At 70.9% G+C, this 99,926-nt stretch carries 80 protein-coding genes, 2 tRNA genes and 1 pseudogene (1 of these 83 only partly in view); 41 read left to right on the top strand and 42 right to left on the bottom strand.

Translation table 11 applies throughout. The features are described from left to right. A pseudogene (locus ACZ6BB_RS08375) lies at positions 1–1,055 on the top strand (collagen-like protein); the annotation flags it as partial. A gap of 118 nt (positions 1,056–1,173) precedes the next feature. On the opposite strand, the gene ACZ6BB_RS08370 reads toward ACZ6BB_RS08375, so the two are convergent. The 3 genes from ACZ6BB_RS08370 to ACZ6BB_RS08360 are packed head-to-tail and all read right to left on the bottom strand — an operon-like array spanning position 1,174 to position 2,723. Beyond that, entirely contained in the window at positions 1,174–1,584 is a 411-nt protein-coding gene (locus ACZ6BB_RS08370) for an arsenate reductase ArsC (RefSeq protein WP_471614510.1), read from the bottom strand. A gap of 24 nt (positions 1,585–1,608) precedes the next feature. Next, entirely contained in the window at positions 1,609–2,349 is a 741-nt protein-coding gene (locus tag ACZ6BB_RS08365; protein WP_471614509.1) for an aquaporin, read from the bottom strand. Beyond that, the gene (locus ACZ6BB_RS08360; RefSeq protein WP_471614508.1) at positions 2,346–2,723 is read right to left on the bottom strand and encodes an ArsR/SmtB family transcription factor; all 378 of its coding nucleotides are present in this window, start codon (positions 2,721–2,723) and stop codon (positions 2,346–2,348) included. The genes ACZ6BB_RS08365 and ACZ6BB_RS08360 overlap by 4 nt, the downstream gene beginning before the upstream one ends. 103 nt (positions 2,724–2,826) lie before the next feature. Between ACZ6BB_RS08360 and arsM the strand changes: the two genes are divergently transcribed. Beyond that, on the top strand, positions 2,827–3,717 hold the full coding sequence (gene arsM / locus ACZ6BB_RS08355) for an arsenite methyltransferase (RefSeq protein WP_471614507.1): 891 nt from the start codon (positions 2,827–2,829) through the stop codon (positions 3,715–3,717). 115 nt (positions 3,718–3,832) lie between these two features. On the opposite strand, the gene ACZ6BB_RS08350 is transcribed toward arsM, so the two are convergent. The 11 genes from ACZ6BB_RS08350 to ACZ6BB_RS08300 form a co-directional block, all read right to left on the bottom strand. Further along, positions 3,833–5,785, bottom strand: coding sequence for a TIGR03960 family B12-binding radical SAM protein (locus ACZ6BB_RS08350; RefSeq protein ID WP_471614506.1), 1,953 nt, complete (start codon positions 5,783–5,785; stop codon positions 3,833–3,835). A gap of 189 nt (positions 5,786–5,974) precedes the next feature. Next, positions 5,975–7,504, bottom strand: a complete 1,530-nt coding sequence (locus ACZ6BB_RS08345; protein ID WP_471614505.1) for a CYTH and CHAD domain-containing protein — start codon at positions 7,502–7,504, stop codon at positions 5,975–5,977. Positions 7,505–7,594: 90 nt separating this feature from the next. Beyond that, entirely contained in the window at positions 7,595–8,791 is a 1,197-nt protein-coding gene (gene rodA, locus ACZ6BB_RS08340; RefSeq protein WP_471614504.1) for a rod shape-determining protein RodA, read from the bottom strand. Beyond that, positions 8,788–11,112: a penicillin-binding protein 2 gene (mrdA, locus tag ACZ6BB_RS08335; protein WP_471614503.1), complete on the bottom strand. Its 2,325-nt coding sequence runs from the start codon at positions 11,110–11,112 to the stop codon at positions 8,788–8,790. Before mrdA ends, rodA begins: the two co-directional genes overlap by 4 nt. A 120-nt stretch (positions 11,113–11,232) precedes the next feature. Then, complete coding sequence (gene mreD, locus ACZ6BB_RS08330) at positions 11,233–11,904, bottom strand: rod shape-determining protein MreD (protein ID WP_471614502.1); 672 nt, start codon at positions 11,902–11,904, stop codon at positions 11,233–11,235. A gap of 37 nt (positions 11,905–11,941) precedes the next feature. Next, entirely contained in the window at positions 11,942–12,886 is a 945-nt protein-coding gene (gene mreC / locus ACZ6BB_RS08325; RefSeq protein WP_471614501.1) for a rod shape-determining protein MreC, read from the bottom strand. Between the two features lie 174 nt (positions 12,887–13,060). Beyond that, positions 13,061–14,080 (bottom strand): rod shape-determining protein, encoded by a 1,020-nt coding sequence (locus tag ACZ6BB_RS08320; protein WP_004931372.1) that lies wholly within the window; start codon positions 14,078–14,080, stop codon positions 13,061–13,063. Positions 14,081–14,450: 370 nt separating this feature from the next. Further along, entirely contained in the window at positions 14,451–14,864 is a 414-nt protein-coding gene (gene ndk, locus ACZ6BB_RS08315) for a nucleoside-diphosphate kinase (protein WP_005479351.1), read from the bottom strand. 119 nt (positions 14,865–14,983) lie between these two features. Beyond that, complete coding sequence (locus ACZ6BB_RS08310) at positions 14,984–15,337, bottom strand: DUF4233 domain-containing protein (protein WP_471614500.1); 354 nt, start codon at positions 15,335–15,337, stop codon at positions 14,984–14,986. A gap of 10 nt (positions 15,338–15,347) precedes the next feature. After that, positions 15,348–16,838 (bottom strand): bifunctional tetrahydrofolate synthase/dihydrofolate synthase, encoded by a 1,491-nt coding sequence (gene folC / locus ACZ6BB_RS08305; RefSeq protein WP_471614726.1) that lies wholly within the window; start codon positions 16,836–16,838, stop codon positions 15,348–15,350. Between the two features lie 231 nt (positions 16,839–17,069). Further along, on the bottom strand, positions 17,070–19,700 hold the full coding sequence (locus ACZ6BB_RS08300; RefSeq protein ID WP_471614499.1) for a valine--tRNA ligase: 2,631 nt from the start codon (positions 19,698–19,700) through the stop codon (positions 17,070–17,072). Positions 19,701–19,837: 137 nt separating this feature from the next. Between ACZ6BB_RS08300 and ACZ6BB_RS08295 the strand changes: the two genes are divergently transcribed. Further along, on the top strand, positions 19,838–20,785 hold the full coding sequence (locus ACZ6BB_RS08295) for a hypothetical protein (protein WP_471614498.1): 948 nt from the start codon (positions 19,838–19,840) through the stop codon (positions 20,783–20,785). A 265-nt stretch (positions 20,786–21,050) separates the two neighbouring features. On the opposite strand, the gene clpX is transcribed toward ACZ6BB_RS08295, so the two are convergent. The 5 genes from clpX to ACZ6BB_RS08270 form a co-directional block, all read right to left on the bottom strand. Continuing rightward, positions 21,051–22,337: an ATP-dependent Clp protease ATP-binding subunit ClpX gene (clpX, locus tag ACZ6BB_RS08290; RefSeq protein WP_013003579.1), complete on the bottom strand. Its 1,287-nt coding sequence runs from the start codon at positions 22,335–22,337 to the stop codon at positions 21,051–21,053. A gap of 203 nt (positions 22,338–22,540) precedes the next feature. Next, the gene (locus tag ACZ6BB_RS08285; protein ID WP_471614497.1) at positions 22,541–23,221 is read right to left on the bottom strand and encodes an ATP-dependent Clp protease proteolytic subunit; all 681 of its coding nucleotides are present in this window, start codon (positions 23,219–23,221) and stop codon (positions 22,541–22,543) included. A gap of 79 nt (positions 23,222–23,300) precedes the next feature. Further along, positions 23,301–23,915 (bottom strand): ATP-dependent Clp protease proteolytic subunit, encoded by a 615-nt coding sequence (locus ACZ6BB_RS08280; protein WP_383896464.1) that lies wholly within the window; start codon positions 23,913–23,915, stop codon positions 23,301–23,303. A 292-nt stretch (positions 23,916–24,207) separates the two neighbouring features. After that, entirely contained in the window at positions 24,208–25,608 is a 1,401-nt protein-coding gene (gene tig, locus ACZ6BB_RS08275; RefSeq protein WP_471614496.1) for a trigger factor, read from the bottom strand. Positions 25,609–25,804: 196 nt separating this feature from the next. After that, a tRNA-Pro gene (locus ACZ6BB_RS08270) sits at positions 25,805–25,881 on the bottom strand. A 177-nt stretch (positions 25,882–26,058) separates the two neighbouring features. Between ACZ6BB_RS08270 and ACZ6BB_RS08265 the strand changes: the two genes are divergently transcribed. Beyond that, positions 26,059–26,132: transfer RNA gene (locus tag ACZ6BB_RS08265), tRNA-Gly, on the top strand. A 121-nt stretch (positions 26,133–26,253) separates the two neighbouring features. Here the strand turns inward: ACZ6BB_RS08265 and ACZ6BB_RS08260 are convergent. Beyond that, positions 26,254–26,448 (bottom strand): hypothetical protein, encoded by a 195-nt coding sequence (locus tag ACZ6BB_RS08260; RefSeq protein WP_033526477.1) that lies wholly within the window; start codon positions 26,446–26,448, stop codon positions 26,254–26,256. Positions 26,449–27,023: 575 nt separating this feature from the next. Here ACZ6BB_RS08260 and ACZ6BB_RS08255 point away from each other — a divergent pair. Then, positions 27,024–28,226, top strand: a complete 1,203-nt coding sequence (locus ACZ6BB_RS08255) for an acyltransferase family protein (protein WP_471614495.1) — start codon at positions 27,024–27,026, stop codon at positions 28,224–28,226. A 75-nt stretch (positions 28,227–28,301) separates the two neighbouring features. Here ACZ6BB_RS08255 and ACZ6BB_RS08250 read toward each other — a convergent pair whose 3' ends face one another. Continuing rightward, positions 28,302–28,787: an HD domain-containing protein gene (locus tag ACZ6BB_RS08250; protein WP_471614494.1), complete on the bottom strand. Its 486-nt coding sequence runs from the start codon at positions 28,785–28,787 to the stop codon at positions 28,302–28,304. A gap of 188 nt (positions 28,788–28,975) precedes the next feature. Continuing rightward, entirely contained in the window at positions 28,976–30,148 is a 1,173-nt protein-coding gene (locus ACZ6BB_RS08245) for a PP2C family protein-serine/threonine phosphatase (RefSeq protein ID WP_471614493.1), read from the bottom strand. Between the two features lie 225 nt (positions 30,149–30,373). Here ACZ6BB_RS08245 and ACZ6BB_RS08240 point away from each other — a divergent pair, with 225 nt between their 5' ends. Then, a complete protein-coding gene (locus tag ACZ6BB_RS08240; protein WP_471614492.1) occupies positions 30,374–31,618 on the top strand; it encodes a GNAT family N-acetyltransferase in 1,245 nt (414 codons plus the stop codon). Between the two features lie 58 nt (positions 31,619–31,676). On the opposite strand, the gene ACZ6BB_RS08235 is transcribed toward ACZ6BB_RS08240, so the two are convergent. Both ACZ6BB_RS08235 and ACZ6BB_RS08230 read right to left on the bottom strand, forming a co-directional pair. Further along, positions 31,677–32,501, bottom strand: a complete 825-nt coding sequence (locus ACZ6BB_RS08235) for an Fpg/Nei family DNA glycosylase (RefSeq protein WP_471614491.1) — start codon at positions 32,499–32,501, stop codon at positions 31,677–31,679. Positions 32,502–32,661: 160 nt separating this feature from the next. Continuing rightward, positions 32,662–33,147 (bottom strand): ribose-5-phosphate isomerase, encoded by a 486-nt coding sequence (locus tag ACZ6BB_RS08230; protein WP_471614490.1) that lies wholly within the window; start codon positions 33,145–33,147, stop codon positions 32,662–32,664. Positions 33,148–33,424: 277 nt separating this feature from the next. On the opposite strand from ACZ6BB_RS08230, the gene ACZ6BB_RS08225 reads away from it, so the two are divergent. Beyond that, positions 33,425–34,882 carry an amino acid permease gene (locus ACZ6BB_RS08225; RefSeq protein WP_471614489.1) on the top strand — a complete coding sequence of 486 codons (1,458 nt, stop codon included), beginning with the start codon at positions 33,425–33,427 and terminating at the stop codon, positions 34,880–34,882. 77 nt (positions 34,883–34,959) lie between these two features. On the opposite strand, the gene ACZ6BB_RS08220 is transcribed toward ACZ6BB_RS08225, so the two are convergent. Continuing rightward, complete coding sequence (locus tag ACZ6BB_RS08220; protein ID WP_471614488.1) at positions 34,960–36,963, bottom strand: serine/threonine-protein kinase; 2,004 nt, start codon at positions 36,961–36,963, stop codon at positions 34,960–34,962. A 250-nt stretch (positions 36,964–37,213) separates the two neighbouring features. Between ACZ6BB_RS08220 and ACZ6BB_RS08215 the strand changes: the two genes are divergently transcribed. After that, positions 37,214–37,996 (top strand): cell wall protein, encoded by a 783-nt coding sequence (locus ACZ6BB_RS08215; protein WP_471614487.1) that lies wholly within the window; start codon positions 37,214–37,216, stop codon positions 37,994–37,996. A gap of 193 nt (positions 37,997–38,189) precedes the next feature. On the opposite strand, the gene ACZ6BB_RS08210 is transcribed toward ACZ6BB_RS08215, so the two are convergent. After that, positions 38,190–38,771 (bottom strand): biotin transporter BioY, encoded by a 582-nt coding sequence (locus ACZ6BB_RS08210; protein ID WP_471614486.1) that lies wholly within the window; start codon positions 38,769–38,771, stop codon positions 38,190–38,192. Between the two features lie 461 nt (positions 38,772–39,232). Between ACZ6BB_RS08210 and ACZ6BB_RS08205 the strand changes: the two genes are divergently transcribed. The 8 genes from ACZ6BB_RS08205 to ACZ6BB_RS08170 all read left to right on the top strand — a co-directional run bounded on the left by ACZ6BB_RS08205 (position 39,233) and on the right by ACZ6BB_RS08170 (position 47,222). Further along, complete coding sequence (locus ACZ6BB_RS08205) at positions 39,233–40,492, top strand: ROK family protein (RefSeq protein ID WP_471614485.1); 1,260 nt, start codon at positions 39,233–39,235, stop codon at positions 40,490–40,492. A 357-nt stretch (positions 40,493–40,849) separates the two neighbouring features. Then, the gene (locus tag ACZ6BB_RS08200; RefSeq protein ID WP_471614484.1) at positions 40,850–41,914 is read left to right on the top strand and encodes an ABC transporter substrate-binding protein; all 1,065 of its coding nucleotides are present in this window, start codon (positions 40,850–40,852) and stop codon (positions 41,912–41,914) included. After that, entirely contained in the window at positions 41,911–42,861 is a 951-nt protein-coding gene (locus tag ACZ6BB_RS08195) for an ABC transporter permease (protein WP_471614483.1), read from the top strand. Before ACZ6BB_RS08200 ends, ACZ6BB_RS08195 begins: the two co-directional genes overlap by 4 nt. Next, positions 42,837–43,619 (top strand): ABC transporter ATP-binding protein, encoded by a 783-nt coding sequence (locus ACZ6BB_RS08190; RefSeq protein ID WP_471614482.1) that lies wholly within the window; start codon positions 42,837–42,839, stop codon positions 43,617–43,619. The genes ACZ6BB_RS08195 and ACZ6BB_RS08190 overlap by 25 nt, the downstream gene beginning before the upstream one ends. Before the next feature lie 17 nt (positions 43,620–43,636). Continuing rightward, complete coding sequence (locus ACZ6BB_RS08185; RefSeq protein WP_471614481.1) at positions 43,637–44,983, top strand: LLM class flavin-dependent oxidoreductase; 1,347 nt, start codon at positions 43,637–43,639, stop codon at positions 44,981–44,983. A 68-nt stretch (positions 44,984–45,051) separates the two neighbouring features. Continuing rightward, a complete protein-coding gene (locus tag ACZ6BB_RS08180) occupies positions 45,052–45,969 on the top strand; it encodes a TauD/TfdA dioxygenase family protein (RefSeq protein ID WP_471614480.1) in 918 nt (305 codons plus the stop codon). 156 nt (positions 45,970–46,125) lie between these two features. Further along, on the top strand, positions 46,126–46,773 hold the full coding sequence (locus tag ACZ6BB_RS08175; RefSeq protein ID WP_471614479.1) for a superoxide dismutase: 648 nt from the start codon (positions 46,126–46,128) through the stop codon (positions 46,771–46,773). A 230-nt stretch (positions 46,774–47,003) separates the two neighbouring features. Further along, the gene (locus ACZ6BB_RS08170; RefSeq protein WP_471614478.1) at positions 47,004–47,222 is read left to right on the top strand and encodes a hypothetical protein; all 219 of its coding nucleotides are present in this window, start codon (positions 47,004–47,006) and stop codon (positions 47,220–47,222) included. A gap of 12 nt (positions 47,223–47,234) precedes the next feature. Here the strand turns inward: ACZ6BB_RS08170 and ACZ6BB_RS08165 are convergent, their stop codons facing one another. Continuing rightward, positions 47,235–47,888, bottom strand: a complete 654-nt coding sequence (locus ACZ6BB_RS08165; RefSeq protein WP_471614477.1) for a mycothiol-dependent nitroreductase Rv2466c family protein — start codon at positions 47,886–47,888, stop codon at positions 47,235–47,237. Positions 47,889–48,049: 161 nt separating this feature from the next. On the opposite strand from ACZ6BB_RS08165, the gene pepN (ACZ6BB_RS08160) reads away from it, so the two are divergent. Both pepN (ACZ6BB_RS08160) and ACZ6BB_RS08155 read left to right on the top strand, forming a co-directional pair. Further along, a complete protein-coding gene (gene pepN / locus ACZ6BB_RS08160; protein WP_471614476.1) occupies positions 48,050–50,644 on the top strand; it encodes an aminopeptidase N in 2,595 nt (864 codons plus the stop codon). A 266-nt stretch (positions 50,645–50,910) separates the two neighbouring features. Further along, the gene (locus tag ACZ6BB_RS08155) at positions 50,911–51,981 is read left to right on the top strand and encodes a hypothetical protein (RefSeq protein WP_471614475.1); all 1,071 of its coding nucleotides are present in this window, start codon (positions 50,911–50,913) and stop codon (positions 51,979–51,981) included. Between the two features lie 115 nt (positions 51,982–52,096). Here the strand turns inward: ACZ6BB_RS08155 and ACZ6BB_RS08150 are convergent, their stop codons facing one another. The 3 genes from ACZ6BB_RS08150 to ACZ6BB_RS08140 form a co-directional block, all read right to left on the bottom strand. Further along, on the bottom strand, positions 52,097–53,257 hold the full coding sequence (locus ACZ6BB_RS08150) for a serine hydrolase domain-containing protein (RefSeq protein WP_471614474.1): 1,161 nt from the start codon (positions 53,255–53,257) through the stop codon (positions 52,097–52,099). A gap of 112 nt (positions 53,258–53,369) precedes the next feature. Next, entirely contained in the window at positions 53,370–55,142 is a 1,773-nt protein-coding gene (locus tag ACZ6BB_RS08145; protein WP_471614473.1) for a TIGR03767 family metallophosphoesterase, read from the bottom strand. Between the two features lie 233 nt (positions 55,143–55,375). Further along, positions 55,376–55,840 carry an NUDIX hydrolase gene (locus tag ACZ6BB_RS08140; RefSeq protein ID WP_471614472.1) on the bottom strand — a complete coding sequence of 155 codons (465 nt, stop codon included), beginning with the start codon at positions 55,838–55,840 and terminating at the stop codon, positions 55,376–55,378. 222 nt (positions 55,841–56,062) lie between these two features. On the opposite strand from ACZ6BB_RS08140, the gene ACZ6BB_RS08135 reads away from it, so the two are divergent. Beyond that, a complete protein-coding gene (locus ACZ6BB_RS08135) occupies positions 56,063–59,383 on the top strand; it encodes a S8 family serine peptidase (RefSeq protein WP_471614471.1) in 3,321 nt (1,106 codons plus the stop codon). Positions 59,384–59,454: 71 nt separating this feature from the next. On the opposite strand, the gene ACZ6BB_RS08130 is transcribed toward ACZ6BB_RS08135, so the two are convergent. Then, a complete protein-coding gene (locus ACZ6BB_RS08130; RefSeq protein ID WP_471614470.1) occupies positions 59,455–60,450 on the bottom strand; it encodes a hypothetical protein in 996 nt (331 codons plus the stop codon). Between the two features lies 1 nt (position 60,451). Beyond that, entirely contained in the window at positions 60,452–61,000 is a 549-nt protein-coding gene (locus ACZ6BB_RS08125; protein WP_471614469.1) for a sigma-70 family RNA polymerase sigma factor, read from the bottom strand. A 357-nt stretch (positions 61,001–61,357) separates the two neighbouring features. Here ACZ6BB_RS08125 and ACZ6BB_RS08120 point away from each other — a divergent pair, with 357 nt between their 5' ends. Together ACZ6BB_RS08120 and pepN (ACZ6BB_RS08115) are read left to right on the top strand one after the other, a co-directional pair. Beyond that, positions 61,358–62,374, top strand: coding sequence for an aspartate-semialdehyde dehydrogenase (locus tag ACZ6BB_RS08120; protein WP_471614468.1), 1,017 nt, complete (start codon positions 61,358–61,360; stop codon positions 62,372–62,374). 182 nt (positions 62,375–62,556) lie between these two features. Beyond that, the gene (pepN, locus tag ACZ6BB_RS08115) at positions 62,557–65,139 is read left to right on the top strand and encodes an aminopeptidase N (RefSeq protein WP_471614467.1); all 2,583 of its coding nucleotides are present in this window, start codon (positions 62,557–62,559) and stop codon (positions 65,137–65,139) included. Positions 65,140–65,202: 63 nt separating this feature from the next. Here pepN (ACZ6BB_RS08115) and ACZ6BB_RS08110 read toward each other — a convergent pair whose 3' ends face one another. Then, the gene (locus ACZ6BB_RS08110) at positions 65,203–66,177 is read right to left on the bottom strand and encodes an EamA family transporter (RefSeq protein ID WP_471614466.1); all 975 of its coding nucleotides are present in this window, start codon (positions 66,175–66,177) and stop codon (positions 65,203–65,205) included. 144 nt (positions 66,178–66,321) lie between these two features. On the opposite strand from ACZ6BB_RS08110, the gene ACZ6BB_RS08105 reads away from it, so the two are divergent. Continuing rightward, positions 66,322–66,840, top strand: a complete 519-nt coding sequence (locus ACZ6BB_RS08105; protein ID WP_471614465.1) for a MarR family winged helix-turn-helix transcriptional regulator — start codon at positions 66,322–66,324, stop codon at positions 66,838–66,840. Between the two features lie 121 nt (positions 66,841–66,961). On the opposite strand, the gene ACZ6BB_RS08100 is transcribed toward ACZ6BB_RS08105, so the two are convergent. The 3 genes from ACZ6BB_RS08100 to ACZ6BB_RS08090 all read right to left on the bottom strand — a co-directional run bounded on the left by ACZ6BB_RS08100 (position 66,962) and on the right by ACZ6BB_RS08090 (position 69,847). After that, positions 66,962–67,237 (bottom strand): hypothetical protein, encoded by a 276-nt coding sequence (locus ACZ6BB_RS08100; RefSeq protein WP_471614464.1) that lies wholly within the window; start codon positions 67,235–67,237, stop codon positions 66,962–66,964. A gap of 270 nt (positions 67,238–67,507) precedes the next feature. Then, positions 67,508–69,580 (bottom strand): 4-alpha-glucanotransferase, encoded by a 2,073-nt coding sequence (gene malQ / locus ACZ6BB_RS08095; protein ID WP_471614463.1) that lies wholly within the window; start codon positions 69,578–69,580, stop codon positions 67,508–67,510. Positions 69,581–69,610: 30 nt separating this feature from the next. Continuing rightward, a complete protein-coding gene (locus tag ACZ6BB_RS08090; protein ID WP_471614462.1) occupies positions 69,611–69,847 on the bottom strand; it encodes a hypothetical protein in 237 nt (78 codons plus the stop codon). A 324-nt stretch (positions 69,848–70,171) separates the two neighbouring features. Between ACZ6BB_RS08090 and ACZ6BB_RS08085 the strand changes: the two genes are divergently transcribed. From ACZ6BB_RS08085 to ACZ6BB_RS08075, 3 genes are read left to right on the top strand one after another with little or no spacing between them, the layout of a single operon-like run. After that, entirely contained in the window at positions 70,172–70,705 is a 534-nt protein-coding gene (locus tag ACZ6BB_RS08085) for a PadR family transcriptional regulator (protein ID WP_471614461.1), read from the top strand. Then, the gene (locus tag ACZ6BB_RS08080) at positions 70,702–71,427 is read left to right on the top strand and encodes an ABC transporter ATP-binding protein (protein ID WP_471614460.1); all 726 of its coding nucleotides are present in this window, start codon (positions 70,702–70,704) and stop codon (positions 71,425–71,427) included. Before ACZ6BB_RS08085 ends, ACZ6BB_RS08080 begins: the two co-directional genes overlap by 4 nt. Then, complete coding sequence (locus tag ACZ6BB_RS08075) at positions 71,424–72,782, top strand: ABC transporter permease (protein ID WP_471614459.1); 1,359 nt, start codon at positions 71,424–71,426, stop codon at positions 72,780–72,782. Before ACZ6BB_RS08080 ends, ACZ6BB_RS08075 begins: the two co-directional genes overlap by 4 nt. 64 nt (positions 72,783–72,846) lie before the next feature. On the opposite strand, the gene ACZ6BB_RS08070 is transcribed toward ACZ6BB_RS08075, so the two are convergent. Next, positions 72,847–73,950, bottom strand: coding sequence for a mechanosensitive ion channel family protein (locus tag ACZ6BB_RS08070; RefSeq protein WP_471614458.1), 1,104 nt, complete (start codon positions 73,948–73,950; stop codon positions 72,847–72,849). 316 nt (positions 73,951–74,266) lie between these two features. Between ACZ6BB_RS08070 and ACZ6BB_RS08065 the strand changes: the two genes are divergently transcribed. The 15 genes from ACZ6BB_RS08065 to ACZ6BB_RS07995 all read left to right on the top strand — a co-directional run bounded on the left by ACZ6BB_RS08065 (position 74,267) and on the right by ACZ6BB_RS07995 (position 94,649). Beyond that, the gene (locus tag ACZ6BB_RS08065) at positions 74,267–74,803 is read left to right on the top strand and encodes an HNH endonuclease (protein ID WP_013003534.1); all 537 of its coding nucleotides are present in this window, start codon (positions 74,267–74,269) and stop codon (positions 74,801–74,803) included. Positions 74,804–75,003: 200 nt separating this feature from the next. After that, a complete protein-coding gene (locus ACZ6BB_RS08060; RefSeq protein WP_471614457.1) occupies positions 75,004–75,840 on the top strand; it encodes a hypothetical protein in 837 nt (278 codons plus the stop codon). Positions 75,841–76,041: 201 nt separating this feature from the next. Beyond that, a complete protein-coding gene (locus tag ACZ6BB_RS08055) occupies positions 76,042–77,277 on the top strand; it encodes an ROK family transcriptional regulator (RefSeq protein WP_471614456.1) in 1,236 nt (411 codons plus the stop codon). Positions 77,278–77,433: 156 nt separating this feature from the next. Beyond that, on the top strand, positions 77,434–78,771 hold the full coding sequence (locus ACZ6BB_RS08050) for an ABC transporter substrate-binding protein (protein WP_471614455.1): 1,338 nt from the start codon (positions 77,434–77,436) through the stop codon (positions 78,769–78,771). A gap of 24 nt (positions 78,772–78,795) precedes the next feature. Continuing rightward, positions 78,796–79,770, top strand: a complete 975-nt coding sequence (locus tag ACZ6BB_RS08045; RefSeq protein ID WP_471614454.1) for a carbohydrate ABC transporter permease — start codon at positions 78,796–78,798, stop codon at positions 79,768–79,770. Then, the gene (locus ACZ6BB_RS08040) at positions 79,767–80,666 is read left to right on the top strand and encodes a carbohydrate ABC transporter permease (RefSeq protein WP_471614453.1); all 900 of its coding nucleotides are present in this window, start codon (positions 79,767–79,769) and stop codon (positions 80,664–80,666) included. The genes ACZ6BB_RS08045 and ACZ6BB_RS08040 overlap by 4 nt, the downstream gene beginning before the upstream one ends. Positions 80,667–80,673: 7 nt before the next feature. After that, positions 80,674–81,939: a 6-phospho-beta-glucosidase gene (locus ACZ6BB_RS08035; RefSeq protein ID WP_471614452.1), complete on the top strand. Its 1,266-nt coding sequence runs from the start codon at positions 80,674–80,676 to the stop codon at positions 81,937–81,939. A gap of 152 nt (positions 81,940–82,091) precedes the next feature. Continuing rightward, positions 82,092–83,048 (top strand): N-acetylglucosamine kinase, encoded by a 957-nt coding sequence (locus tag ACZ6BB_RS08030; RefSeq protein WP_471614451.1) that lies wholly within the window; start codon positions 82,092–82,094, stop codon positions 83,046–83,048. Positions 83,049–83,325: 277 nt separating this feature from the next. Continuing rightward, positions 83,326–84,798, top strand: a complete 1,473-nt coding sequence (locus ACZ6BB_RS08025; protein WP_471614450.1) for a hypothetical protein — start codon at positions 83,326–83,328, stop codon at positions 84,796–84,798. Positions 84,799–84,818: 20 nt separating this feature from the next. After that, positions 84,819–85,871, top strand: coding sequence for a glutamate ABC transporter substrate-binding protein (locus ACZ6BB_RS08020; protein WP_471614449.1), 1,053 nt, complete (start codon positions 84,819–84,821; stop codon positions 85,869–85,871). An 80-nt stretch (positions 85,872–85,951) separates the two neighbouring features. Then, on the top strand, positions 85,952–87,277 hold the full coding sequence (locus ACZ6BB_RS08015) for a hypothetical protein (protein ID WP_471614448.1): 1,326 nt from the start codon (positions 85,952–85,954) through the stop codon (positions 87,275–87,277). 158 nt (positions 87,278–87,435) lie between these two features. Then, the gene (locus ACZ6BB_RS08010; RefSeq protein WP_471614725.1) at positions 87,436–89,931 is read left to right on the top strand and encodes a serine/threonine-protein kinase; all 2,496 of its coding nucleotides are present in this window, start codon (positions 87,436–87,438) and stop codon (positions 89,929–89,931) included. Next, positions 89,932–91,251: a PP2C family serine/threonine-protein phosphatase gene (locus ACZ6BB_RS08005; RefSeq protein WP_471614447.1), complete on the top strand. Its 1,320-nt coding sequence runs from the start codon at positions 89,932–89,934 to the stop codon at positions 91,249–91,251. Between the two features lie 165 nt (positions 91,252–91,416). Then, complete coding sequence (locus tag ACZ6BB_RS08000; protein WP_471614446.1) at positions 91,417–92,763, top strand: vWA domain-containing protein; 1,347 nt, start codon at positions 91,417–91,419, stop codon at positions 92,761–92,763. Between the two features lie 134 nt (positions 92,764–92,897). Continuing rightward, on the top strand, positions 92,898–94,649 hold the full coding sequence (locus ACZ6BB_RS07995) for an FHA domain-containing protein (RefSeq protein ID WP_471614445.1): 1,752 nt from the start codon (positions 92,898–92,900) through the stop codon (positions 94,647–94,649). 92 nt (positions 94,650–94,741) lie between these two features. Here ACZ6BB_RS07995 and ACZ6BB_RS07990 read toward each other — a convergent pair whose 3' ends face one another. Further along, complete coding sequence (locus ACZ6BB_RS07990) at positions 94,742–95,725, bottom strand: methyltransferase domain-containing protein (RefSeq protein ID WP_471614444.1); 984 nt, start codon at positions 95,723–95,725, stop codon at positions 94,742–94,744. 132 nt (positions 95,726–95,857) lie between these two features. Between ACZ6BB_RS07990 and ACZ6BB_RS07985 the strand changes: the two genes are divergently transcribed. Then, positions 95,858–96,271, top strand: coding sequence for a globin (locus ACZ6BB_RS07985; protein WP_060907080.1), 414 nt, complete (start codon positions 95,858–95,860; stop codon positions 96,269–96,271). Positions 96,272–96,292: 21 nt separating this feature from the next. On the opposite strand, the gene ACZ6BB_RS07980 is transcribed toward ACZ6BB_RS07985, so the two are convergent. The 4 genes from ACZ6BB_RS07980 to ACZ6BB_RS07965 all read right to left on the bottom strand — a co-directional run. Next, entirely contained in the window at positions 96,293–96,988 is a 696-nt protein-coding gene (locus ACZ6BB_RS07980) for a DUF8010 domain-containing protein (RefSeq protein WP_471614443.1), read from the bottom strand. Further along, positions 96,985–97,395 carry an acyl-CoA thioesterase gene (locus ACZ6BB_RS07975; protein ID WP_471614442.1) on the bottom strand — a complete coding sequence of 137 codons (411 nt, stop codon included), beginning with the start codon at positions 97,393–97,395 and terminating at the stop codon, positions 96,985–96,987. The genes ACZ6BB_RS07980 and ACZ6BB_RS07975 overlap by 4 nt, the downstream gene beginning before the upstream one ends. Before the next feature lie 2 nt (positions 97,396–97,397). Then, entirely contained in the window at positions 97,398–99,062 is a 1,665-nt protein-coding gene (gene ettA / locus ACZ6BB_RS07970; protein ID WP_469078692.1) for an energy-dependent translational throttle protein EttA, read from the bottom strand. Positions 99,063–99,264: 202 nt separating this feature from the next. Continuing rightward, on the bottom strand, positions 99,265–99,926 hold the final stretch of the coding sequence (locus tag ACZ6BB_RS07965; RefSeq protein WP_471614441.1) for a Cys-Gln thioester bond-forming surface protein. It continues 772 nt past the right edge of the window; 662 of the gene's 1,434 nt are visible here — the last part of the coding sequence; the start codon falls outside the window, past its right edge — the gene reads right to left on this strand; it ends in the stop codon at positions 99,265–99,267.

The following is a 99,926-nucleotide window of genomic DNA, read 5'->3' as shown; positions in this document are numbered from 1 at the left end:
CCGGACCCACCGGACCGACGGGCGCAGACGGCATCGCCGGACCCACCGGACCGACGGGCGCAGACGGCATCGCCGGACCCACCGGACCGACGGGCGCAGACGGCATCGCCGGACCCACCGGACCGACGGGCGCAGACGGCATCGCCGGACCCACCGGACCCACCGGCCCCGCCGGGGCGGGAGCCACGGGAGCCACCGGAGCCACGGGCGCCACCGGGGCCACGGGCGCCACCGGAGCGACCGGTGCCACCGGGCCCGTCGGTACCTGCTCCGACATCGACGCGGTGCAGGACTCGAAGAATCTCGAGTTCCGGGTCGCACTGGCCAACGGGCGGGTCTTCGCCGGCATCCGCGACCTGACGGGCGCCGCCACCCACCCGTTCCTGTGGACCGACCTCAGCACCCACCCCAACTTCCCCTCGGGCGGCCGTGATTCACAGGGCCGCGAGGTCGGCTACGCCTGCGGCGTCTCCGTCAACACCCACGCCTACACCGGACGCGGGCAGAACGAGACGGGCAAGGACCACGGCCAGGGCACGAGCACGAGCACGGGGCATGGCCAGAGCACGGGCGAGAGCCACGACCAGGGTCAGGCCCAGAACACGGGTCAGTACCAGGGCACGGGCCAGGGCCAGAACACCGGTCAGTACCAGAACACCGGCCAGGGCCAGAACACCGGCCAGTACCAGAACACCGGTCAGAGCCACGCCGAGAACGCGAGTCAGGGCCACGCCCAGGGCACGGGCACGGAGTACACCCAGGGCACCGGTCAGGACACCGGCAGGGACGACTCCCAGGGCCGCGGCGGGGACAAGGGCCAGAGCAAGGGCGACCACGCGGGCGCCGACAAGGGCCTCGTCAAGTTCAACGTCGTCACCACCGTGGGCCAGATCTGGGAGACCACCTGCGTGCCGGTCGACACGACGCCGCACGCCACCCTGAACTGCGACGACGCCCAGGGCAACCCGCGCCCCTGGCTCAGGGTCGAACTCCAGCCCTCGGAGAGCATCATCAACGGCGGCTCCACCGTCACACCCCGCGTGACAGGCCGATAGGACACGAACAGGGGTGTCCGGAGATCGGCCGACCCGACCTCCGGACACCCCTTCCCCGCCGAATCCCTCGCTCGGATACGGCCACGGGCACGTGTTGACCTGCACGCCGCTCAGGCGGTCAGGCGGTCAGTTCGCCTACCAGGGCGCGGATGCGGTGCTCGATCTCGTCACGGATCGGGCGGACGGCATCGACTCCCCGACCGGCCGGATCGTCGAGTCGCCAGTCGAGGTATCGCTTCCCCGGGAAGACGGGGCACGCGTCTCCGCATCCCATCGTGATGACGACATCGGACGCCTGCACGGCTTCGACCGTCAGGACCTTCGGCGTCTCGGCCGAGAGGTCGATGCCGACTTCGTTCATCGCTTCCACGACTGCCGGATTGACCGCGTCGGCGGGGGCTGAACCGGCCGAGCGAACCTCCACCTTCTCCCCGGCCAGGTGAGCGAGGAAGGCGGCAGCCATCTGTGAGCGCCCGGCGTTGTGGACGCAGACGAACAGAACGGAGGGGCGCGCGGGGGAATTACTCATGATGGACGTTCCCAGGAAGAAGGGTCAGCGAGAAGAAGCAGCAAGTGCGGTGTCGCCGTGCGGTAGGACGACATCGGTTTCGGGAGGAGCGGCGGGCCCGAAGAGCAGCGCGACCAGGCCCAGGCCCGCAGCCGCGCCCACCAGTTGAGCAGCGATGAACGGCGCGACGGAGGTCGGGGCGATCCCGGCGAAGGTGTCGGTGAACGACCGGCCGAGGGTGACCGCGGGGTTCGCGAAGGAGGTGGAGGAGGTGAACCAGTAGGCGGCCCCGATGTAGGACGCCACGGCCACCGAAGCGAATCGCCCGTGCCCCGTCCGGTTCAGGCCGAAGATCAGCAGAACCAGCCCGGCGGTGGCGACGACTTCCCCCAGCCACAGATGTCCCGCGAAGCGTTCCTGGGTGGACCACTTCACCAGAGGCTCGGCGAACATGGCATCGGCCAGGACCGCACCGGCGACGGCTCCCGTGATCTGCGCCGGAACGTACGCGGCCACCTCCCGCAGCTTCAGCCCGGCCCCGCTCCTGCGGTCGGTGAACCAGACCGCGACCGTGACGGCGGGATTGAAGTGCGCGCCGGAGACGGGCCCGAGAAGGACGATCAGCACGGCCAGGCCGAAGACCGTGGAAGTCGAGTTGGCCAGCAGCTGGACCCCCACGTCACGGGAGAGTTCGCTCGCCTGGATCCCGGAGCCGACGACCACCGCCACCAGGCCGGCCGTCCCCACCGCTTCCGCGGCGACGCGACGGGCGAGGGGCGCGTTCACGCGGTGGCCTCCGCCGTCTGCGACAGGGCCAGGAACCCGGCCAAGCGGTCGAGGGCGGCCGGCAGGATCCAGTAGTAGACCCAGGTGCCCCGGCGCTCGCAGTCGATGAGCCCCGCCTGCCGGAGCAGCTTCAGATGGTGCGAGATCGTGGGCTGCGACAGGTCGAAAGCAGGTGTCAGCTCGCACACACAGACCTCGCCGCCCTCCCGCGAAGCGATCATCGACATCAGCCGCAGACGCACCGGGTCGCCCAGGGCTTTGAAGGTCTTCGCCAGGTCGGCCGCCTGCTCCTCACCCAGCGGCGCCGAGGCCAGCCCTTCGCAGCAAGCACCGTCGCCGTCCTGGCCGAGGATCTTCAGCTCTTGATTCGACATGCCTCTATGTTGACGTTTTTCGATCCAAGGCGCAAGGTTGAATCAACGAACGTCTATACAAGCCGTTCAGGGCACCGCCATGCCCAGGCATCAAGGAGCGAATATGTCCGAGCACGCCACCGATCTACGGGAAGCCGTCCGTCGGCGCTACGCGGCAGCGGCCGTGCAGGTCGCCACAGGCGACACCACCTGTTGTGGACCTCAGCCCATCGAGGTCGACGAGAACTTCGGCTCGACCCTGTACGCCGCCGACGAGCGCGAGACCCTGCCCGCCGAGGCCGTGGCCGCCTCCCTCGGCTGCGGCAACCCCACCGCCGTCGCCGAGCTGCGCGCGGGTGACCGCGTCCTCGATCTCGGCTCGGGCGGCGGCATCGACGTCCTGCTCTCGGCCCGCCGCGTGGGCCCCACCGGCAGGGCCTACGGCCTCGACATGACCGACGAGATGCTCGCCCTGGCCCTGGCCAACGCCGAGAAGGCCGGCGCGACGAACGTCGAGTTCCTGAAGGGCACCATCGAGGCGATCCCCCTGCCGGCGAGCACCGTCGATGTCGTGATCTCCAACTGCGTGATCAACCTGTCCACCGACAAGCCCGCCGTCTTCGCCGAGACCTTTCGCGTCCTCAGGCCCGGCGGCCGGATCGGTGTGTCCGATGTGGTCGCCGACGACTCCCTGACCCCGGCCCAACGAGGTGAGCGCGGTGACCACGTCGGGTGCATCGCGGGGGCCCTCTCCTTCGAGGAGTACCGCGCTGGTCTGGAAGCGGCCGGGTTCACGGACGTCGAGATCATCCCGACGCATGCCGTCGCCGACGGCATGCACTCGGCGATCGTCCGGGCGTCCAAGCCGACGAGCCCCGAGCCCGGCATCGGGGCGCCCCCGTCGGAGTCCTGCTGCGGAGTGAACGCCTGCTGCTCCGACGCCGAGACCTCGGCAGACCCCTCCGTCGGTGTCGGCGCGGCGAAGGCGGCATCCGGTTGCGGCTGCCAGAGCTGACCCGGACACGACCGAGCCCCCTCTTGTTCAAAGAGGGGGCTCAGAAGTTCACAGAGGCCGTACTCACGTAGGAGACGGGGACGAACCCGGCCTGCGCCGCAGCGCATCACTCACCTCAGTGGCTGTGTCCGCTGATCGCCGGGTCCTTCTTGACCGTCAGCGGCAGCAGCTTCTTGCCCGTCGGGCCGATCTGGATGGAGGTGTCCATCTGGGGGCAGACGCCGCAGTCGAAGCACGGGGTCCAGCGGCAGTCCTCGACCTCGGTCTCGTCGAGGGCGTCCTGCCAGTCCTCCCAGAGCCAGTCCTTGTCGAGACCGGAGTCCAGGTGGTCCCAGGGGAGGACCTCCTCGTAGGTGCGCTCGCGCGTGGTGTACCAGTGGACGTCGACACCGAAGGCCGGGAGGGTCTTCTCGGCGCAGGCCATCCAGCGGTCGTAGGAGAAGTGCTCGCGCCAGCCGTCGAAGCGGCCGCCGTCCTCGTAGGCCGCGCGGATGACGGCGCCGATACGACGGTCGCCGCGGGACAGCAGGCCCTCGACGATGCCCGGCTTGCCGTCGTGGTAGCGGAAGCCGATGGAGCGGCCGTACTTCTTGTCGCCGCGGATCTTGTCCCGGAGCTTCTCGAGGCGCGCGTCCGTCTCCTCGGCGGAGAGCTGCGGCGCCCACTGGAACGGTGTGTGCGGCTTGGGGACGAACCCGCCGATCGAGACCGTGCAGCGGATGTCGTTCGAGCCGGAGACCTCGCGGCCCTTCTGGATGACGCGGGTCGCCATGTCGGCGATCTGGAGGACGTCCTCGTCCGTCTCCGTCGGCAGGCCGCACATGAAGTACAGCTTCACCTGGCGCCAGCCGTTGCCGTACGCGGTGGAGACCGTCCGGATCAGGTCCTCCTCCGAGACCATCTTGTTGATGACCTTGCGCATGCGCTCCGAGCCGCCCTCGGGGGCGAAGGTGAGGCCGGAGCGACGGCCGTTGCGGGTCAGTTCGTTCGCCAGGTCCACGTTGAAGGCGTCCACGCGGGTCGAGGGGAGGGACAGGCCGATCTTGTCCTCCTCGTACCGGTCGGCGAGGCCCTTGGCGATGTCGCCGATCTCGCTGTGGTCGGCGGAGGAGAGGGAGAGCAGGCCGACCTCCTCGAAACCGGTCGCCTTGAGGCCCTTCTCGACCATCTCGCCGATGCCCGTGATGGAACGCTCGCGGACCGGGCGGGTGATCATGCCCGCCTGGCAGAAACGGCAGCCGCGCGTGCAGCCGCGGAAGATCTCCACCGACATGCGCTCGTGGACCGTCTCGGCGAGCGGTACCAGGGGCTGCTTGGGGTACGGCCACTCGTCCAGGTCCATGACGGTGTGCTTGGACACCCGCCACGGGACGCCGGACCTGTTCGGTACGACGCGGCCGATGCGGCCGTCGGGCAGGTACTCCACGTCGTAGAACGCCGGGATGTACACCGATCCCGTCTTCGCGAGACGGAAGAGGACCTCTTCGCGCCCGCCGGGCCGGCCCTCCGCCTTCCACGCGCGGATGATCTCGGTCATGTCGAGCACGGCCTGCTCGCCGTCGCCGATGATCGCCGCGTCGATGAAGTCGGCGATCGGCTCGGGATTGAAGGCCGCGTGTCCGCCGGCCAGGACGATCGGGTCGTCGACCGTGCGGTCCTTGGCCTCCAGGGGGATCCCGGCCAGGTCCAGCGCGGTCAGCATGTTCGTGTAGCCCAGCTCCGTGGAGAAGGACAGACCGAACACGTCGAAGGCCTTCACCGGCCGGTGGCTGTCGACGGTGAACTGCGGGACGCCGTGCTCCCGCATCAGCGCCTCCAGGTCCGGCCAGACGCTGTACGTGCGCTCGGCCAGCACGCCCTCGCGCTCGTTCAGGACCTCGTAGAGGATCATGACGCCCTGGTTGGGCAGACCGACCTCGTACGCGTCCGGGTACATGAGCGCCCAGCGGACGTCCGCGGACTCCCAGGGCTTGACGGTGGAGTTGAGCTCACCGCCCACGTACTGGATCGGCTTCTGCACATGCGGCAGCAGGGCCTCTAGCTGTGGGAAGACCGACTCGACAGACATCGCGGAGGTTACCTTCGTGAGCGGACGGGGGGTGACCATCTAGCGTAACGCCCCCGGAGACACCCCTCGCACGCCCAGTCGCCGGCAGCCCACCGCCCCCACCGCCGATCCGGCCCGTCGCCTGCCGTCAGCCGTCCGCCGTCAGCTGCCAGCTGCCAGCCGTGAACTCTCAGCCGCCAGCCCGGCCGCCTAGAAGGGCAGGCCGTCGCGGATCTTCGCCCAGGTCGACGGCAGCGCCCCCTCCGCCAGCTCCGCCCGCCGTTCCTCCCTGCCGTACAGCACCCCGTACGTGAACGCGCTCTCCCCCGGCGCCGCATGGGCCTGGTGGGCCAGCTCGCGCAGGGCCTCGCGGGCCATCACGCTGTCCTGGTGGTCGCCCAGGAGGCTCTGCAGGGACTTCATGTCCTTGACGAGCGCCTTGGCCGGCTTGCCCAGCAGCGGATGCGCCGCCTCGGCCGCGTACCGGGTGCGCTTGGTCTTCTTGCGGGCCTCGTGCATGGCGAGGTCACGGTCCGCTCCGGGCGGCTGCGCCAGGGCCTCCTCCACCAGCGCCGCCACCTTGCCGACGTCCTTCCGGAGCGCCTTGGTGATCACCTTCTCGGCATCGCCCTCGGCCGCCGCGAGCAGCGGCGGGTCCGCGAGCACGGCGTCGAGGGAGGCCAGCAGGGCCAGGTACCGCGGCCCGTCCAGCGCGTCGATCAGCCCGCGCCGGGGGCCCGTGTGGCCGTCCTTCTCCGACCAGGCGCGCAGCCGTGCGTGGACCGGACCGGTCACCAGGCTCTCGGGAAGGGCGTCCAGTGCCTCGGTGAGCCGTTCCGTCAGGACCTCCTGGTCACGGTCGACGCCCAGCTCCCCCGCCAGCCACTTCAGCTCCTCGCCGATCGGGTCCGTGACGGTCCGGTCGAGCACCTTCCCGAACGACTTGAAGGTGCTGCGCAGCCGGCGCGTGGCGACCCGCATGCTGTGGACGGAGTCGAAGACGTCCCGGCGGACGGCCGGATCGAGTTCGACGATCGCGTCGAGCTGGACGCGGATGTAGGCGAGGACATGATCACCGGGGGTGACGGGCTTGCCCGGAACCGTTGCCTCGGCCTTCTTCCGGCCCTTCTTCCTCTCCTTCTTGGAGGCCGTCTCCTGCAGCGCCCTGGCCAGTTTCGAGGGCGAGTCCGACGGCCGGACACCCGACTTGCGCAGCTTGTTGTCGACCTTGTCGAGGAAGGCCGGGTCACCGTCGTCGGCGAGTTCGATCTCGATCTCGGACCACTGGGCGGTCCGGCCGTCCTCGGTGAGCCGCTCGGCGATCACGGCGTCGACGCTGACCTCGGCGAGGAGGGTGCCGTCCGCGTCGAGGAGTTCGCTGACGTCGCGCGTGGAGAGGAGGCGGACCAGCGGGACCAGTTCGGCTTCCCGGACCCGGGAACGCACGAGTGCCGCGAGTTCGTCCGGCAGGGTGTCGGACAGCGGGGCCCGGATCTCGTCCCGTACCCCCGCGGCGACGGGGAGCTTCAGATGCCAGCCCGCGTCACTGCCGCCCGTGCGGCGCCGCAGGGTGACGGCGGCGGCGGCCAGGCGTTCGTCGGGAGTGTCGTAGTAGACGGCGTCCAGCTCCGCCACACCCTTGTCGACGACCCTCGCGACCCCGGCCACACCGGTGAGATCGGGCAGGCCGCTCTCGTCGGACTCGTACTTCCGCTCGATCTCACGCTTGGTGTCCGCCATGAAATGAATCTAGTCCTCCTTCGGGTAAAGGGGCAGACCACCGTGCTCCTGGAGGAGGACGGAAGCCTGCCCCGAGGACAGTGCGGAGCCCTAGGCGGACATCGGGCGCTCCACCCGGATGGACTGCAGCAGCCCCACCGCCACCCACACCGCGAACATCGACGATCCGCCGTACGACACGAAGGGCAGGGGCAGTCCCGCCACCGGCATGATGCCGAGGGTCATCCCGATGTTCTCGAAGGACTGGAAGGCGAACCAGGCGATGATGCCGCCGGCGACGATCGTGCCGTACAGCTCGGTCGTCTCACGGGCGATACGGCATGCCCGCCACAGGACGACACCGAGCAGCAGGATGATCAGTCCGGCGCCCACGAAGCCCAGCTCCTCCCCCGCCACCGTGAAGACGAAGTCGGTCTGCTGCTCGGGCACGAACTGTCCGGTGGTCTGCGAGCCCTTGAACAGCCCCGTGCCGAGCAGTCCGCCGGAGCCGATGGCGATGCGGGCCTGGTTGGTGTTGTAGCCGACGCCGGCCGGGTCGAGCTCGGGGTTGGCGAAGGCCGCGAAGCGGTTGATCTGGTACTCGTCGAGCACCCCGAGCTGCCAGACGGCGATGGCGCCCATCGCGCCCGTGCCGATGAGGCCGAGGACCCACCGGTTGGAGGAACCGGAGGTGAGCAGGACGCCCAGGACGATGACCACCATGACCATGACCGAGCCGAGGTCGGGCATCAGCAGGACGATCAGTATCGGTACGGCCGCGAGGCCGAGGGCCTGCACGACCGTGCGGTGGTCGGGATGGGGTTTGTCACCCGCGTCCACCCGGGCCGCCAGCAGCATCGCCATGCCCAGGATGATCGTGATCTTCACGAACTCGGAGGGCTGGAGCGAGAAGCCGCCGCCGATGACGATCCAGGCGTGGGCGCCGTTGATCGTCGCGCCCAGCGGGGTGAGCACCAGCAGGATCAGCAGGACCGAGATGCCGTACAGGATGGGTACGGCCGTGCGCAGGGTGCGGTGGCCGAGCCAGACCGTGCCGATCATCAGGGCGAAGCCGATGCCGGTGTTGAGCAGGTGCCGGAGGAGGAAGTAGTACGGATCGCCCTGGTTGAGTTCGGTGCGGTTGCGCGTCGCCGAGTAGACGAGGGCGGCACCGATCAGGGAGAGCGCGATGGCCGAGAACAGTATCGGCCAGTCGAGTCGGCGGGCGAGCGAGTCACGGGCGAACAGCCGGGTCCAGCCGGAGCGCTCGGGCCCGTACCCGGAGACGGAGAAGCTGTTGCCGGTCATACGGACGTCCTCCGCCCCGTGCCGCTCCCGCGGCGGTCTCTGCCGCTGCCTGTACGCCGTCGGCCGCGGCCCGTGCGTCGGCGTGCGGCGCGGTTGCCGCTGCCGCCGCGTGCACTGACCACCGCCGGGGGGCCGTCGAAGGACACCGGCCGGACGGCGGGTCCGGCGGCGACGGTCTGGGTGCCGTCCTCCGCGGCGTCCTTCTCCGTCTTCTTCGGCGGGTAGGTGCCCAGCTTCGGGCTGTCGATCGAACCGTCGGACTCGATCTTCGGCAGACCCTTCTGGGGGGTGGGCAGCAACGCGTTCTTCTTGTTGATCTCGCCGTCCTCGGAGACGCCGTACAGCGCGTTGTAGAGCTTGCGCACGGCGGGGGCCGAGGCACCGGAACCCGTACCACCCTGGGAGATCGTCATGACGATCGAGTAGTCCTTGGTGTACGTGGCGAACCAGGACGTCGTCTGCTTGCCGTAGACCTCGGCCGTACCGGTCTTGGCGTGCATGGGGATCTTGTCCTGCGGCCAGCCCTGGAAGCGCCAGGCGGCCGTACCGCGGGTCGCGACTCCTTCGAGGGCTTCGTCTATCTCGTCGTGCGTCTTCTTCGTCATCGGCAGTCGGCCGTGCGACTTGGGGGCGATCTCCCGCACGTTCTTGCCGTCGGCGCTGATGACGGCCTTGCCGACGGTGGGGTCGTAGAGGGTGCCGCCGTTGGAGATGGCCGCGTAGATGGTGGCCATCTGGATGGGGGTGACGAGGGTGTCGCCCTGGCCGATGGAGTAGTTGACGGAGTCACCGGCGCGCATGCGGTTGCCTTCCAGGCAGTTCTCGTACGCGATCTGCTCGGCGTACGTGCCGCCCTTCTTGCCGTACTTGCACCAGGCGCCCTTGTTGGCCTTCCAGTAGTCCAGCTTCCACTTGCGGTCCGGGATGCGGCCGGCGACCTCGTTGGGCAGGTCGATGCCGGTCTCCGCGCCGAGGCCGAACTGGTGGGCCGTCTTGTAGAACCAGTTGTTGGCGCCCTTCTTGGGCTTGATGCCTCCGTCGCGCTTCCACTCCTCGTGGGCGAGGCGGTAGAAGACGGTGTCGCAGGAGACCTCCAGGGCCTTGCCGAGGCTGATGCCGCCGTGGCTCTGGGACTCGAAGTTCTTGAAGACCTGGCCGCCGATCGAGTACGAACTGGAGCACTCGTAGGGGCCGTTGAAGGAGTAGCCGGCGTTCACCGCGGCGGCCGTCGGGACCACCTTGAAGATGGAGCCGGGGGCCGACTGGCCCTGGATCGCGCGGTTCAGCAGCGGGTAGTTGGACTTCTTGCCGGTGAGCCTGGCGTAGTCCTTGGCGGAGATGCCGCCGACCCAGGCGTTCGGGTCGTAGTCCGGGTTGGAGGCCATGGCGACGACGCGGCCGGTCTTGGCCTCCATCACGACGACGGCGCCGGAGTCGGCCTTGTAGTTCGTGCCCGTGTTGCGGTCGTTCTGCTTGCGGGCCTCCTTCATCGCCTCGTTGAGTTCGTACTCGGCGATGCGCTGCACGCGGGCGTCGACGCTGGTGACCAGGTTGGCGCCGGGCTGGGCGGGGTCGGCCTCGGCCTCACCGATGACGCGGCCGAGGTTGTCGACCTCGTAGCGGGTGACGCCGGCCTTGCCGCGCAGTTCCTTGTCGTACTGCCGCTCCAGGCCGGAGCGGCCGACCTGGTCGGAGCGCAGATACGGCGAGTCGGTGTCCTGGGCCTTGGTGATCTCCTCGTCGGTGACCGGCGAGAGGTAGCCGAGGACCTGCGAGGTCTTGGAGCCGCCGGGGCTGGCGTACCGGCGGACGGCCTGCGGTTCGGCGGTGATGCCGGGGAAGTCCTCGGAGCGCTCGCGGATCTGCAGGGCCTGCTTGGCGGTGGCCTCGTCGGTGATGGGGATCGGCTGGTAGGGCGAGCCGTTCCAGCAGGGCTGGGGCGTCTCGGAGTCGCAGAGGCGGACCTTGTCCATGACGTCCTGGGGCTTCATGTCCAGGACGCCGGCAAGCTTGGTGAGGACGGCCTTGCCGTCGTCGTCCATCTTCAGCAGGTCGGTGCGGGAGGCGGAGACGACCAGCCGGGTCTCGTTGTCCGCGATCGGCACTCCGCGGGCGTCCAGGATCGAGCCGCGCACGGCGGGCTGGACGACCTGCTGGACGTGGTTGCCGGAGGCCTCCTTGGCGTACGCGTCGCCCTCGCGGATCTGGAGGTACCAGAGGCGGCCGCCGAGGGTGCCGAGGAGGGAGAAGACGAGGATCTGGATGATGACGAGCCGGATCTGGACCCGTGGTGTCCGCCCGGTCTCCGGGATGTTGGTCACTGCCTGTCTCCCCCTCTCAGTACGTGTGCGGGTGGTGCTCGTGCGGGCCGTGCGCGGAGTGCTGGTACATGGGGTACACCGCCCGGCTGTGATCGGTTCCCGAATCCCCTAGCCGTGCCGTCACAGCCGCTTGACCCCCTTGATGCGCCCCGCCCTGGCCATCCGTGAGCGCGCGGCCTTGATGCGCAGTCCGCCGCGCTGGTTGCCGATGCGCAGTCCCGTGCCGGAGGAGAGCCAGCCGGAGGCGACGTCGGACGTCTTGGCGGTACCGCCGGTCTCCGCGAGCGGGTCGTTGTCGGCGCGACGGGCGAGCGACATGACGCCGGGGACGACGAAGGGCGCGAGCAGCAGATCGTAGAGCGCGGCGGTGAACAGCAGGCTGGGCAGGCCGACGTGGCGGGCCGCGTCGTCACCGACGAGGGCGCCGACACCGGCGTACAGCAGGGTCGCGCCGAGGGCGGCCACGACGACCACGGCCATGGGGCCGGTCGCCGACTTCAGCCGGCCCGTCTCCGGCTTCGCCAGGCCGGCGAGGTAGCCGATGACGCACAGGACGAGGGCGTACCGTCCGGCCGCGTGGTCGGCGGGTGGCGCGAGGTCGGAGAGCAGGCCGGCGCCGAAGCCGATGAGGGCGCCGCCGACATGGCCGTAGACCATGGCGAGGCCGAGCACGGTGAGGAGCACCAGGTCCGGTACGGCGCCCGGGAGATGGAGTCTGGCGAGGACGCTCACCTGGATCACCAGGGCGACGATCACCAGGGTGGTGGAGAGCAGCATCCGGTTGAAGCGCATCAGGGGGTCAGCTCCTACTGTCCTACGTCTACTGCTCTTACGGCTGTCCGTCGGCGCCTTCGGCGAGTTCGTCCGCGCCCGGGGTGACCGTCACCGTCACGGTCGGGGTGGGCGTGGCCTTCGGCCGGTTCGGCAGGACGGTGTCGCGCGGGTCCTTGCGGGGCGGCTGGACGACGACGCCGACGATGTCGAGCTGGGTGAAGGAGACGAACGGCTTGACGTAGATCGTGCGGGTGAGGTCGCCGCCGGAGGGGTCGACGCGGGAGACGAGACCGACCGGGACGCCGGGTACGAACGGCTTGTCGGCCTGGGAGCCGAAGGTGACGAGGCGGTCGCCCGCCTTCACCTTGGCCTTGCCGTTGAGGAGTTCGACGCGCAGCGGGCGGTCTCCCTGGCCGGAGGCGAAACCGAGTTCGTCCGTGGACTCCATACGGGTGCCGACGGTGAAGTCGGGGTCGTTGGCGAGGAGCACGGTCGCGGTGTTCGGTCCGACGGTGGTGACGCGGCCGACGAGCCCGTCGCCGTTGAGGACGGTCATGTCGCGGGTGACGCCGTCGTCGCGGCCGATGTCGATGGTGACGGTCCAGGAGAAGCCCTGGGCCGCTCCTATGGCGATGACCTCGGCGCCCTTGATGCCGTAGCGGCCGTTCGCGGCGGTCTTGAGGATCTTGTCGAGCTGCTCGCTCCGGCTGCGGTTGCGGTCGTCGCTGCCGAGGGACGCCTTCAGTTCGGCGTTCTCCTTCTCCAGCGCGGCGAGGCGGTCGTGGCGGGAGCCCGATGCACGGACAGCGCTTATGGCGTTGCCGATGGGGTCCACGGCGGTCGACACGCCGTCCTCGATCGGGCCGAAGACGGTGGCGGCTCCACGTCGGGCACCGTCGACCGGTGAGTCCTCCCCGCCGCGGATGTCGACCGTGATCAGCGCGAACGCGACGGCGATCAGCAGCACCAGGAGCAGCCGGCTCTCTCGTGTGTCCCTCACGTGCGGCGGCCGTGCCTTCCTCATAGGAATTCGACAGGAATGGGGGAATTCGGGTAGCCCCTGGGAATCCCGGGACGGGAACGACAGGGGCGCTTTGTGGGAGCTTATGCCTCGATATCAACGATCCGCCGCACGAGAAGAGAACGTCCCGTACGGCGGAATCGAAGTGTTACCTCATCTGCGGGGCTGGGCGTCGAGCACCTGCTGCAATGCCTCGAACTCCTCGACGCACTTGCCGGAGCCGAGCGCCACGCTGTCCAGCGGGTCCTCGGCGATGTGGATCGGCATTCCGGTCTCCCGGCGCAGCCGCTCGTCGAGACCGCGGAGCAGGGCGCCGCCGCCGGTCAGGACGATGCCACGGTCCATGATGTCGCCGGAGAGTTCCGGCGGGCACTTGTCGAGGGTCGTCTTGACGGCATCGACGATGGCGTTGACGGGTTCCTCGATCGCCTTCCGCACTTCCGCGGCGGAGATGACGACGGTCTTGGGCAGCCCGGACACCAGGTCCCGGCCGCGGATTTCGGTGTGTTCGTCAGCGTCGAGGTCGTACGCCGAACCGATCGTGATCTTGATCTGTTCGGCCGTCCGCTCACCGAGGAGGAGCGAGTACTCCTTCTTGATGTGCTGGATGATCGCGTTGTCCAACTCGTCGCCCGCGACGCGGATGGACTGGGCGGTGACGATGCCGCCGAGGGAGATGACCGCGACCTCCGTGGTGCCGCCGCCGATGTCCACCACCATGTTGCCCGTGGCCTCGTGGACCGGCAGGCCGGAGCCGATGGCCGCGGCCATGGGCTCCTCGATGATGTGCACCTGACGGGCGCCCGCCTGGGAGGACGCCTCGATCACGGCGCGGCGCTCGACACCGGTGATGCCGGACGGCACGCAGACGACGACTCGGGGACGGGCGAGATAGCGCCGCTTGTGGATCTTCAGGATGAAGTAGCGGAGCATCCGCTCGGTGATCTCGAAGTCGGCGATGACACCGTCCTTCAGCGGACGCACGGCAACGATGTTGCCCGGCGTCCGCCCGATCATCTTCTTGGCCTCCGCGCCGACCGCGAGAATTCCACCGGTGTTGGTGTTGATCGCGACGACGGACGGCTCGTTCAGTACGATCCCGCGACCCCTGACGTACACCAGCGTGTTGGCGGTCCCGAGGTCGACAGCCATGTCACGGCCGATGAACGACATTGAGTTCCCCATCAGGATTCGTGTGGCCTTCCCAAGTGGAGCGCTGACGGCTTTTGAGAGCTTTTCAGGCTTTTCGGGTCGGCGAAGTGGGTGCTGTGACGTGAAGGCTTACATCGTAGTCTCGCCCGCACGAACACTGCGCGAGGGTCTTCGCCATTGTGGGCATGCGATGCGCCCCCTCGCCTCTGGAGACGATCCATCGGGGGTGCGCGTTCCCCCGATCGCCGCGCATATGCCGTTGTACGGCCGGATTCTGCACGGGATGGCTGGTCAACCGGGGTAGGCCGGATGGGTGGTGGCCGAGTGTCACCAACAGGGTAAGGGCGGCGGGGACGGGACTGATCACCGGCCCCCGCCGTCGGGCATGTCGTTACGCGCGCCCGGGGAAGAAGATCTTCACCTCGCGTTCGGCGGACTCCTCGGAGTCCGACGCGTGGATCAGGTTCTCGCGCACGATCACGCCGTAGTCGCCACGGATGGAACCGGGCTGCGCGGCGATCGGGTCGGTCGGGCCGGCCAGCGCCCGCACCCCTTCGATGACACGCTCACCCTCGACGATCAGCGCGACGACCGGACCGGAGGCCATGAACGCGACGAGCGGCTCGTAGAACGGCTTGCCCTTGTGCTCACCGTAGTGCTGCTCCAGCGTGTCCTGGTCCAGGGTCCGCTGCTCCAGCGCGGTGATCTGCCAGCCGGCCTTCCGCTCGATACGGCTGATGATCTCGCCGGTCAGGCCACGCCGGACGGCGTCGGGCTTGAGCAGGACGAGGGTGCGCTGGCTCACGGTGGTGACTCCTTCAATTCACACGGGTGCGGAGCTCAGAGGCTACAGGGCGCGTCCGATCCGGTGTCACGCAGCGTCAGGAAGGCGGACCGCCCCCGCCCCCACCGCGCCCGCCCCGGCTAGGAGGCTCCGGCCTCGGTGGCCGCCTGGGCCGCGAACCGGGCCTTCGCCTCGTCGACCTTGCGTCCGTAGTGCACCGAGGCCCACCACAGCGCCGCGAAGACCGCGCCCAGGAAGAACATGGTCGGGACGACGAAACCGGAGAGGATCAGCGCGATCTGCAGGGCCCAGCCGAGCTGGACGCCGCCGGGCCGGGTGACGAGGCCGCACAGCAGCACGCACAGGAACATGGCGATGCCGCTGACCGTCCAGACCGTCGACATGGTCAGGTCCGGATCCTTCATCGCGACCAGACCCGCGAAGCCGATCACGAAGAACTCGCCGATCAGGGTCGAAGCACAGAGGGTACGCATGTCGTGGAACTCAGCCCTTCCCCAGCAGCAGCCGGGCCTCGCCGACGGTGATGACGGAACCGGTGACGAGGACGCCACCGCCCGTGAACTCGCCCTCCTCCTCGGCGAGCGTGATCGCCGCCTCCAGGGCGTCCGGCAGCCGCGGTTCGACCTGCACCCGCTCCTCCCCGAACACCTCGACCGCGATCGAGGCCAGCTCGTCGGCGTCCATCGCCCGGTGGCTGGAGTTCTGCGTGATCACCACCTCGGCGAAGATCGGCTCGAAGGCCTCCAGGAGACCCCGTACGTTCTTGTCGCCACTGGCGCCGACCACACCGATGAGCCGGCTGAAGTCGAACGCCTCTCCGACCGCCTCGGCCGTGGCCCGCGCGCCGGCCGGATTGTGGGCCGCGTCGAGCACGACGGTCGGGGACCGGCGCACGACTTCGAGACGCCCCGGCGAGGACACCGACGCGAACGCCTTGCGGACCGTTTCCAGGTCGAGCGGCTCCGGACGCTGCGAGCCGACGCCGAAGAACGCCTCGACCGCGGCGAGGGCCACGGCCGCGTTGTGCGCCTGGTACGGGCCGTGCAACGGAAGATAGACCTCCGGGTACTCGCCGCCGAGCCCGCGCAGGGTGAGCATCTGCCCGCCGACCGCCACCTGCCGCGCGACGACACCGAACTCCAGGCCCTCCCGGGCCACCGTCGCGTCGACCTCCACGGCCTTCTTCAGCATCACCTGCGCCGCGTCCACCGGCTGCTGCGCCAGGATCACGGTCGCGTCCTGCTTGACGATCCCGGCCTTCTCCACGGCGATCTCGGCGGGTGTCGTCCCCAGCCGGTCGGTGTGGTCGAGGTCGATGGGGGTGACCACGGCCACGTCCCCGTCGATGACGTTGGTGGCGTCCCAGGTACCGCCCATGCCGACCTCGACGACCGCCACGTCCACGGGCGCGTCCGCGAAGGCGGCGTACGCCATGCCGGTCAGCACCTCGAAGAAGGAGAGCCGGTACTCCTGCTGGGCGTCGACCATCTCGATGTACGGCTTGATGTCCTCGTACGTCTCGACGAACCGCTCGGCGGAGATCGGGGCCCCGTCCAGACTGATGCGCTCGGTGATCGACTGGACGTGCGGCGAGGTGTACCGGCCGGTGCGCAGCTCGAAGGCGCCGAGGAGGGCCTCGATCATACGGGCGGTGGAGGTCTTGCCGTTGGTGCCGGTGATGTGGATGGAGGGGTACGAGCGCTGGGGCTCGCCCAGGACGTCCATCAGGGCGGCGATCCGGGTGACCGAGGGCTCCAGCTTGGTCTCGCCCCAGCGGCCGGCCAGTTCCGTCTCGACCCCGCGCAGCGCCTTGTCGACGGCCGGGTCGGTGGGGCGGGCCGGTACGTCGGCCTGCGCCGCGCCACCCTGGGCACGCAGGGTACGACTGCCGGCCTCGATCACCGCGAGGTCCGGATCCCGGTCGGTCTCCGCGGCGATGATCTCCTCGAACGGGTCGATCGGCTCGGGCTGCATGTCACTGCGTTCGCTCACGGGGCCCAGTCTACGGACCGGGCGCCCCGGAGCTCGGGGGTACCCGCTGCGGGGCGACTCCGGGTGGTGTGTGGCCGGTCGCGCGATTCCCCGCGCCGCTCGAGGAACCGGCGGTTGCCGGGCCCCCACCCGACCGCGTCCGGGGGGCGCCCCCGCCCAGCAGAAGGCCCCGGCGCCATGGAAGCACCGGGGCCTTCGCGCACCTGCGGACGGCTACGCCTTCGGGAGGCGGTCCAGCTGGGCGGCGATACGGGCGATGTCCTCGTCCGCCTTCGCGAGGCGGCCTCGGATCTTGTCCACCACCTGATCGGGCGCCTTCGCGAGGAACGCCTCGTTGCCGAGCTTGGCCGCGGCCTGGGCCTTCTCCTTCTCGGCCGCCGCGAGGTCCTTCGCGAGGCGCTTGCGCTCGGCGGCGACGTCGATGACACCGGAGAGGTCGAGCGCGACCTCGGCGCCCGCCACCGGCAGGGTCGCGGTCGCCGAGAAGCCCTCGCCCTCGGGCTGAAGGCGCAGCAGCTGACGGATCGCGGCCTCGTGCGGCGCCAGGACCGTACCGTCGAGCGTGAGGCGGGCCGGGACGCGCTGGCCGGGCTGGAGGCCCTGGTCGGCGCGGAAGCGGCGGACCTCGGTGACGACCTGCTGGACCAGTTCGATCTCGCGCTCGGCGGCGTCGTCGCGGAAGCCACTGTCCTTGGGCCAGTCGGCGATGACCAGGGACTCGCCACCGGTCAGCGTGGTCCACAGGGTGTCCGTGACGAACGGGACGACCGGGTGGAGCAGGCGCAGCGTGACGTCCAGGACCTCGCCCAGGACCCGCTTGCTGACCTCGGCCGGCTCGCCGCCCGCCTGGAACGTCGTCTTGGACAGCTCGACGTACCAGTCGAAGACCTCGTCCCACGCGAAGTGGAAGAGGGCGTCACTGAGCTTGGCGAACTGGAAGTCCTCGTAGTACGCGTCGACCTGCTCGACCGTCTCGCCCAGACGGGCGAGGATCCAGCGGTCGGTCGCCGAGAGCTTCGAGACCTCCGGCAGGGGGCCCTCGACCGTCGCGCCGTTCATCAGCGCGAAGCGGGTGGCGTTCCAGATCTTGTTGGCGAAGTTGCGGGAGGCCTGGACCCAGTCCTCGCCGATCGGGACGTCGGTGCCCGGGTTGGCGCCGCGCGCGAGGGTGAAACGGAGCGCGTCGGAGCCGTACTTGTCCATCCAGTCGAGCGGGTCGACGACGTTGCCGAAGGACTTCGACATCTTCTTGCCGCGCTCGTCGCGGACCAGGCCGGTCAGCGCGATGGTCCTGAAGGGGACCTCGCCGTCCATCGCGTAGAGGCCGAACATCATCATCCGGGCGACCCAGAAGAAGATGATGTCGTGGCCGGTGAGCAGGACGTCGGTGGAGTAGAACTTCCGCAGGTCCTCGGTCTGTTCGGGCCAGCCGAGCGTGGAGAACGGCCACAGGCCGGAGGAGAACCAGGTGTCCAGGACGTCGGTGTCCTGGGTCCAGCCCTCGGCCTCCGTGCCGGGGGGCTGCTCGTCGGGGCCGACGCAGACCGTCTCGCCGTTCGGGCCGTACCAGACGGGGATGCGGTGGCCCCACCACAACTGGCGCGAGATGCACCAGTCGTACATGTTGTCGACCCAGTCGAAGTAGCGCTTCGACATCTCCTCGGGGTGGATCTTGACCCGGCCGTCGCGGACCGCGTCGCCGGCCGCCTTGGCGAGGGGCGCGACCTTGACCCACCACTGCATGGACAGGCGCGGCTCGACCGTGGTCTTGCAGCGCGAGCAGTGGCCGACGGAGTGGGTGTACGGGCGCTTCTCGGCGACGATCCGGCCCTGCGAGCGCAGCGCGCCGACGACGGCGGAACGGGCCTCGAAGCGGTCCTGGCCGAGGAAGGGGCCGTGGACGGTGATGACACCGTGCTCGTCCATGATCGTCATGGACGGCAGGTCGTGGCGCTGGCCGATGGCGAAGTCGTTCGGGTCGTGGGCGGGCGTGACCTTGACGGCGCCCGTGCCGAACTCCGGGTCGACGTGGGTGTCGGCGACGACCGGGATGGAGCGGTCGGTGAGCGGCAGCTTGATGAGCTTGCCGATGAGGTGCTGGTACCGCTCGTCGTCCGGGTGGACGGCGACGGCGGTGTCACCGAGCATCGTCTCCGCGCGGGTGGTGGCGACGACGAGGCTGTCGTCCCCCTCGCCGTAGCGGATGGAGACCAGCTCGCCGGCGTCCTCCTGGTGCTCGACCTCGATGTCGGAGATGGCCGTCAGACAGCGCGGACACCAGTTGATGATGCGCTCGGCGCGGTAGATCAACTCGTCGTCGTAGAGCCGCTTGAAGATGGTCTGGACAGCCTTGGACAGCCCTTCGTCCATGGTGAACCGCTCGCGGTCCCAGTCGACGCCGTCGCCGAGACGGCGCATCTGGCCGAGGATCTTGCCGCCGTACTCCTCCTTCCACTGCCAGACGCGCTCGACGAACTCCTCGCGCCCCAAGTCGTGGCGGGACTTGCCCTCTTCGGCGAGCTGCTGCTCGACCTTGTTCTGGGTGGCGATGCCGGCGTGGTCCATGCCGGGGAGCCACAGGGCCTCGTGACCCTGCATGCGCTTGCGGCGGGTGAGGGCGTCCATGAGGGTGTGCTGGAAGGCGTGCCCGAGGTGCAGGCTGCCGGTGACGTTCGGCGGCGGGATGACGATGGTGTACGCGGGCTTGTCGCTCTTGGCGTCGGCCGCGAAGTAACCACGCTCTACCCAGCGCTCGTACAGCGCCCCCTCTACATCGGCCGGCGCGTACTGGGTCGGCAGATCGGTGGCGGGCGCTGGAGGCTGCTGCTGAGCGTTCTCGGTCACCCGCCCAGTTTAGGGGTGTCACGGGGTGGTCCCGAAACTCGATTCTTCCGTAACGGTGTGGCCCCCGGTGCGTGGGGCCCATCGAGATTGCGCCAGGATGTCAGGAACACATAAGCATCTGGAGGGGAACCCAGACCATGAGTTACAACCAGCCGGGCCCGTACGGCGGGCAGCCCCAGCAGCCCGGACCGTACGGTCAGCCGGGCCCCTACGGCCAGCAGCCGCCGCAGGCCGCCCCCCAGCCCGGCTACGGCTACCCCCAGCAGGCGCCGCCGGCGCAGGCGGGTTACGGGTACCCCCAGCAGGCCCCCCAGGGCGTTCCGCCCCAGACCCCGCCCTACGGCCAGCCCCAGGCCCCGTACGGCCAGCAGCCGTACCCCACCGTTCCCCAGCCGCCGGTCCCCTCGGGCGGCGGCGGCAAGAAGGTCGGCATCATCGTCGGCGCGGTCGCCGTGGTGGCGGCGGTCGCGGTGGGCGCGTACCTCGTCCTCGGCGGAAGCAGCGGCGGTGCGGACATCGCGGACGACGGCCCGCACAAGCTGACCACGCCGGCGTCGGTGCTCGGTGACTACGAGAAGAGCGACAGTGGCGGCGGCGCCCTGTCCGACAGCGACATGGAGGACGCCAAGAAGTGGGGGGTGACCGACCCCAAGGACGTCAGCGCCTCGTACGTGTCCGGCAACAAGGACAACCCGCTGGCACAGAAGCAGCTTCACTTCACCGGTGTCTACGGTGAGATCGAGGACCCCGAGAAGGTCGTCGACGCCATGCTGGACCACATGCAGTCCGAGTCCGGGAAGGACGACGACGTGAAGGTCACCATGGTCGGCGACCCGAAGGCGTACGACTCCGCCGAGGGTGCCGTCCTCAAGTGCCAGGATGCCAAGATGGAGCCGAGCGACGGCAACACGAGCGGCGGTCCCAGCGTGATGAACCTGTCGTTCTGCGTGTGGGGTGACTACAGCACGGTCGGCATGGTGATGCCCATGGACATGGCGAGCATCATGGCCGAGAAGGCCACGGACCAGTCCGCCGCCGCCGACACCGCGGCGAAGCTCCGCGAGGCGGTCCGCGTCAAGGCCTGACCCAGCACGCCTCCCTACGGCTGAGGGCGGTCGGCAGAACTGGCCGGGCGCCCTCCGCACGACGAGCGGTCTCGTCACAGGCACGCACACAGGCCGCAGTCACGCGAGTTGAGAGCGACCGGTACGACTCCCGACACCGCGAGATCATCGAGGCGGCAACGACACCACCGATTCTCGATCTGCCGGCTTGAAGCAGAGGCACGCACACGGAGAGGGCGCCCGACGTGATTCGTCGGGCGCCCTCTCCGTGTGCGTGCCTGTGCTGCTACGCCGTCTTCTGCTCCCCCGGCCCCCGCCCCCGCGCATCCCGCGGGATCAGGGTCGGGTTGACGTTCGAGCGGACCACGTCCGCCGTGATGACGACCCGGGCCACGTCCTTGCGGGACGGGACCTCGTACATGACCGACATCAGGACCTCCTCCATGATGGCGCGCAGGCCGCGCGCGCCGGTCTGGCGGAGGATGGCCTGGTCGGCGATGGCTTCGAGGGCCTCGCGCTCGAAGTCCAGCTCCACACCGTCGAGTTCGAACAGGCGCTGGTACTGCTTCACCAGCGCGTTGCGCGGCTCGATGAGGATCTGGAGCAGCGCCTCGCGGTCCAGGTTGTGGACCGAGGTGATGACGGGCAGACGGCCGATGAACTCCGGGATCATGCCGAACTTGACCAGGTCCTCCGGCATGACGGCCTCGAACTGGTCCTTGGACTCCAGCTCGCGCTTGGAGCGGATCGTCGCGCCGAAGCCGATGCCCTTCGCGCCGGCCCGGGACTCGATGATCTTCTCCAGGCCGGAGAAGGCGCCGCCCACGATGAACAGGACGTTCGTCGTGTCGATCTGGATGAACTCCTGGTGCGGGTGCTTGCGGCCGCCCTGGGGCGGGACCGACGCCGTGGTCCCCTCCAGGATCTTCAACAGGGCCTGCTGGACGCCCTCGCCCGACACGTCGCGTGTGATGGAAGGGTTTTCACTCTTCCTCGCGACCTTGTCGATCTCGTCGATGTAGATGATTCCGGTCTCGGCCTTCTTGACGTCGTAGTCGGCCGCCTGGATGAGCTTCAGCAGGATGTTCTCGACGTCCTCGCCGACGTAACCGGCCTCCGTCAGCGCCGTCGCGTCCGCGATCGCGAACGGGACGTTCAGCATGCGCGCGAGGGTCTGGGCGAGGAGGGTCTTGCCCGAGCCCGTGGGGCCCAGCAGCAGGATGTTCGACTTCGCCAACTCGATGGCGTCCTCGCGGCTTTGGCCGCCGCCGTTCTCACCGGCCTGGACGCGCTTGTAGTGGTTGTACACCGCCACGGAGAGCGCCTTCTTGGCCGCCTCCTGGCCGACCACGTAGCCCTCCAGGAACTCGTAGATCTCGCGAGGCTTCGGGAGTTCCTCCCAGCGGACCTCACTGGTCTCCGCGAGTTCTTCCTCGATGATCTCGTTGCAGAGGTCGATGCACTCGTCGCAGATGTACACACCGGGCCCTGCGATGAGCTTCTTGACCTGCTTCTGGCTCTTGCCGCAGAACGAGCACTTGAGCAGATCGCCGCCGTCACCGATGCGTGCCACGGTGTGCTTCCCCTTCGCCTGGGAGTCGACTGGACCATTGGATTCCAGCGGCTCCTGGTGCTGCCTTATGTCGACGGTACCTTGCCGGGCCCCCCGTTCGGGCCCCCCTTGGCACGGTTCGCTTTGACGTGCACCTTGTCGTGCACTGGGTCAAACGGTGCCAACCATGCCAAGGGGCGGCAGACGATACATCCTTTTCGCGGTCAGCGGACGCTGTTGTTGTTCATCTTGCGCGTGGAGATGATCTGGTCGATCAGGCCGTACGACAGCGCGTCCTCGGCCGTGAGGATCTTGTCGCGCTCGATGTCCTCGCGGATCTTCTCGATCGGCGTGGTGGAGTGCTTGGCCAGCATGTCCTCCAGCTGCCCACGCATCCGGAGGATCTCGTTGGCGGCGATCTCCAGGTCGGAGACCTGACCGCGGCCCGTCTCGCTGTACGGCTGGTGGATCAGCACGCGGGCGTTCGGCAGCGCCATGCGCTTGCCCGGCGTACCGGCGGCCAGCAGGATCGCGGCGGCGGAGGCCGCCTGGCCCATGCAGACCGTCTGGATGTCGGGCTTCACGAACTGCATCGTGTCGTAGATCGCGGTGAGCGCCGTGAAGGAGCCGCCGGGGCTGTTGATGTAGACGGAGATGTCCCGGTCGGGGTCCATCGACTCCAGGCACAGCAGCTGCGCCATGACGTCGTTGGCGGAGGCGTCGTCGATCTGCACCCCGAGGAAGATCACCCGCTCCTCGAAGAGCTTCGCGTACGGGTCGTACTCACGGATGCCCTGCGAGGTGCGCTCGACGAAGCGCGGGATGACGTAACGGGACTCGGCCGTCGGGCCCGAGTACTCGGAGCGTGCGCTGTCGTAGAGGCCGCTGCCGGGGATGTCGTTCACTGTGGTCTCCTGGGAGCCTGAGAGGGGCTGAGGCGGTCGGCTGGGGGCTTCGCGGGGGTGAGGGTGGCGGCGGGTGCCGTCACTCCTGCCCGGCCCCGGTGCCGCCGCCGCCCGGCATGCCGGCGGCCGTGGGGATCACGTCGTCGATGAGCCCGTACTCCTTGGCCTCGAAGGCGTCGAACCAGCGGTCACGGTCCGAGTCACGGGTCACCTGCTCCACGGTCTGACCCGTGTGCTGGGAGGTGAGCTCCGCCATGCGCTTCTTGGTGTGCAGCAGCCGCTCGGCGTGGATCTTGATGTCCGAGGCCGAACCGGCCAGGCCGGCCGAGGGCTGGTGGATCAGGATCTCGGCGTTCGGCAGCGCGAAGCGCTTGCCGGGGGTGCCCGCGCTCAGCAGGAACTGGCCCATCGAGGCCGCGAGACCCATGGCGATGGTCACCACGTCGTTCTTGATGAACTGCATCGTGTCGTAGATCGCCATGCCGGCCGTGATGGAGCCGCCGGGGCTGTTGATGTAGAGGTAAATGTCCTTGTCGGGGTCCGCGGCAAGGAGCAGCAACTGTGCGGTGATCTTGTTGGCAATGTCGTCGTCGACCGGCTGGCCGAGGAAGATGATCCGCTCGCCAAGCAGCCGGTTGTAGACCTGGTCGCCGAGGCCACCACCGATGGAAGGCTCGCCGGCGGCGGAGGGCATCAGATTCGTCACGTATCCACCTGCTCGTCTTACGACGGCGCCGGGCCGTCTTCACGTTTCCCTTCCGGGGACCGAGCCGTTCGCCGACAGCCCAGCCCTCGTCTTCATGGACCCTAACGCGGCGGCTCCGCCGGTGAATCCCGCAAAGGGAACTGTTCGCTGTCAGCGCATGCGCTCCGCCGGGTCGAGCGGGTGCGTCGTGGCCCCCGGCCGGAGGGGGGTAGGCCGACGGGCCCCTGGGTCACAAGTGATCCAGGGGCCCGTCGGCAGCCGTTCACCCACCAGGGGGTGATCAGCCCTCGTTCTTCTCCTCGGCGGCCTCGGCGGCGGCCGGGGTCTCCTCGGTGGCCTCGGCGGAGCCCTCGGCCTCCGTCTCGTCCTCGTCGTCGTCCAGGTCGACGACCTCGCCGTTGGTGTCCTTCACCGTGGCGGACTCGACGACCAGGGCCAGGGCCTTGCCGCGGGCGACCTCGCCGACGAGGAGCTGGACCTGGTTGTTCTGGACGACGGCCTGGGCGAACTGGTCCGGGGACATGCCGGAGGAGGCCGCGCGGCGCATGAGGTGCTCGGTGAGCTCCTCCTGGTTGACGTTCAGCTTCTCCTTGGAGACCAGCTCGTCGAGGACGAACTGGGTCTTGATGCCCTTGACGGCCGCTTCCTTGGTCTCGGCGTCGAACTCCTCGACCGTCTTGCCCTGGATCTCCAGGTACTTCTCCAGGTCCAGGCCCATCTGGCCGAGCTGGTGGTGCTCCAGGTTGTGCTTGCGGGTGTTGATCTCGTCCTCGAGCAGCTTCTCGGGGACGGGCACCTCGACGATCTCCAGGAGCTTCTCGAGGACGCGCTCCTGGGCCTGGGTGGCCTGGTCGTACTGCTTCATGTTCTCCAGGCGCTTGCGGCTGTCCGCGCGCAGCTCCTCGAGGGTGTCGAACTCGGAGGCGAGCTGGGCGAACTCGTCGTCCAGGGCCGGGAGTTCACGGGCGGCGACCTGGGAGACCTTGACCGTCACCTCGGCCTCCTTGCCGGCCGCCGAGCCGCCCTTGAGCTCGGAGGCGAAGGTGGTCTCGCCACCGGCCTCCAGGCCCTTCACGGCGTCGTCGATGCCGTCCAGCAGCTCGCCGGAGCCGATGGTGTAGGAGACGCCCTCGGCGACGCCGTCCTCCAGGACCTCGCCGTCGACCTTGGCCTGAAGGTCGATCGTGACGACGTCGCCGTCCTCGGCGGCACGCTCGACCGGGGAGGTGGAGGCGAAGCGCTCGCGCAGCTGCTCGACCGCCTTCTCGACGTCCTCCTCGGTGACCTCGACGGCGTCGACCTCGACCTCGATGCCGGAGTAGTCCGGGATCTCGATGGCCGGGCGGACGTCGACCTCGGCGGTGAAGTTCAGCGTCTCGCCGTCCTTCAGCTCGGTGATGTCGACCTCGGGCTGGCCCAGGACGTTGAGCTCGGCCTCGTTGACCGCGTCGGTGTAGAACTTCGGGAGCGCGTCGTTGACCGCCTCCTCCAGCACCGCACCGCGGCCGAACCGCTGGTCGATGACGCGGGCCGGGATCTTGCCCTTGCGGAAGCCCTTCACCGTGACCTGCTGGTTGATCTTCTTGTACGCCGCGTCGAGGCTGTCCTTGAGCTCCTCGAAGGGCACCTCGATGCTGAGCCGAACCCGGGTCGGGTTCAGGGTCTCCACGGCGCTCTTCACGGTTCGGTCTCCTTGGGGGCTGACTTCTTGGGGTTCTGCTGACCTTCCCCGCCGGTGGGCGGGGCTTCAGCGGACTTCGCGGCCCTTGAGAGACGTGAGAGTGCAGACACACGGGCGCGCAGTTTGCATAGTAGCCGCAGGCGGTACACGCCCCAAAAGGTGATCTTGCCGGTGGCGGGCGCGCCTGCCGGCACGGTGGTCGGGGTGGCGGGATTTGAACCCACGGCCTTCCGCTCCCAAAGCGGACGCGCTACCAAGCTGCGCCACACCCCGTCTGGTGCGACACGTAGGGTACATGCCCGCAGGCCATGGGGTTGCCGCATTCAGCCAGTGCGCGGGCGCGTGCGACGGCGTACGAAGGACGCGGCCGGGAAGGGGTGTGCGGCGGTGGCGCCGGACCCGCTACGATGCCTTCTGTGTCGCGGTCGCCCGACCTGCGGCGCGAGCTGTGCGGGCGTAGCTCAATGGTAGAGCCCTAGTCTTCCAAACTAGCTACGCGGGTTCGATTCCCGTCGCCCGCTCCAACGGCCTCCGGCCCGGTCGAGGGACTCCCTCGACCGGGCCGGAGGCTTTTTGCCGTCTCGTGGCCGTCGGCCGGACGTGCGGCCGCGCACGGCGCGTGTTCGGGCGGTCACTCGTGCCGCGCTAGAACTGGATCGAGTTGATGGTGTCCGCTATCGAGTTCAGGAAGCGCTGGATGTCGTCGGCCATGCCCGTCGAGGCGAGGAAGAAGCCGAAGAGGATGGCGACCACGGCCGGTCCGGCCTTGATCGTCCCTCCTCGCATCAGCACCACCAGGATGATCCCCAGCAAGAGCACCACTGACAGCGAAATGGCCACACAGATCACACCCTCGGTCGGTCCGCACCCGGCCCGGGGCGCCGACCCCACGCGCACCCCGCCAGAACCATCGTGCCACCAACGGGGCCGTCATATGCAGCGGCTGAGACAACGTCGGCCACGTCACCACACGCACGCCACCCCCACCCCCGGTCAACGGGAGCGTGCCGGGGGTGAATTCGCGATGATCGTTTCGATGCGCACACAACCCGTGCGCAGGTAATTCGAATTGTTGCCACAGACACATCAAGAGGCCCGGGCAGGACGGGAATTAACCGGACATTTCACCGGAGTCGCCTGCGCACGTTATGCACCATTTAGTCGGGATGAATGCGGACAGACCGGCGGCTCCATCCGCCGTGCGGTGGGCACAGTGTGACGCTTCGCCTGGTCATGACTTCACGAATCCCGGGTACGCGGGGAGGACACGTACCCCTCAATACAGGATTCACGTGGGTGGTTTTACGTAATCGCACAGACAACGCTAGGGTGCCTCAGATGTTCACCGCTGCCTCGTCCCCCGCTTGCGCAGCGAGTGCTCGGACCGTCCTCCGGAGTTTCCGGCGGGAGGGTCTGTGACGAACTCGCTGCGACCGCACGGCCGGCCCGGGACGCCGCTCCCTCCGGCACAGCCACTACAGCCGTCCGCAGACGGAGTGCCGAGTCCGCGCTCGCTGAAGTCCTCGTCCCCCCAGCCGACGCCGAGTGGCGCCTCCCCGGAGGCCAGACCGGCCAAACAACGTGACGCGTTCTTCGACAACGCCAAGTACCTCGCCATCGTGCTCGTGGCGATGGGGCACGCGTGGGAGCCGCTCACCGACCACAGCCGCGCCGCCGAGGCGCTGTACATGTTCGTGTACACGTTTCACATGCCGGCGTTCATCATCATCTCCGGTTACTTCTCGCGCAGTTTCGACATGCGCCCCGACCGGCTCCGCAGGCTGGTCACCGGCATAGCCGTACCGTACGTGCTCTTCGAGATCGCCTACTCCTTCTTCAAGCGGTGGGGCGACGGCGACCCCTCCCACCCGATCAGTCTGCTCGACCCCTGGTACCTCACCTGGTTCCTGATCGCGCTGTTCGTGTGGCGGCTGACGACACCGCTGTGGAAGGTGGTGCGCTGGCCCGTCCCGGTGGCGCTCGCCATCGCGGCGCTCGCCTCGGTCTCTCCCGACATCGGTGACGACCTGGACCTGCAACGTGTCCTGCAGTTCCTGCCGTTCTTCGTCGTCGGCCTCTTCATGAAGCCCGCGCACTTCCAGTTCATGCGGCGCCGCGAGGTGCGGATCCTGTCCCTGCCGGTGGCCGGGTGCGCGCTGGCGATGGCGTACTGGCTGGGCCCGGACATGAACTCGGCCTGGTTCTACCACCGTGACAGCGCGCAGGAGCTGGGTGCGCCGTGGTGGGCGGGGATCGTCATGACCTTCGCGCTGTTCGGCTGCTCCATGGTGCTGACCACCTGCTTCTTCGCCTGGGTGCCCCGGCGGAAGATGTGGTTCACCGTGCTGGGCGCGGGCACGCTGTACGGCTACCTGCTGCACGGGTTCCTCGCGAAGGGCTCGCGCTTCTGGGACTGGTACGACGCCAACGCGTGGGTGTACCAGCCGCTCGGCGAGCTGTTCGCCACCTTCTTCGCGGCGGCCGTCATCACCGTGCTGTGCACCCCGCCGGTGCAGCGGATGTTCCGGTTCGCGATGGAGCCGAAGATGGAGTGGGCGTTCAAGCGGGACGCCGCCGAGCTGGCCCGCGAGCGCGGGAAGGCGGGGGCCAGGACGTAGGCGCGGGGTTCCCCCACGGTCCCGCCGCCGGGTCCCTTCGCTCTCCTTCGCTCTCCTCTTCGCTCTCCTTCGCCCTCAGTTGTTCTCCGTGGCCTCCTCGGCCGCCGGTTCGTCCGGCAGGCCGAGGAGGTTTCGCATGTGGGCGTACTTCCGGGTCAGGCGGGTGCGGGTGGGCTCGTCCAGGACGGCGAGTCGGGCCGGGTTCGCGTTGTGCGCGAGGTCCGACTGCTTGACGAGGAGGGCGCCCGGGGTGTCGAGGACGCGGGCGGCGTACGTCTCCGGGGGTTCGCCCTCGCGCTTGGTGAGGGCGAGCACGATGGCCTTGGTGCGGTCGGTCAGAGGGGCCTCGGTGAGCCAGGTCTCGGTGAGGGCGTCGTCCTCGACTGCGTCGTGCAGCCAGGCCGCGGCGATCTGGTCCTCGTCGCCGCCTCGTGCCGTGACGCCGGCCGCCACCGCTTGGAGGTGCTCGGTGTAGGGGCGGCCCGCCTTGTCGGTCTGCGTGGCGTGGGCCTTTCTGGCCAGGGTTTCCACTTCGGGGAGGGAGAGAGGGACGGGGGGCATGGGGTCTGGCTCCTTCGTGTGGCATGAGGTGGGTACCGGCCTGGATTGTCGTCCCCGCCGCCCCTGCCCGTCCCCTCCTCGAAGGGCTGCGCCCCTTCGGCCCCCGTCTGCGGGTCGGGTGGGGGTTGATCGTGCAGTTCGCCGCGCCCCTGAGAAGCAGGGGCTGCGCCCCCTGCTTCTCAGGGGGCCTAGCGTGTTGCCGTCGGGCCTTCCCGGCAGATCAGGAGAAGGGCCCGGTCGTCGTTGACGTCCTTGGCGACGGCTTCGATGAGGTGCCAGGCAGCGCCGTGGAAGCCGCCCGCGACATAGCGGTCGGCTTCGCCGGTGAGGCGATCGATGCCTTCGACTATGTCCCGGTCGGAGGTCTCGACGAGGCCGTCGGTGAACAGCATCAGGACGTCGCCGGGGCGCAGGGAGCCCTTGACGGGGTCGAACTGGGCGCCGTCGTAGACGCCGAGGAGGGGGCCCTCGGCGGCCTTCTCCTCCCAGCGGCCGGTGCCCGCGCTGAGCTGGAGGCCGGGCGGATGGCCGGCGGAGAAGAGTTCGTAGTCGCCGGAGTCGAGGTCGAGGACGAGGTGGATGGAGGTCGCGAAGCCCTCGTCCCAGTCCTGGCGGAGGAGATAGCCGTTGGCCGCCGGGAGGAAGGCGTGCGGTGGGAGCGATCCCAGAAGACCGCCGAAAGCGCCGGACAGGAGCAGGGCCCGGGAGCCTGCGTCCATGCCCTTGCCGGAGACGTCGGTGAGGACGACTTCGAGGGTGCGGCCGCCGTTCGTGCGGGCGGCCACGACGAAGTCGCCGGAGAAGGACTGGCCGCCCGCCGGACGCAGGGCCATCTCGCGGTGCCAGCCGGCGGGCAGTTGCGGCAACTTGCTCTGGACCCGGATGCGTTCGCGCAGGTCGAAGAGCATGGTGCCGCCGCGCCGCCAGGGGACGCCGACCCGGCTGCGGAACTGGGCGATGAGCAGGCCGAAGAACCCGCAGGCGGCGACCACGAGCACGACGCCGGGGGTCACGCGGGCCGGGCCCTCGGTATAGGGGCCGAGCCGCACCGACTCCACGATCAGCGCGGTCGCGGCGGCCGCGTACAGGCCGAGGAGGCTGGCGGGCCGCAGCAGCAGGCCGCCCGCGACGATGGGGAGGACGAGGACGGCGGGTGAGAACCACACCTCGTTGATGAGGGTGAGGCAGGCGATCAGCGGGATCATCAGCAGCAGGCCGACGAGGGCGATCCAGTCGGAGCCGTCCCCGCGGAAGTAGTCGACGGCGGATTTACGCACGCCGGTGCGGACCCGGTGAACCAGCTTCTTCATCCGGGCCGTGAGCGTATCGGCCGCCGCGCGCCGCTCTCGTCCTGCTGCCATTGTTCGGGACCTTATCCATCGGACCAGCCCCTGTGCACAGGAGGTCCTACTTGTCCCCCTTCCGAGGGCCGGTTCACGACGAATCTCACACAGATCTCACACCGGAACGCTTCGTTCGGCCCCCGTGCGCCCTCCGTGCGGCACCTGTGAAGGATCCCACGTGGAACGGCGACGCGCGGGCCGAATTCGCTCGCCCGTACAGGATCGTGCTGCTAGGCATGGCGTATGACGACTGAGCTGCGGGCGCTGCGCATAGAAGACTGGGACGCCTGGTACGACAACCTCATCCGCGCCTTCGGCGGCACCCCCGAACCGCCGGAGGAGCGCGAGTTGTGGAACGCGCTCACTCCTCACGACCGTTGCGTCGGCGTGTGGGAGGGCGACCGGTGCGTGGGTACGGCGGGGGCGTTCGACTTCCGTCTCACGGTGCCCGGCGGCTCGGTCGTCCCCGCGGCCGGCGTCACGATGGTCGGTGTCGCCGCCACGCACCGGCGCCGCGGGGTGCTGACCTCCATGATGCGGCGGCAGTTGGACGACGTCCGCTCCTGGGGCGAGCCGCTGGCCGTGCTGACCGCGTCCGAGCCCGCGATCTACGGCCGGTTCGGGTACGGCCTGGCCACGCGCCGGCTCGCCGCCGACATCGACACCGCCCGGGTGCGGCTGTCCGTACCGCCCGGCACCGATGACGTACGGCTGCGCTACGCCGACCCCTCCGAGGTGCTCGACGCGTGCGAGGCGGTGTACGCCCGCCGGGTGCCGGAGCGGCCGGGGATGCTGGCCCGGCAGCCTGGCTGGGAGCGGGTGGAACTGCTCGACACGGAACGCCACCGGAGCGGTGCCTCGCCGCTGCAGTGCGTGGTGGCCGAGCGGACCGACGGCGACGGCTCCGGTGTGGTCGGGTACGCGCGCTTCCGGATCAAGTCCGACTGGGGGCCGCGCGGGGCGGACGGCGTCGTCCAGTTGAGCGCGCTGGAGGCCCTGGACCCGGCCGCCCGTGCCGCGCTGTGGCGGTTCCTCTTCGACATCGACCTGACGTCGTGCGTCGTCGCCCACCGGCTGCCCGTCGACGAGCCGGTGCTGCACCTGGTGTCGGACATCCGGCGCTGTGCGCTGCGGTTCACGGACGACCTGTATCTGCGGCTCGTGGACGTGGGCGCGGCTCTGCGCATGCGGACCTATCAGGCTCCGCTGGACGTGGTGTTCGAGGTCGAGGACTCCTTCTGCCCCTGGAACGAGGGGCGTTGGCGGCTCACCGGCGATCCGAAGGGCGCGACCTGCGAGCGGACCGCGGACGCCGCCGATCTCTCCCTGTCCGTACGGGAGTTGGGCGCGGCCTATCTGGGCGGTGCGAGCCTGTCCGCGCTGGCCGCGGCGGGGCTGGTGCGGGAGCTGCGGCAGGGGGCGCTGGCGGAGGCGTCCGTGGGGTTCCTCGCGTCGGGGCCGGCGCCCTGGCTGCCGCACGGCTTCTAGGGCCCGCGGCCCGAACCTGCCCCGGCGGCCGGGGAGTCCGGGGACCCGGGGCCGCGGTTCACCTCTGCTGGCAGGCCGGGCACCAGAAGAGGTTGCGGGCGGCGAGGTCGGCGGTGCGTACCTCGCCGCCACAGAGATGGCAGGGCATGGCCGCCCTGCGGTAGACGTACACCTCGCCGCCGTGGTCGTCGACGCGGGGCGGGCGGCCCATGGCCTCGGGGGTGTGTTCCGGGCGGACGGTGTCGATGCGGTTGTGCCGTACGCCCTCGCGCATGAGGCCGACGAGGTCGGTCCAGATCGCGTCCCATTCCGCGGGGGTGATGTCCTTGCCTGCACGGTAGGGGTCGATGCCGTGCCGGAAGAGGACCTCGGCGCGGTAGACGTTGCCGACGCCCGCGATCACCTTCTGGTCCAGGAGGAGCGCGGCGACGGTCGTACGGCTGCGGGAGATACGGGCGTAGGCGCGGGCCGGGTCGGCGTCGGCGCGGAGCGGGTCGGGGCCGAGGCGGGCGTGCACGGCGCGTTTCTCGGCGTCGGTGATCAGGGCGCAGGTCGTCGGACCGCGCAGGTCCATGTACGACGTGTCGTTGCGCAGCCGTAGGCGGACGGTGTCCGTGGGCGGGGGCGCGGGAGCCGGGCCGAAGGTGACCTTGCCGAACAGGCCCAGGTGGATGTGCACCCTTTCCTCGGCGTCCGGGTCGCCGAAGTGCAGGAAGAGGTGCTTGCCGTGGGCCTCGGCGGTGTGCAGCGGGGTGCCGGTGAGGAGGGCCGCGGCGTCGGAGAACTTGCCCTGGGGGCTGGTGACGTGCGTGGGCCGGCCGTCGCCGCCGAAGTGGGTCAGGCAGTCCTCGGCGAGGCGGTGGATGGTGTGCCCCTCCGGCACGTTGTCCTCCGGGGGTTCGGCATCGGGGTGGGGGGTGCTCGGGGGTGTTTTCGGGTGCGGGTGTGTGGGGGTTGCTCGCGCAGTTCCCCGCGCCCCTGAGAAGCAGGGGCTGCGCCCCTGCTTCTCAGGCCGGTTCTGCTTTTCAGGCCGGCTCGAACGTCTACTGCTGGGGGTGGTGTGCCGGGATGGGCGGGAGGTCGCCGGTGGTCTCGTACGCCGCCAGCATGTCGATGCGGCGGATGTGGCGCTCGTCACCGGAGAACGGGGTGTTGAGGAAGGTCTCGACGAACTTCGTCGCGTCCTCCTGCGCGTGCATGCGGGCGCCGACGGCGACGACGTTCGCGTTGTTGTGCTCGCGGCCCAGCGCGGCGGTCTCGGCGCTCCAGGCGAGGGCGGCGCGGACGCCGGCCACCTTGTTCGCGGCGATCTGCTCGCCGTTGCCGGAGCCTCCGATGACGACGCCGAGGGACCCGGGGTCCGCCGCCGTGCGCTCCGCCGCGCGGAGGCAGAACGGCGGGTAGTCGTCCTGGGCGTCGTAGATGTGGGGCCCGCAGTCGACGGGCTCGTGGCCGGCGGCCTTCAGCCACTCCACGAGGTGGTTCTTGAGTTCGTATCCGGCGTGATCAGAGCCGAGGTAGACGCGCATGGTCCGAGTGTGACACGCGTGTTTCGGCGTGGCACGACGGGGTGCGGACCCATCAAAACGTGAGCTACCCCACGAATCCTCAAGTAAACCTCAAGTAACAATCCGGATTCAAAGGTTCTGGAATCCTTTCGCCTCCGATTCACTGGACCGATCTTTACAACGGCCCACTCGGACCCCCGCGGTCGACTCCCGTTTCCCGCTCTTGCGAGAGTCGATCGGTCGGTCGCTGGGCAGACGCACGGAAGTCCCCACCACGGCGCAAAGGAAACCTCCCCCCATGACCTCGCAGCCGACCCTGCCGCCCCAGGCGGATTCCCCAGGCTCCTCCTCACCCCCCTCCCCCGGTCTGCACGCCGGTCTCAAGAACCGTCATCTGTCGATGATCGCGATCGGCGGTGTGATCGGAGCCGGCCTGTTCGTCGGGTCGAGTTCCGGCATCTCCACCGCCGGCCCCGGCATCCTCCTGTCGTACGCGCTCGTCGGCACGATGGTGGTGCTGGTGATGCGGATGCTCGGTGAGATGTCCGCCGCGAACCCGACGTCGGGGTCGTTCTCGGCCCACGCCGACCGCGCGCTCGGCCGCTGGGCCGGGTTCTCGATCGGCTGGCTGTACTGGTTCTTCTGGGTCGTCGTGCTCGCGGTCGAGGCGACCGCGGGTGCGGTGATCCTGGAGGGCTGGATCCCGGCGGTGCCGCAGTGGGGCTGGGCGTTGATCGTCATGGTCGTGCTGACCGCGACGAACCTGGTCTCGGTCGGCTCCTACGGCGAGTTCGAGTTCTGGTTCGCCGGGATCAAGGTCGTCGCGATCGCCGCGTTCATCGTGGTGGGCGGTCTCGCGGTGTTCGGCGTGCTGCCGGGGGCCGACACCGACAAGGCCGGGCTGTCCAACCTGACCGACCACGGCGGGTTCCTGCCCAACGGCGCGGGCGCGATCCTCATCGGTGTGCTGCTGGTCGTCTTCTCCTTCATGGGCAGCGAGATCGCCACGCTGGCCGCCGGGGAGACGGAGAACCCGCAGCGGGCCGTCACCAAGTCGACCAACAGCATCATCTGGCGCATCGGCGTCTTCTACCTCGGCTCGATCTTCGTCGTGGTCACGCTGCTGCCGTGGAACGACCCGTCGATCAAGGAGAAGGGCTCCTACGTCGCCGCCCTCGACTCCCTCGGCATCGCGCACGCCGGCCAGATCATGAACTTCATCGTGCTGACGTCGGTGCTGTCCTGTCTGAACTCCGGTCTCTACACCGCGTCGCGCATGGCGTTCTCGCTGGGCGAGCGCGGGGACGCGCCGCGCGCGTTCGGCCGTACCAACGGCCGGGGTGTGCCGATGACCGCGATCCTCGCCTCGGTCGTCTTCGGATTCGTCGCCGTCATCTTCAACTACTTCTTCCCCGAGGGTGTCTTCCTCTTCCTCGTCAACTCCTCCGGCGCGGTCGCCCTGTTCGTGTGGCTCGTCATCTGCTTCTCCCAGCTGCGCATGCGCAGGATCATCGAGCGGGAGTCGCCGGAGAAGCTCGTCGTGAAGATGTGGCTGTACCCGTACCTGACGTGGGCCACGATCGGGCTGATCCTCTTCGTCCTCGGCTACATGCTCACCGACACCGAGCACGGCAACCGCGAGATCCTGCTGCTGTCGCTGCTGGTCGCGGCGGTCGTCGTCGGCATCGCGGTCGTCAAGGAGAGGCTGGGCGCCCGGAAGTCCGCCACCGCCGAGGTGTCCGACAAGGTGGGCTGAGCGCGGGCGGCCGAGGCCGTCTCGCAGGGCCGGGGTCCGGTGGCGGTTCGTCCGCCGCCGGGCCCCGTTTCGTCGTCCTAGAGAGGGGTGAAGGTCTTCTCGACCTTCTCGTAGACCGGGAGGGCGCGGTCCTCGATGTCGGGGTGGTACCAGGTGGTGAGCTGGTAGGACTTGCCGCCGGTGTCGAAGCCGAGGGAACGGACGTGCCAGGGCAGTTCCTGGGCGATCACGGTGTACTCCCACACGACGGCGGGCCGGCCGCGGAACTCGGTCTCCTCCAGGCGGATCCGTTCGTACCCCGGCCCCTCGCCTGTGCTCTTCTCCTTCTCACGCCACTGCTCCAGGAGATCGCCGCGCGCGAGGGATGCCTTGCCGACGATCTCCTGACGGGCGTCGGGCGAGGTGTAGTGCACCTCCGCGCCGGCGTGCACCTCCCGCGAGAACCCCTCCGGCGGCACCCAGGCGAACACCCCGGCCTCCGTACGGGCGCCGGGCGGCAGTTCGGGCGGGCGCGAGGTGCCGGCGACGGTGGGATCGGGGGTGCGGGTGGGGGGCTCGGTGGAGGGGGAGGCCGAGATCGATGTCTTGTCGCTCCTGTCGTTCTTGTCGTTCTTGTCGTCGGACGCGCCGTTCATCGCCGGTACGACGACCGCGGCCACGGCGGCTGTCACGGCGAGGGCCGTGGCCGCGAGGAGTCCGGCACGGCGGTTGTCTCGCCGGGACGGCGGGGGTGCTGTGGGGGTGGCGGGGTCCGTGGGGGTGGCGGGCCGGTCGGGTCGGGGGGTGGGGAAGGGGTACGCGTCCGGGTCCGGGTACGCGTCCGGGGCGGGCGTGGAGGGCTGTCGTGGCTGGGGGTGCGGTGCGGGCTCGGGGGCGGGCCGGTTCCGGACCGTCGGTGTCGGTGTCGGTGCAGGGGTGGGGCGTCCGGTGGGTGGGGGCAGCGCCTCGGCATCTCGAGTGGTACCGGTCGACGGGCGCGAGGCGCCGTTCAGGGGCGTCGGCCCCGCAGCGGCCGGCTTCGGACGTCCTGCGAACGGCCGCCCGGCTGCGGCCACTGGCTCCGCTTCCGTGTGGCCCGCCCCCGCGGGCGCGGCGATACCGTCCTCCGGCACCCTGCCGGGGTCTCCTTCTCCCCCGGAACCGGCCGCCGCGTCCCGCGCTCCGGCCGCGGATGTCGTGGCGCCGGGCGCGGAGCGCGTCGCCGGCTCACCGAAGCCCGGCGCCTCCGTTCCGACGGCCGTCCCCGCCTTGCCGGCCGTCCCCGGCGTGCCGGCCGGCTCTTCCACGCCCGGCGGCCTCGGCTCGGCCGTCCGCGTGGTCGCTGCCGCGTTCGTGGTGATGCGGCGGAGCGTCTCGGTGAGTTCGGGCACGCCGGGCCGGGACTCCGGCTGCTTGGCGAGGAGGGCGGCGAGGATGTCGTGGAGGGCGCCCGCGGCCGCGGGGAGTTCCGGCTCCTCGTAGAGGACCGCGTGGAGGGTGGCGAGGGTGGTGGGGCGGGAGAAGGGGGAGCGGCCGCCGAGGGCGGCGCAGAGGGTCGCGCCGAGGGACCAGAGGTCGGAGGGCGGTCCCTGGGGGCGGCCGGTGACCCGCTCGGGTGCCATGTAGTCCGGGGAGCCGACGAGCATGCCGGCCATGGTGAGGGCCTCGGCGTTCTGGATGGCGGCGATGCCGAAGTCGGTGAGGACGGCGTGCTGGGCGCCCGAGCGTTTGACGAGGACGTTGGCCGGTTTGATGTCGCGGTGCAGGACGCCCTGCGCGTGTACCTGACCGAGGGCGTCGACGAGTTCGAGGCCGATCCGGGCGGTCTCCCGCACGCCGAGGGGGCCGTCCTCCGCCACGACCTGCTCCAGGGAGCGGCCGTCGACCAGTTCCATGACGATCCAGAGCCGGTCGCCCGCGTCGACGACGTCGTAGACGCGCACGACGTGGGGGTGGTCGATACGGGCCGTGGCCCTGGCCTCCCGCAGGGTTCGCTCGCGCCGGGTGCGGCTGTCCTCCGGGTCGAGACCGTCGATACGCATTTCCTTGACGGCGACCTGCCGGTCGAGCATTTCGTCGGTGGCCCGCCATACCCGGCCCATTCCACCTTGGCCGATGATGGCGACCAGGCGATAACGGCCGGCCACCACAAGACCCGGAACACCGCCCCGCGTTATTTCCGGCATCCCCATGCCCCCCTTCAACAACTGACCGCACATGCCACAGCAGAAACAAAAAGTCGCGCATTGGTCACACTTCGCCCCGCATCAGCATAGTGCGGAGAAATCTTGTGGTACCTCTTCATAGGCCGTGAATTCAGGCACGGCCAGGGGGACGCAAGGGGGATGGAACATGAGTTCTCATCGTAGGGCCGTCATCGCCGGATCGCTGCTCACCGCATCGTTCACGTCGGTGCTGATCCTCGGCTTCGCGGCGTCGGCGGAGGACGAGGGGGGATTGAGCAGGCACGGCGGAAAGGCCGTGGACGCGGCACCGTCCGGAGTGAAGCTCTCGACGCTGCTGTCCAAGGAGATCAAAGTCGACAACACGTCGAAGGAAACGAAAATCACCGGCGCCGTGAAGAACGAGGGCAGCAAGGCCAGTGGCGAAATCCGACTGCTCGTGGTCGGTTTCGACGGCCTGACGGTCAAGAACGTCGAAGGATGTTCAGCAATTCCGGACGGAGATCTTCCCGACGGCGCGAACAGCGGTTTCGCGTGCGCGATCGACGATCTGCCGGCCGGAAAGTCGAAGACGTATGCGATCGATGCCACGTACGACCTGGGAAAGAAGGGCAAGATCTGTCTGCCCGTCCAGAACTCCGATGGTTCCAAGACCTTCTGGCAGCAGGGTCCGGTGCCGTTCGGCGCCACCGACCAGTCACCCAACGAGCCCGCCACCCCACTGCTCCTCGGCACCGACAACAGCCCGGTCACCCCGGGCGGCGGTGACGATGGCGGGAGCGGTGACGGTGGCGGGAGCGGCGGCGGCGGGAAGGACGACGCCCCGGACGAGCTGCCCCGGACGGGTCCGGCCGACCGCGTGCTGCCGCTCGGCCTGACCGGGGCGGCGCTCGTCTCCGCGGGCGCGGCGGGCCTGTGGTGGAACCGGCGCAGGGCCCGTCAGGAGTCCTGAACCGCCGAGCGGGAAAAGGGGAAGGCCGGCTGTCGGGCCGTGCGGGCTTGCTGAGACGCCAGAAGAGGTTCGCCGTGGCGCGGTCGTAGTGACCGGCCCGGCGAACCTCTGGGCGAGGGGTGCTACTTCCGGAGGGCCGTGCTTCCCGAGCGGCGTCCGCTCCGCGCCCGCTCGGCGCCGCCGAGGCGCCGCGTCACTTCCTCAGCAGCTTCCAGGCCGTCGGCAGCAGCCCCATGGCCAGGAGAGCCTTGAGGGCGTCGCCGATCAGGAAGGGCGTGAGGCCGAGCGCGACGGCGGAGGACAGGCTGATGTCGGCGGTGGCGGCGAGGTACGGGACGCCCACGGCGTAGATGATCGCCTCGCCGACGAGCATCGTGCCCGCCATGCGCAGCGTCGAGCGGTCACCGCCACGACGGGCCAGGGCGCCCACGGCGGCGACGGCCAGGATCATGCCGAGGATGTAGCCGAAGGAGACGCCGACACCGGAGGTGCCGTTCGCGAACCACGGCACACCGGCCAGACCGGCCAGCGCGTACAGGCTCAGCGAGGCGACACCCCGGCTCGCGCCGAGGGTGGTGCCGACGAGCAGGGCGGCGAAGGTCTGACCGGTGACCGGGACCGGGGAGCCCGGCACGGGCACGGCGATCTGCGCGGCGAGCCCGGTGAGCGCGGCGCCGCCGACCACGAGAGCGAGGTCGCGCACGCGGGCGCCGGAGACGGGCAGGAGGTCGGCGAGGACCTCGCCGGGGCGGGCTGACGTGGCGGCGGTGCTCATGTTCGGGCTCACTCCGGCGGGTGAAGTCGGCTGGGACACCGTGACGCTATCCCCGGGCCCGTGCACCGGGCACCGTCAGCATTCGACAAAGGAGGGAACGACGCCTTGGTGGACTCTGAACAAAGGGTGCCTGTTACACCCGGTACGGCGTGACACCGGTCACTGAGGTGAGGTGCCCTTGGCCGCGAAAGCGCGTACCACGGGATCTGTAGGGTTTCACCAATTCGGTTGGCGGCGTGGACAGATACCGTCTCGCCCGTCGGTCGCCGTCTGGGCAGCGGTGGGCCGTTTTGCTAGCTTCGAGCGCATGGTTGCTCAGGCCCGGTACTTCTCGTCGCGTCGCTATGTCGATCTGCGACGCGTGGGCACGTCCACCTGTCGCCGTCCCGGGTGAGGTGGCTCCGGCACGCCTCGCCCTTCGAGACGGCGCAGTGTCGGACCCGTTCCCGAGGATGATCGTCATGCCCCATGCCGCGGCAGCACCCACCCTGTACGCTCCCGCCCCCTCCGCCTCCCCTTCTCCCGCCTCGTCCCCCGTGCCGCGTGTCGCCGACAGCGACCGGCGGCGGACCAGCGCCAGCGTGGTGCTGCGGTCCGTGCTGGAGCACGGGCCCGTGGCGCGGAGCAACATCGCCCGGGTGACCGGGCTCTCCCCCGCCTCGGTGACCGACTACTGCGCCCGGTTCACGGGGCTCGGTCTCATCCGTGAGGCCGAACCGCCCCGGCGGGCCAAGGGGACGGGGCGTCCGCATGTGCCCCTCGACCTGGACGACTCGCGGTTCGTGGTGGGCGGGGTTCATGTGGCCGTGCCCTACACGACCGTCGCGCTGCTCGATCTGCGCGGACGCGTCGTGGAGGAGCGGCGGTTGAAGCACAGCTCCACCGATCCCGCCGCGGTCCTGGCGCGGGCCGCCGACGAACTCCGCGCCCTGCTGGACGCCGCGCCGGGCTGCCGGCCCCTGGCCGTCGGCTTCGCGGCCGGCGGCTGGGTGGACCGGGAGACCGGGACCGTCGTCGAGCATCCGCTGCTGGGCTGGCGCGAGGTGCCGGTACGGGAGATCCTCGGCGCCCTCACCGGGCTGCCGGTCCATGTGGACGGGCACGCGCGGGCGTTGGTGGGCGCGGAGCAGCTGTTCGGGCGGGCGCGGGGCAGCCGGAGCGTGCTGCATCTGTTCGTCGGCAACATGGTCGACGCGGCGTTCGCGACCAACGACGAGGTGCATCATGGGCCCCGCTCGCAGGCCGGGGCGATCGCCCATCTCCCGCTGCCCGGCGGCACCGAACCCTGCGCGTGCGGGCGGACCGGGTGCCTCCAGGCCGAGTTGAGCGAGCGCACGCTGTGCCGGCGGGCGCGGGCGGCCGGGGTCATCGACGGCTCGAACCCGATGCGGGTGCTGGAGGCGGCGGCCGGTGGCGACACCGTGGCCGCGGGGCTGCTGGTGGAGCGGGCGCGGCTGGTGGGGCGGGCGGTGGAGCTGTTGCTCGACGTGCTGAACCCGGAGACCGTCGTCGTCACCGAGATCGGGATCATCGGCCGGGAGGACTGTCTCGCCGCGCTGCACGAGACCGTCGGGCCGGACCGGGCGGCGGCCGTGGGGCCCACGAGCTTCCCCGACTCCGTGCTGGCCGCGGCGGGCGGGGCGGTCGCCCTGGACGTGCTCTACCGGGACCCGCTGGGGGCCTTGGCCCGTCTCGACCGCGCCTCGGCCGAGACCCGTTAATTCAGAAACTCCGAATGTTGACAGGCAATACCGAGGACCGGGAACATCGTATTCATGCTGCTCACGAGTTGTCGCACCCTCTGTTGCTGACACGTTGACGTTCCGGAGTGTCTCTCGCACTCCGATCCGGAGTGTCTCTCGCACTCCGGCCGACGCGGCACTTCCTCCTGCGTGAATTCCCCTTCCGCAGCTTCGCTCCACCGTTTCTCCTGACAGCTTCGCGGCTTCGCTCCGCGCCGGCTCTCACACCGTCCGCACGGCTCGCGCCGGCACGGCTTGTGTCCGCCTGCGCGGATCGCTTCCGTGCGCGTTCCGTCACTGCCCACCGTTCTCGCCGTTTCCCCTGGGGGTTCTCCCATGTCCTCTTCCGCCGCGCCCGGTCTCGACCGGCGACTCTTCCTCACCTCCCTCCTCGGCGTCACGGCCGCGGCGGCCGGGCTCAGCGGTTGCGCCGACAGCAGCGCGGCGACCGCCCGGACGGCCGCGGACGCGCCCCTGCCCACCAAGGTGCCCTCGGGTACGAGCCTGAAGATCGCCTCCTTCCAGAGTCAGCAGGAGTTGCAGCTCAAGCTGGCGAAACTCGACGATCTGCCTTTCAAGGTGAGCAGTTGGGCGAACATCGGCGCGGGACCCGACGTCATCAACGCTTTTCGCGCCGGTTCGCTGGACGTCGCCAACAACGCGGGAATTCCGCCGATCCAGGCGCATTACCAGGGATACGACGCGAAGATCGTCGCGATCAACGTCACCCGTAAGCCGAACTATCTCTTCGCCACCAAGCCCGGGAGCGACATCACCTCGGTCAAGGATTTCCGGGGCAAGAAGCTCGCCTTCTCCCAGGGACAGGCACAGGGTGTCGTCCTTCTGCGGGCGTTGAAGGAGGCGGGCCTCGCCTACGACGACGCGGAACTCGTCCCGCTCACCAGCAACCAGTTCCTGACCGCGCTGCAGTCGGGTCAGGTCGACGTCGCGCCGCTCGCCAACCAGCAGGCTCCCGCCTATCTGCAGCAGTACCGGGCCAAGGGCGCCCGCACGATCCCCACCGACGTGGTGGACCTGCTCAACCTGCTGTGGGCGCCGGCCTCCGTGCTGGGCGACTCCGCGAAGGTGGCCGCCGTCGCCGCGTACATCCCGTACTGGGCGAAGGGCGCGGTCTGGCAGTACGAGAACCCGGACATCTGGAACAAGGAGTTCTACGTGAAAACCCAGAACCTGACGCTCCCCCAGGCCGAGTCGATCACCGCGCTCGCCAACAAGCCGCTGTTCCCGCCGAGTTGGGACGAGGCGATCAAGTGGGAGCAGGAGACCGCGGATCTGCTGGCGGAGGGCGGCTTCGTGAAGAAGTTCGACGTCGGCTCGCTGTTCGACCGGCGGTTCGAGGGGATCGCGGCGAAGGCCGTGCCCGCGGAGTACCGGAAGTGAGCGCCGTGACCACGGGTGCCTCGACGGCCACCGGGGCCCCCGCGACCGTCGCCGCCACCCCCACCGCCTCCACCGCCCCCGCCCCCCGCTCCACCGGCCCCGCCGAGGCCGTCCCCGCCACGGCTCCCGCTCCGTCTCCCGCCACCGAGCGGACCTCCCAGGTCCGCAGGCGCCGGCGTCTCTCCCCCGGCAAGCGGCTGCCCGCCTCCCGGCTCGTCGGGCCGGTGCTGTTCCTCGCCCTCTGGGCTCTCGCCTCCGCCGCCGGGCAGCTCGATCGGGCCGCGGTCCCGGCGCCCTGGACGGTGCTGGAGACGGGCGTCCACCTGTGGACCGACGGCACGCTGCAGACCGACGTCCTGACCTCGTTGCAGCGGGCCGGAACCGGGTTCGTGATCGGGCTGACCGCCGGTGTCGCGCTCGCCCTGGCCTCCGGGCTCAGCCGGGTCGGCGAGGCGCTGATCGACGGGACCGTGCAGCTCAACCGGGCGATCCCGACGCTGGGCCTGATCCCCCTGTTCATCCTCTGGCTGGGTATCGGCGAGACGTTCAAGATCGCGATCATCGCCATCGTCGTCTACATCCCGATCTACCTCAACACCCATGCCGCGCTGGCCGGCATCGACAGCCGCTTCGTCGAACTGGCGGAGGTGCAGGGCCTGTCGAGGTTCCGGTTCGTCCGGCAGATCGTCATCCCCGGCGCGCTGCCCGGCTTCTTCGTGGGCCTGCGGCTCGGGGTGACCGGCTCCTGGCTGGGCCTGGTCGTGCTGGAGCAGATCAACGCCACCAACGGACTCGGCTACATGATGTTCCAGGCCCAGAACTACGGCCAGAGCGACGTGATCCTCGTCGGCCTGGTCGTCTACGGGATCTTCGGCCTGATCTCCGACAGCGCGGTCCGTCTCATCGAACGGAGGGTGCTGTCATGGCGACGCACACTGAGCAGCTGACGACCACCGGACCCGAATCGCCGTCGGCGACGGCCACGGCCACCGTCGACCGTCCCGCCGTACAACTACGGGCACTCACCCGGTCGTTCGACGGCCGCACGGTCCTCGACGGCATCGACCTCGACATCCCCGCCGGACAGTTCGTGGCCCTGCTCGGACACAGCGGCTCCGGCAAGAGCACGCTGCTGCGGGCGGTCGCGGGGCTCGACCACGAGGTGGCGGGCAGCGGGCGGCTCACCGCGCCCGACCGGGTGTCCGTCGTCTTCCAGGACTCCCGGCTGCTGCCCTGGCGGCGGGTGCTGGACAACGTGCTGCTCGGCACCGAGGGCAGGGAGGCCGCCGTCCGGGGCCGTGAGGCGCTCGCCGAGGTGGGCCTGAAGGGCCGCGAGCGCGCCTGGCCGAACGAGCTGTCCGGCGGCGAGGCCCAGCGCGCGGCACTGGCCCGCTCGCTGGTCCGTGACCCCGAACTCCTGCTGGCCGACGAGCCGTTCGGCGCCCTGGACGCGCTCACCCGGATCCGGATGCACACCCTGCTCAGGCAGCTGTGGGAGCGCCACAGGCCCTCCGTCCTGCTCGTCACCCACGACGTCGACGAGGCGATCGTGCTCGCCGACCGGGTCCTCGTGCTCGAAGAGGGCCGCATCGGCCTCGACCTGACCATCGACCGCCCGCACCCGCGCTCGTACCGGGACCCCCTGCTGGGCGACTACCGCGAACGGCTGCTGGCCGCGCTCGGCGTGAAAGAGGACCACCAGTGACCCGGGAGAACAGACCAGTGCCCGCACGACAGCTCCACCTCAACGCGTTCCTGATGAACACCGGTCACCACGAGGCGTCGTGGCGGCTGCCGGAGTCCGACCCGTACGCGCACGTCGAGCTGGACCACTACGTACGGCTGGCCCGGATCGCGGAGCGGGGCACGTTCGACTCGCTCTTCCTGGCCGACGGCCCCCAGCTGTGGGGCAGCGTGGGCCAGCGTCCGGCGGGCGCCCTGGAACCGCTCACCCTGCTGACCGCGCTGGCGACGGCCACCGAGCACATCGGCCTGATCGCCACCGCCTCCACCTCCTACAACTCCCCCTACAACCTGGCCCGCAAGTTCGCCTCGCTCGACATCCTCAGCGGCGGCCGGGCCGGCTGGAACATCGTCACCACCGCCGGCGCGGAGGCGGCCCGCAACTTCGGCCTCGACGCCGAGCCCGCACACGCCCAGCGGTACGCGCGGGCCGCCGAGTTCCTCGACGTGGCGCTGAAGCTCTGGGACAGCTGGGAGGACGACGCGATCGTCGCCGACAAGGAGTCCGGGGTCTGGGCCGACGACACGAAGATCCATCCGCCCCGGCACAGGGGGACGTACTTCAGTGTCGAGGGGCCGCTCAACGTCCCCCGTACGCCCCAGGGTTACCCGCTGCTCGTGCAGGCGGGGTCGAGCGAGGACGGCAAGGGCTTCGCGGCCCGGTACGCGGAGGCCGTGTTCACCGCGCAGCAGACCGTCGAGGACGCGCGGGCCTTCTACGCCGACCTCAAGTCCCGTACGGCGGCGGCCGGCCGGGACCCCGAGCACATCAAGGTGCTGCCCGGGATCGTCCCCGTCCTCGGGTCCACGGAGGCCGAGGCGCGGGCGGCCGAGCGGGTGCTGGAGGACCACATCGTGTACACGCACGGTGTGGGCAATCTGGAGCGGCTGCTGCAACTGCCCGCCGGCTCGCTGGAGCTGGACGCCCCGCTGCCCGCGGATCTGCCGCCCGAGAGTGCGATCGAGGGGGCCAAGAGCCGCTACACGCTGGTCGTCGAGCTGGCCCGGCGGGACCGGCTCACCGTGCGGGAGCTGATCGGGCGGCTGGGCGGCGGACGTGGTCACCTCACCTTCGCAGGGACGCCCGAGCAGGTCGCCGACAAGATCGAGACCTGGTTCACGCAGGGCGCCGCCGACGGCTTCAACATCATGCCCGCGGTCCTGCCCTCCGGCCTCGACGCCTTCGTCGACCACGTCGTGCCGATCCTGCGCGCCCGCGGTCTGCTGCGCACCCACTACGGCCCGCGCCGGACCCTGCGGGACCGCTACGGCCTGCCGCGCCCCGCCAACCAGCACGTCCGCGATTCCGCACCCGCCCTCGTCTGAGCCCGCGAGCCCGCCCCCGACCGGCCCCGGCCGGACCCCGAAGTCCCGCCCGTGAAAGGAAGCACGCCATGACCATCGAGATCCAGAAGGTCACCGCCCGCATCGGTGCCCGTGTCTCCGGCGTCGACATCTCCCAGCCCCTCGGCGAGGAGACGGTCGCCGCCCTCCGTGAGGCGCTCAACGTGCACAAGGCACTCGTCCTGGACGACGTGGCCCTCGACGACGCGTCCCATCAGACCTTCGTCCGCCACTTCGGCGACATCACCACCGCCCATCCGACCGTGGCCGCCGTCGAGGGCGCGGCGAGCGTCCTGCCCGTGGACAGCGAGCGGGGGCGCGCCAACCACTGGCACACCGACGTCACGTTCGTCCTCAACCCGCCGCAGGCGACCACGCTGCGCAGCATCACGATCCCGCCGTACGGCGGCGAGACCCTGATCGCCAACTCGGCGGCGGCCTACCGGGACCTGCCCGAGCCACTGCGGCGGCTGGCCGACGGCCTGTGGGCCGAGCACACCAACGACTACGACTACGCGGTGCCCGACGAGGAGATCGACGCGGAACGGGCCGAGCAGCGCGCCCGGTTCACCTCGATCAAGTACCGCACGGTCCACCCGGTCGTCCGTGTCCACCCCCTCACCGGTGAACGCGGGCTGTTCATCGGCGGGTTCGCGCAGCGGATCGTGGGCCTCTCGCTCGGCGAGTCCCGCAAGATCCTCGACCTGCTCCAGTCGTACGTGACCCGGCCGGAGAACGTGCTGCGCCACCGCTGGTCGGAGAACCAGCTGGTCGTCTTCGACAACCGCATCACCCAGCACTACGCCATCGACAACTACGACGGCCTGCCGCGCCGGCTGCACCGGGTGACCGTCGCCGGTGACGTGCCGGTGGGCATCGACGGCGGGGAGAGCCACTCGATCGAGGGCGACGCCTCGCACTACACGTCCGTGGCCGCACGGCGGGAGAGGGTGGCCGTGGCCGCCTAGGGCCGGTTCGGCTCGCACGCTTCAGGGCCCTTGCGCGGAGGACGGACGGTCGGTTCGCGCGAGGGCCCTTTTCGCGTGCTCCGGCACGCCCCCACAGTCTCTTGCTGCTAGCCTGCAGTTGCAAGTACATTGCAATAAGAGGTCGGAGGGGACCCCATGCCCGTCTACACGCTCCCGGAGCTTCCGTACGACTACGCGGCGCTCGCCCCCGTGATCAGCCCCGAGATCATCGAGCTGCACCACGACAAGCACCACGCGGCGTACGTCAAGGGCGCGAACGACACGCTGGAGCAACTGGCCGAGGCGCGGGACAAGGAGAGCTGGGGGGCGGTCAACGGCCTGCAGAAGAACCTGGCCTTCCATCTCTCCGGCCACATCCTGCACTCGATCTACTGGCAGAACATGACCGGTCCGAAGGACGGCGGCGGCGAGCCGCTGGCCGCGGACGGTGTGGGCGAACTGGCGGACGCCATCGCCGAGTCCTTCGGCTCCTTCGCGGGCTTCAAGGCGCAGCTGACCAAGGCGTCGGCGACCACTCAGGGTTCGGGCTGGGGCGTCCTCGCCCACGAGCCGCTCAGCGGGCGCCTGATCGTCGAGCAGGTCTACGACCATCAGGGCAACGTCGGCCAGGGCTCCATCCCGATCCTGGTCTTCGACGCCTGGGAGCACGCCTTCTACCTGCAGTACAGGAACCAGAAGGTCGACTTCATCGACGCCATGTGGGCCGTCGTCAACTGGCAGGACGTGGCCCGCCGTCACGCCGCCGCCAAGGAGCGCGCGGACGTGCTGCTCCCGGCCCCCTGACCCGGGGCCCACCGGGGTGTCCTGCTCGTGATCGTCTTCTCACCCTTCACCGGCAGGCAGATGGGGGAGAACCCCCGCGAGGTCGTGACTCGCGGGGGTTCTCGCCTGTCCGGGTGCCGGAAAACGCCACCGGCGGGACGGGTTCCGGTCTGACGGATTCCTGACTTTTCGCCCTATGCTCCCGTTTCCGGCCGGATTCCCGATCCGGCCGACCGGATCCGGGAGGTCGCATGGAGACGAGCTACAAGCACTGTCCTCCTTGTGGGGGAGGCAAGCCCCTGCCGTTCCACAAGGCCGACAAGGAGGTGCGGGCGTACCTCACGTCCCTGGGCAAGAACCCGGCCGGCTGGTGGCGCTGCGCCAACCACGGCGAGAAGGGCCGCTGCCTGTTCGTCCAGCCGTACGGAAAGCAGAGGGAGGGCCTGACCCTTCCCGAATCCTTCCGGTGACCCGGCCGCCGGTCAGACGAGGTTGCTGAAGTCCGGTCCCTTGGTGCGGGTGCGCTTGAGCTCGTAGAAGCCGGGGACCGAGGCGACGAGGAGGGTGCCGTCCCAGAGCTTGGCGGCCTCCTCGCCCTTGGGGGCGGGGGTGACGACCGGGCCGAAGAAGGCGATCTGCTCGCCGTCGGCGCCGGGGACGGCGATGACGGGGGTGCCGACGTCCTGGCCGACCTTGTCGATGCCCTCCTGGTGGGAGGCCCGAAGCTGCGGCTCGTACGGGGTGGCGTCCCAGTGGTCCATGAGGGAGTCGGGCAGGCCCACGTCCTTCAGGGCGGCGGCGACCGTCTCCTTCTCCGGGCCCTCGCCCTGGTTGTGGATCCGCGTGCCCATCGCGGTGTAGAGGTCACCGAGGACCTCGGCGCCGTGCTCCTGCTGGGCGGCTATGACGATCCGTACCGGACCCCACGCCTTCTTCTCCAGCAGCTCGCGGTACTCCTCGGGCAGCTCGTCGATCTTGGGCTCGTTCAGCACCGCGAGGCTCATCAGGTGCCAGCGGACCTCGATGTCCCGGACCTTCTCCACCTCCAGGACCCACCGCGAGGTCATCCAGGCCCAAGGGCACAGCGGGTCGAACCAGAAGTCGACAGGGGTCTTGCCGGAGGTCTGCTCGGACATGCTTCTCCTCGGGAGGATCATTCGAAAGGCAGTCGTCTCAGCTGGCAACACCGACGGCCGGGCGTCGCATTCCCACCTGCCCGCCGTCAGGTGCGCATGGCAGGATCGGCCCTGTCCGCATGCTGAACACCGCTTGAAATCCACCCTGAGGGAGTGCCCCCGTGCCCGGTGAGAATCTGTCCCGCGACGAGGCCCAGGAGCGGGCCGCGCTGCTGTCCGTCGACGGTTACGAGGTCTCGCTCGACCTGCGGTCCGCCGTCGGCGAGGCGGGTGGCGCGGCCGGCGAGCCGCGCACCTTCCGCTCGGTGACGACGATCCGCTTCCGCTGCGCCGAGCCGGGCGCCGGCAGCTTCGCCGATCTGATCGCGCCGAGTGTGACGGCCGTCTCCCTCAACGGCAAGGATCTCGACCCGAGCGAGGTCTTCGACGGCTCCCGGATCACCCTCGACGACCTGGCCGCCGAGAACGAGCTGGTGGTCGACGCGCAGTGCGCCTACTCCCGCACGGGCGAGGGCATGCACCGCTTCGTCGACCCCGAGGACGGCGAGGTCTACCTCTACACCCAGTACGAGCCGGCCGACTCCCGCCGGGTCTTCGCCAACTTCGAGCAGCCGGACCTCAAGGCCCCCTTCCGCTTCGAGGTGCGGGCACCGGAGGACTGGGTCGTGTGGAGCAACGGCGCCGGTGAGCGGACGGACGGGGTGTGGCGCTTCGCGGAGACGAAGCCGATCTCGACGTACATCACGGCGTTCGTCGCGGGCCCGTACCACTACGTGACGGACACCTACGAGCGGGTCTTCGAGGACGGTACGCGGCTGGAGATCCCCCTCGGCGCGATGTGCCGCAAGGGTCTCGCCCCCTACTTCGACTCCGACGACGTCTTCCTGATCACCAAGCAGGGCCTGGACTTCTTCCACGACCACTTCGACTACCCGTACCCGTTCGGGAAGTACGACCAGGCGTTCGTGCCCGAGTACAACCTCGGCGCGATGGAGAACCCGGGACTCGTCACCTTCCGCGAGGAGTTCATCTTCCGCGGCAAGGTCACGCGGGCGTCGTACGAGCGGCGGGCCAACGTCGTCCTGCACGAGATGGCGCACATGTGGTTCGGCGACCTGGTGACCATGGTGTGGTGGGACGACCTGTGGCTGAAGGAGTCCTTCGCCGACTTCATGGGGTCCTTCTCGATGGTCGAGGCCACGCGCTTCACCAACGGCTGGGTCACCTTCGCCAACAACCGCAAGTCCTGGGCGTACCGCGCCGACCAGCTGCCCTCCACCCACCCCGTCACGGCCGACATCCGTGACCTGGAGGACGCGAAACTCAACTTCGACGGCATCACGTACGCCAAGGGCGCCTCCGTGCTCAAGCAGCTGGTGGCGTACGTGGGGCGCGACGCGTTCCTGGAGGGCGCCCGGCGCTACTTCAAGCGGAACGCGTACGGCAACACGAAGCTGGGCGACCTGCTGTCGGTGCTGGAGGAGACCAGCGGGCGGGACATGGTGTCCTGGTCGCGCGCGTGGCTGCAGACGGCCGGCGTCAACTCCCTCACCCCGCAGGTGCTGCTCGCCGCCGACGGCCGGATCGAGGAGCTGGCCGTGGTGCAGGAGGCCGCCGAGTCGCACCCGGAGCTGCGGCCGCACCGGGTGGCGATCGGCCTGTACCGGCGGGGCGCCGAAGGGGGCCCGCTGGAGCGGTACGCGCGGGCCGAGGTGGACGTGGACGGGCCGCGTACGGTCGTGGGCGAGCTGGCCGGGGCCGAGGCACCCGAGCTGGTGCTGGTCAACGACGACGACCTGACGTACTGCAAGATCCGGTTCGACGCGGGGTCGCTGGACACGCTGCGGGCCGGGCTCGGGGACGTCTCCGACCCGCTGGCCCGGGCGCTGTGCTGGTCGGCGCTGTGGAACCTGACGCGGGACGCGCTGCTTCCGGCACGGGACTTCGTCGACCTCGTCCTGCGGTTCGCGGGGCGGGAGTCCGACATCGGGGTGCTGCAGATGCTGCACGCGTGGGCCGGGTCGGCGCTCACGCACTACGCGGCGCACGGATGGCGGGAGACCGGCGGCCGGCTCCTGGCGGAGGGGGCGCTGCGGGAGCTGCTGGCGGCCGAGGCAGGCAGTCAGCACCAGCTGACGTGGGCCCGTTTCTTCGCCTCGGTGGCCTCGGGCGAGGGCGATCTGGCGTTGCTCCGGGGGCTGTTGGCCGGGACCGAGAAGATCGACGGGCTGGACGTCGACCAGGAGCTGCGGTGGGCGTTCCTGGAGCCGCTGGCGACGCACGGGGTCGCCGACGAGGCGATGCTGGCCGCCGAGCTGGCACGGGACGACACGGCGTCCGGGAAGCGGCACCAGGTGCGGTGTCTGGCGGCGCGGCCGTCCGCGGCGGTCAAGGCGCAGGCGTGGGTCTCGGTCGTGGAGTCGGACACGATGTCCAACGCGCTGGTCGAGGCGACGATCGCGGGGTTCGGGCGGCCCTCCCAGCGGGAGCTGGTGGCACCCTACGCCGCGAAGTACTTCGAGGTGATCGAGCGGGTGTGGGCCGAGCGGTCCATCCAGATCGGGATGGACGTGGTGCGGGGGCTGTTCCCGTCGCTGCAGGACTCCCGGGGAACGCTGGACGCGACGGACGCGTGGCTCGCCGCGCACGAGAAGGCGGCGCCGGCGCTGCGCAGGCTCGTGCTGGAGGCGCGGGACGATCTGGCGCGGGCGCTGCGGGCGCAGGCATGTGACACGGCGGCGGAGGCCGCGGCGTAACTGTCGCCGGGGCGGGGTGTGTTGTGCGCCCGGCGGCTGCCGCACGGCAGGCGCCGGGTGCGCGCGACCGGTGCTCGCGGGCGAGGGTCCGACCCGGTTGAGGGTTACCGAATTCGGGTAATCGGAGCCGTAACCTTTTCCGATCGCGTCCGGACCAGCGGATATCGGCAGTCGAACGCACGTACTTTAGTGTGGTCTTGTCCGGATTTGTCGACGAGCCTGTAACAGCGGTTAATCCACGGCTCCGGAGCGGGAACCTCCGGGGCATGACCCACAACACCCCGCTCTCCCCCCGCCCCCTCCGTCGCCTCTCGGACGTCACGCGCCGGGTGCTGACGGCCGCGCAGCTGCGCGCGCAGGGTGTCACCGCCGCCGAGACGAACGAGCTGTGCCGGCCCGGCGGTTCCTGGCAGCAGCTCCTGCCGGGTGTGTTCCTGCTGCACCCGGGCCCGCCCACCTCCGAGGAGCGTCTGCACGCGGTGCTCTCGTACGCGGCCCGCTCACCGTTCCGCGAGACGGTCACCGGGGTCGCGGCGCCCGTCGGGGTGCCGACGCAGCCGAACGCCGACGAGCCCCGTCCGACACCCCGCTACCCGGAGGCGGTGATCACGGGCCTGGCCGCCCTGACCCTGCACGGGTTCACGACCGCGCCGCCCCTCCCCTCGCTCGACACCATCGACGTGCTCGTGCCGCGCATGCGCCGGCTGCGGACCACGGGCTGCGCACGGATCGTCCGCACCTCTGCCATGCCGACCCCCTCGTACGTGACCGGCCTGCCCGTCGCCCCCGTGCCGCGCGCCCTCGCCGACGCGGTCGGGGAACTCGCCGACGCGGGCGCGGTGCGCCGGCTGCTGACGGAGGCGGTGCGCGCCGGGCACACCGAACCGGTCGCGGTGGTGCGGGAGTTGACCGCGGCACGGCTGCTGAACCGTCCGCACGTGGCCGACGCGGTGGACTCGCTGCTCGCCGAGGGACGGGCGATCGCGGAGGACCACCTCTACCGGATGGTGCGCGAACACGCCCTGCCCGACCCGGTCTGGAACGTCGACCTCCGGCTGCCCGGCGGCCCGCACCTCGGCGGTCTCGACGCGTACTGGCCGGAGCAGGCCGTCGCGGTCGAGCTGGACACCCGCGCCCCCCGGCAGGAGGACGACGCACTGTGGTCCGAGTACGCCCGTAAGCGCGAGATGCTGGAGCGGCTCGGCATCACCGTCGTCCACATCAGCCCCAGGAAGCTGCGTGACTCCCTGGAGCAGCAGGCGGCCGTCGTCCGCACCGCGCTGATGGCGTCGTGCGACCGCGATCCGGCCGCGTATGTCGTGGTGCTCCCCCGGTAGTTCGGGTAACCCGGGGACATCAGGAGGGGAGAGGAAGGGCCGCCGGCCGAGCCGGCGGCCCTTCCTCATCGTGCGGGACACATGGACGGGACGGGCGTGTACGGGACGGGGGCCGCTACCCGCCGCAGAACTCCGCCTCCATGATCGGCGTGCTGTCGCCCGTCCAGTCGCTGTTGAAGTTGTAGGTGAGGGTGTGGCGGCCGTCGGCCGTGGTGACGGCTTCGGAGAGGGAGCCGTGGATACCGCCGCTGTGGCCCCACAGCCGGACACCGCAGGAGAGCTTGTAGGTGATGAGCCCGAGGCCGTAGCCGCCGCGGTCGCCGTCGAGCGGGATCACGTCCTTCATCTCGGCGAGCTGTTTCCTGGGCAGCAATGTGCCCCGCAGCAGGGCCGAGACGAAACGGTTGAGGTCGTCGGCGTCGGAGACCATCCCGCCCGCCGCGCCCGCGATCGAGGGGTTGAGCCTCGTGACGTCGTACGTCCGGCCGTCCGCCGTCTCCGCCAGCTTGGAGTAGGCGCGGCCGTGCGGGCCCGGGAGGGTGGGCGCCGTGCCGGGGACCTCGGTGTCGCCCAGGCCGAGCGGCTCGATCACGCGGGCGCGGATCTCGTCGCCGTATCCGCGGCCCGTGGCCTTCTCGATCACCATGCCGGCGAGCACGTAGTTGGTGTTGGAGTAGCTCCAGTCGGTGCCGGGGGCGAAGGTGGGTTCGTGCTTCATGGCGATGCCGACCAGCTCGCGCGGGCTCCAGGTGCGGTAGCGGTTCTTCAGGAAGCCCTCGGCGAGTAAGACGTCCTTCACGAACCGCTCGTCGGAGGTGTACTCGGCGATCCCGCTGGTGTGGTTGAGGAGTTGACGCAGCGTCACCCTGCGGCCGTCGTGGCCCTTGCCGCGGACCACGCCCGGCAGCCACCTGTCGACCTTGTCGTCCAGCGACAGCCTGCCCTCCGCCTCCAGTTGGAGCAGCACGGTGGCGACGAAGGTCTTCGTGATGCTGCCGATGCGGAAGTGGTCGCGGGCGGAGCGCGGTTCGCCCGTCCTCAGGTCGCCGGTGCCCGCGGCGGCCTTCCAGACGCCGCGGGCGTCCTTGGCCTGGACGGTGACGCCGACGACACCGCTCTCCACATTGGCGTCCATCGCCTTCCGGGTGGCGCGGTGGTCGCCTCCGGCCGAGGTCCCCGTGGGCACGGCCGCCACCGCCGGGGCGGCCAGCGCCAGTGCGGCGGTCACGGCGGTGGTGACCAGCAGAGCCCCGCGCCGGCCTGTGCGTACTGACATGTCGTCCTCCCCCTTCGCCCGGTGTTCCCGGCGGCTCCGGGAACGACCGGTCGGGGAGGGGGACACCGGCGGTACCCGGCAGGTTGAGCGGGGTGCGCCGGTTGAGCGGTTTTCAGCCCTTGCGCAGGACGAGTTCCGTGTTGCGGTCGCGGGGGGTGCCGGTGAGCGTGTCGCGGCGGCCTGGCGCGTTGTAGGACAGCTCGCGGTAGAGGGCGGCGAGACCGGTCTGCGAGAGGTCCGTGAAATCGGTGGCGTGCGGGGCGGCCGATTCGATCAGGGTCGTGAACAGGGAGATCGTGCCGTCCTTGTTGTCCACCAGCTCGATGACGCGGGCGAGTTGGGGGAAGTCGATGTGGGAGGCCGTGGAGATCTCCCAGAAGGAGCCGCCGCCCGAGGCCGAGTGCGGGGTGATGCGGTTGCGGTGGCTGTGGCCGTTCACCCAGGCCAGGACGTTGCGATGACGACCGAGCAGGGACAGCACCTCGTCACCGCTGTGGCGGGCCTCACCGGGACTCGTGGGGTCCTTGCGGAGGTTGCGCATCGAGGCACTGGTGTGGTGGCTGAACACGACGGCGTGGGAACCGTCCTTGGCCGCCTCCTTCAGGGTGCGGTCCAGCCACTTGAGCTGGGCCGTGCCGAGCGATCCCTCGTAGTGGCCGCCGGGGTCGGTGGAGTCGAGGCTGATGCCGATGACGTCGTCGCCGATACGGAAGGCGTAGTACTGGGTGCGGGCGTCCAGGTTGGCCTGCGAGTAGCCGTGGCCGACCGGGCCGGGGCCGGTGTGGGCCGGGTCCAGGTGGGCCTTCAGGTAGTCCCGCGGGGTGAAGGGGGCACGGCCCTCGTCCGGGGTGACCGCGCGCATCTTCTTCGCCTGGGCCTTGAGGACGGCCTTCCACTCGGCGCCCCGGGGGTCGCCGCCGCTCTTGACGTTGTCCCAGAGGGCCTTGCCGACCCGCTCGTCCAGCGTCATCAGCTTCCGGCCGCCGACCGCGAAGTCGGCGAACCAGGAGTCGCCGGGGGCGTAGCAGCCGCCGGGGAGGGAGTCGTGGTTGCCGACCGTGGAGTACCAGGGGACGTTCAGGCCGGGGCTGTTGACCTCGCGGATCGCGGCGGCGAGAAAGCCGTTCAGGCGGGGGAAGCCGAGCTGCTTGTCGGCGTCGCGCAGGGCGGCGTCGGGCTGCCAGTAGAGCTTGAGGCCGCTGTTCTGGACGCCCTCGTAGCGGCGCGGGTCACCGGAGTTGGGGGTGACGCGGCCACCGCTCATCACCTTCAGGAACCAGTCCAGCTCGGTTCTTGAGTTGTTGTCGGTGTTGTCGCCGGTCGTCATGACGAAGTGCAGGGGGGAGCCGGTCACCGGGGCACCGCGCAGCGCGTTCACCCGCTCGACGAGCGAGACCGCGCCGGCCACGGACAGCGCCTCCTGCGGACGCCAGGCGCTGGCGGTCTGGGCGCGCAGGTACTCGTAGCGCAGCGGGTGCTGGACGTCCACCACGTGCAGGTCGGTGAACTGCACGAAGGACGCCAGTGCCGTACGGCGCTTCTCGCGGCCGGACTTGGGGGCCGCCAGGTCTCCGCGTACGACCCGCGCCCAGGCCGGGCCGGAGCCGAGGCGGCGGTAGCCGGAGGAATTGCGCGGGGCGGCGACCGAGGCGAGGGTCGTGCCCCGCGTGTACGGCGCGAGGGGTGCGGCGGGGGCCTGTCTGCTGGAGAGGTTCGTCAGGGGGATCTCGCCGGTCCCGGCGGCGGGAGTGGCGGCGTGGGCGGCGGTCTCCGGCCGCAGGGCGAAGCCGGCCCCCGCGGCGAGGCCGACCGCGCCGGTGGCGGCGAGGAAGGCCCGGCGGTCAGGGTTGGTGGCGGCGGCAGCGACTGAGCGTATGCGCGACATGGCGCGGTCTCCCCGAGTGCGAACGCGTCGGAAGTGGTCGCGGGGGCCGCTCCGCGGTGTGGGCCGCAGTGGGGTTCCCGCTCTTCCTCGATGCTTGGCAGCGGGGGTGGCCTGGACGTTAACGACGTCGCAACGGACAGCGCCGATCACCGTACGTGGATCTTCGGCGACGGTGTGCGTCACCGGAGGTTCCCGAATGTGAGCGGAAGCGAAGGGAAGGAGTCACTCCGTGTTCATCTGCCGGGGTAGGGCACCGGCGGACGGCCGTTCCGGGGGCGTTCCCTCCACAGGCGCAGGCCCACGTCGACCAGGCCCACCCGGTCCAGGTCCGCGACCTCGGCCAAGGGGTGCCAGGCGGCCATGTCCGTGGAGCCGCCGGTCTCGTGGCGGAGGTCGCCGCCGGTGACCCGGGCCTCGTAGACGATGCGCAGGGCCTGGAAGTCGACGCGGGCGCCCAGGCGGCCGGAGTCCTGGCGCCTGGTGGTGTCGATGCCGAGGAGCGCGGTGGGTTCGACGGCGTAGCCGGTCTCCTCGGCCGCCTCGCGGACGACCGTGTCGTAGGGGTCCTCGCCGTGCTCCATGCCGCCGCCGGGCAGGGTCCACCTGCGCAGGCCGTCCCGGGAGACCCAGCGGGCGAGCAACAGCCGCTCCTCGCGGACGCACACGGCGTAGGCCGCCACCCTCAACTGCTCACGCATGCGCAGACGTTACCCGCAATGTCCGCCCATACGCGGTCATTGCACTCATGACGGGTTGAGGGTTTACCCCATGAATTGGATCCGTCGCGGTCAGCACTCCCCAAACATCTATCACTTTGGTAAGACTGAGCGATCATCCGGGACCACATAACGGACCGGACCGATCCGAACCTGCCGCTCGGATCACCCATGCCTGCTCACTGAATTCCTTACCTACAAGGGATGTCGATGACCCTCACCCCCCAGCCCGGCCCCCGGTCGGGTTCGAGACGCGTGGCACGCACAGCCGTGGCCGCGGGTCTGGTCGCCGCGCTCTCCGCGGCCGGGCCGATACCCATGGCCTTCTCGGCGGACAACCCGTCCACCGCCGTCCCGTCCGACGGTGGTGTCAAGTCCGCGCACGACAAGCTCGGCTCGAACGACGCCGACCTCCTCGCCGAGGCCAAGGCCGACGGCGACAAGAACGTCACGATGATGATCGCCACGGCCCCCGGCAAGACCGAGCAGGTCGCCGAGCAGCTGGACGCGGTCAAGGGCGGCTCCGTGGGCCGTACCTACGACAAGCTCGGCTACGTCCGCGCCACCGTCCCGACCAAGAGCGCCGACTCGGCCATCTCGGCCGCCGCGAAGCTCTCCTCCGTGCAGGGCATCGACCTGCGCCACGAGATCGTCCTCGACGACCCCTCACCGGCCGCGGACACCGCGAAGGGTGCGAAGAAGCAGGCCACGGCCGCCGAGACCTACCCGGGGCCGGACAAAAACACCCCCGCCAAGAACCCGTACAACCCGTCCTTCGAGACGGGCGCCGTGGACTTCGTGCGGAAGAACCCGACGGCCGACGGCCGGGGCATCACCATCGGCGTCCTGGACTCCGGCGTCGACCTCGCGCACCCCGCGCTGCAGAAGACGACCACCGGCGAGCGCAAGATCGTCGACTGGGTGACGTCCACCGACCCGATCGTCGACAACGACCTCAGCTGGCGTCCGATGACGAACTCGGTCTCCGGACCGACGTTCACCTTCGGCGGCCGCACCTGGACCGCGCCCGCGGGCGCCTACTCCGTCAACACCTTCCGCGAGTCCGCCACGGCGGGCGGCGACGCGGCGGGCGACGTGAACCGCGACGGCGACACCACCGACGCGTGGGGCGTGCTCTACGACGCGGCGGCCGGCACGGTCACGGTCGACGTCAACCAGAACTTCGACTTCCGCGACGACAAGCCGATGAAGCCGTACAAGGACGGCTACCAGATCGGCTACTTCGGCACCGACGACCCGGCGACCGACGTCGCCGAGCGTCAGCCGTTCGTCGTGGAGTACCGCAAGGACGTACCCATGGACCCCTTCGGGGGTGACTGGGTCGGCAAGAAGGCCGACTTCGTCAACATCGGTCTCATCTCCAGCGAGCACGGCACCCACGTCGCCGGCATCACCGCCGCGAACGGCCTGTTCGGCGGCAAGATGAACGGCGCCGCCCCCGGCGCGAAGATCGTCTCCTCCCGCGCCTGCGAGTTCGGCCCCGGCTGCACCAACGTGGCGCTCACCGAGGGCATGATCGACCTCGTCGTCAACCGCGGCGTCGACATCGTCAACATGTCCATCGGCGGCCTCCCGGCGCTGAACGACGGCAACAACGCGCGCGCCGAGCTGTACACGCGCCTCATCGACACCTACGGCGTCCAGCTGGTCATCTCGGCCGGCAACTCGGGCCCCGGCGCCAACACCATCGGCGACCCCGGCCTGGCCGACAAGGTCATCTCGGTCGGCGCGTCCATCTCCAAGGAGACCTGGGCCTCGAACTACGGCTCCGAGGTCGCCAAGGGCTACCAGCTGTTCAACTTCTCCTCGCGCGGCCCGCGTGAGGACGGCGGCTTCACCCCGACCCTGGTGGCCCCCGGCGCCGCGGTCAACACCGCCCAGACCTGGCTGCCGGGCGTCATCGCCCCCGAGGCCGGCTACACCCTGCCGGCCGGCTACCAGATGCTGAACGGCACCTCGATGGCCTCCCCGCAGGCGGCCGGTGCCTCCGCGCTGCTGCTCAGCGCCGCGAAGCAGAAGGGCATCGCCCTGCCGCCCGCGAAGCTGCGCACCGCGCTGACCTCGACGGCCGACCACATCCGCCGCGTGCAGGCGTACGCCGAGGGCGCGGGCCTGATGGACATCGAGGCCGCCTGGAAGTCGATCAAGGCGGGCGCCTCGGCGCACGAGTACACCGTCAAGGCCCCCGTCGACACGGCGATCGACTTCGCGCTGAAGACCCCGGGCTTCGGCACCGGCGTCTACGACCGCGAGGGCGGCCTGAAGGCCGGGCAGTCGAAGACGTACGACGTCACCGTCACCCGTACCTCCGGCGCCGACAGCGCGATCCGTCACGACCTGCGCCTGAAGAACGACGAGAACGACACGTTCTCGATCGTCGGCGGCGACGAGGTCTCCCTGCCGCTGAACAAGCCGGTCACCGTGAAGATCGCCGCCAAGCCGGAGGAAGCCGGCATCAGCAGCGTGATCCTGGAGGTCGACGACCCGAAGACCGTGGGCGTCGACAAGCAGATCCTCAACACGGTGGTCGTCTCCAAGCCGCTGAAGTACGCCCACTCGGTGTCGGGCACGGTCCAGCGCAACGCCTTCAAGTCGTACTTCGTCACCGTCCCCGAGGGCACCAAGTCCCTTGAGGTCGCGATCGGCGGACTGAAGGACAAGAGCCAGACCCGCTTCATCGCCAACCACCCGTACGGTGTCGCGGTCGAGAGCACCAGCTCCCTGACCTGCTACAACAACTACCTGGACGGCAACGGCTGCAAGCCGGACGTGCGCTCGTACGCCAACCCGACGCCCGGTGTCTGGGAGTTCGAGGTCGAGTCGCGCCGCACGTCCCCGCTGCTCGACAACCCCTTCAAGCTCGACTTCGCGGTGTACGGGGCGGACTTCGCCCCCGAGGTCGTCACCGTGCCCGAGGCCAAGGTCGGCACCCCGACCGCCGCCACCTGGAAGGTGACCAACAAGCTCGCCGCCATCGACGGCAAGCTGACGGGCGGCCCGCTCGGCTCCGCCAAGACCGGCCGGCCGACCATCGCGACCGGTGTCACCCAGACCTCCACGGTCGCGGTTCCCGCGGGCGCCAAGTCCCTGGACGTCTCCATCGGCAACACCGCCGACACGGGCGCCGACCTCGACCTGTACGTCTACGACGCCGCGGGCACCCAGGTGGGCAGCTCCGCGGACGGCGACTCCGAGGAGTCCGTCTCCCTGCCGTCGCCGGCCGCCGGCACGTACACCATCGAGGTCGTCGGCTACGCGGTCCCGTCCGGGTCCACCGCGTACGACTACCGCGACGTGTTCTTCTCCTCCGCCCTCGGCGAGGTGAAGGTCGCGGGTGCCGCCGTCAAGCTCGGCACGGGTCAGTCGGCCACCGTCTCCGGTGAAGTGGTCGCGGCCGCCGAGGCCCCGGCCGGCCGGGAGTTCTTCGGCCAGGTCCAGCTGGTCAATGCGCGCGGCACCGCCGCGGGCACCGGCAGCGTGCGGATCGAGAAGGTCACGCCGTAGTGCGCCGGTAGTGCGTGAGTGACGGAGGGGCGGGTGTCCACGGGACACCCGCCCCTTCGGCGTTCAGCGGGTCACTCGCACGACAGCTTCTCCGAGCCGGGGAGCGCCTTCTGCATCCAGGCCCGGTCGCGGGCGATGTCCGCCTCCTTCGTGGTCCAGACGTCCGGGTGGGCGTCGTGGCGCGGGATGCCGACGAGGACGTGGTCGCCCTCCCTCAGCCGCGGGTCGACGTCCTGGTCCATGGGGAAGACGACCTGGTCGCCCCCCTTGTCGGGCTTGATCCAGCGGTCCACCTCGACCGTGATCCGGTCCTGCCCCGCACCGGGCACGGCTTCGACCTCGGTGACGGTGCCCTCGACGATGAGACGCGAGCAGGCGACGTACCCCTCGGCGGAGAGCGAGGCCGAGCCGCCCCGGTCACCGCTGTCCGGACCGGCGGACCGGCTCGCCGACCCGTCGGAGGCGGAGTCGGACTTGGCCGTGCTGTTCACCCCGATGTCCCCTTGCACCATGCCCCAGCCCACGACGAGGACCACCGAGGCGGCCGCGGCGGCGGCGAGGCCCCCGAAGGTGATCCTCAGGGCCCGCCGGGCCCGGTTCGGCCGCGGCAGCAGCGGGGTCACCGACGCGGTGGGGGCCGCCGCGGCCCCGGACACGCGCCCGGGGTCCGTCTGGGCACCGGCCGCGTCCCCCGGCCGCGCGGCCGGGGGTCGCCCCGGCGGGGCCCCGGCCACGACGTCGTCACCCGTCACCGCCAGCGCCTCCCCGAGGAGCCCCAGCTGCTCCCGCAGCAGCGCCACGTCGGTGGCGGCCGCGTCCCGCGCCGCCATGAACTCGGCGTCCCGCAGTGCCTCCTCGGGCAGCGGTTCGTCGAGGAGGGCGGCCATCAGCGCGTCCATACCGGCGTGGACGGGGCCGTCGTGACCGATGTCGTCGTGACCCGTGCCGTCGTGACCGATGTCCTTGTGGCGCCGAGCGCCGTCGTGCTCGTCACCGGCGCGCGTGGCGCCGTTCCGCGCGACGTCCTCGTACTCGGCGTCGCGCCTGCTGTCGTCCCGGGAGGCCACGTCACACCACCTCGTCCTCGTGCAGGCGGGTGCGCAGGGCGCGGACCGCCGAGTGGAGCCTGCTCTTGACCGTGCCCTCGGGGATGCCGAGCTCGTCGGCGATCCCACGCACCGGCAGGTCGGCGTAGAAGCGCAGGACGAGCACCTGACGCAGGGCGTCGGGCAGCTCGTCCAGTCCTCGGGCGACGGCGAGCGAGAGCACGCTGGAGTCCTCGCCGGAGGGCAGCTCGTGCTGGCGCAGGGAGGCCAGGCGCTCTCCCAGGCGCTCCTGGCGCCGCTTGGCCCGATGCCAGTCCATCGCCAGGTTGGAGGCGACCACCGCCGCCCACGCGGACACGTCCCGCGGTGCCTCCTGACCGTTCGCGGCCCTCTCCAGCAGCCGCAGCCGTACCTGCTGTACCCCGTCCAGCAGGTCCGACTGCGGCACACCGCCGAGCGCGAGCACCGCTCGCACCCGCCGCTCCTGGGCCTCGTCCAGCGGGTCGCGCGCCTCCTGGACGCTCTCGGCCTCCCGGACGCTCTCGACGTGGCGCGCCTTTCTGCGCAGCACAGTCCCCCCTCCCCTCCCGCGTTTCCCCTACGACGCCGGCACGGGCCGAAACGTTCGGCGGGTGCGGCCCGAGTTTCCCGGAGCAGCGCAGAGGCGTACGTCACACCTTCGCGTGCACCCGGATGCCGTGGGCAGGGTCGGGGCAGCACAGCTTGCGGTACGGAGCCGCCGTAGGGCGAATTTCTCCAGCTCAGCCGGGGTGGCGGCCAAAGATGCGACTCCGGCGCCGGGGCCTGTCGTGTCCCGCCCGCCGGACCCGCCGGTCAAACGATTGGACAGGCGGGCACGGCCTGACCGCATGATGGAAAGGCCTCGGCCATGCCGCAGACACAGACAAGTCACGTAGAAGGAGTCGCCGTGAGGGTCGGAATCGTCGGAGCCACCGGTCAGGTCGGCACGGTCATGCGCAGGATCCTCAAGGACCGCGACTTCCCGACCACCGAGCTGCGCCTGTTCGCGTCCGCCCGCTCGGCCGGTTCGGTCGTCGACGGTGTGACGGTCGAGGACGCGGCGACGGCCGACTACTCGGGCCTCGACATCGTTCTGTTCTCCGCGGGCGGCGCGACCTCGAAGGTGCTGGCCGAGAAGGTGGCCTCGCAGGGCGCGGTCGTGATCGACAACTCCTCCGCGTGGCGCCGCGACCCCGATGTGCCGCTGGTGGTCTCCGAGGTGAACCCGCACGCGATCGCCGACCGCCCCAAGGGGATCATCGCCAACCCGAACTGCACGACGATGGCCGCGATGCCGGTCCTGCGTCCGCTGCACGACGAGGCGGGTCTGGAAGCGCTGGTCGTCGCCACCTACCAGGCGGTGTCCGGCTCCGGCGTCGCGGGCGTCGCCGAGCTGCACGGCCAGGTCCAGAAGGTCGTGGCGGACGCGGACAAGCTGACGCACGACGGCTCGGCCGTCGACTTCCCCGAGCCGGGCGTCTACAAGCGCCCCATCGCCTTCAACGTGCTGCCGCTGGCCGGTTCGATCGTCGACGACGGACTGCACGAGACGGACGAGGAGCAGAAGCTCCGCCACGAGTCCCGCAAGATCCTGGAGATCCCCGGCCTCAAGGTCTCCGGCACCTGCGTCCGCGTCCCGGTCTTCTCCGGCCACTCCCTCCAGGTGAACGCCCGCTTCGCGCGCCCGATCTCGGTGGAGCGCGCGACGGAGCTGCTGGCCGGCGCCCCGGGCGTCGCCCTCTCCGAGATCCCGACCCCCCTCCAGGCGGCCGGTCAGGACCCGTCCTTCGTGGGCCGCATCCGCGCCGACGAGACGGTCGACAACGGCCTGGCCCTGTTCGTCTCCAACGACAACCTCCGCAAGGGCGCGGCGCTGAACGCGGTCCAGATCGCGGAGCTGGTGGCGGCGGAGCTGAGCGAGTAGCGGGGCGGTACACGACAGAGGGGCGCCCACCGGATGCTGCCGGGGGGCGCCCCTTCGTGTGTGCGGAGCGCCGGCGCACTCGGGCTCCATCCGACCGGGAACCTCTCCGAATGCCACCTGCCCGCGCACCACCCTCCCCATGGAAGGATGGCGCAACCCACACATACCGAGGAGATGACCGCGTGCCTGGCACAAACCTGACCCGCGACGAGGCTCAGCAGCGGGCGGCGCTGCTCACCGTCGACTCGTACGAGATCGATCTCGACCTCTCCGGCGCGCAGAGCGAGGGAGGGACCTACCGGTCCGTGACCACGGTGCGCTTCGACGTCACGGAGAGCGGCGCGACGTCCTTCATCGACCTGGTGGCCCCGACCGTCCACGAGGTGACCCTGAACGGCGACGCGCTGGACCCGGCGGAGGTCTTCGCGGACTCCCGGATCGCGCTCCCGGACCTGCTGGAGGGCCGCAACATCCTGCGGGTCGTGGCCGACGCGGCGTACACCAACACGGGCGAGGGACTGCACCGGTTCGTCGACCCGGTCGACGACCAGGCATACCTGTACACCCAGTTCGAGGTCCCCGACGCCCGCCGCGTCTTCGCGAGCTTCGAACAGCCGGACCTGAAGGCCACGTTCCAGTTCACCGTGAAGGCCCCGACGGGCTGGACCGTCATCTCCAACTCGCCGACCCCGGAGCCCAAGGACGACGTCTGGGTCTTCGAGCCGACGCCCAGGATCTCCACGTACATCACGGCGCTCATCGTCGGCCCGTACCACTCGGTGCACAGCGTGTACGAGAAGGACGGGCAGAGCGTGCCGCTCGGCATCTACTGCCGGCCGTCCCTCGCCGAGCACCTGGACTCCGACGCGATCTTCGAGGTCACCCGGCAGGGCTTCGACTGGTTCCAGGAGAAGTTCGACTACGCGTACCCGTTCAAGAAGTACGACCAGCTGTTCGTACCGGAGTTCAACGCGGGCGCGATGGAGAACGCGGGCGCGGTGACCATCCGCGACCAGTACGTCTTCCGCTCGAAGGTGACGGACGCGGCGTACGAGGTCCGCGCCGAGACCATCCTCCACGAGCTGGCCCACATGTGGTTCGGCGACCTGGTGACGATGGAGTGGTGGAACGACCTGTGGCTGAACGAGTCGTTCGCCACCTACACGTCGATCGCCTGCCAGGCGGACGCGCCCGGCTCGCGCTGGCCGCACTCCTGGACCACGTTCGCCAACTCCATGAAGACCTGGGCGTACCGGCAGGACCAGCTGCCGTCCACGCACCCGATCATGGCTGAGATCAACGACCTGGACGACGTCCTCGTCAACTTCGACGGCATCACCTACGCCAAGGGTGCCTCCGTCCTGAAGCAGCTCGTCGCGTACGTCGGGCAGGACGAGTTCTTCCGGGGCGTACAGGCGTACTTCAAGGCGCACGCGTACGGCAACACGCGTCTGTCCGACCTCCTGGGCTCCCTGGAGAAGACCTCCGGCCGCGATCTGAAGGCCTGGTCGAAGGCGTGGCTGGAGACGGCGGGCATCAATGTCCTGCGTCCCGAGATCGAGACGGACGAGCACGGGGTCATCACCGCGTTCGCGGTCCGCCAGGAGGCCCCGGCGCTGCCCGCGGGCGCCAAGGGCGAGCCGACGCTCCGCCCGCACCGGATCGCGGTCGGTCTGTACGAACTGGACGACGACAGCGGCAAGCTGATCCGCGACGAGCGGGTCGAGCTGGACGTCGACGGCGAACTGACCGCCGTGCCCCAGCTGGTGGGCCGGCGCCGTCCGGCGGTGGTCCTCCTCAACGACGACGACCTGTCGTACGCGAAGGTCCGTCTGGACGAGCGCTCGCTGGCGTTCGTCACCGAGCACCTCGGCGACTTCGAGGCGTCGCTCCCCCGCGCGCTGTGCTGGGCCTCGGCCTGGGACATGACACGTGACGCGGAACTGGCGACCCGCGACTACCTGTCGCTCGTCCTGTCGGGCATCGGCAAGGAGTCCGACATCGGTGTCGTCCAGTCGCTGCACCGTCAGGTGAAGCTGGCGATCGAGCTGTACGCCGACCCGACGGCCCGTGAGGCGCTGCTGACCCGCTGGACGGACGCCACGCTCGCGCATCTGCGTGCCGCGGCCCCCGGTTCCGACCACCAGCTGGCCTGGGCCCGCGCGTTCGCCGCGACCGCCCGGACGCCCGAGCAGCTGGACCTGCTGGAGGCGCTTCTGGAGGGCACGCAGACGATCGAGGGTCTGGCCGTCGACACCGAGCTGCGCTGGTCCCTCGTACAGCGGCTCGCGACGGTGGGCCGCTACGACGAGGCGGAGATCGCCGGCGAGTACGAGCGCGACAGGACCGCCGCCGGTGAGCGCCACGCCGCCACCGCCCGCGCCTCCCGTCCGACCGCCGAGGCCAAGGCCGAGGCGTGGTCGCAGGTCGTCGAGTCGGACAAGCTCCCCAACGCGCTGCAGGAGGCGGTCATCGGCGGCTTCGTCCAGACCGACCAGCGCGATCTCCTCGCCGCGTACACCGACCCGTACTTCGAGGTGGTGAAGGAGATCTGGGAGTCCCGCTCCCACGAGATCGCCCAGCAGATCGCGATCGGGCTCTACCCGTCCGTCCAGGTCTCGGCCGACACCCTGCACAAGACGGACGCCTGGCTGGCCGCCGCCGAGCCCAGCGCGGCCCTGCGCCGTCTGATCTCGGAGTCCCGCTCCGGCGTGGAGCGAGCCCTCCGGGCGCAGGCCGCGGACGCGGCGGCGACCACGGCGTAGCGGCCACGGGTCGTACGACGACGAGGGCGCCCGGTGAGGTTCACCGGGCGCCCTCGTCGTGGGTCAGCGGCCGGAGCGACCGACGAGCGGGGCTTGCGACAGGCCGCCGTGCCGGGGCCCCGGCGCTTCCCGTGCCCCCTCGGCCCGCGCCGGCGTGCGGGGCTGGAGCTGGCCGGCGATCGTCGCGCCGAAGGCGATGGCCATGCCGAGGAGCTGGAGGGCCCCGAGGGACTGGCCGAGGGCCGCCCAGCCGACCACGGCCGCGGTGAGGGGGGACAGGGGGCCGAGGAAGGTGACCTGGGTGGCGGAGAGGCGGCCGATGCCCCGGAACCAGAGCCAGTAGGAGACGGCGGTGTTGCCCAGCATGAGGTAGAGGTAGCCGCCGATCGCCGGGCCGTCCAGGGCCGGGGGCGCGCCCTCGACCAGCAGGGCGAGCGGGGCGATCAGGAGGCCGCCCGCGGTCAGCTGCCAGCCGGTGAGGGCGAGGGGGCTGACGCCGGCCGGGCGTCCCCACCGCTTGGTCAGGACCGTGCCGGTGGACATGGAGGCGGTGGAGGCGAGCGCCGCGAGCAGTCCGACCGGGTCCAGCGCGCCCGCCGCCCTCAGGACGACCAGGCTGACGCCGAGGGCGGCGGCGACGCCGGTGAGCAGCGTGCGTACGGTCGGCCGGTCCCCCAGCAGCAGGGCCGCCAGGCCCGCGACGAACAGCGGCCCGACCGAGCCGACCACCGCCGCCATCCCGCCCGGCAGCCGGTACGCGGAGAGGAAGAGCAGCGGGAAGAAGGCGCCGATGTTCAGCGCGCCCAGCACCGCGGCCTTGCCCCACCATGCCCCGCGCGGCAGCGTGCGCGAGATCGCCAGGAGCAGCAGGCCCGCCGGGAGCGCCCGCACCAGGCCGGTGAACAGGGGGCGGTCGGCCGGCAGGAACTCCGTCGTCACGGCGTAGGTGGTGCCCCAGGAGAGAGGGGCGAGCGCGGTCAGGGCGATGAGGGGGAGACGACTCGCGGTGTGCGCGGGCTGCACGGTGTGCGCGGTCATGGGAAGCGTCCTTCGCGGCGGGAGATCCTGCTCGGTCGGCAGGCCGATGAAGCAGCTAGCTTGCTTGCAATTAGCTTAGCGCTAAGCCACTTTCCGTCAAGCTACTTTCTTGCGGCCGATCCATCGGCATCCGATACTCACCCCATGAACGCGCGCCCCGAGCCCGACAGGCCCCTTCACGACCCCGTCGACACGATCATCGACCAGTGGGCCGCCGCCCGGCCCGACCTGGACACCACCGCGATGGAGGTGTTCGGCCGGGTCTACCGGCTCTCGCGGACGCTGGGAGACCGGATGGAGAAGGCGTACGCGCGGTTCGGGATCTCGCGCGGCGAGTTCGACGTGCTCGCGACCCTGCGGCGGTCCGGGGAGCCGTACACGCTCTCGCCCCGCCAGCTCTCCGCCACCCTCATGCTCACCACCGGCGGGATGACGGGCCGGCTCGACAAGCTCGAACGCGCCAACCTGCTCCGCCGCTCCCCCGACCCGCACGACCGCCGGGCCCTTCAGGTCACCCTCACCGACGAGGGGCTGCGCCTGATCGACGAGGCGCTCGTGGCGGGCCTGGCCGTCCAGACCGAGGCGCTGGCCGCCCTGGACGACGAACAGGCCGGCCAACTGGCCGGCCTGCTGAGGCTGCTGGTGGTGGGCACGGGGTCATGAGGGAACGCGTCGAGGGCACCGCCGGCGCACGGAGGTGCGGGTGCGCCGGCGGTGCCCTCGACGGAACGTCTCAGTGAGGTCTCCGTCTCGGTGAGGTCTCACTGAGGCGGAGCGGAGGGTGTCAGACCTTCGCCTCGGCGTCGGCCTTGACCTTGGCCTGTGCCTTCGGCTGACGGTCCGTGGACCCGTCCAGGACCCACACGAGGCCGGCGATCACCAAGAACAGGGCGATCGGCGCCACGACGAAGAGGCCGAGCGTCTCGAACACGCTGAGGCCCGGGCCCGGGTCGTCGCCGTCGTCGGGCGTCAGCGCGAGCGCGGGGGACGACATGAGCAGCATCATCAGCGTCGTACCGGCAGCCAGGGCGCCGGCGCGCAGGGCGTTCTTCTTGTCCACGCGCTAAAGGTAACGAACGTGGGTGAGGTTCGCTCGGGCGGGGGGCGCCTTCAGGGGGCGGGGGCGCCTGCGCAGTTCCCCGCCCCCTGGAAGCCCAGGCCCCTGCGGGCCTGAAAAGCGGGGCCTGCGGGCCTGGAAGCACGGGGCGCAGCCCCTGCTTTCAGGGGCGCGGGGAACTGCGCGAGAAGCCCCACCGGGCCGCACCCGCCGACGCACCCGCACCCCCGCCCCGCCCCCGCCCCCGAGGCGCACCGCACCCAAGAGTCACCGCTACGAGACCCCCCGCAACACATCCACCAGCGCGTACAGCCGAGGCGACGCCGCCAGATCCTCCAGCGTCGCCGGACGGCCCCCCGCATCGGCGATCGGCAGCCGCCAGTTCGGATACTGGTCCCACGTGCCGGGCAGGTTCTGCGGACGGCGGTCGCCGAGCGCGTCGGGGAGCCAGAGGCCGACCATGCGCGCGGGGGTCCGCAGCAGGAAACGGTGGACGGCCTGGATCCGCTCCTCCTCGGACGTGGTGGAGATGCCCCCGCCGGCGCCGTCCAGCAGGCCCAGCTCGGCGAGGAGCGCCAGCCATTCGCCCGCGTCGGCGGCGGCCTCGGCCCGCTCCGCCTCCAGGGACCGGGTGAGCAGCCCCAGGTCGTGGCGCAGCTCGACGTGGTCGCAGGTCAGCCGGGACGCGGTGGGCGGGAGGTCGTGCGTGGTGGCGGTGGCGAGACAGTTCGCCCGCCAGCTCTCGGGCGGCAGGGGCCGGCCCGTGCCCTCCCAGTCGCGCTCGAACCACAGGACGGACGTGCCGAGGACCCCCCGCGCGTCGAGCGCCTCGCGCACCCCCGGCTCGACCGTGCCGAGATCCTCGCCGATCACCAGGGCGCCGGCCCGCGACGCCTCCAGGACCAGGATCGCGAGCATGGCGTCGGCGTCGTAGCGGACGTACGTGCCCTCGGTCGGGGCCTGGCCCTGCGGTACCCACCAGAGGCGGAACAGGCCCATGACGTGGTCGATGCGCAGGGCGCCCGCGTGACGGAGGAGGGCGCGCAGGAGGTGGCGGTAGGGGGCGTAGCCGGACTCGGCGAGGCGGTCCGGGCGCCAGGGGGGCAGACCCCAGTCCTGGCCGCGGGAGTTGAAGGCGTCGGGGGGCGCGCCGACGGACATGCCGGACGCGAAGTACTCCTGCTGGGCCCAGGCGTCGGCGCCGCCGGGGTGCACGCCGACGGCCAGGTCGTGCACCAGCCCGATCGGCATGCCGGCGTCGCGCGCGGAGCGTTGCGCGGTGCCGAGCTGGGCGTCGGTCAGCCAGGCCAGGCGGGTGTGGAAGTCGACGCGGTCCATCAGCTCCCCGCGTGCGCGGGCGGTCTCGGCGGAGCGCGGGTCGCGCAGACCGGCCGGCCAGCGCTGCCACTCGGAGCCGTGGACCTCGGCGAGCGCGCACCAGGTGGCGTGGTCCTCCAGCGCCGCGCCCTCCTCGGCGAGGAAGTCCCAGTAGGCGGCCCGCCGGCCGGGGCCGAGCGGCACGTCGCACACCCGTTCCAGGGCCGTGCGCTTGAGGGCCCACACCGCGTCCCGGTCGATCAGCTCACCCTTGGCCAGGACGGACTCCCGCAGCCGCGTGGCCTGTTCCAGCAGCGCGCCGACGTGGTCGCGCTCCTCGGGCGAAGCGAGGACGTACGGGTACTCCGGTACGTCCTCCACCCGCAGATGGACGGGGTCGGGGTAGCGGCGCGAGGAGGGGCGGTACGGGGAGGGGTCGGTGGGCGGGCCGGGGACGGCCGCGTGCAGCGGGTTGACCTGGACGAATCCGGCGCCGAGGGCGCGGCCGGCCCAGGAGGTGAGTTCGGCGAGGTCGCCGAGGTCGCCCATGCCCCAGCTGCGGCGGGAGAGCAGGGAGTACAGCTGGACGAGAAGGCCGTACGTGCGGCCGGGCGGGGCCGGCAACCGGGCCGGGGCCACCACCAGGTGGGCGTCGGCGGTGCGCCCGTCGGGGGCGGTGGCGCGCAGGGTGTGAACGCCCGGGGGCAGGTCCTCGACGTCGGAGCGGAGTTCGCCCTCCTCGGTCTCGACGCGCAGCCGGGTGCCGTCCGGGAGTGCGGTCAGCGCGGCGGGGGGTGCCCCGTCGGCCCAGCGGACGACGGTCGGCGGCAACAGCCGCTCGCCCAGTCGCCGTTCGCGGTCCGCGAGGGCGGCGGTCACGGACTCGGGGGTGCTCGCGTCGACGTCCAGCGCGGCGAGAGCGGCCACGACCGCGCCGTACGAGGCCGCGACCGCACGGTCCGGGGAGGGGCTGTAGGAGGTGGCGACGCCGTACAGGGCGGCGAGCCGGGCCAGCGGGGTCTCGGCCATCGGGTTCGGACCCCCTGGGTCTTCGTGCATCTAGACCCCCGATGCGGCGCCGTGGGACGTGGGTTCACTGGTGAGGGGGGCCGCGTCGGTGAGAGGCGGCTCGCTGGTGAGGGGTTCCGCGTCCGGGAGCGGGGGCTCACTGGTGAGCGGGACGTCGGCGCAGGGGCCCTCGGCGCTGAACACACAGACAGGGGGTTCGTGGAGCTCGAAGGGCTCCGGCGTGCGTTTGGAACGGGCGGGGGCCGGAAGGTGAGCCGGTGCGGCCACGGGGTTCTCCTTGTCGTCGTACGACGGTGGGGTGCGGGTCCGGGGTACTCCAGCCCTACCCAGCGCGCGCCGCCGCAGACGTGGCTGGAGCGACATCGTGGTGTTGGTCACTCCCGCACCAGGGGTACCGGCTCCTCCGGCATGGGGCCGTCGCCGCTCCGTTCGGGTGCCGAATCGGCTCTCGCACCGGCCCCGAATCGGCTCTGGCACCGGATCCGGCCGGGACCTCGCACCGGCCCCCGGAGCGGGTCTCACGCCAGGTCTCGGAGAATCACCCCAGCCAGCTATTCACTCGATACATATACTCAGTGCATACTGATCACCATGAGCACCCGCCACATCCTGTTGGGCCTGCTCGCCGGGGGGCCGAGCCATGGCTACGACCTCAAGCGACGGCACGACGAACGCTTCCCGCAGGCCCGCCCGCTGGCCTACGGCCAGGTCTACACGACCCTGCAGCGGCTGGTCCGCGACGGACTCGCCGAGGTCGACGGCACCGAGGCGGACAGCGGTCCGGAGCGGACGATGTACCGCTCGACGGACAAGGGCGCCCGCGAACTGACCGAGTGGGCCGGGCAGATCACCGCGCCCGCGCCGTTCGTGACGAACGAGATCTTCGCCAAGCTCGTCGTCTCGATCCTCGCCGACGGTGATCCCGCCGCCTACCTGCGGGCGCAGCGCACCGCGCACATGACACGGATGCGGGAACTGACCGCCGTGAAGACCGCGCCGGGAGCCGATCTCTCGACGGTGCTCGCGGCGGACTACGCCCTCAACCATCTCGACGCCGATCTCCGCTGGATGAACACCACCGCGGCCCGGCTGACCACCCTGACCGCGGAGGTCGACGCAGCATGAACGAGCACACCCCCCACGGGGACCCCGGCCCCGGTCCGCTGCTCGCGGCCCGCGGCCTCGTCAAGCGCCACGGCAGGACCGAGGCGCTGCGCGGCGCCTCCGTGGAACTGCGCGAGGGAGAGATCCTCGCCGTCACCGGGGCCAGCGGCAGCGGCAAGTCCACGTTGCTGCACTGCCTCGCGGGCATCCTCCGGCCGGACGAGGGTTCGGTGGCCTACGCCGGAAAGCGGCTCGACCGGCTCCCGGAGAAGGAGCTGAGCGAACTGCGCCGGACGGACTTCGGAGTCGTCTTCCAGTTCGGGCAGCTGATACCCGAGCTGACGGCCGTCGACAACGTCGCGCTGCCGCTGCTGCTGGCCGGCACGGCCCGGCAGGCGGCGCGGGAGCGGGCCGGGGAGTGGCTGGAGCGGTTCGGGGTGCGCGGGCAGGGGGAGCAGCGGCCCGGCGAGATGAGTGGCGGTCAGGCACAGCGGGTGTCGCTGGCCCGGGCCCTGGTGACCGCACCGCAGGTGGTGTTCGCGGACGAGCCGACCGGGGCGCTGGACTCACTGGCGAGCGAGCAGGTGATGGCGTCGCTGACGCACGCGGCCCGGGAGTCGGGTACGGCGGTGCTGCTGATCACCCACGACGCGCAGACCGCGGCGTACGCGGACCGCGAGGTCGTGCTGGAGGACGGGGTCGTGGTGTCGGACGCCGGCGCGGCACTGGAGGTGAACCGGTGAAGGCGCTGGCGAACGATCTTCGGCTGACCGTCCTGCTGACCCGGGGCTCCGACCGTCGCGAGCGGTGGCGGGTGCTGCTGACGGCCCTCGGAGCGGCCCTGGCCACCGGCTTCGGCATGGCGGCGGCCGCACTGGCCTCGCTGGAGGGCCAGTACAGCGTGCAGTTCGGCAACGGTCTGCTCAATCACCCCGGTGAGCGCTCCGGGGTGATCGTCACCCTGCTGCTCCTGCTGATCCCGGTGCTCGGGCTCCTCGCGCAGTGCACGCGTGTCGGTGCCGTGCAGCGTGATCGACGGCTGGCCGGGCTGCGGCTGGCCGGGGCATCGGTGACCCAGGTACGCAGGATCGCCGCGCTGGAGACGGCGGCGGCCGGTCTGGTCGGCTCCCTGGTCGTCACGGTCTTCTTCGTGCTGCTCCTGCTGAGCACGTGGACCCCGCCCGCCCTGGCCTGGGTCGGCATCGCCCTGGTGGCGCTGGGGGTACCGGTGCTGGGCGCGGTCGCGAGTGCGCTGGCGCTGCGCCACGTGGTGGCCTCTCCGCTGGGCTGGGTGCGCCGGGTGCGGCCGAGCACGGGCCGTGGGCCCGGACGGGTGTTCCTGGGCGCGGTCGCGCTGGTGGCGCTCGGGGCACTGCTCTTCGTCGCCAACACCAGCCGCGACATGCCGGACATCTCACCCGTTCAAGCGCCGTTGACGCTCTCCGGCGCGTTGCTCGCCGCGGGCGCGGGCGCGGTGTGGCTCTCGGGTGCGGTCTCGAAGTTCACCGGCCGGCTGCTCGCCGCGCGCGCCGAGACACCCGCCGTGCTGATCGCCGCCGAGCGGCTGCGCGACGACCCGTGGTCCGCGGCGCGCACCCACGCGGCGGTGGTGATGGGGACCGTGGTCGGCAGCGGATTCATGGGCATTCGACATGCGCTGCTCGCGAGCATCGACAAGTACGACTACCTGAGGGACAGGGCCGACTTCTACACCACCGGCCTGAACCTCTCCGCCGCCGCGATCCTCATCGGCTTCGCCATCACCCTCTTCGGGCTGGCCGTCGGCACCGCCGAGTCCCTCGCGACCCGCCGCCGGGGCCTGGCGGCCCAGGTCGCCACGGGGGTGCCGTACGAGGTGCTGCGTCGTGCGCTGCTGCTGGAGACGGCCCTGCCCCTGGCGCCGTCGGTGCTCGTCGCGGGCCTGTGCGGTACGGCGTTCGCCGCCACGTATTCCACGGCCCTGAGCGGCACCCCGTGGATCCCCTACGGCTCGCTCCTGGTCCCTGTCGCGGCATACGGCGCCTGCCTCCTCGCGGCCGCCACGTCCCTGCCGCTGCTGCGCCGCACGATCCGGCCCGCGGAGCTGCGGTACACGTAGGGCCCGAAGACGCGGCGACCCAGGGGACACGGGGGTGCTCCTGGGCCGCCGCGAGGGGCGTGCGCTACTTCGGCACCCCCGAAGGCGCGATCGGGGTGGCCCGCTCCGACTGGGGCGATGTCGTGCTGGAGTAGACGGACGGGGCCGACACGCCGGCCGTCGGGTCGGCGTCCGGGTTGTCGGCGGCGAGGGCCTGGGTGCCGCCGACGATGGGGATGTCGGCGGCGTCGAAGGCCTTCTTGATGCGCCAGCGAAGCTCACGCTCGACGGTGAGAGCCTTGCCGGGCATCGTCTTGGCGGAGACGCGGACGACCATCGACTCCAGGAGCACGTCGTCGAGGCCGAGAACCTCGATGGGGCCCCACAGAAGCTCGTTCCAGGGGTCCTCCTTGCTCATCGCCTCGCCGACCTCCAGGAGAGTGCGGCGGACCTTGTCGAGATCCTCGTCGTAACGGACGATGACGTCGACGCCGGCCGTGGCCCAGCCCTGGGAGAGGTTGCCGATGCGCTTGACCTCGCCGTTGCGGACGTACCAGATCTCGCCGTTGTCGCCACGCAGCTTGGTGACGCGCAGGCCGACCTCGATGACCTCGCCGGAGGCGACGCCCGCGTCGACGGTGTCACCGACGCCGTACTGGTCCTCAAGGATCATGAAGACGCCGGAGAGGAAGTCCGTGACCAGGTTCCGGGCGCCGAAACCGATGGCGACGCCCGCGACACCGGCGGAGGCCAGCAGGGGCGCGAGGTTGATCTCGAAGGTGGCGAGGACCATCAGCGCGGCGGTGCCGAGGATGAGGAAGGACGCCACCGAGCGCAGCACCGAGCCGATGGCCTGAGAGCGCTGGCGGCGGCGCTCCACGTTGACCAGCAGCCCGCCGAGGGTGCCGCCCTCGACGCCCGGCACGGAGCGGTTCATCCGGTCTATGAGCTTGGTGATCGCCCGCCGGACGAACACTCTCAGCACCGCCGCGATCACCACGATCAGCAGGACGCGGAGACCGATCGCCAGCCATGTGGACCAGTTCTCCTCCACCCAGCTGGCGGCGTTGGTCGCGCTCTCCTGGGCGTCCTCCAGCGACGGCACCGCGGGGGTCGTCGACGTCTCCGAGGGGGACGGCGTCGGCGTGGCGGCGGCCAGTAGGAGGGGCAGGGAAGAAACGGACGACACGGCGGGATACCTCCAGGTGCTCTATCTGCCCTCCGGTACGGCGGTCAAGATCCGTCAGGTCACGGATGGGTCACCGGACGGGCAGGCCCACCACACTAACGGGGCATTGTGTGGAGGTCGTCGCCATGTTCGAGGGAGACAAGGCGCTCACCAGGGAGTGAAGGGCGCACTCGACGGGGGATGAATCAAGGTGTGGTCGAAAACACTCCCAGCCCGTTACCGGGACATGGTGGCGCTTCCACCAGGCATGAGGGGAGACTGACTACGGATCGTCCACGGCGCGAGCCACGCGCCGCCGGCGTACAAGGAGGCATCCGTGCCGCACGTCCTGGTCCTCAACGCGTCGTACGAGCCGCTCGGTGTCGTACCGCTCCGCCGCGCGCTCGTCCTCGTCCTGGAGAACAAGGCGGTCTCCCTGGAGGAATCCGGCGCCTATCTGCACAGCGCGACCGTCACAGTCCCCGCACCCAGCGTGGTCCGGCTCAAGCGATTCGTCCGGGTTCCCTATCGGGGGCCCGTTCCTCTGACCCGTCGGGCGCTGTTCGCCCGTGACGGGGGCCGGTGCATGTACTGCGGTGGCGTCGCAACCAGCGTCGACCACGTCATCCCGCGCAGTCGCGGGGGCAAGCACGTCTGGGACAACGTCGTCGCGTCGTGCCGCCGCTGCAACCACGTCAAGGCCGACCGTCATCTCGTCGAGATCGGCTGGCGGCTCCGCCACGCACCCGCTCCGCCGTCCGGGTTGGCCTGGCGCATCATCGGCACCGGGCATAGGGACCCGCGCTGGCTGCCCTACCTGCAGCCGTTCGGCGCGGACGACGCGATGGCCCGGATCGACGGCATCTCCGCCTGACGGTCCGGGTTTTTGCATGGCCGGGTGCCTCTTCCCGCGAGGCACCCGGAACGCCAACATCCGGTTGACCTGCGGTTTCGTTACCGTCTCCACAGGTACCCCGCATTCCCCTCGCACAGGTGATCGCCTAGTGTCACTTCCACAGGCGGCCCTTGTTCTGGAGCGCAACGCCCAGGGGCCCGTCTCGAATGTGGGGACTCATGCGCAAGCTCGCCATAGGCGCCGCCGTGTCCGGCGCCCTGGCTCTCACCGGCCTGGCCTCGCCCGCCGCGCTGGCCGACTCGCCCGACCTGACCTTCGGCGCTGTCACCGTCAACAACGGCAAGCCGATCGTCATCGGCACCAAGGCCGAGGTGACCGTTCCGGTCACGTACAGCCTCACCCGGCCGACCGCTTTCAAGGTCGACTACAAGAACAACTTCCTGGGCGTCGCCCTCTACCGAGGCAGGCTCGCGGAGCCCGACAACGCCATCGAGAGCCCGCCCAAGCAGCCCGTCTGCACCCCGACGGCGACGACCGACACCACGGTGACCGAGTCCTGCACCACGAAGCTCACCATCGATCCTCGGGACAGCCTCTTCGAGGGCGCGGACGCCACCACCTGGAAGGCGGCCGCCTTCTACAGCGAGCAGGCCATCGACGAGGACGACTCCGACGACCACATCAGCTTCCACCTCGGGAGCGACATCTGGGGCAACCTCGGCACCGCCAAGCTCCAGCGGCTCGCCAAGGCCACCGTCAACGCCACCCCCGAGCCGGCCGTCAAGGGCAAGACCCTGACCGTCAAGGGCACGCTCACCCGCGCCGACTGGAACACCGGCCGCTACGCGGGCTACAAGGGCCAGAAGGTGGCCCTGCAGTTCAAGGCCAAGGGCGCCACCGCGTACACGGACGTGAAGACGGTGACCTCCGGCACCACCGGCGCCCTGTCGACCACGGTGACGGCGTCGAAGGACGGCACCTACCGCTACGTGTTCGCGGGCACGTCGACCACAGCGGCCGTGAAGTCCGCGGGGGACTTCGTCGACGTGAAGTGAAGTGAAGTGAAGTGAGGTGACGCGCGTGAGGTGAGGTGCGACCGCACCGCCTCGCGCGCCGCCGACACCACCGCCCCCGGGTAACGACTCCGTTGCCCGGGGGCGGTTTTTACTGGCCGGATATTGACGCCCACCTGGTCTAGTCCTATCGTCCTGGACATCCGACAGGAAACTTTCCTAACAGTTGGCAGGTGGCGGACCATGGCAGGAACACCCCGCGTACTGCGCGCCATGAACGACCGTGCCGCACTCGATCTGCTGCTGGAGCACGGCCCGCTCTCCCGGACCCGGCTCGGCAAGCTGACGGGACTGTCCAAGCCGACCGCCTCCCAGCTGCTGGCCCGCCTCGAAGCCGCCGGACTCGTGATCGCCACGGGCACCGGCACGGAAGGGTCCGGCACCGGCGGTCCGGGCACGGGCACGGCACGGCCCGGCCCCAACGCCCAGCTCTACGCGGTCGACCCGACCGCCGCGTACGCCGCGGGCCTGGACGTCACCCCCGAACGCGTCCTGGCCGCCGTCGCCGACATCACCGGCCGCACGGTCGGCGAGTTCGCCGTCCCCACCCCCGGACGGCGTCCCGCCGAACCCGTCGTACGCCAGGTCACGACCGCCCTCGACGGGGCGGTCAAGGCCGCCGGGCTCGTCCGGGCGGACGTGCGCCGGCTGGTCATCGGCACACCCGGCGCCTTCGACCCGGGCACCGGGCGGCTGCGGTACGCCTCGCACCTGCCCGGCTGGCACTCCCCCACCCTCCTCGACGAACTCGCCGCCGCGCTGCCGATGCCGGTGGAGTACGAGAACGACGTGAACCTCGCCGCCCTCGCCGAACAACGGCTGGGCGCGGCCAGGGGCCACGAGGACTTCGTCCTGCTGTGGAACGAGGGCGGTCTCGGCGCGGCCGTGGTGCTGGGCGGACGGCTGCACCGGGGGTTCACCGGGGGCGCCGGCGAGGTCGGTTTCCTGCCGGTCCCGGGGGTGCCGCTGGTGCGCCAGGTGACCAAAGCGAACAGCGGGGGTTTCCAGGAGCTCGCCGGTTCGCAGGTCATCCCCCGGCTCGCCCGTGAGCTGGGCATCACCGACATTCCCGACGGCCCGTACACCGAGGTCGCCGCCGCCCTCGTGGCGCGGGCCGCCGCGGTCGACTCCGGTCCGCACCGGCGACTTCTGGCCACGTACGCCACCGCCGTCGCCACCGGACTGGCCGCGCTCGTGTCCGTACTCGATCCCGAACTCATCGTCCTCAGCGGCTCGGCGCTGGCCTCCGGCGGGGAGCCTCTGCGGGCTCTCGTGGCGGCCGAGCTGGGCGAACTGGCCGCTTCCCGGCCGCGGCTGGTTCTCGGCGACGTACTCGAACACCCCGTGCTGCGGGGGGCGTTGGAGAGTGCGCTCGCGACGACGCGTGACGAGGTCTTCGACACGTTGGCGCTCCGCTGAGTTCGGCCGCGTTTCAGGTCGTTCGAAAACCGCCCGTCGCGGCCGGTCGCGCCCACGCGGCGGAGCCGCACATCGCCACGGTCTCGCGCCTCTGAGGTTCCCGGGCGCGCCCCCGTCCTTCCCGATCACCCCTCCCCTCCCTCAGGAGACCCCTCCATGTCCAAAATATCCAAGAACGCGGCGATCGCTCTCGCCGCCACCGCCTCCCTCGCCCTCCTCGCCACCGCCTGCACCGGTCAGGCCGACACCACCTCCTCCGACGACCCGAACGCCCGGACGACCATCACCTTCTGGCACGGGTGGAGCGCGCCCGGCGAGGTGAAGGCGATCCAGGCGAACGTGGACCGGTTCGAGAAGAAACACCCGAACATCACGGTGAAGGTCGTCGGGAACATCAACGACGACAAGCTCAACCAGGCGCTGCGGGCGGGCGGTTCGAAGGGGCCGGACGTCGTGTCCTCGTTCACCACGTCCAACATCGGCAAGTTCTGCTCCTCCGGGGCCTTCGCCGATCTGGGGCCCTTCATCACGAAGTCGAAGCTCGACCTCGACAAGATCATCCCGAAGCCGATGCTGGACTACACGCAGTTCGAGGGCACCCGGTGCGCGCTGCCGCTGCTGGGCGACGCGTACGGGCTGTACTACAACAAGGACGCGTATCGGAAGGCGGGCATCACGTCCCCGCCGAAGACGTGGTCGGAGTTCGCCGTGGACGCCAAGAAGCTGACGAAGAGCAAGGGCGACGGCTACGCGCAGCTCGGGTTCATGCCGAACTACCACGGCTACGAGACGGTCGTGGACCACTACATGGCGCAGTGGGACCACTCCTACTTCGACGCCGAGGGCAAGTCGAACATCGCCGAGGACCCGGCGTTCGCGGAGATGTTCACCTACCAGAAGAAGCTGGTGGACTCGCTCGGCGGCTTCGCGAAGCTGGAGAAGTACCGGAACACCTTCGGTGACGAGTGGGGCGCCAAGCACCCCTTCGAGACCGGCCAGGTGGCCATGCAACTGGACGGCGAGTGGCGGCTGGGGATGGCGCGGGAAGCGGGGACCGACTTCGAGATCGGCACCGCGCCGATGCCCGTTGCCGACGACGAGGTCGACGAGTACGGCAAGGGCTTCCTCTCCGGCACGGTCATCGGCATCGCCCCGCAGAGCCGGAAGCAGAACGCGGCCTGGGAACTGGTGAAGTACCTGACGACCGACACCGAGGCCGTCGTCTCCTTCGCCAACGCCATCCACAACGTGCCGTCCACGTTCGCCGCCCTGAAGTCGCCCGACCTGAAGGTGGACGAGGGCTTCAAGACGTTCCTGGACATCGCGCAGAACCCGCACTCGAACACCCCGCCGGCCTCCGTCAACGGCTCGACGTACCAGACGACGCTCCAGGACTTCGGCTACCAGTACGAGTCCGGCAAGGTGAAGGATCTGCGCCGGGGGCTGGAGAAGACCGCGGCGCAGATCGACACCGACATCGCGCAGGCGAAGTAGCGGTACGGGAACGGGATCCCGCCGATGTCCACGCTCTCCCCGCGTGCGGCTCTCGCGTCCACGCACACGCTCCGCTCGAAGCGCCGCCGGTCGGCGCTCCGCACGGTGGCCTTCCTGTCGCCCTGGCTGATCGGGTTCGGCGTCTTCTTCGCCTATCCGCTGGTGTCGACCGTGTACTTCTCGCTGATGAAGTACGACGGCTTCGGTACGCCGGTCTTCCGGGGCCTCGGCAACTGGACCTACGTCTTCGAGGACTACCCGCTGTTCTGGCCGGCCCTGCGCAACACGCTCTGGCTGGTCCTGGTGATGGTGACCTGCCGGGTGCTGTTCGGGCTCGGTGTCGGTCTGCTCATCACCAAGATCAAGACCGGCGCGGGCGTCTTCCGGACCCTCTTCTACCTGCCGTACCTCGCGCCGCCGGTCGCCGCGACGCTGGCCTTCGTCTTCCTCCTCAACCCCGGGACCGGGCCGGTCAACTCCGTCCTCGAAGGGCTGGGCCTGCCGGCACCCGGCTGGTTCACCGACCCCGCCTGGTCCAAGCCGGCGCTCACCGCGCTCGCGCTGTGGGGCGTGGGCGACCTGATGGTCATCTTCATGGCCGCGCTGCTCGACGTGCCGAAGGAGCAGTACGAGGCGGCCGAGCTGGACGGGGCGTCGGCCTGGCAGCGGTTCCGGTTCGTCACCCTGCCGACCATCTCGCCGATCGTGATGTTCGCCGTGGTCACGGGCGTGATCCAGACCATGCAGTACTACACGCAGCCCCTGGTGGCCGGAAAGGTCGCCTCCGGCGTCATCGGCGGCTCCGGGCAGCAGTTCGAGCCCGGCTACCCCGACAAGTCGACGCTGACGCTGCCGCAGCTCGTCTACAACCTGGGCTTCCAGCGCTTCGACTACGGCTCCGCCTGTGTGGTCGCCCTCGTGCTGTTCGCCCTGTCGATGGTGTTCACGGCGCTGCTGATGCGGCGCCGGGGCGGACTGATCGGAGCGGGTGACCGATGACCCAGGTACTCGATGTACGCGACAGGCCCGTGGCGCCGGCCGCCACCACGGCGAGCGAGCGGACCGCCCGCCGGCGGGCGCTGCTGGAGTGGATCGCCGTCCACTCGCTGGGCGTGGCCGCCGCGCTCTTCTTCACCCTGCCCTTCGTCTTCGTCGTGCTGACCTCGCTGATGGGCGACCAGCAGACACTCACCCGCGACCTCGTCCCGGACACCTGGGAATGGGGCAACTACCGCCAGGTCCTGGACACCCCCGGCTTCCTGACCTGGTGGAAGAACACGCTCCTGTACGCCGGCCTCGGCACGGTCCTCACCGTCGTGTCGTCCGTCCCCGTGGCCTACGCCCTCGCCAAGTTCCGCTTCCGGGGCCGCAATCTGGCGCTGATGCTGGTCATCTCGATGATGATGCTGCCGCCGCAGGTCGTCGTGATCCCGATGTACCTGTTCTGGGCCAAGCAGATGGACCTGTCCGGCTCGTTGTGGCCGTTGATCGTCCCGATGGCGTTCGGGGACGCGTTCTCGATCTTCCTGCTGCGCCAGTTCCTGACGACCATCCCCGACGAGTACCTGGACGCGGCCCGGGTCGACGGCTGCGGCGAACTGCGCACCCTGCTGCGGGTCGTCCTGCCGATGGCGAAGCCGGGCATCGCGGCCGTCGCGCTCTTCCAGTTCTTCTACGCCTGGAACGACTACTTCGGCCCGCAGATCTACGCCTCGGAGAACCCGGCCGCCTGGACGCTCAGTTACGGCCTGGAGTCCTTCAAGGGCGCGCACCACACCGACTGGAACCTGACCATGGCCGCGACCGTGCTGGTCATGGCCCCCGTGATCCTCGTGTTCTTCTTCGCGCAGAAGGCGTTCGTCGAAGGCGTCACCCTGACCGGAGTTAAGGGTTGATACAACTATGAAGCTCACCGTGGTCGGCGGAGGCTCGACCTACACACCCGAACTCGTCGACGGGTTCGCCCGGCTCAGGAACACCCTGCCGATCGAGGAGCTGGTGCTCGTCGATCCGGCCGCCGACCGGCTGGAGCTGGTCGGCGGGCTGGCCCGCCGGATCTTCGCCCGCCAGGGGCACCCCGGACGGATCGTCACCACCGCTGACCTGGACCGGGGCGTCGAGGGCGCCGACGCCGTCCTCCTGCAGCTCCGCGTCGGCGGCCAGGCCGCCCGCGAGCGGGACGAGACCTGGCCGCTGGAGTGCGGCTGCGTCGGGCAGGAGACGACCGGCGCCGGCGGTCTGGCGAAGGCGCTGCGGACGGTCCCGGTCGTCCTGGACATCGCCGAGCGGGTCCGCCGGACCAACCCGGACGCCTGGATCATCGACTTCACCAACCCGGTGGGGATCGTGACCCGCGCCCTGCTGCGGGCCGGCCACAAGGCGGTCGGCCTGTGCAACGTGGCGATCGGCCTGCAACGGAAGTTCGCCGCGCATCTCGGTGTGGCCCCGGCCGAGGTCCACCTGGACCACGTGGGCCTGAACCATCTCACCTGGGAGACCGGGGTCCGCCTCGGCGGCCCCTCGGGCGAGGACGTCCTGCCGAAGCTGCTGGCCGGCCACGGCGACACCATCGCCGCCGACCTGCGGCTGCCCCGCCCGGTCCTGGACCGCCTCGGCGTGGTCCCGTCCTACTACCTGCGGTACTACTACGCCCACGACGAGGTCGTCCGGGAGCTGGGCACCAAGCCCTCGCGGGCCGCCGAAGTGGCCGCGATGGAGCGGGAGTTGCTGGAGATGTACGCGGACCCCTCGCTCGACGAGAAGCCCGCGCTGCTCGGCAGGCGGGGCGGGGCGTTCTACTCGGAGGCGGCCGTCGACCTGGCCGCGTCGCTGCTGGGCGACGGGGGCAGCCCGTACCAGGTGGTGAACACCCTCAACGGCGGCACGCTCCCCTTCCTCCCCGCCGACGCGGTGATCGAGGTGCAGGCCGCCGTGGGCCGTCAGGGGGCGGCGCCGCTGCCGGTCCCGACGGTGGACCCGCTGTACGCCGGCCTGATGGCGAACGTCACCGCGTACGAGGACCTGGCCCTGGACGCGGCCCTGCGCGGCGGCCGGGACCGGGTGTTCCGCGCACTGCTCGCGCATCCCCTGATCGGGCAGTACGCGTACGCCGAGGACCTCACGGACCGGCTGATCGCCCACAACCGGGAGCACCTCGCGTGGGCGTGACCGACGGCGTACGCGCCGGCGCCGGGACTGGCGGACCGGGCGGACCCGGCGGACCCGGCGGACCCGGCGGACCCGGCGGACCGAACGAGCCCAGCGGGCCCGGCGGGACCAGCGGGCCGGGCGGACCGGGCAGGCCGGGCGGGCCCGGTAGCGTGCTCGCCGTCGACGCGGGCAACAGCAAGACCGACGTGGCCGTGATCGCGCCGGACGGGGAGGTGCTGGGCACGGCGCGCGGCGGCGGGTTCCAGCCGCCCGCCGTGGGCGTGGGGGTCGCGGTCGACGGCCTCGCGGAGGTCGTACGGCGGGCCTTCGCCGAGGCGGGGGTCGGCTCCGTCGACCATGTCTCGGCGTGTCTGGCCAACGCGGACTTCCCCGTCGAGGAGGAAGGGCTCGCGGCGGCGCTGCGCACGCGCGCGTGGGGCGAGACCGTCGAGGTCCGCAACGACACCTTCGCCATCCTGCGGGCCGGCGTGGCCGAGCCGCGGGGCGTGGCCGTGGTGTGCGGCGCCGGCGTGAACTGCGTCGGCATGCGTCCCGACGGCCGCACCGCCCGCTTCCCGGCGCTCGGCCGCATCTCCGGCGACTGGGGCGGCGGCTGGGGCCTGGCCGAGGAGGCGATGTGGCACGCCGCCCGCGCGGAGGACGGCCGGGGCGGTCCCACGGCCCTCGCCGCCGCGCTGCCCGCGCACTTCGGCCTGGACTCCGTGTACGCCCTGGTCGAGGCCCTGCACCTGGAGCGCATCCCGGCCGTCCGCCGCCATGAGCTCACCCCGGTCCTGTTCGCCACGGCGACCGCCGGCGACCCGGTGGCCCGCTCGCTGGTGGGCCGCATGGCCGAGGAGGTGGTGGCCATGGCGACGGTGGCCCTGACCCGCCTGGACCTCCTCGGCGAGGAGACGCCCGTCCTCCTGGGCGGCGGTGTCCTCGCCGCCCGGCACCCCCTGCTCGACGGCCGGATCCGCGAGGGGCTGGCGGCGGCCGCGCCCAAGGCGGTCCCCCGGGTGGTCACGGCCGCCCCGGTGCTGGGCGCGGCGCTGCTCGGGCTGGACCGCGTGGGCGCGCCGAGGACCGTGCACGCGCGCGTGCGGGCGCACTACGAAGGAAGGTGATCCGGCGGCCCCGCCACCCCCGCCACTCCCCCTCGAACACGTTCGAACCCGCAGGGAACCGAACCCGGCCGAGCCGCGTATTCATGGGCGGGGGGTGGTGCGGGAAGCCTTGTGCTGCGCCGGGATCCGGCAGGCACGGCACGTACGGACACGATCGGGGAACAAGATCGAGTCAAGGTCTGTGCGTGGTCACCCCCCGGCGGCGATACTTGCGGCCGTGCACCTGCGTCCGCTCGCACGGACGGCGGTGCCGGACGGATGACCAGGGGGAGGTCGGGTGACATTCACGCCGGAGGGCAGCACGGCTCCGACGGCACCGCCCGCGGGGCCGGGCCCGGCCGTGCCGTCCCAGGTCTCGCACGCCCCGAGGCCCCCTGTTCCGTCCCCGGACCCCGACGGCGGCCCGCCGCGCCGGACGGCCTTCGCGGAGGGTGTCGACCAGCTGCGCGCCGCCGCGACGACCGAGCCGGGCCGGCTGCGCATCATCGGCGCCCTCCTCGCCCTCCTCGTCGTCGCGTTCGGCTCCGTCACCGCCTGGCAGATGAACGACCGCTCCGCCGCGGCCGACGACGTGCTCCACGGCAGCCAGCCCCTCAGCTCGGCGGCGGCCGAGATCTACAGTTCCCTGGCCGCCGCCAACACGGCGGCCTCCAGCGGGTTCCTCGCGGGCGGGCAGGAGACCGAGGAGTCGCGCAAGGACTACGAGCGGGAGATGCGGGAGGCCGCCAAGCAACTGGCCCTCGCCGCGACCGCGTCGGAGTCCGGCTCCGACTCCGAGGAACGCATCGCCAAGCTGAACACCCTGCTCCCCGAGTACAAGGGCCTGGTCGAGCGGGCCCGCGCCAACAACCGCCTGGGCTACCCGCTGGGCGGCGCCTATCTGCGCTACGCGAACGACAAGATGCAGGGCATGCTCGACGAGGCCCGGAGCATCTACGACAACGAGAACGAGCGGCTGCGCGACGACTACGCGGACGCCACCGCGTATCCGTGGGCCGCGATCGGTCTCGGGGTCCTCGCCCTCGGCGGCCTCGTCTGGGCCCAGCGCCGTAACTACCGGCGGACCAACCGGGTGCTGAACCAGGGGCTCGTCGCGGCGACGGCCGCGTCGACCGTCGTCCTGCTGTGGCTGGCCGGCGGCCACACCCTCGCCCGCTCGGGGCTGAACGACTCCTACGACAACGGGGTGCGGTCCCTGACCGTGCTGAACGACGCCCGGATCGCCTCCCTCACCGCACGCGGCAACGAGAACCTGACCCTGATCAGCCGGGGCGCGGAGACCATCAAGGACGCCAAGGGCGAGAGCGTGGACAAGTTCGACTACGCGTTCGAAACCAGTATGGCGACGCTCAGGAAGCGGCTGGCCGCTGCCGAGCGGGTCGCCGACAACGCCGGCGGCGAGAAGCCCCTGAAGGCGGCCGGCGCCGGTATGGAGGAGTGGAACGCCCGGCACAAGAGCGCCCGCGCGGCCGACGATCTGGGCGACTACCAGTGCGCCCTCGCCCAGGTGATCGGCGGCAGGGCCACCGCCACCTGCAAGAACGGTGACAAGCCGACGGGCGAGTGCTTCGACGAGGTCGACCGGAACCTGGGCCTCGCGAGCGCCTACGAGGCGAAGGAGTTCAAGCGGGCGGCCGAGGACGGCCGTGAGGCGATGCTCGGGCTCCCCGTGGGCGCGGCGGTCCTGGCCGTGATCGGCGCGGCGGGCGCGGTGCTCGGCATCGGGCGCAGGCTTTCGGAGTACCGGTGACGGCGGCGGGAGGAGGCGCGGTGCAAGGGGTCGCGATGAATGCGGTACGACGTCTGCGGGCCGGTCTCAGGGGCTGGGGCGGTGTGGGCGCGATGGCGGTCCTGTGCGCCCTGGCCGTGGTCTTCGCCCTGGTGCTGCCGGTGAGCGGGACCCGCGGCGACGGCGTCACGGCCACCGGGGGCCTGGGGGTCGCCCGGGGGACGCAGGCCCGGGTGGACGAGGACTGCAAGAAGAAGAACGACCCGCAGGACCGGAGCCTCAGGCCCTCCTCGGACGACTCCGGCGAGACGATCCGGCGGATCGAGGACAAGGGCTACCTCACGGTCGGCGTCGACCAGAACAGCTACCGCTGGGGCTACCGCGACCCGAACGGCAAGGCCGACGAGGCCCAGTTGGAGGGCTTCGACATCGACATCGTGCACCGCATCGCCGAGGAGATACTCGGCGACCCGGACAAGGTGCACTTCAAGGCGATCCCCACCAGCCGGCGCATCCCCGCGCTCCAGGAGGGGGAGGTCGACATGGTGGTCCGCACGATGACGATCAGCTGCGAACGCATGGACGAAGTCGCCTTCTCCCAGCCGTACTTCAGGACCGGACAGCAGGTCCTGGCCCCCAAGTCCTCGCCGATCAAGGGCTATGGCAAGAGCCTGGCGAACAAGAAGATCTGCACGGCGGCCACTTCCACCGCCCTCTCCGCCCTCACGGCCGGCAAGGCATCGGGCGAGGTGCCCGCCTCCACCGACATCTCCCTGCAGGTGCCCAACCAACTCGACTGCCTGGTACGGCTCCAGCTCGGCCAGGTCGACGCCGTGGTCACCGACGGCGCGCTCGCCGCGAGCCAGGCGGCGCAGGACCCGACGGTCGATCTCAAGGGTGAGCCGTTCACCACCGAGTACTACGGCGTGGCGATGAACCTGGACGCGGAGGATCTGGTACGCCGGGTCAACCAGGTGCTGGTGGACTATCTCAAGGACGGCTGGCAGGACTCGTACACCACCTGGCTGTCCGCCACGATGGTCGGGGGCGCGGAGAAGTCCCGGCCGCCCTCCCCCCAGCCGTACCGGGACTGACACGCAGGACCGACGTACGAGGATCGTATTCAGAGGGCCGCATCCAACTGACGGACACCGACAGCAGCGAGAGGTGATCGATGGGCGTCGCGGGATCCACCGGGCCGGTGATGGACCGGGACGAGGTGGACCGTGCGCTCGCGCGGCTCGGCGCGGAGCACGAGGCCATCGAGACCTCGCTGCTCGCCCTGCAGGACCACGCGGGCCGCAGGCTGCTCGAAGGCGCCGCGCTGACCGGTGTCACCAAGGAGCGCTGGACGGCCGCGGACGCGTCGATCACGCTGCTGTGGGCGTACTTCGACGCCTACTCCGACGCGCTGCGCTCCGCCCGGGAGATCCGCTCGCGGCGCCGCTGGTCGAGCCGTGAGGACCTGGTGGAGCTGACCGAACTGCTGCGCGGCGAGGCCGTGACGGTCGCGGGCAGCGCCACCGCGATGGCGAACGCGCCGACCCTCCAGGGCACGAGTCGGCTCAGCGAGCAGTTCTCGCTGGTCACGCTCGTGGACCGGATGAACGATCTGTACGCGTCCTCGCTGGACATGGTCGTGGCCGCCGACGCGGTGTGGTCGGCGCTGCCCGCCCGGATCGATCTGCTGGCCGCCGAGCTCCAGCGCACCCGCCAGCTCGCGCACTCCGTCGGCGTACGCCCCGGCGAGCACCCGGCCGGCGACGACCTGGAGCGGATCACCCGCACCCTGACCCGGCTCCGGGAGCAGGTCGTCTCCGACCCGCTGGCCTTCTGGGTGCCCTCCCCGGGCAGTTCGGCGCCCGGCGGCGGCCGCCCGGACACCACGACGTACGACCGTGAGGCGCGGGCCCTGGACGAGGTCCGGCGGGAGATCGACGCCGTGCTGACGGTCCGGCAGGACGCGGAGTCGCGGCTGGTGAAGCTGCGGGACGTGCTGAGCCGCGCGGACCGTACGCTCGCCGAGGCGCGCAGCGCGCGCGGTGAGGTGCTGGCGAAGATCGCCGCGACCGAGGTGCCCGTGGTGAGCGGTCCGCCGACGGTGCTGCAGGAACAGTTGGCGATGGCGGCCGAGTACCGCAGACACGCGCAGTGGCACCGGCTGTCCCCGCTCCTGGAGTCCCTGGAGCAGAAGGCGGACGACGAACTGCTGCGGGCCCGCGAGTCGTTGACGGCGGTCACCGCGCCGCTGGCGGTCCGCGCGGAGCTGCGCGGCCGGCTCGACGCGTACAAGGCGAAGGTCGCCCGGCACGGTTTCGCGGAGGACTCGCTGCTGGTCGAGCGGTACGACGCGGCGCGGCGCATGCTGTGGAGCGCCCCCTGCGACCTGCGGGTGGCCGAGATGGCGGTGCTGCGCTACCAGCACGCGGCCGCCGAGTTGCTGGGCCAGTCGGTGCCGGCCCGGCGGGAGCCCCAGGACCGGAGGGAGGAGGAGTCGTGAGTCGGACCGAGGAAGGCCGGACGGGCGAGGACCCGACAGGCGAGGACCCGGCGGGCGAGAACCCGACGGGCGAGGACCCGGCGGGCGAGGACCCGGCGGGCGAAGAGGCTCCGCAGCCGTCGTGTCAGCGGCCCGGTTGCCCGGGATCGTACGAGGACATGGGCGGCGGCGAGCTGTACTGCGACACGTGCGGGCTGGCACCGGTCGTCTCCACGAACGGCATGGTCAACTCCCCGCCCACCGGCATCACCGGGGGCGGCCGGGGTTCACGCGGCTCCGGATCCGCCGGCTCACGCTCCTCGCGCACCTCCGCGCGCTCATCGCAGTCCCGGCGCTCGGTGTCCGGACGGCTCTCTCGCGCCCTGTCGGGCAGGACCACCGGCCGCTCGGTGTCGGTGCGCAGCTCCGGCAAGACCGCCAGCTCCTCCGGGCGGGCCCGGCTCGGCGTCGGTCTCGTCCAGGTCCCGGACGTACCGCGCCCGGACCCGCGCTCGATGGTCCTGGAGTCCGCCGAGGTGCCCGAGCGGAAGCGGTTCTGCTCGCGCTCCGACTGCGGGGCGCCGGTCGGCCGGGCGCGCGGTGAGCGGCCTGGGCGCACGGAGGGCTTCTGCACCAAGTGCGGCCACCCCTACTCGTTCGTGCCGAAGCTGCACTCGGGCGACATCGTGCGCGGCCAGTACGAGGTGGTGGGCTGTCTCGCGCACGGCGGTCTGGGCTGGATCTATCTGGCCATCGACCGTGCGGTGTCGGACCGCTGGGTCGTGCTGAAGGGTCTGCTGGACACCGGCGACCAGGACGCGATGGCCGCCGCGATCTCCGAGCGCCGCTTCCTCGCCGAGATCGAGCACTCCAACATCGTCCGTATCTACAACTTCGTCGAGCACCTCGACCAGCGCACCGGTTCGCTGGACGGGTACATCGTCATGGAGTACGTCGGCGGCAAGTCGCTCAAGGAGATCGCCAACGGCCGCCGCACGGCGGACGGGCGCCGGGACCCGCTGCCGGTCGAGCAGGCGTGCGCGTACGGCATCGAGGCGCTGGAGGCACTCGGCCACCTCCACAGCCGCAACCTGCTGTACTGCGACTTCAAGGTCGACAACGCGATCCAGACCGAGGACCAGCTCAAGCTGATCGACATGGGCGCGGTGCGCAGGATGGACGACGACGAGTCGGCCATCTACGGCACGGTCGGCTACCAGGCGCCCGAGGTCGCCGACGTGGGCCCGTCGGTGGCCTCCGACCTGTACACGGTCGCGCGGACGCTCGCGGTCCTCACCTTCGACTTCCAGGGCTACACGAACGTGTTCGTGGACTCCCTGCCCGACCCGGACACCATCGAGGTCTTCCGCCAGTACGAGTCCTTCTACCGGCTGCTGGTACGGGCCACCGACCCCGACCCGGCCCGCCGGTTCGCCTCCGCGCAGGAGATGTCGGAGCAGCTGACGGGTGTGCTGCGGGAGGTCGTCTCCCTCCAGACGGGCCGGGCGCGCCCCGCCCTGTCGACGATCTTCGGGCCCGAGGTGCGGGTCACGGACACGGAACTGTTCGCGAAGCTGGACGGGGACGTCTCCCGGCTGGGCAGGCGCCGCGACAGGACCGGCACGAAGAACGGCGGTTCGCCTTCCGTACCGGCCGCTCCGCCGCTGACCGCCGGTGCCGCCGCTCCCGTCCGGCTCACCAGGGCGCTCGACACCGCCGCCGCGGCCCTCGCGCTGCCGGTCCCGCGGGTCGACGCCGGCGACCCCAACGCCGGGTTCCTGGCAGGGCTCATGACCTCCGCGCCGACCGAGCTGATCACTGCCCTGCACGCGGCCCCCAGCGGCTCGCTGGAACTGCGGCTGCGGGAACTGCGGGCCCGGCTGGAGATGGGCGAGTTCACCATCGCGCTGGCCACCCTGGACGCCCTGGAGCGGGACCACCCCGACGACTGGCGGGTGGTCTGGTACCGGGGCGTGACCGCGCTGGCCACCGGCGACCACGAGAACGCCGCGCTGTCGTTCGACGCGATCTACGACGCCTTCCCGGGCGAGCCCGCCCCCAAGCTGGCCCTCGGTCTGTGCGCCGAGGTGCTCGGGCAGCTGGACAACGCCGCCGAGTACTACCGTCTGGTATGGACGACCGACCCCAGCTTCGTCAGCAGCGCGTTCGGGCTCGCCCGGGTGCGGCTGACCGCCGGGGACCGGCAGAACGCCGTCCACACCCTGGAGTCCGTGCCGGAGGCGTCCATCCACTACACCGCCGCCCGGGTCGCCGCCGTACGGGCGCGGCTCAGACACCGCCCCGAGGCGGCCCTCGGAACCGGGTCGGCCCCCGCCCCGGCCGGGACCGCGCCGGACGTACCGTTCCTGGACGACCTGACCGCGGCCGCCGGGCAGATCGAGGCGCTCGGCGGGTACGGTCTGGACGCGGTGCGCCGCGAGCAGTTGTCCACGGAGGTCCTTGGCTGTGCCCTGGACTGGGTACTCTCCGGGAGCCAGGGCGCCGCGCCCCCGGCCGGGGCGCGGATGCTGCTCGGCAGCGCGCTGGACGAGCGCGGCCTCCGCTTCGGACTGGAGCGGTCGTACCGCACTTTGGCCCGGCTCGCCCAAGGCGGCGAGGAGAGGATCGACCTGGTGGAACGTGCCAACCGTTACCGCCCCCGGACGTGGGTGTAGTTGATGTCGCAGATGCCCCAGCCGACCGCGCTGACGAAGTGCCCGATCTGCGACTGGCCCGTCGCTTCGGACGACCGCTTCTGCGGTGCGTGCGGCCATGACCTCTCGGCGGTGCCCGCACCGCCGGAGGACCAGCCGACCGTCACCCTGAACGGGGTGACGGGTGACGCGCCCGACGAGGCCGCGCCCGTGGACTGGCCCCTCGCCTCCCCGCCCAGCTCCGACACTCCCCCGCCGGTGGTCCGCCCCACCGACATCGCGGGCACCGACTCCGGCGGCGGCGAACTGCCCGGCCCCGGGCGGGGCGTACGGTTCGACCGGCCCCGGGAGCCCGACGAGTACCCGCTGGCCGCGCCCCAGCCGCCGGATCCGCGCACCGCCGACCTCGCCACGCCGCCGGCCGGGACGAAGGTGTGCGTGGCCTGTCGCGCGGGCCACGTCGACCGGGACGGCTACTGCGAGAACTGCGGGCACGCCCAGCCGCGCGAACGCGACCACATGGAACTGCAGTTGGGCGCGGTCGCCGCGGTCAGCGACCGGGGGTTGCGCCACCACCGCAACGAGGACTCGTTCGCGATCTCCTCGACCGCGCTCCCGGACGGCTCCCCCGCGGTCGTCGCGATCGTCTGCGACGGCGTGTCCTCCGCGACCCGCCCCGACGACGCCTCGCTCGCCGCGGCGCGCACCGCCAACGAGACGGTGCTGGAGTCGCTGCCGCGCGGCACCCACCCGCAGCAGGCGCTGCACGACGCGATCGTCGCCGCCGCCCGCGCCGTCAACGCCCTGGCGGAGGAACCGGAGACGGCCCAGGAGCACGCCCCGCACCAGAACGCGCCGGCGTGCACCATCGTCGGCTCCGTCGTCACGCCGAACCTGCTGGTCGTCGGCTGGGTCGGCGACAGCCGCGCCTACTGGGTCCCGGTGGACCGCAGCGCGCCCCCGGCCCGGCTCACCGAGGACGACTCGTGGGCGGCGCAGATGGTGTCCGCGGGACTGATGAACGAGGCCGAGGCGTACGCCGACGAGCGCGCGCACGCGATCACGGGCTGGCTCGGCGCGGACGCGTACGAACTGGAGCCGCACACCGCTTCCTTCAAGCCGGACCGGCCGGGTGTAGTGGTGGTGTGCACCGACGGACTGTGGAACTACGCGGAGGCCGCCGAGGAGATGGCCGAGGCCGTGCCCCCGGACGCGGCCGAGCGGCCGCTGCACTGCGCACAGGTGCTGGTGGGCCGGGCCCTCGACGGCGGGGGCCACGACAACGTAACAGTGGCCGTCATGCCGTTCCCGGCCCCTCCCCAGGGGGCAGGATCGGCCTGAGCGCGCTCGCCGGGCGGGATGCCCGCGGGCGCCTCGGCGGCCGGACGGGCCGACGAACGAGAAGCACCGACGGACCGGAGGGGACCGGTCCGTACGGGCACGCACAGTCATCACCCCACGGGCCGTGGGGCCAACAGTGGTGCTGCTAGGGGGATCAGAGTAGGCATGGCCAAATTCTCGAAGTCGAACGTGCCGCAGTTCTCGGTCGAGGTCTACCAGAACGAGTACCTGCCCGAGGACGGCCGCGAGGTCAACGCCATCGTGACGGTCAGCGCGACCGGCGGCGGAACCATCGGCAGCGCGGTCGCCGCGCCGCACCTGTACTCGCCCGGCCAGGGCCCGTCCGCCGCCGTGGCGCTCATGGTCGACTGCTCGGGGTCGATGGACTACCCGCCGACCAAGATGCGCAACGCCCGGGACGCGACGGCCGCCGCGATCGACACCCTGCGCGACGGCGTCCACTTCGCGGTGATCGACGGCACCCACGTGGCCCGCGAGGTGTACCCCGGCGGCGGGCGGCTCGCGGTGGCCGACTCCGCCACCCGGGGCCAGGCCAAGCAGGCTCTGCGCCGGCTCAGCGCGGGCGGCGGCACCGCAATCGGCACCTGGCTGAAGCTCGCGGACCGGCTGCTCTCCTCGGCGGACGTCGCCATCCGCCACGGCATCCTGCTGACCGACGGCCGCAACGAGCACGAGTCGCCGGAGGACCTGAAGGCCGCGCTGGACGCCTGTGCCGGACGGTTCACGTGTGACGCGCGCGGGGTGGGAACCGACTGGGAGGTCAGGGAGGTCACCCAGATCGCCTCCGCGCTCCTCGGCACCGCCGACATCGTCGCCGACCCGGCCGCCCTGTCCGCCGACTTCACGCAGATGATGGAGGCGGCCATGGGCAAGGAGGTCGCGGACGTCGCGCTGCGGCTGTGGACCCCGGTCGGCACCCGGATCAAGTTCGTGAAGCAGGTGGCGCCCACGGTCGCGGAGCTGACCGGCCGTCGCGCCGAGGCCGGACCGCGCGCCGGCGACTACCCGACCGGTTCGTGGGGGGACGAGTCCCGCGACTACCACGTGTGCGTCGAGGTCCCGGCCGCCAGCCTCGGCCAGGAGATGCTCGCCGCCCGCGTCTCCCTCGTCATCCCGCAGCCGGACGGTTCGGCGCAGAACCTCGGCGCCCAGGGTCTGGTGAAGGCCGTGTGGACCGACGACATGGTCGCCTCCACGTCGATCAACCCCCAGGTCGCGCACTACACGGGTCAGGCCGAACTGGCACAGGTCATCCAACAGGGCTTGGACGCTCGCAAATCAGGCGATTTCGACGGAGCGACGGCCAAGCTCGGGCGGGCCGTCCAGCTCGCCAGCGCGTCGGGGAACGCGGATACTGCGAAACTGCTTGCGAAGGTGGTGGACGTGGTCGACGCGGCGACAGGTACTGTGCGACTGAAGGCGAAGGTCACGGAGGCCGACGAGATGACTCTCGAAACACGGTCGACAAAGACTGTTCGTGTAAAGAAGTAGGTAGAAACAACCCGAAGCACCGCCGCGCGTCAGCCTGGCTTCCCACCGGGAATCCGGACAGAACCGGCCACACCGGCCCGTCGTGGCCACAGGAACCGGCCGCGAGGTCGGAAAGGAGAGGGGGAAGCGCCGACATGCCGACCTGCCCGAACGGACACCAGTCGGGTTCCGACGACTGGTGCGAGGTCTGCGGTCACCGTATGGCCGGTGCCGTACCCCCGCCGCCACCGCCGCCGCCCCCGGGCGCCGGTTACGGATACCCGCCGCCCGGCTCGCCTCCCCCGCCTCCGGGCGCGGGCGGTCCCGGCGGTCCGGGCCCCGGGGGTCCCGGTGGACGCCCGCACCTCGCCGCCCAGTCGGAGCTCTGCCCGCAGTGCCGCACGCCCCGCGAGGGCGGCGCGCCCTTCTGCGAGGAGTGCCGGTGGAACTTCCTGACCAACACCGCCACCACGTACACCCCGGCCGCGCCCCGGCCGTCGGCACCCGGCCCGGGTCAGGGTCCGGGTGGGCCCGGTCCCGGTCCCGGCGGCCCCGGCCAGGGCCCCGGTGGAGGCCAGGGTCCCGGTGGGAACCCGGCGCTCCGCTTCCAGCAGCAGCAACCGCCCGCGCCGTCCTACGGCGGCGGTGACGCGTACGACTACCAGAGCTCCCGCCCCTCGCAGGTGAACCGTCCCGCCGAGCCGATCCCGCCGGGACCGCAGTTCGGCGGCGAGCCGTCGGGTCCGGGCGGGCCCGGGGGCCAGGGCGGAAACGGCGGGTTCGGCGGGCCTGGCGGGCCTGGTGGGCCCGGCGGACAAGGTGGTCAGGGCGGTCCCGGTGGACCCGGCCGCCCGGGCGGGCCCGGTGGCCCTGGTGGCCCCTCGGGGCCCGGTGGCTCCTCCGGATTCGGCGGCGGGCCCGCGGGGCAGGGCGGCCAGCCCGGTCCGGGGCAGTCCGGTCGCCCCGGCCAGCCCGGCCCGTCCGGTGCGTCCGCGTTCGGGCAGGATCCCTCGCGACCTGGCCCCCCGGCCTTCGGTGGTGACCCCTCGCGGCCCGGCCCCTCGGCCTTCGGCGGCGACCCCTCACGACCGGTTCCGCCGCCGCCAGGTCCTACGCCGGGCGGGTCCGGTGGACCCGGCGGCTCCGGATTCCCCGGTGGACCGGGGCCGGGTGGTCCCGGTGGTCAGGGCCCCGGCGGTCAGGGCCCCGGCGGCGGCCGGCAGGCGTTCCAGCAGGCGGGGCCGTCCGCTCCGCCCGCCTTCCCGCAGGAGACCCGGCGACCCCAGCCCGGAGGGCCCGGCGGCGCCGGTCCCGGTGGGCAGGGCGGCCCCGGTGGCGGTCCCGCCTTCGGCTCCGACGACGACTGGGTGATCTCCCCGCCGTCGACCGGCCCCGGCGGTCCGGGTGGCCCCGGCGGGGCGGGCGCCCGCCCCGGTGGTTACGGCTACCCGCAGCCCGCTGTCACCCAGGCTCCGCCCGGCCCCGCGTACCCGCAGGCCCCGACGTCCTGGAGCGCGACCATCGGTCCCGACCGCGACTACTTCATGGCGATGATGCAGCGCTCGGGCCCCGAGGCGGCGGGCCTGAACCTGCCCGCGTACTCCCCGGAGCAGAGGCGCGCCCTCACCGGCAACCAGATCACCATCGGGCGCCGCCGCCACTCCACCGGTGACACCCCCGACATCGATCTCTCGGTGCCGCCGGAGGACCCGGGCGTCTCCCACCAGCACGCGGTGCTGGTGCAGCAGCCGGACGGCGGCTGGGCCGTGGTCGACCAGAACTCCACCAACGGCACCACCGTCAACGGTTCCGAGGAGCCCATCCAGCCGTTCGTCCCGATCCCCCTCCAGGACGGGGACCGGGTGCACGTGGGTGCCTGGACGACGATCACGATCCGCCGGGGCTGATCCACCCCACCAGCGAGAGACCGGGGCCGGCCGAACGACTCGGCCGGCCCCGGTCGTTTCCTTCGGGCCCGGCTCTCCCCGGGCAGGGTCCCTCAGTCCGGGAGAGGCCAGGCGTACGGCCCTTCCGGGTCGTCCAGCCATGCCCAGGCGCGGTCGCCGCGCACCGTGATGCCGTAGCGCTCGCGGGAAGGCATGCCCTCCCGCTGCCAGAGGGCGAGGGCCTCGTGCGGGTCGAGACTGCCCGCCGTCAGCGCGAGCAGGAAGCGGAAGAGCTCGTGGTCCCTGGCCCGGCTCGGCAGCCCGCCGAGATGCGGTTGCATCGTCTCCGGCTCGCTGCCCCCGCGCAGCGGCACGAAGTACGCCGACGTGTGCAGGAAGCGCCCCTCGGCCCGCTCCGCGTCCTCGACCCGCAGCCGCACCAGGCCGGTGGCCAGCGGCGTCAGGATGCGCGCACCGGGGTCGCACTGGGCGAGCCAGGCGCGCGGGATCGACGGCAGGGTGCAGGTCGCGATGATCCGGTCGTACGGCGCCCGCTCGGGCACCCCACGCGCCCCGTCCGCCGTGACGACCGTCGGGTGGTAGCCGGCGGCGTCCAGATGCCTGCGCGCCGCCTCCGTGATGTCGGCGTCGAGATCGACGGTCGTGACCAGGTCGTCCCCGAGCCGGTGCGCGAGCAGGGCGGCGTTGTACCCGGTGCCGGCACCGATCTCCAGCACCCGGTCGCCGTCCTCCACCTCCAGCTCGGCCAGCATCTTCGCCATCAGCGACGGCTGGCTGCTGGAGGAGATCAGCCGCCCGTCACGCAGCCGCGTGGCGAGCGGGGCGTCGGCGTACGCGCCGCGCACCCAGCGCTCGCGCCGCCTCGGGTCGCGTTCCTCGCCCCACAGCCGCTCGAAGCCGCCCACGGCGCTCACGTAGTAGTAGGGCACGAACAGGTGCCGGGGAACGCTCTCGAACGCCTTGCGCCACTGCGGGTCGGCGTCCCACGCCCCACTGGCCTCGATCTCGCGCACCAGCGCCGACCGGGCCTCGGCGGCGATACGTTCCAGGTCGTGATCCACAGCGTGCGTGCCCATACCTCCACTGTGCGGCCGGACGCCCCCGGAGGCGAGTACCACGCCGCATCGGACCGGAATCGACCGATCCGCTCGCCCGCTCCCAACAGAAGGGTCCTAAGCCTGGAGTCCTCCTCCCACGCGTCTGAGACCATGGGTGACGTGAATGAGATTCGGCGCGGCACGCTGCAGGAGCAGACCTTCTACGAGCAGGTCGGTGGCGAGGAGACCTTCCGGCGCCTCGTGCGCCGTTTCTACGAGGGCGTCGCCGAGGATCCGATCCTGCGACCCATGTATCCCGAGGAGGACCTGGGCCCGGCCGAGGACCGCCTCACGCTGTTCCTGATCCAGTACTGGGGCGGCCCCACCACGTACAGCGAGAACCGCGGCCATCCCCGGCTCCGTATGCGACACGCCCCCTTCACCGTCGACCGCGCCGCCCACGACGCCTGGCTGAAGCACATGCGCGACGCCGTCGACGAGCTCCGGCTCTCCGAGGAGCACGAGCGCATCCTGTGGAACTACCTCACGTACGCGGCCGCCTCGATGGTGAACGCCCCGGGCTGAGCCGGCCGGAGAAGCGCGGGGTCAGCGGACGCTGACGTCGAGCGCCCCGAGTCCCGCCCTGCGCACGGCGACCGACCCGTACGGCGTGCGCAGCCGCAGCCACGCGCCCGACGAGAAGAGTTCCGGCGACGCCTGCTCGGGCGCGCCGGCCGCCGTCCGCGCGGTGCGCAGGAAGCCGAGCGACTGGGCCGCGTGCACGGCCCGGACCGGCAGCGGGGTGTCCCCGACCGTACGGGACCAGATCTCCCGCCCGATCCGGTCGAGTTCGGCGCGTGTACGGCTCTCGGGCGGCAGCTCCTCGGTGCGGGAGCGGAACTCGCGTACCGCCGCGGAGACCATCGCCCTCAGCGCGTCCGGCGCCGGCAGCCCGGCCTCCGGCCGCCAGCCGCCGCGCGGGGGGAGCACTCCGGCCCACGGAGGCCCGGTCACCGCTCCCGGGACGACGGCCGTGCCGGCGGGCTCGTCGACGGACTCCAGGAGTTCACCGGCCGACACGGTCACGTCGAGCGTGACGTCGAGCCCGTTCTCGTACGGCTTGCCGAGGCGGGCGGTCCGGACGGCCAGGACCTCGAAGGAGGGTGGCCGGCCGAAGACGGCCAGTGCGGTGCCGGCCGCCTGGAGGCGCACCGCGGCTCCACGGTCGTAGTGGAGCAGCCGGGAGAGGAAGGCCGCGAGATCCGCAGCCTCCCCCTCGTCGGCGAGGTGGAGCACCGTCATGCGGCGACGGCCCTCTCCTCGTCGTCCCTGTACCCCTCCAGGAACTCGCGTTCCTCGGCGGTGATCCGGCGGGGCCGCTGGGTCGCGAAGTCGAACGGCACGATCACCGTCGAGGCCCGGACGTAGACCTGCTCCGGGTCCTTGACCTCGTAGGTGATCGTGAAGGACGCCGCTCGTATCTCCGTGACCCACAGCTCGATGTCCACCGGCTTGTGCCGGTGCACGAGCTGCCGCTTGTAGTCGATCTCGTGTCGCGCCACCACGGACCCCTGCTTGAAGTCCTTCTCCGGGCGGAACAGGAAGTCGATACGGGCTTCCTCCAGGTAGCGGAGGAAGACCACGTTGTTGACGTGGCCGTACGCGTCCATGTCCGCCCAGCGCAGCGGGCAGCGGTAGATGTGGCGCAAGATCAGCCCCGGGTCAGCTTCTTGTAGGTGGCGCGGTGCGGACGGGCGGCGTCCGGACCGAGTCGCTCGATCTTGTTCTTCTCGTACGACTCGTAGTTGCCCTCGAACCAGAACCACTTGGACTCGCCCTCGTAGGCGAGGATGTGGGTCGCCACCCGGTCCAGGAACCAGCGGTCGTGGGAGACGACCACGGCGCACCCGGGGAACTCCAGGAGCGCGTTCTCCAGCGACGACAGGGTCTCGACGTCGAGGTCGTTGGTCGGCTCGTCGAGGAGCAGCAGGTTGCCGCCGAGCTTGAGGGTGAGCGCCAGGTTGAGGCGGTTGCGCTCACCGCCGGAGAGCACCCCGGCCGGCTTCTGCTGGTCCGGGCCCTTGAAGCCGAACGCGGAGACGTAGGCGCGCGAGGGCATCTCGACCTGGCCGACGTTGATGTAGTCCAGTTCGTCGGAGACGACGGCCCACAGCGTCTTCTTGGGGTCGATGTTCTCGCGGCTCTGGTCGACGTAGGAGATCTTGACGGTCTCGCCGACCTTGATCGAACCGGAGTCGGGCTCCTCCAGACCCTGGATCATCTTGAAGAGGGTCGTCTTGCCGGCGCCGTTCGGGCCGATGATGCCCACGATGCCGTTGCGCGGCAGCGTGAAGGAGAGGTCGTCGATCAGGACCTTCTCGCCGAAGGCCTTGCTGAGGTTGTTGACCTCGACGACCACGCTGCCCAGGCGCGGGCCCGGCGGGATCTGGATCTCCTCGAAGTCCAGCTTCCGCATCTTGTCGGCCTCGGCCGCCATCTCCTCGTACCGGGCGAGACGGGCCTTGGACTTGGCCTGGCGGCCCTTGGCGTTGGAGCGGACCCACTCCAGTTCTTCCTTGAGCCGCTTGGCGCGCTTGGCGTCCTTCTGGCCCTCGACCTTGAGACGGGTCTGCTTGGTCTCCAGGTAGGTGGAGTAGTTGCCCTCGTAGCCGATCGCACGACCGCGGTCGAGCTCCAGGATCCAGCCCGCGACGTTGTCGAGGAAGTACCGGTCGTGGGTGACGGCGACGACGGTGCCGGGGTACTTCGCGAGGTGCTGCTCCAGCCACTGCACGGACTCGGCGTCCAGGTGGTTGGTGGGCTCGTCGAGCAGCAGCAGGTCGGGGGCTTCGAGCAGCAGCTTGCACAGGGCGACGCGGCGGCGCTCACCACCGGACAGGTTGGTGACGGGCCAGTCGCCGGGCGGGCAGCCCAGGGCGTCCATGGCCTGCTCCAGCTGGGTGTCGAGGTCCCAGGCGTTCGCGTGGTCCAGGTCCTCCTGGAGCTTGCCCATCTCGTCGAGGAGCGCGTCCGAGTAGTCGGTCGCCATGAGCTCCGCGACCTCGTTGAAGCGGTGGAGCTTGCCCATGATCTCGGCGGCGCCGTCCTGGACGTTCTGCAGGACCGTCTTCGACTCGTCCAGCGGCGGCTCCTGCAGGAGCATGCCGACGGTGTAGCCGGGCGACAGGAACGCGTCACCGTTGGAGGGCTGTTCGAGGCCCGCCATGATCTTGAGAACGGTGGACTTTCCGGCACCGTTCGGACCGACCACACCGATCTTCGCGCCGGGCAGGAAGCTCAGCGTGACGTCGTCAAGGATCACCTTGTCGCCGTGCGCCTTGCGTGTCTTGCGCATCGTGTAGATGTACTCAGCCAAGAGAAACCGTCCGGCAACTTGAAATCTGGCAGTGGGCAGTACCACCCATCTTGCCGCACGGCCAGCCCTCGACGGAAACCGGATGGTGAGGCCCCCTGACGAACGACTCGGCCCCGGCGCCCAGGGGGCGTGCCGGGGCCGCGTCGCACGCGTGTGTCATCGCGCGGTCACGCACTGTCGAGTTGTCAAGGAGCGCTGTCCCTCACGGGTTCCGGCGGCGGAGAAGGATCATCACCGCGCCGCCGATCACGACCAGTCCGATGGCGATGCCGCCGATCACCGGGGTGGCGCCGGAGCTGCCGGTCTCGGCGAGGTCGGTGGCGGTGTCGGCGGCCTCGCCCCCGCCCACCGTCGCCGGGCTCGGCTCGCTCAGGGTCTGGACCGAGTCCCCACCGGCACCGGCCGCGGTCTCCGTCCGGCAGTCCAGCACGCCCCGGAACCGCTTCGCGAGGCCGCTCGGCCCTTCGATCGTGAAGTCGTACGCCTGGTCCTCCTGCAGGGGGATCGTCACCGTGCGGGTCTCGCCCGCCTCGATGGTGTAGGTGATCCCCATCAGTTCGAAGGTGAAGGGCTCGTCGCCCTCGTTGGCGGCGGTGAGGTCCAGGCCGCCCGCGGCGCAGTTCTTCTCGGCGGACAGGGCCGGTATCGCGCCCTTCCCGGCCCAGTGGGCGGTCGCCGTCGCTGTGACCGTGGACTCGCTGGAGCCGGCGAGGATCTGGGTCTGGCTGCGGGTCTCGGAGGCGAAGGCGCGCCCGACCGGCACGGTCGTCGATGCCTGCACGGTCAGCTCGGCCGAGCCGTCCGCGGCCTTCTCGGGCACCTCGAAGTACAGCTCGCTGCCGTCCCCGGCCGAGGTCACGGCCT

The sequence above is a fragment of the Streptomyces sp. NPDC041108 genome (genome assembly GCF_055592645.1).
The sequence above is the reverse complement of the archived record's forward strand: the minus strand, read 5'-3'. Positions and strand labels throughout refer to the sequence as shown.

What these genes read in the sequence shown, in the direction of transcription:
- ACZ6BB_RS08050 (WP_471614455.1), top strand. Translation starts at nt 77,434, where the DNA reads ATGTCCAAAATATCCAAGAACGCGGCGATCGCTCTCGCCGCCACCGCC.
- ACZ6BB_RS08170 (WP_471614478.1), top strand. Translation starts at nt 47,004, where the DNA reads ATGGAGACGAGCTACAAGCACTGTCCTCCTTGTGGGGGAGGCAAGCCC.
- ACZ6BB_RS08035 (WP_471614452.1), top strand. Translation starts at nt 80,674, where the DNA reads ATGAAGCTCACCGTGGTCGGCGGAGGCTCGACCTACACACCCGAACTC.
- ACZ6BB_RS08040 (WP_471614453.1), top strand. Translation starts at nt 79,767, where the DNA reads ATGACCCAGGTACTCGATGTACGCGACAGGCCCGTGGCGCCGGCCGCC.
- ACZ6BB_RS08310 (WP_471614500.1), bottom strand. Translation starts at nt 15,337, where the DNA reads ATGCGTACCCTCTGTGCTTCGACCCTGATCGGCGAGTTCTTCGTGATC.
- ACZ6BB_RS08295 (WP_471614498.1), top strand. Translation starts at nt 19,838, where the DNA reads ATGAGTTACAACCAGCCGGGCCCGTACGGCGGGCAGCCCCAGCAGCCC.
- ACZ6BB_RS08150 (WP_471614474.1), bottom strand. Translation starts at nt 53,257, where the DNA reads ATGTCAGTACGCACAGGCCGGCGCGGGGCTCTGCTGGTCACCACCGCC.
- ACZ6BB_RS08105 (WP_471614465.1), top strand. Translation starts at nt 66,322, where the DNA reads ATGAACGCGCGCCCCGAGCCCGACAGGCCCCTTCACGACCCCGTCGAC.
- ACZ6BB_RS08015 (WP_471614448.1), top strand. Translation starts at nt 85,952, where the DNA reads ATGGGCGTCGCGGGATCCACCGGGCCGGTGATGGACCGGGACGAGGTG.
- rodA (WP_471614504.1), bottom strand. Translation starts at nt 8,791, where the DNA reads ATGACCGGCAACAGCTTCTCCGTCTCCGGGTACGGGCCCGAGCGCTCC.
- ACZ6BB_RS08175 (WP_471614479.1), top strand. Translation starts at nt 46,126, where the DNA reads ATGCCCGTCTACACGCTCCCGGAGCTTCCGTACGACTACGCGGCGCTC.
- ACZ6BB_RS08225 (WP_471614489.1), top strand. Translation starts at nt 33,425, where the DNA reads ATGACCTCGCAGCCGACCCTGCCGCCCCAGGCGGATTCCCCAGGCTCC.
- arsM (WP_471614507.1), top strand. Translation starts at nt 2,827, where the DNA reads ATGTCCGAGCACGCCACCGATCTACGGGAAGCCGTCCGTCGGCGCTAC.
- ACZ6BB_RS08280 (WP_383896464.1), bottom strand. Translation starts at nt 23,915, where the DNA reads ATGCCCTCCGCCGCCGGCGAGCCTTCCATCGGTGGTGGCCTCGGCGAC.
- ACZ6BB_RS07990 (WP_471614444.1), bottom strand. Translation starts at nt 95,725, where the DNA reads ATGGGCACGCACGCTGTGGATCACGACCTGGAACGTATCGCCGCCGAG.
- folC (WP_471614726.1), bottom strand. Translation starts at nt 16,838, where the DNA reads ATGCAGCCCGAGCCGATCGACCCGTTCGAGGAGATCATCGCCGCGGAG.
- ACZ6BB_RS08060 (WP_471614457.1), top strand. Translation starts at nt 75,004, where the DNA reads ATGCGCAAGCTCGCCATAGGCGCCGCCGTGTCCGGCGCCCTGGCTCTC.
- ACZ6BB_RS08350 (WP_471614506.1), bottom strand. Translation starts at nt 5,785, where the DNA reads ATGTCTGTCGAGTCGGTCTTCCCACAGCTAGAGGCCCTGCTGCCGCAT.
- ACZ6BB_RS08245 (WP_471614493.1), bottom strand. Translation starts at nt 30,148, where the DNA reads ATGGCAGCAGGACGAGAGCGGCGCGCGGCGGCCGATACGCTCACGGCC.
- ACZ6BB_RS08165 (WP_471614477.1), bottom strand. Translation starts at nt 47,888, where the DNA reads ATGTCCGAGCAGACCTCCGGCAAGACCCCTGTCGACTTCTGGTTCGAC.
- ACZ6BB_RS08000 (WP_471614446.1), top strand. Translation starts at nt 91,417, where the DNA reads ATGGCCAAATTCTCGAAGTCGAACGTGCCGCAGTTCTCGGTCGAGGTC.
- ACZ6BB_RS08360 (WP_471614508.1), bottom strand. Translation starts at nt 2,723, where the DNA reads ATGTCGAATCAAGAGCTGAAGATCCTCGGCCAGGACGGCGACGGTGCT.
- malQ (WP_471614463.1), bottom strand. Translation starts at nt 69,580, where the DNA reads ATGGCCGAGACCCCGCTGGCCCGGCTCGCCGCCCTGTACGGCGTCGCC.
- ACZ6BB_RS08085 (WP_471614461.1), top strand. Translation starts at nt 70,172, where the DNA reads ATGAGCACCCGCCACATCCTGTTGGGCCTGCTCGCCGGGGGGCCGAGC.
- ACZ6BB_RS08370 (WP_471614510.1), bottom strand. Translation starts at nt 1,584, where the DNA reads ATGAGTAATTCCCCCGCGCGCCCCTCCGTTCTGTTCGTCTGCGTCCAC.
- ACZ6BB_RS08210 (WP_471614486.1), bottom strand. Translation starts at nt 38,771, where the DNA reads ATGAGCACCGCCGCCACGTCAGCCCGCCCCGGCGAGGTCCTCGCCGAC.
- ACZ6BB_RS08010 (WP_471614725.1), top strand. Translation starts at nt 87,436, where the DNA reads ATGGGCGGCGGCGAGCTGTACTGCGACACGTGCGGGCTGGCACCGGTC.
- ACZ6BB_RS08200 (WP_471614484.1), top strand. Translation starts at nt 40,850, where the DNA reads ATGTCCTCTTCCGCCGCGCCCGGTCTCGACCGGCGACTCTTCCTCACC.
- ACZ6BB_RS08215 (WP_471614487.1), top strand. Translation starts at nt 37,214, where the DNA reads ATGAGTTCTCATCGTAGGGCCGTCATCGCCGGATCGCTGCTCACCGCA.
- ACZ6BB_RS08135 (WP_471614471.1), top strand. Translation starts at nt 56,063, where the DNA reads ATGTCGATGACCCTCACCCCCCAGCCCGGCCCCCGGTCGGGTTCGAGA.
- ACZ6BB_RS07985 (WP_060907080.1), top strand. Translation starts at nt 95,858, where the DNA reads ATGGGTGACGTGAATGAGATTCGGCGCGGCACGCTGCAGGAGCAGACC.
- ACZ6BB_RS08055 (WP_471614456.1), top strand. Translation starts at nt 76,042, where the DNA reads ATGGCAGGAACACCCCGCGTACTGCGCGCCATGAACGACCGTGCCGCA.
- ACZ6BB_RS08140 (WP_471614472.1), bottom strand. Translation starts at nt 55,840, where the DNA reads ATGCGTGAGCAGTTGAGGGTGGCGGCCTACGCCGTGTGCGTCCGCGAG.
- mreD (WP_471614502.1), bottom strand. Translation starts at nt 11,904, where the DNA reads ATGCGCTTCAACCGGATGCTGCTCTCCACCACCCTGGTGATCGTCGCC.
- ACZ6BB_RS08230 (WP_471614490.1), bottom strand. Translation starts at nt 33,147, where the DNA reads ATGCGCGTCTACCTCGGCTCTGATCACGCCGGATACGAACTCAAGAAC.
- ACZ6BB_RS08250 (WP_471614494.1), bottom strand. Translation starts at nt 28,787, where the DNA reads ATGCCCCCCGTCCCTCTCTCCCTCCCCGAAGTGGAAACCCTGGCCAGA.
- ACZ6BB_RS07980 (WP_471614443.1), bottom strand. Translation starts at nt 96,988, where the DNA reads ATGACGGTGCTCCACCTCGCCGACGAGGGGGAGGCTGCGGATCTCGCG.
- ACZ6BB_RS08240 (WP_471614492.1), top strand. Translation starts at nt 30,374, where the DNA reads ATGACGACTGAGCTGCGGGCGCTGCGCATAGAAGACTGGGACGCCTGG.
- ACZ6BB_RS08180 (WP_471614480.1), top strand. Translation starts at nt 45,052, where the DNA reads ATGACCATCGAGATCCAGAAGGTCACCGCCCGCATCGGTGCCCGTGTC.
- ACZ6BB_RS08205 (WP_471614485.1), top strand. Translation starts at nt 39,233, where the DNA reads ATGCCCCATGCCGCGGCAGCACCCACCCTGTACGCTCCCGCCCCCTCC.
- ACZ6BB_RS08110 (WP_471614466.1), bottom strand. Translation starts at nt 66,177, where the DNA reads ATGACCGCGCACACCGTGCAGCCCGCGCACACCGCGAGTCGTCTCCCC.
- ACZ6BB_RS08145 (WP_471614473.1), bottom strand. Translation starts at nt 55,142, where the DNA reads ATGTCGCGCATACGCTCAGTCGCTGCCGCCGCCACCAACCCTGACCGC.
- ACZ6BB_RS08045 (WP_471614454.1), top strand. Translation starts at nt 78,796, where the DNA reads ATGTCCACGCTCTCCCCGCGTGCGGCTCTCGCGTCCACGCACACGCTC.
- ACZ6BB_RS08190 (WP_471614482.1), top strand. Translation starts at nt 42,837, where the DNA reads ATGGCGACGCACACTGAGCAGCTGACGACCACCGGACCCGAATCGCCG.
- ACZ6BB_RS08155 (WP_471614475.1), top strand. Translation starts at nt 50,911, where the DNA reads ATGACCCACAACACCCCGCTCTCCCCCCGCCCCCTCCGTCGCCTCTCG.
- ACZ6BB_RS08080 (WP_471614460.1), top strand. Translation starts at nt 70,702, where the DNA reads ATGAACGAGCACACCCCCCACGGGGACCCCGGCCCCGGTCCGCTGCTC.
- ACZ6BB_RS08345 (WP_471614505.1), bottom strand. Translation starts at nt 7,504, where the DNA reads ATGGCGGACACCAAGCGTGAGATCGAGCGGAAGTACGAGTCCGACGAG.
- ACZ6BB_RS08320 (WP_004931372.1), bottom strand. Translation starts at nt 14,080, where the DNA reads ATGTCGTTCATCGGCCGTGACATGGCTGTCGACCTCGGGACCGCCAAC.
- ACZ6BB_RS08220 (WP_471614488.1), bottom strand. Translation starts at nt 36,963, where the DNA reads ATGGGCCGGGTATGGCGGGCCACCGACGAAATGCTCGACCGGCAGGTC.
- ACZ6BB_RS07995 (WP_471614445.1), top strand. Translation starts at nt 92,898, where the DNA reads ATGCCGACCTGCCCGAACGGACACCAGTCGGGTTCCGACGACTGGTGC.